Origin of the sequence: Mycobacterium sp. MAC_080597_8934 (assembly GCF_000523975.1) — a bacterium.
GTDB classification, from domain to species: Bacteria; Actinomycetota; Actinomycetes; order Mycobacteriales; family Mycobacteriaceae; genus Mycobacterium; species Mycobacterium avium.
Window position 1 is genome coordinate 168,794 of record NZ_JAOS01000001.1, and the last position, 113,146, is coordinate 281,939.

Here is a 113,146-nt window from a genome sequence, read left to right on the forward strand (position 1 = left end):
GCGCTGCATCGAGGCGGTGCTGGAGTGCCGCGAAGCGCTGGCCGTCAACGTCAAGCCCAAGTTCGCCGTCGACGCCATGGTCGCCACCATCGGCCAGCAACTTGGGTGACGCGACCCCTCTGCCGTAGACTCGTGCCGCCCATCGGGCACGCCACCTTAGCTCAGTCGGTAGAGCGGCTCACTCGTAATGAGCAGGTCAGGAGTTCGATTCTCCTAGGTGGCTCCGTTTGTCTGGCGCCGAGCGTCACGCCAGCGTGACCGTCGGCGCCGAGCGTCACGCCAGCGTGACGGCGGCGGGCGAGGTCCTCACGCCGGGGCCAGAAACCCGACCGGGCCCGACGCGAGGCACAGCGCCAGCGCGGTGGTGTTGGCCCGCACCGTGATCGCGTCCCCGGCGCCGGGCAGCCGGGCGAAGACGCGGTTGAGCCCCGGATGCACCGGCACCTTGACCGGGGGGCCCTGCGTCATCGACAACGTCATCGATCCGTCGCTGTTGGCCAGGTAGTTCAGCTCGACGGTCCAGTCGGCCGGCAGCAGCGGGCCGTCCAGGACCAGGCGGGCCGGTCGGTCCGGCTGCGCGAAATACCCGCACTGCGGCATCGGCCCCGGCGTGATGGTGCGCACCCAGGTCACCCGCGCCCTGATCAGCCGCCCCGAGCTGTCCAGCATTCGCAATTGCGTTGTCGCCGAATCGAATTCGGGCCTGTCGCGGAGCAGCGCGAACAGGTGGCTGGCCAGGTTTTCCGGCGCGGCCACCCGTTGCAGCACCAGCGGGTCGACCTCCTGGTCCAGCAGCGGCGCGTCGCTGGCCGCATGGGCCGCCGCCAGCGCGGCCCGGGCGTTGCGCAGATAGGGCTGGGCGGGGTTGTCGCGCCAGCTGGTCAGGAACGTGGCCGTCGAGTACAGGCTGCTGGCCAAAAACAGCGCCGCCAAACCGCACGCGACTACCGTGCGTTTCGGTGAGGCGTCCAGCCAGCGCGGGCCGGCGGGCCGGTTGGGGGCGCTGAGCGCGACGGCGGCCAGCAGCGCCAGCACGACGACGAGATCCGGCAGATACCGCAGCGTCTGGGCGAGTTCCAGCGCGGTCTGCTTGGACGACCGCATCAGATAGATCGGCACCTGGCAGGCCACCGCGTAGCCGGCCGCGGTCAGCCACACCGGCCCGATCCGCCGCTTGCGAAGCAGCGACACCGCCAGCACGCCGGCCAGCGCCAGCCAGCCGAGCGCCATCACCAGCGGCGGCGGCGTGGCCCACGGCGAGGCCGGCGCCCAGCGGTCCCAGTGCCACGGCCCGCCGGCCAGCCCCGGCACGATGCCGTGCGTGATTGAGCGCACCAGCAGCCGGCCCGTCATCACCACGTCCGAACTCCACCGCCGCTGGTTGACCACGGCCAGGTACAGCCCCACCCAGGCGGCGGTCAACGCCAGCGACGGCACCCACAGTCGCCGGCCCGACCGCCACACCGTGCGCAGCGCGGATCCCGGTCCGGCGTCGCCCGCCACATGACGCAGCAGCGCCGCCACCGCGAACGCCACGAACGGGATCACCGCGGCCTTCTCGAAGAACAGTAGCCCGCCGAGGTAGACCAGCACCCCGGTCAGCGCGTAACGCCGGTTCCCGGTGCGCACCAGCAGGATCGCGTCGCCGCACACCCAGGCCAGCGCCGCCAGCATCGGCAGCGAATTCAGCGCCGCCGCCCACCACGCGAACCCGGGCACCGCCAGCGGGGTGAACAAGGCGAACGTGAACGGGATCAGCAGCACCGGCCGCCAGCCCAGGATCACGTGCAGCGCGCGCAACAACGCCAGCGACGCCAGCAGCTGCAGCACCAGCAGGCTGACCGCCGGCCAGGTCCAGTCCAGCGGCGCGGCCCGGATGATGGTGCCGGCGAGCAGGAATGCCCCCGGCATGAGGTGCCCGTCGTGGTCGTCGAACAGATACGACGGCGCCAGCAGGTTGTGGGTGCCGGCCTTGCCGATCAGGATCAGGTCGTCCCAATAGAAGTAGCCGCCGAACGCCAGCACCGCGCGCACCGCCAGCTGCACCACGACGAGCGCGGCGGCCGCCAGGGCTATGTATGGTGGGCCGGTGCGCGCACTGGTTACCGGGGCAGCCGGATTCATCGGCTCGACGCTAGTCGACCGTCTCCTGGCCGACGGTCACACGGTGGTGGGGCTGGACAACTTCGCGTCCGGCCGCGCGAGCAACCTCGAGCATCTGGTCGGCAACCCGGCGCACGTGTTCGTCGAGGCCGACATCGTGACCGCCGACCTGGAGGCCATCCTCGACGAACACCGCCCGGAGGTGGTGTTCCACCTGGCCGCCCAGATCGACGTGCGGCACTCGGTGGCCGACCCGCAATTCGACGCCTCGGTCAACGTCATCGGCACCGTGCGGCTGGCCGAGGCCGCGCGCCGGGCGGGGGTGCGCAAGATCGTGCACACCTCCTCCGGCGGCTCCATCTACGGCACCCCGCCGACCTATCCCACCCCCGAGACGGTGCCCACCGACCCGGCCTCGCCGTATGCCGCGGGCAAGGTGGCCGGCGAGATCTACCTGAACACCTTCCGCCACCTCTACGGCCTGGACTGCTCGCACATCGCGCCGGCCAATGTCTATGGGCCGCGCCAGGATCCGCACGGCGAGGCCGGTGTGGTGGCGATCTTCGCCCAGGCGCTGCTGTCGGGCAAGCCCACCAAGGTTTTCGGGGACGGCACCAACACCCGCGACTACGTTTTCGTCGACGACGTGGTGGACGCCTTCGTCAAGGCATCCGGGGACGCCGGCGGCGGCCAGCGCTTCAACATCGGCACCGGCGTCGAAACCTCGGACCGGCAACTGCATTCGGCCGTCGCGGCCGCCGTCGGGGGACCCGACGACCCGGAGTTCCACCCGCCGCGGCTCGGCGACCTGAAGCGGTCCTGCCTCGATATCGGCTTAGCCGCAAGGGTTTTGGGCTGGCAACCGAAGGTCGGCCTGCAGCAGGGGGTGGCCCGCACGGTCGAGTACTTCCGCAACCAGCACAACTAGTTCGGGTCGGGCGGCAGCGCGGATTCCAGCGCGACCGCCCGGGCCAGGCGCGCGTAGCGCAGCTCCAGGTCCTTGAACCGCATATAGGTGCTGAGCGTGGTGAAGCAGAACGCCATCACCAGCGCGTAGAGCATCAGGTCTGTGCCGCGGCGCACCCCGAACCAGTTCGCCACCACGGTGGTGTCGTCGGGCCGCAGCACGGCATAGATACCGGCCAGCACGAACACCACGTAGCCGACCTTGACCCAGGCCCGGGATCGGGCGTTGCGCCGCGAGCGCAGCAGGTAAACCAGCAGCGCCACAATGGATCCGATCAGCAGCACCTGGATCCAGTTCATCGTGGAATCCTTCCTCGCAGAAATCCGTCGAAAATGATGTTCACCCCGTTGAGCAGCGGTTGGCCCTTCGACCTCGAGTACTCGGTGTAGAGCACCTCGATGGGTTCTTCGACCACGCGCCAATGGTTTTCGTCGATCAGCATGACGAACTCGTTGGCGTGGCTCATGCCGCTCATGGTGATGTCCAGCCCGTCGGCGACCTTCTTGTTGAACACCCGCAGCCCGTTGTTGGTGTCGGTCAGGCCGAGCCGGCGGCCGCGCCGGCTCAGCCGTGCCGCGGTCTGCAACACCATGCGCTTCACCAACGGCGGCCGGGCCCCCTGCCGGGTGCCGAACCGGGTGCCGATGACGACATCGACGTCACCGACCCGCAGCCGGTTGACCATCGCGGCCAGGTCTTTGACCCGGTGCTGGCCGTCGGCGTCGAAGGTGGCGAAGACCTGGGCGCCTGGCTGCCGGCGGGCGTACTCGACCCCGGTCTGAATGGCCGCGCCCTGCCCGAGGTTGATCGGATGGCGCACCAGATGCGCCCCGGCCCGCCGGGCGATCTCGCCGGTGTCGTCGGTGCTGCCGTCGTCCACGCAGACGACGTTGTCGAATACCGAACGCACATCGGCTATCACCTCGCCGATGACGGCGGCTTCGTTGAAGGCGGGAATCACGACCCAGACGGCCGAATAATGCGTGTCAGTACCCATCTAAGCCCACAAGGTACACGCCGGTGCAGGTCGGATCAGCCGGTTAGGCGCGCGGCGCGCGACAACGCCACCAGATGCACGCCGATACCCACCAGCGGCCCGCACAACAGCCCGACCACGGTCCGGGTCTGCAGCGACAACGGCAGCGCCAGCAGCAATCCCGATGCGACCGTGGCGCCCACCCACCCCAGCGCGTAGGCCCGGTGCAGCGCGGCGGCCACCGCGGCCGCGCCGGTCAGGGTGAGCATCGCGATGGCCACCGCCGCCGCGGTCAGCCAGGCCAGCAGCGCGCTGCCGGCCTGGTACTGCGGGCCGAAGGCGACCCGTAACACCCACGGGCCCAGCACGCCCGCGGCCAGCACTCCGACCGCGCCGATCGCCCCGACGATGGCCGCCGGGCCGATCAGCGCCCGAACCCGGTCGCTGCGCTCGTCGACGAAATGCGCAATCAGGTTGCCCTGCATGGCCGTCAGCGGCACCAGCAGCGGCGCGCGGGTCAGCGTGACGGCGAGGATGATCACCCCGCCCTGCGCGCCGAGCTCGGCGCTGGTCAGCTTCAGCAGCACCGGAAACCCCATCACCAGGATGGCGCTGGCGCCCGCGGCGGTGATCGAATGCGCGGCGCCGCGCAGGAACGTCGCGGTGCCGCCCGGGGTCAGCAGCCGCGCGGTGGCGCGGGTGGCGGGCGAGGCCGCCAGCAGGATCAGCCACGCGACCGCGCCGGCGACCGTCGCCCACAAGAAGCCGACCAGGCGCCAACCCAGCACCACGGTGGCCGCGGCCACCATCACCCGGATGACGGCGTCGGTCACCATCAGCGCGCCGTAGCGGGTCCACTCGTTGGTGCCGGCCAGCATGCCCAGCAGGGTGGCGTGCACGCAGAACCCGGCCAGCCCCACGGACAGCAGCAGCACCGACAGCGGCCGCGCCTCGACGAACACCCGGCCGCTCCACAACGGCGAGCTGCCGGCGATCACGACGGCCGCGGCCGCCCCGAGCAGCATGGCGACCCGCAACGGATGGGTGCGCTTGACCGGTGCGACCTCGAGGTAGGGCATCACCCGGACTTCCCGGGTGGTCTCCTGCAGCAGCCCGTTGGCCGCGCCGGTGACCAGCCCGAAAGCCCCCCAGAACACCCCGAACACCGAAAAGCCGCTCGGCGCCAGGTCGCGGGCGGCCAGGTAGATCACCGCGTATCCGCACAGTGCCGTGACGGCCGTGGCGGTCCCGACCCGGGCCATGCTGCCGCGCGCCACCGGCCCCTGCGAGGCACTGATCTCGGTCATCGGGGCGGCGCTTTCGGCCCGCTGCCCCGAGGTATCGCCACAATTTGAAAATAGTAAGCGGCCCACAGCGTGCGCCGCGGCGGCGATCGGTGTTGGTTAGGGTGGGCGGCGGCCGGAAAGGATCGCAGTGCCCGCTTTGCGCACCTTCGGGGTCTCGCTGTTGGTCACCGCGGCGGCCCTGGTCCTCGGATACGCCTACGGCGGCCCCAAGAGTCTGTACCTGCTGCTGGTGCTGGCGGCCCTCGAGGTGTCGCTGTCCTTCGACAACGCCGTCATCAACGCCGCGGTGCTCAAGCAGATGAGCCGGTTCTGGCAGCGGATGTTCCTGACGATCGGGATCCTGGTCGCCGTGTTCGGGATGCGGCTGCTGTTCCCGTTGCTGATCGTGTGGGCGACCGCGGGCCTCGACCCGGTGCGCGCGCTCGAGTTGGCGCTGCGCCCGCCCCCGCACGGCGCGCTGGAATTTCCCGACGGCTCGCCCAGCTACCAGAAGCTGCTCACCGCCGCCCATCCCCAGATCGCCGCGTTCGGCGGCATCTTCTTGCTGATGCTGTTCTTGGACTTCCTGCTAATCGATCGAGATATCAAGTGGCTCAAGTGGATTGAGGTTCCGTTCGCCCGCATCGGGCGGCTGGGTCAGGTGTCGGTGGTGCTGAGCGGCCTGACGCTGGTGCTGGTCGGCACCGGGTTGACGCACTCCAGCCAGGAGGCGGTGACGGTGCTGACCGCCGGACTGCTGGGCATGGTCGCCTACCTGGTGGTCAACGGTTTGAGCCGGGCGTTTCGGCCGTCCGGGGTGGGGCAACCGCAACCGGCAGGCCCGGCGACCGGCTGGGCCGGGCTGAGTCTGTTCCTCTATCTGGAGGTGCTCGACGCCGCCTTCTCGTTCGACGGGGTCACCGGCGCGTTCGCGATCACCTCGGACCCGGTCGTCATCGTGCTGGGGCTGGGCGTGGTGGGCGCGATGTTCGTCCGGTCGATCACCATCTACCTGGTGCACCAGGAAACGCTGGACCGCTACGTGTACCTGGAACACGGCGCGCACTGGGCGATCGGCGCGCTGGCGGTGATCATGCTGGCGTCCATCGAGCCGCGGCTGACCGTTCCCGAGCCGGTGACCGCGTCGGTCGGGGTGTTCTTCATCGGAACGGCGGTGGGCTTCAGCGTGCTGCGGCGCCGCCGCGAATCCGGGCGGGCTAGTGCCCCTGGGCCTTGAACCGTTCGATCGACCGCTGCACCTCGGCCTCGGCCTCGGCGCGGCCGACCCAGTCCGCGGCCTTGACGAACTTGCCCGGCTCCAGGTCCTTGTAGTGCACGAAGAAGTGCTTGATCACGTCGAGCTCGAACTCCGGGACGTCGCCGATGTCCTGGATGTGCTCCCAGCGGTGGTCGCCGGCCGGCACGCACAGCACCTTGTCGTCGCCGCCCTTCTCGTCGGTCATCCGGAACATGCCGACCGGGCGCGCCTCGACGATCACCCCGGGGAACACCGACTGCGGCAGCAGCACCATCGCGTCCAGCGGGTCGCCGTCCTCACCCAGGGTGTCCTCGATGAAGCCGTAGTCGGTCGGGTAGGCCATCGCGGTGTACAGGTAGCGGTCCAGGCGCAGCCGACCGGTCTCGTGGTCAACCTCGTATTTGTTCCGCTGGCCCTTGAGGATCTCGATGGTCACGTCGAATTCCACCGCGTCGGCTCCTTGTCTGGGTAGGCAGTCTGGGAAGGCAGGCCAATTTTGCTCTGCTACACCCTAGTCGAGCCCGGCGGCGCCGATTCGGCAGAATGGCGTGCAGACAGTCAGGAGAGTGATGGCCCGTACTCGCTGGCAGAAATCCACCCCAGTGTTCATCGGGTTGGGCGTGCTGGCGTTCGTCGCTGCCGTGGTGGTTGCGGCAACGTTTTTCACCACGACCGGGCACGGCGCGGGCAACGCGCACGCCCCGATACCGGCTCCGCATGCACCCACGGTCAAGCCGGGCATGCTGCCGGTCAGCGACACCGCCGAGCTACCCACCGGACCCGGGGTGAGCGCCGCGCTGGCGCCGGTGGCTGCCGACCCCAACCTGGGCCGGCTGGGCGGCCGGATCACCGACGCCATCACCGGCAAAGAGCTGTGGCAGGTTGCCGACGACATGCCGTTGGTGCCGGCGTCCACCAACAAGGTGCTGACCGCCGCGGCCGCGCTGCTGACCCTGGACCGGCAGGCCCGGATCAGCACCCGGGTGGTGGCCGGCAGCCAGAACGCGCAGGGGCCCGTCGTGCTGGTGGGTGCGGGCGACCCGGTGCTGTCGGCGGCCCCGCCCGGGCAGCCGACCTGGTATCGAGGCGCGGCCCGGATCAGCGACCTGGTCGAGCAGATCCGCCGCAGCGGGGTGACGCCGACCGCGGTGCAGGTGGACACCTCGGCGTTCAGCGGGCCGACGATGGCGCAGGGCTGGGATCCCTCCGACGTGGACAACGGCGACATTGCGCCGATCGAGTCGGTGATGATCGACGCCGGACGCATCCAGCCCACCACGGTCAACTCCCGCCGCACCCGCACACCGGCGCTGGACGCGGGCCGGGAGCTGGCCAAGGCGCTGGGGTTGGACCCCAACGCGGTGACGGTCGCGACGGCGCCGTCCGGGGCGCGGCAGCTGGCCGTCGTGCAGTCGGCGCCGCTGGTGCAGCGGCTGTCGGAGATGATGGACCACTCCGACAACGTGCTGGCCGAGTGCATCGCCCGGGAGGTCGCGGCGGCCATCAACCGGCCGCGCAGCTTCGCGGGTGCGGCCGACGCGGTCACCAACCGGCTCAGCACCGCCCACGTCGACACCGCCGGCGCGACGCTGATGGATTCCAGCGGGCTGTCGGTCGACGACCGGCTGACCGCCAAGACGCTCGACGGCGTGCTGCAGGCCGCCGCCGGGCCGGACCAGCCGGCGCTGCGGGCGCTGCTGGATTTGCTGCCGATCGCCGCCGGCAGCGGCACCCTGGGCGACCGGTTCACCGACGCCTCGACCAACCAGGGCCCGGCCGGCTGGCTGCGCGCCAAGACCGGCTCGCTGACCGCCATCAACGCGCTGGCCGGCGTGCTCACCGACCGCAGCGGGCGGGTGCTGACGTTCGCGTTCATCTCCAACGATGCCGGCCCCAACGGCCGCAACGCGATGGACGCGCTGGCCACCCGGCTCTGGTTCTGCGGGTGCTCATGACGCCGGCGCCCGATCTGACGCTGGGTACCGCCGTCGACTGGCGATTCGCGGCCACCGTCGGCCGGCGGCTGGCCCGGCCCGGCCCGCCGTCCACCGACTACACCCGCCGCCAGGTGATCGACGAACTCGCCGGCGCCGCCACCAAGGCCGAGCCGTTGGTGCGCCAGGTCACCGGCCTGCTCACCGACGGCGCCGACGACGGCCGGGTGCCCGCCGCCCGCATCGTCGACCGCCCGGAGTGGATCGCCGCGGCGGCGGAGTCGATGCGGGTGATGATGAACGGCACCGAGCGGCCGCGCGGATTCCTCACCGGCCGGGTCACCGGCGCGCAGACCGGCGCGGTGCTGGCCTACGTGTCGTCGGGGATCCTCGGCCAGTACGACCCGTTCGCCACCGACCGGGGCGCCGGCGCGGGTTGCCTGCTGCTGGTCTACCCCAACGTCATCGCCGTCGAGCGGCAGCTGCGGATCGAGCCGTCGGATTTCCGGCTGTGGGTCTGCCTGCACGAGGTCACCCACCGCGTCCAGTTCACCGCCAACCCCTGGTTGCCCGGCTACATGTCGCAGGCGCTGGCCCTGCTGACCCGCGACACCGGCGACGACCTGGGGCAGGTGCTGAGCCGGCTCGCCGACTACGCGCGCAACCGCGGCAATCCGGCGTCACAGGCCGACGCGAACTCGACCGGGATCCTCGGGCTGGTGCGGGCCGTGCAGTCCGAGCCCCAGCGCCAGGCCCTGGACCAGCTGCTGGTGCTGGGCACCCTGCTGGAGGGCCACGCCGACCACGTGATGGACGCCGTCGGCCCGATGGCGGTGCCGTCGGTGGCCACCATCCGCCGCCGCTTCGACGAGCGCCGGCACCGCAAGCAGCCGCCGCTGCAGCGGTTGCTGCGCGCCCTGCTGGGGCTCGACGCCAAGCTCAGCCAGTACACCCGGGGCAAGGCGTTCGTCGACCAGGTGGTGGGCCGGGTCGGCATGGCGCGGTTCAACGCCATTTGGACGGGGCCCGAAACGCTGCCGCTGCCGGTCGAAATCGAAGAGCCCCAGCGATGGATCGACCGGGTGCTCTAGACCGGCTGCGCACCGCGGTCGAGGCGTTCAGCACGGCCCACCTCGGTGCGGTCGAACGCTGGTGCGTGGCGCTGTCCGGCGGCCCGGATTCGCTGGCGCTCACCGCCGTGGCGGCCCGGCTGCGGCCCACCACCGCGGTGATCGTCGACCACGGCCTACAACCGGACTCGGCCACCGTCGCGCAAACCGCCCGGGCCCAGGCCATTGCGTTGGGTTGCGTTGCGGCGCAAGTCATTTCGGTTCACGTCGACGGCGAGGGCGGCCCGGAGGCGGCGGCGCGGCGGGCCCGCTACGCGGCGCTGGCCGCGCACCGCGACGGGCCGGTGCTGTTGGGTCACACCCTCGACGATCAGGCCGAGACGGTGCTGTTGGGGCTCGGCCGCGGGTCGGGGGTGCGCTCGATCGCGGGCATGCGTCCCCACGATCCGCCGTGGTGCCGGCCGCTGCTCGGGCAGCGGCGCGCGGTGACGCACGCGGCATGCGCGGAGTTGGGCCTGACGGCGTGGCAGGACCCGCACAACAGCGACCGCCGGTTCACCCGCGCCCGACTGCGCGCCGAGGTGCTGCCGCTGCTGGAAGAGGTGCTCGGCGGCGGCGTGGCCGAGGCGCTGGCCCGCACCGCGACGGCGCTGCGCGAGGACAACGAGTTGCTCGACGCGCTGGCCGAGCGGGCGCTGCCCGCCGCCCAGGCCGGGGCGGGGCTGCAGGTGGCGGCGCTGGCCGGGCTGGACGCGCCCGTGCGGCGCCGGGTGATCCGGGCCTGGCTGCTGGCCGGCGGTGCAACGGGATTGACCGACAAGCAGATTCGCGGGGTGGACAACCTGGTCACCGCCTGGCGCGGTCAGGGCGGGGTGGCGGTCGGGTCGTCGCAGCCCGGCGAGCGGCTGTTCGCGGGGCGCCGCGACGGCATGTTGACGCTGTGGCGCGAGCCGGTCCGTTAACCGCAATGCCGGAGCCGCCGTTGGTTATTCGCCGGCCGGCGTGGCACGCTGTGGGCGTGGCCCAGATCTCCTCGGCGATCACCCCCGCCCAGCCCGCGGAGCTGTACCCCGGGGATATCAAGTCTGTCCTGCTGACGGCGGAGCAAATTCAGGCCCGCATCGCCGAACTCGGCCGCGAAATCGGGGACAACTACCGCGATGCCGCGGCCGAGACCGGACAGGACCTGCTGCTGATCACCGTGCTCAAGGGCGCTGTGATCTTTGTCACCGACCTGGCCCGGGCGATTCCGCTGCCCACCCAGTTCGAATTCATGGCCGTCAGCTCCTACGGGTCGTCGACGTCGTCGTCGGGCGTGGTGCGCATCCTCAAGGACCTGGACCGTGACATCCAGGGCCGCGACGTGCTGATCGTCGAGGACGTCGTGGACTCGGGGCTGACGCTGTCCTGGCTGCTGCGCAACCTGAGCACCCGTCATCCTCGGTCGCTGCGGGTGTGCACGCTGTTGCGCAAGCCCGACGCCAGGGGCGCCCACGTCGACATCGCCTACGTGGGGTTCGACATCCCCAACGACTTCGTGGTGGGATACGGCCTCGACTACGACGAGCGCTACCGCGACCTGTCCTACATCGGCACCCTGGACCCCAGGGTCTACCAGCAGTAGCTCCCGCTCAGTCCAGCTCCCAGGACGCGGTGACGGTGAACTTCACCGTCTGCTGGCCCGGTTCCAGCGGCACCGCCATCGGCATCGCGCGCGGCGACGGTGGCGGGCCGCCGGGTGGCGGGGCGTTGCCCGTCGCCTCCGAAATGGACAGCACCTTGCCCAGGTGCAGACCGGACAGCTGGGCGTACTGCTCGGCGCGGCTTTTGGCGTCGTTGAACGCGCGGGTGCGGGCGTCCTTGACCAGCTGCGAATCGTCGGCGATGGAGTAGCTGACCGACCGGATCCGGGTGGCGTCGCCGCCGGTGCCGACGATGAGGGCCAGCAGTCGTGACGCGGCGTCGGGCGGGTGGATCTTGACGGCGACGGCGTTGCTGGCGCGATAGCCGGTGATCGCGGCGCTGCCGCCGGCCTCGGGGTTGCTGTACTGGGGTGTCAGCGCGACCTCGGTGGTGCTGATGTCCTTGTGGTCGATGCCCGCGCCGACCAGCGCGTTGATGACGGCCTGCTGACGCTCGTTGGTCTGGTTCATCGCGGTGGTGACATCGGACGCGGTGAACTCGATGCCGACGTCGGCGGTCAGGGTGTCCGGAACGCCCTGGACCTGGCCGGAACCCACCACCGTCACCTGCCGGGGCGCGGCGCCGGACGGCGGCGGACCGTGCTTGTCGCACGCCGAGATCGCGACGACGGCCAGCCCGGCGGCGGCCGCCGCGATCGCTGAGCGGACACACTTCGGGGCGTTCGTTGCGACCGGCATGTCTGGCACCTTAGCCGCCGCGGCGTCGTCCGGTTTGCTTGGACGTCACCCCCGCGTGGTGCCGCCGCCGCCGGCAAACCGGGTTGGGGTGGCGTGCGCGACTCATATAAGGACATATATGACTCCAAACATATTGGAATACAGGGCTATTCATGACAAATCCAAAAGTCGCAGCAGCGTGGTCCAGCTAAGTGAACAGTTGCCGAATCGGCCATGAATTGGGTCTATAGGGGCTGTTCTCACTGGACGCGACTGACCTAACGTGTCCAGCCGGTAGCCGAAAAGTGTTCGGCTGAATGGGTTTTGAGGAGGGGACATGTCATTTCTGATGGTGCGCCCGGAAATATTGGATGCGGCGGCCCGGGAGCTGCACGGCATCAATGCCGCGGTGCTGCAGAGCAATTCGGCCGTGGCAGCGCCGACGACGGCGGTGGCTCCGGCCGCCGCCGATGTGGTGTCGCTGGTGACGGCGGCGCGGTTCTCCCGGCACGGGCTGGCCTTCCAGGAGGTCAGTGCGCAGGCCGCGCAGCTGCGCGACCAGTTCGCGACAACCCTTGGCATCAGCGCCGGTTCGTATGCCGCCGCCGAGATCGCCAACACCGCCGCGGTCGGCTGAGGAAGCACGATGCTGAACTTCGGGCAGCTGGATTTCGCGCAGCTTCCGCCGGAGATCAACTCCGGGCTGATGTATTCCGGACCCGGCGCGGGGCCGCTGCTGGCCGCTGCGGCGGCCTGGAACGGACTGGCCGCCGAATTACGTTCCGCCGCAGCGTCCTTCGGGTCGGCGATCACCGGCGTGGGCGACGCCGGGTGGCAGGGGCCGGCCGCGTCGTCGATGCTGGCCGCGGCGGCGCCGCAGCTGGCGTGGCTCAGCGGCACCGCCGGACGGGCGGAGCTCGCCGCCGGTCAGGCCCTCGCGGCGGTGAGCGCCTATGAGACGGCCTTCGCCGAGACGGTGCCCCCACCGGTGATCGCGGCCAACCGTGCGCTGCTGCTGCAGTTGCTGGCCACCAACTTCCTCGGCCAGAACACCCCGGCCATCGCGGACGTCGAGGCGCAATACGGCGAAATGTGGGCTCAGGACGCCGCGGCCATGTACGGGTATGCGCTCGCGTCGGCCGCGGCGTCGACGCTGCCACCGTTCGAGCCGGCGAAACCCGCAACCGACCCGGCGGGGCTGGCCCGTCAGGCCGCCGCGACGGCGCAGGCGGCCGGGACCGGCGCCGGTGACAGAGCCCAAGGACTCGGCGCGGCGCCGCAATCCATGTCCACGCTGGCCGCGGGGACCAACAATCCGCCGCCGGCCAATCCAGGGTTCTCGCTGGGCGGGATCAGCCTGAATCCCGAGGGCGACGGGCTCGTCATCGGGGGACCGCTGGGCGATCTGCTGGAGGGGCTGACCGGGTCGCAAACCCTGGACGCCAGCACGCCTTTCGACGCGTTCATTCGGTTGATCTCCCCGACGCGACTGTTCACCACCTCGTTCAAGGACATCCAGGGCATTGCCCAGGGCATGATGCCCGCCGCCAAGTCCGCCGGCGAGGGCGTGGCCAAAGCCGCCGAAGCGGTCCTGCCCGCGGCCGTCCCGGGCGCCGGCCTGGGCTCGTTGGGCTCGCTGGGCTCGATCGGCGGGTCGGTCGGCAAGGCGGCATCGATCGGCGGATTGTCGGTCCCGGCTTCGTGGGCGAGCGCGGCCCCCACGCCGCCCTCGGTCGCCGTGGCGCTCAACGGGGCCACGACAGCCGGCGCCGCCGAGCACGCCGCCAGCGCGGTGGGCGGGGTGCCGATGATGCCCGCCGGTGCCGCGGGCCGCGGCGCGGGTGCCCACTTCGTCGTTCCCCGTTACGGTTTCAAACCCACGGTCATCGCTCAACCGCCGGCCGGAGGATGATCCGGCGGATCAGAAGGGCGGGTCGTCGGGCAGCGGCTGATACGCCGGCTCGTCGGGCACCCAGTCCGGCGGCAGTTCCTCCGGTTCTCGGGGATCGTTGACCCAGGCGCAGAAGGGGCTGGTGCTTGGTCCGCCTTTGAACAGGAAAAGCATGTCGCGCATGTGATTTCGGAACTTTCGGTCCGCGATCTCGCGCTGCCGGGCCTGCTCCAGCCGGATCCGGGCCTCGTTGATCGGACGCTGCTCACGATTGTGCTTGCGCGCCCGCATGATCCGGCCGTTTCGCTGTTTCGATCTGCTTCGCCGGTTGGGTGTCGGGGCCGCGCATGCCGGACCGCGCGGCTGGGCGAACAGGTCGGCCCCCGCGGGCGACGTCCGGTACGTCCGTCCGCTCGGCGAGGTCCAGACCACGGTGCCGTCGGCCAGTTGCCTGTCGCGCCACCCGCCGAAGGTTTTGAGCCGATGATGTTGGCGGCACAGGCATTTGAGGTTCTCCAGCACCGTCCACCCGCCGGCCACCGGATTCTGATGGTTGAACGGCACGGAATGGTCGAGGTCACAGATCACCGCCGGACGGCTGCATCCGGGGAAGCGGCAGGTGAGATCCCGGCACCGAACGGCCCGCTCCAGCGCCGCCGACGGCTGGTAGCGCAGGGCCGCCGCCGGGCTGGTCGCGGGATTGGCGACGAGCAGGTGCGCGGCCGCCGCCAGTCGGCGCACCTGGTCGGCGTCGATGACGCCGTAGCCTTCCAGGTAGCCCGGCTCGGCGCCATCGGCGTAGACGGTTCGGTCGCTGGCCACCACGTTGATGACCACCCGCGCCCCGGTCCGGTCGTCTGCGTTCTGGTCGCCGGTTCGAGCCGGGCAGTCGGGTTGTCCACAGGCGCAGGGCAATCGGCGGCCCTCGGCCAGCGCGGCCAACGCGTCGGCGCGGCGCTGATCCAGCGTCCGGGGATCCGCCGGGCATACCTGCTTGGCGAGTTGGGACAACCGCCGGTCGAACGCCGTCGCCGCGGCGGCGGCGACCGAGCCGTGCACCTCGGCCATCCCGTTCTCCGCGGCGCTGATCCCGATGTGCCGGTCCTCTTCGGCGGCCAGCCGGCGCTCGCGCGCGGCGTCGGGATCGGCGGTGCGCACGGCGGCGTCGACGGCGTTGACGATCCGCTGCCGCGACCAGCCGTGCCAGTTGCCGATGCGGGCGGCGAGCGACCGGTCAAGCTTGGCGATCAGTTCCGTGTCGGTGACCAGACTCGTGCGAGTGATGATCAATCGTACTGTGCGCCAATCGGTTCGGCCCTCGGCGAGCAGCGCCGCCACCTCCGGCAGCCTGGTGTCGAGCGTCTCGGCGTAGTACACCAGGTAGCTGGCTGCCGCCGCGGAGAGGTTCATCGCCGCGGCCACCTCGGCGGCGGTCTGCTCGAAGCCGTCGATCTCCGCATACTCCGGCTCCGGGCGGTCGGCGGTGGCCACCCGGTGGCGAAGCAATGCCGCCACGGCCGCGAACCGGCGCGCCACCAGCATCGACTCCTCGCGATGGGTGGACTCGATCACCGCCACCAACGCAGCCGGATCCGGGCTCGATTCGAACATATGTTCGATCATAGCCCGTCGCTAAGACATCAGGGCGTGACGAGAACCTTGCAGTGCCGCTCGGGATCGGCGAGGTCGTCGAACGCCGCGCCGACCCCGTCCAGCCCGACCTCGCCGGTGATCAGCGGCGCCACGTCGATGTCACCCTCGGCGAGCGCGCGCAGCGAATCGCCGAACTCCTCGGGGGTGTAGGCGAGCACGAACTGCACGTTGATCTCCTTGGCGATCGCGAAGAAGGGGTGGACGGTGTCGGGCTGCATGCACACGCCGGCGACCACCAGCCGGGTGCCGGGCCTGGCGCGCAGCAGCACGTCGTCGATGATGCCGGGTACGCCGACCGCCTCGAACACCACCGCGGGCTTGACGCTGTCGAACGGCGAGCCCTGCGCGGGATCCAGCGTCCGGTGGGCCCCCATCGCGGTGGCCAGCTGGCGGCGCTTGGGCGAAAAGTCGGACGCCACAATCGATTCCACACCGCGCGTGGCGAGGGCGGCGATGATGGCGATCCCGATCGGGCCGCACCCGAGCACCAGGGCGGTCTCGGCCGGGGTGATGTTCGATTTGTTGACCGCGTGCAGTCCGACCGCCATGGGTTCGGTCAGCGCCGCGTGCTTGACGTCCAGGCCGTTGGGGATGGGCAGCAGCAGCGGCGCCGAGAGCAGCATCCGCTCGGCATAGCCGCCGATCGTGGTGTTGCTGTAGACGATCGGCTCGACGCCCTTGGCGGACAACAACACCGGCAGCGAGGTGACCAAAGTGCCCGGGGGATGGGTTTCGGTGTCGGGGCCCGCTTCGAGTATCTCGGCGCTGAATTCGTGTCCCATGAAGATGTCGTGGTCCAGGTCGACGCGCATGCCGGCCGCGCCGCCGGCCACCCGATCGCTCATCTGAAGCACCTGGGCGCCGTGGGCGGCGAAATGCAGGTCCGAGCCGCAAATCCCGCACGCCCGCACCCCGACGAGCACCTGGCCGGTTTCGGGTATCGGTTCGGGCACGTCGTCGCGGTAGACCATGCGACCGTCGCGCAACACCGCCGCGCGCATCAGTGCACCGCGTCCTTGTGCTCGTCGACATGTTCGCTGATCGCCTTGACCACGGCCTCACCCGCCCGGCCGAGCAACTGGTCGCGCATGCCCTTCGCCCAGTCGTGCGATGCGCGCGAGGCGTCGAGCTGCCGCTTGAAGTGCGGAATCACCTTGCGCGCCATCAGGTCATAGCAGTGGTATGTCGCTTCCGGTGAGGCCCAGTCATGGCCCAGCATCAACAGGGTGCCGAAACCGCCGGACCGGTCCAGCAGGTCCTCGATGTGGGCGATGGCGTCCTCGGGCGTGCCGATGCAGCAGTTGCCCTTGGCCGCGTACTCGGCGACGAACTCGTGCGGCGTCTGGGTGCCCTCCACGCTGTTGGCCAGCGGGACGAAGCCGGCCGCGCCGAAGTAGTTCGCGAAATCCTGTAGCCCGTAAGTGCAATCGTCGATCGCCTGCTCGCGACTGTCCGCGATGTGCATGATGCTCAAGACGCGCCAGTCGCCGCGGTCCGGTTCGTCCCGGCCGGCCTTGGCGGCCTGCTCGCGCACCACGTCCCAGGTGGTCTCCAGCGCCGCGTAACCGCCGGGCACCGACATCGACAGCGACAGCAGCGAGGTGCCCAGCGCGCCGGCCAACCGCGGACCCGAGGGGGAAATCATTGCGGCCGTGGATATCTCGGGGTACGGCCAGGTGTAGGGCCGGATGTGCAACTGGGCGTCACGCAGCGTGAACCAGTCGGAGTGACGGTCGATTCGCTCGGTGGGGGCGGCGCGGAACAGCGCCAGGATCGCCTCCAGCGACTCCTGCATCATGTGCCGCTGATCGACGGGGTCGATGCCCATCATGTAGGCGTCCGACGGCAGCGCGCCGGGCCCGGTGCCGAACATCACCCGGCCGCGGGTCAGGTGATCGAGCAGCACCCAGCGATCGGCCACCATGAGCGGATGGTGATAGGGCAGCGACACCACGCCGGTGCCCAACCGAATGTGTTTGGTCCGCTCGGCCGCGGTGGCGATGAACACCTCCGGGCAGGCGATCAGTTCGTAGCCGCCGGAGTGGTGTTCGCCGAACCACGCCTCGTCGAATCCGAGCCGATCCAGTGCTACCACCCGTTCCAGGTCGTATTCCAGTGCGACCGTTGGGGATTGGCCGACGGGGTGAAACGGGGTGATGAAGACACCGAACCGCAGGGGCGCGCTCATCGCAGCTCCAATCCGTTGAGGAAGTCCAGTAAGGCCGCGTTCACTTCGGCGGGGCGCTCCTGCTGCAGCCAGTGCCCGGCGCCGTCGATCATCACGTGCCGGTACGGGCCGGAGATCACCTCCGCCGCGCGGTCGGCCCGGGTGAAGGACAGGACGGGATCGGCCGTCCCGCCGATGAACAGGCACGGCACCGCGATCTTGGCGCCGTCGAGTTCGGGGGTGGTCTCCCAGTTGCGGTCGAAATTGCGATACCAGTTCAGGCCGCCGGTGAAGCCGGTGCGCGAGAATTCGGCGATGTAGTGGTCCAGCTCGTCCTGGCTGATCCACTCCGGCAGCCCGTCGGGCTCGGGAAGGCGTTCGAGGAAACCCTCCGGACCCGGCGCCACCATCCGCAGCCCCGCCGCCTTGTCGCCGTCGGTCCGCAGGCTGCCCATCATCCGTCGCATCACCTGCGCGGGATCGGCGTTCAACTCGGCGTCGGCCACCCCGGGCTCCTGGAAGTACAGGATGTAGAAGAAGTTCTCGCCGAACATCTTTCGCCACGCCTGCGTCGGCGCCAGCCGCGGCCGGGGCGTCACCGGCACACTCATGGCGGCGACGGCCGCGACCCGGTCCGGGTGCAGCAGCGGCGCATTCCACACCACCGCCGCACCCCAGTCGTGCCCCACCCACACAGCGCGCTGGGCGCCGACGTCGTCGAGCAGGCCGACGAGGTCGGCGGTCAACTGGTGAATGTCGTAGGCCTCGACGGCATCCGGGCGATCCGAGCCGCCGTAGCCGCGCTGATCGGGCGCCAGCACGTGGTAGCCGGCGTCGGCGAGGACGTCGATCTGGTGTCGCCAGGAGTACGCCAGTTCGGGGAATCCGTGGGCCAGGATCACCACGGGTGCGCCGCGGTCGCCCGCTTCGGTCACCCGCAGCCGCACACCATTGGTATCTACTAACCGTTGGGTAGGGGGCACCGTCTCACCAAAGCACAACGGTCGCGGACAGAGAAGGGCCCAATTGACGCGAATGGCGGTAGGTTGCGCATCAAATGGCCGCAACACCGCAATACTCGGGTTTATGCGCCTGGACCATGTCGTGCTGTGGACCAGAAATCCGCGGGTGTCGATGGACTTCTACACGCGCGTCGTCGGGCTGGAACCGGTTCGGTTCGCCGAATTCGAGGCCGGCGAGGCGCCGTTCCCCAGCGTGCGCATCTGCGCGGACTCGATCATCGACTTGATGCCGCTCGAGATGGTTTCGGGCGCCGCGTCGTCCGGGGTCGCCGAGGGCAGTGCCGGTAACCCCGTCAACCACGTCTGTATTGCCTTGTCCAAGGCCGAATACGACGCGCTGGAGGCGCGCCTGCAGGCCGAGGGCGTGGACACCGGCGTGCGGCTGAGCCGGAGTTTCGGCGCGCGGGGCTGGTCGCCGCACACGTACTACTTCGCCGACCCGGACGGCAACGTCGTCGAGGCCCGCTACTACGAGTGACGGGCCCGGCCGCAGCGCCGAGCGTCACGCAGGAGTGACACCGGCCGCCGACGGCAGCGCCAGCGTGACGCTCGGGAACCGCCGGTCGTTGCTATTGACGAGGACGCTGCGCCCCGGCTCTGCCGGAGCTGGCGATCGCCGCTGAGCACGACGGCGGCGACCCGCTGCGCCCCGGCTCTGCCGGAGCTGGCGATCGCCGCTAGCGGTAGCCTGGACTTTTCCAGCTGCGTGTATATCGGGGAAGGACCTGCCCAGTAAGGGCCGATGATTGATGAACCGGAAAAACGTTATTCGCACCATCACGGCGATTGCTGTCGTGGTGCTGCTCGGCTGGTCGTTCTTCTACTTCAGCGACGACACCCGCGGCTATAAGCCCGTCGACACCTCGGTGGCGATGGCCCAGATCAATGGCGACAACGTCAAGAGCGCGCAAATCGACGACCGCGAACAGCAACTGCGCCTGACCCTGAAGAAGGGCAACGGCGACACCGACAACTCCGACAAGGTCATCACCAAATATCCCAGCGGCTACGCGGTCGACCTGTTCAACGCGCTGAGCGCCAAGAACGCGAAGGTCAGCACGGTCGTCAACCAGGGCAGCATCCTGGGCGAGCTGCTGGTGTACGTGCTGCCCCTGCTGCTGCTGGTCGGGTTGTTCGTGATGTTCTCGCGCATGCAGGGCGGCGCCCGGATGGGCTTCGGGTTCGGCAAGTCGCGGGCCAAACAGCTGTCCAAGGACATGCCCAAGACCACCTTCGCCGACGTCGCCGGGGTCGACGAGGCGGTCGAGGAGCTCTACGAGATCAAGGACTTCCTGCAGAACCCGGGCCGCTATCAGGCGCTGGGCGCCAAGATCCCCAAGGGCGTGCTGCTCTACGGGCCACCCGGCACCGGTAAGACGCTGCTGGCCCGGGCGGTGGCCGGCGAGGCCGGGGTTCCGTTCTTCACCATCTCCGGATCCGACTTCGTCGAGATGTTCGTCGGGGTGGGCGCGTCCCGGGTTCGTGACCTGTTCGACCAGGCCAAACAGAACAACCCGTGCATCATCTTCGTCGACGAGATCGACGCGGTGGGACGCCAGCGCGGCGCCGGCCTGGGCGGCGGTCACGACGAGCGCGAGCAGACGCTGAACCAGTTGCTGGTCGAGATGGACGGGTTCGACCCGCGGGCCGGCGTGATCCTGATCGCCGCCACCAACCGGCCCGACATCCTGGACCCGGCGCTGTTGCGGCCCGGCCGCTTCGACCGCCAGATCCCGGTGTCCAACCCGGACCTGGCCGGCCGTCGCGCGGTGCTGGCGGTGCATTCCAAGGGCAAGCCGATCGCCCCCGACGCCGACCTCGACGGCCTGGCCAAGCGCACCGTCGGCATGACCGGCGCCGACCTGGCCAACGTGATCAACGAGGCGGCGCTGCTGACCGCCCGGGAGAACGGCACCGTCATCACCAGCGCCGCTTTGGAGGAAGCGGTCGACCGGGTGATCGGCGGGCCGCGCCGCAAGGGCCGCATCATCAGCGAGCAGGAAAAGAAGATCACCGCCTACCACGAGGGCGGCCACACGCTGGCGGCCTGGGCGATGCCCGACATCGAACCCATCTACAAGGTGACGATCCTGGCGCGCGGCCGCACCGGCGGGCACGCGGTCGCGGTGCCCGAGGAGGACAAGGGCCTGCGGACCCGCTCGGAGATGATCGCGCAACTGGTGTTCGCGATGGGTGGCCGCGCCGCCGAGGAGCTGGTCTTCCGCGAGCCGACCACCGGCGCGGTGTCCGACATCGAGCAGGCCACCAAGATCGCCCGCGCGATGGTCACCGAGTTCGGCATGAGCTCCAAACTCGGTGCGGTCAAATACGGTTCGGAACACGGCGACCCGTTCCTCGGCCGCACCATGGGCACCCAGGCCGACTACTCGCACGAGGTCGCCCGTGACATCGACGACGAGATCCGCAAGCTGATCGAGGCCGCCCACACTGAGGCCTGGGAGATCCTCACCGAATACCGCGACATCCTCGACACGCTGGCGGGCCAGCTGCTGGAGAAGGAGACGCTGCACCGCGCCGAGCTGGAGAGCATCTTCGCGGGCGTCGAAAAGCGGCCCCGGCTCACGATGTTCGACGATTTCGGTGGCCGTATCCCGTCGGACAAGCCGCCGATCAAGACACCCGGCGAACTGGCCATCGAGCGCGGCGAGCCGTGGCCCCCGCCCGCCCCCGAGCCGGCCTTCAAGGCGGCCATCGCCCGGGCCAGCGAGGCCGCCGCGGCCGCCCGGCTGGAGGCCGACCGAAACGCCAACGGCGGCAACGGTTCTCACGCCAACCAGGGCGGTAATCGGCAGGGACCCACCCAACCCGACTACGGTGCGCCGGCCGGCTGGCGGGCGCCGGGCTGGCCGCCGCAGCAATCGCAGCAGCCCAACTACTGGCACCCGCCCGCCCAGCCGCCCTACTGGCAGCAACCGGCGCACGGCTACCCGGGCCAGCAGCCCTACCCGGGCCAGCAGCCCTATCCCGGCCAGCCGGGCGGACCGGCTCAGTCCGGCCCACCCCAGGCCCGTCCGCCGTACCCGCCGTACCCGCCGTATCCGCCGCCCGGTCAGCCCGCCCCCGAGGGTGGGTCGCCGGACCGGCAGGATGACGACGTGAGCCGGTCCAACCCGCCGGCCCACGGCTGAGCAAACGGAGGATGTGATGGCCGGGAACGGTTCAGCGCCGGACACCGCGACGCACCAGGTCCGGCAGTTCGACCAGGCGCGCGCCGAGGCCGCCGTCCGCGAGTTGCTGTTCGCCATCGGCGAGGACCCCGACCGGCACGGCCTGGCCGAAACCCCGGCCCGCGTCGCCCGCGCCTACCGGGAGATGTTCGCCGGCCTGTACACCGACCCGGACAGCGTGCTGAACACCATGTTCGACGAGGAACACGACGAACTGGTGCTGGTCAAGGAGATCCCGCTGTACTCCACCTGCGAGCACCACCTGGTGTCGTTTCACGGGGTGGCCCATGTCGGTTACATCCCCGGCAACGACGGCCGGGTCACCGGCCTGTCCAAGATCGCCCGCCTGGTCGACCTGTACGCCAAGCGGCCCCAGGTGCAGGAGCGGCTGACCAGTCAGATCGCCGACGCCCTGGTGAAAAAGCTCAATCCGCGCGGGGTGATCGTGGTGGTCGAGGCCGAGCACCTGTGCATGGCGATGCGCGGTGTCCGCAAACCCGGTGCCGTCACCACGACGTCGGCGGTGCGCGGGCTGTTCAAGACCAACGCGGCTTCTCGGGCGGAGGCGCTCGACCTGATCCTGCGTAAGTGAGTCCGGCGCCTTGCAGGTAATGGGAGTCTTGAACGTCACTGACGATTCGTTCTCCGACGGTGGCCGCTACCTCGACCCCGACAAGGCCGTCGCACACGGACTGGCGCTGGTCGCCGAGGGCGCCGGCATCGTCGACGTGGGCGGCGAATCCACCCGCCCCGGCGCCACCCGGATCGACCCGCGCGTGGAGACCTCCCGCGTCGTCCCGGTCGTCAAAGCGCTTGCGGCAGAAGGTGTCACGGTGAGCATCGACACCATGCACGCCGACGTCGCGCGGGCGGCGCTGGGCAGCGGCGCGCGGATCGTCAACGACGTGTCCGGCGGGCGCGCCGATCCGGCGATGGCGCCGCTGCTGGCCGAGGCGAAAGTGCCCTGGGTGCTGATGCATTGGCGATCGGTGTCGGCCGAGCGCCCGCACGCGGCGCCGCAGTACCGCGACGTGGTCACCGAGGTGCGCGCGGAACTGCTGGCCAGCGTCGACGCCGCGGTGGCAGCCGGCGTCGATTCCGCCCGGCTGATGATCGATCCGGGGTTGGGATTCGCCAAGACCGGACAACACAATTGGGCCCTGCTGCACGCGTTGCCGCAGTTGGTCGCCACCGGGATCCCGGTACTGCTGGGCGCCTCCCGCAAACGGTTCCTCGGCACGCTGCTGGCCGGGCCCGACGGCACGCCACGGCCGCCCGACGGGCGGGAGACGGCGACCGCGGTGATTTCCGCGCTGGCCGCGCTGCACGGGGCGTGGGGGGTGCGGGTGCACGACGTGCGGGCCACGGTCGATGCGCTCAAGGTGCTCGGCGCTTGGATGGGAGACGATGGCTGATCGAATCGAGTTGCGCGGCTTGAGGGTTCGCGGACAACACGGAGTGTTCGACCACGAGCGCGTCGACGGGCAGGACTTCGTCATCGACGTCACGGTCTGGATCGACCTGGTGGGCGCCGCGGCCAGCGACGAGCTGGCCGACACCTACGACTACGCCGCGCTGGCGCAGTTGGCCGCCGACGTGGTGACCGGCCCGGCGCGCAACCTGATCGAAACCGTCGGGGCGCAGATCGCCGACCAGGTGATGGACGACAAACGTGTGCACGCCGTCGAGGTGGTGGTGCACAAGCCGCAGGCCCCGATCCCGCAGCAGTTCGCCGACGTCGCGGTGGTGGTGCGGCGGTCGCGGCGCGGCGGCCGCGGTTCGGTGGTCCCGGCGGGCGGGGCGCTATGACACGCGACGACGACGATGACGCCGGCGCAGCCGGGGTTGAGGAGCGGCGCCGATGACACGCGTTGTCTTATCTATCGGCTCCAATCTGGGGGACCGGCTGGCGCGGCTGCAGTCCGTCGTCGACGGGCTCGGCGGCGCGGTGCGCGCCATCTCGCCGGTGTACGAAACCCAACCCTGGGGCCGGGTGGATCAGGCGCCGTTTCTCAACGCGGTGCTGATCGCCGACGACCCGGCCTGCGACGGCCAGGGCTGGCTGCGCCGGGCGCAGGAATTCGAGCGGGCGGCGGGCCGGGTGCGCGGCGAACGCTGGGGCCCGCGCACCCTCGACGTCGACCTGATCGCCTGCTACGGCGACGGCGAGGTGATCTCCCGGGAGAACAACCTGACCCTGCCTCATCCGCTGGCGCATCTGCGGGCCTTCGTCCTGATCCCCTGGCTGGCCGTCGACCCGGACGCGCGGCTGACGGTGGCCGACGGGCCGCAACCGGTCGCCCGCCTGCTGGCCCAGCTGGACCAGGCCGACCGGGACGGTGTCCGGCCGACCGGCCTGACGCTGACACCGCCCGCGGGCTCGCCGGCCGATCCGGGGGCGGGCAGCTGATGGGCCCCACCCGCAAACGTGACCTGACGGCCGCGGTGGTCGGCGCTGCCGTCGTGGGTTATCTGCTGGTCCAGGGCCTGTATCGGTGGTTTCCGCCGATCACGGTGTGGACCGGGCTGTCGCTGCTGGCCGTCGCCGTCATCGAGGCGCTGTGGGCGCGCTACGTGCGCACCAAGATCAACGACGGCGAGATCGGCTCCGGTCCCGGCTGGCTGCATCCGCTGGCGGTGGCACGCAGCCTGATGGTGGCCAAGGCGTCGGCGTGGGTGGGCGCGCTGGTGCTGGGCTGGTGGATCGGGGTGCTGGTGTACTTTCTGCCGCGCCGCTCCTGGCTGCGGGCGGCCGCCGAGGACACCTCGGGGGCGGTGGTGGCGGCCGTCAGCGCGCTGGCTCTGCTCGTCGCCGCGCTGTGGCTGCAACATTGCTGCAAATCCCCGCCGGACTCCGGCGAGCACGGCGAGGGCGCGGAAACCTAACCGACCCGGCCACGGGGCGGGCAACCCGCAAAGAATCGCCGGAGTCGGCCGACACGCTGATTGACCTCGCGCAGGTACAGTTTGGCCATGACCGTTCTGTCCCGCGGCGCCCGGGTCCGGCGCGGCGGCCGCAGGCCGGGTTGGGTGCTCTTGACCGCGTTGCTGGTCCTCGCGATGGGGGCCAGTTCCGCATTGGTTTTCACCAATCGGGTGGAACTCCTCAAGCTCGCTGTAATCCTGGCGCTGTGGGCCGCAGTCGCCGGCGCTTTCGTCTCCGTGCTGTATCGCCGCCAAAGCGACGCCGACCAGTCCCGCGTCCGCGACCTCAAACTGGTCTACGACCTGCAGCTGGACCGCGAGATCTCGGCCCGGCGCGAATACGAGCTCACGGTAGAGTCCCAGCTGCGCCGCGAGCTCGCCTCCGAGCTGCGCGCCCAGGCCGCCGACGACCTGGCCGAGCTGCGCGCCGAGCTGAGCGCCCTGCGGACCAGCCTGGAAATCCTGTTCGACACCGACCTGGGGCAGCGCCCGGCGCTCGGGGCGTTCGAGGGCGAGCCGCAACCCGAGCGGGCGTACAGCGAGTGGGAGCGCAACGGCGAGAACCCCCGCGACACGCCGGTGGATTGGGTGCCCAGCGATCGGGTGACCTCGGCACCCCAGGAGCATCCGCCCGGACGGCACGACGAGACGGCCATCATCGACGTGCCCGAGGAGCCGCTGATGCCGCCCCGCCCGCAGCAGCCAGCGCCGCCGCGGCGCGAGCGTCCCCGCTACCAGGAGCCCCCGGGGCCGACGGAGCCGCGGTTCGAGCCCCGGTATCAACCCCCGCCGGCCGCCGCCGCGACGCCACCTCCGCCGGAAACGCCGCCGGAACCCCCGCGCGAGCCCCAGCCGGAACCGCAACCCGAACCCCAGCCCCAGCCGCAGGGCCGCGACTGGCAGCCCATGGGCGCCGAGGGGCAGTGGTTGCCGCCCGGATCACCGGGCAGCAACTGGGCCGGCGCCGACGCGGAGTCGACGGGTGGACGCCGGCGTGCCCGGCATTCGGGCGCCGACGAGGCCTGGGACGGCATGCCCGTCGAGCCCGTGCCCCCGCCGCCGTACGCCGAGTCCGGTCGCCGGGCCCGCTCGCGCCATTCCGCGGAGTACCGCGACTACGGGGTGCGCAACTTCGCGCCCGGCAGCGAGCCGCCGGCCGGACCGGCCCCGCGCCGCCTCCGCCGCCGCGGCCACACCGCCTCCGCCGGCCGCTCCGGCGCCGTTCGGACCGGCCGCCGGTGCACCCCACCACCGCGGCTGGCGCCGCCGCCGGCCGCCGAGCACACGCCGCGGCACGGCGGGAGCCGGAACCGGCCGACCCGCGGCGGGTGCGGGACGCCTCCGGCACCGGGGGCCAGTCGGTGGCCGACCTGCTGGCCCGGCTGCAGGTGCAGCCGTCCGAGGGCGGCCGGCGCCGGCGCCGCGAGAGCTGAGCTGGGAGCTTCCTCACATTGGGGGATGCGACCTGATCGACTAGGATTCGAGTGACCGAACGGTACCCACCTGCGTGGGACCGGAACGAACCAGAAATCTGTGAGGTCGTCTGCGATGGTGCAGTTCGACGGTCTGCGCCCGGCCCGGCTCAAGGTGGGCATCATCTCGGCCGGCCGGGTGGGCACCGCGCTCGGTGTCGCGCTGGAGCGCGCGGACCACGTCGTGGTGGCGTGCAGCGCCATCTCCCATGCGTCCCGGCAGCGGGCGCAGCGCCGGCTGCCCGACACCCCGGTGGCCACGCCGCCGGAGGTGGCGGCCGGTGCCGAGCTGTTGCTGCTGGCGGTTCCCGACAGCGAACTCGCCGGCCTGGTCTCGGGTTTGGCGGCGACGGAGGCGGTGCGGGCCGGGACCATCGTGGCCCACACCTCGGGCGCCAACGGGGTGGGCATCCTCGCGCCGCTGACCCGGCAGGGCTGCATCCCGCTGGCGATCCACCCGGCGATGACGTTCACCGGCTCCGACGAGGACATCAGCCGGCTGCCGGACACCTGCTTCGGCATCACGGCGGCCGACGAGGTCGGCTACGCGATCGCCCAGTCGCTGGTGCTGGAGATGGGCGGGGAGCCGTTCAGCGTCGCCGAGGACGCCCGCGTGCTCTACCACGCCGCGCTGGCGCACGCGAGCAACCACCTCGTGACGGTGCTGTCCGACGCGCTCGAGGCGTTGCGGGCCGCGCTGCGCGGCAGCGAACTGCTCGGCCAGCAGACCGTCGACGAGCAGCCCGGCGGCTTGGCCGAACGCATCGTCGGGCCGCTGGCCCGGGCCGCGCTGGAGAACACCCTGCAGCGCGGGCAGGCCGCGCTCACCGGCCCGGTCGCGCGCGGCGACGCGGCCGCGGTGGCCGGGCATCTGGCCGCGCTGCACCGGGTGGCACCCGAGCTGGCACAGGCCTATCGGGTCAACGCCCTGCGCACCGCCCAGCGGGCACACGCTCCCCAGGAGGTCGTCGAGGTGCTGGCACCGTGAAACCCGCCTTCACCGCGGGCGAACTCAACACCTACACCAGCCCGGGCGACGTCACCGCCGTCAGCCGCGCGCTGCGCCACACCGGCCGCCGGGTGATGCTGGTGCCCACCATGGGTGCGCTGCACGACGGCCACCTCGCGCTGGTGCGGGCGGCCAAGCGGGTGCCCGGTTCGGTGGTGGTGGTGTCGATCTTCGTCAACCCGCTGCAATTCGGCGCCGGCGAAGACCTGGACGCCTACCCCCGCACCCTGGACGACGACCTGGCGCTACTGCGCTCCGAGGGCGTCGAAATCGCCTTCACCCCAACGGCCGCGGCGATGTACCCGAATGGTTTGCGCACCACCGTGCAGCCCGGCCCGCTGGCCGCCGAGCTGGAGGGCGGGCCCCGGCCGACGCATTTCGCCGGCGTGCTGACCGTCGTGTGCAAGCTGCTGCAGATCGTGCGCCCCGACCGAATCTTCTTCGGCGAGAAGGACTACCAGCAGCTGGTGATGATCCGTCAGATGGTCGCCGACCTCAACATCGACGTGCAGGTGGTCGGGGTGCCTACCGTGCGGGAGGCCGACGGCCTGGCGATGTCGTCGCGCAACCGCTACCTGGACGCCACGCAACGCGAACTGGCCGTGACGCTTTCGGCGGCCCTGACCGCCGGCGCGCACGCCGCCCACCTGGGCGGTGCGGCCGCGCTGCGGGCCGCGCGGGCGGTGCTGGACGCCGTGCCCGAGCTCACCGTCGATTATCTCGAGCTGCGCGACGCCGGGCTGGGCCCGGCACCCGCCCACGGCTCGGCGCGGCTGCTGGTCGCCGCCCGGCTGGGCAACACCCGACTGCTGGACAACATCGAAATGCAGATCGAAACACCCGCCGGCACCGCTGGGCCGGACGGCGACCGCCAATACGCCCAATCACCTTGGAGGAATTGATGTTACGGACGATGCTCAAGTCGAAGATCCATCGGGCCACCGTCACGCAGGCCGACCTGCACTACGTGGGCTCGGTGACCATCGACGCCGACCTGATGGACGCCGCCGACCTGCTCGAGGGCGAACAGGTGACCATCGTCGACATCGACAACGGCGCCCGGCTGGTCACCTACGCGATCACCGGTGAGCGTGGCAGCGGGGTGATCGGGATCAACGGTGCCGCAGCGCATCTGGTCCACCCGGGCGATCTGGTCATCCTGATCGCCTACGGGACCATGGAGGAGGCCGAGGCGCGGGCGTATCAGCCGCGGATCGTCTTCGTCGACGCCGACAACAAGCCGGTCGACCTCGGCCACGATCCGGCATTCGTGCCGGACTTCGAGATAGCAGGGGCGGCCGAGCTGCTCGATCCCCGGATCGTTGCGCGGTAGCCGTGCTGCTGGCCATCGACGTCCGTAACACCCACACCGTCGTCGGGCTGATATCCGGTTCCAAAGAGCACGCAAAAGTGGTGCAGCAGTGGCGGATTCGCACCGAGTCGGAGATCACCGCCGACGAGCTGGCGCTGACCATCGACGGTTTGATCGGCGACGACTCGGAGCGGCTCACCGGCGCCGCCGCGCTGTCGACCGTGCCGTCGGTGTTGCACGAGGTGCGCCTCATGCTCGACCAGTACTGGCCGTCGGTGCCGCACGTGCTGATCGAGCCCGGGGTGCGCACCGGCATCCCGCTGCTGGTGGACAACCCCAAGGAAGTGGGCGCCGACCGGATCGTCAACTGCCTGGCCGCTTTTCACCGTTTCCAAAGCCCCGCCATCGTCATCGACTTCGGATCCTCGATCTGCGTGGACGTCGTGTCGGCCAAGGGCGAATTCCTGGGCGGCGCGATCGCGCCCGGACTGCAGGTCTCCTCCGATGCCGCCGCGGCCCGCTCCGCCGCGCTGCGCCGGGTCGAGCTGGCCCGCCCCCGCTCGGTGATCGGCAAGAACACCGTCGAATGCATGCAGGCGGGCGCGGTGTTCGGCTTCGCCGGGCTGGTCGACGGCCTGGTCGGGCGCATCCGCGAGGACGTGCCGGGATTCGGCGGCGACGACGTCGCGATTGTGGCCACCGGGCACACCGCGCCGCTGCTGCTGCCCGAACTGGACACCGTCAGCCACTACGACCAGCACCTGACCCTGCACGGCCTGCGGCTGGTTTTCGAACGCAACCGGGATGCGCAGCGCGGGCGGCTGAAAACGGCCCGGTGACGGCGTCGGCGCGGCCTGGCGGCCGCGTCATTTAAGCTGGCACGTCGTGAGTCCCGCCCCAGACGCCGACATTCCCGAGCAGTACCGGATCCGCCGGGACAAGCGCGCGCGGCTGCTCGCCGAGGGGCACGACCCGTACCCGGTCGCCGTCGAACGCACCCACACGCTGGCGCAGGTGCGCGCCGCCCACCCCGACCTGCCCGTCGACACCGCGACCGACGACGTGGTCGGCGTCGCCGGCCGGGTGATCTTCGCGCGCAACTCCGGCAAGCTGTGCTTCGCCACGCTGCAGGAGGGCGACGGCACCACCCTGCAGGTGATGGTCAGCCTGGACAAGGTGGGCCGCGAAGCCCTGGACGCGTGGAAGGCCGACGTCGACCTGGGCGACATCGTCTCCGTGCACGGCACCGTGATCAGCTCCCGGCGCGGCGAACTGTCCGTGCTCGCCGACTCGTGGCGGATGGCGTCCAAGTCGTTGCGTCCGCTGCCCGTCGCGCACAAGGAGATGAGCGAAGAGGCGCGGGTGCGGCAGCGCTACGTCGACCTGATCGTGCGCCCGCAGGCGCGCACGGTCGCCCGGCAGCGGATCGCGGTGATCCGGGCGATCCGCAACGCCTTGGAACGGCGCGGGTTTCTCGAAGTCGAAACCCCAATGTTGCAGACGCTGGCCGGGGGCGCGGCTGCGCGGCCGTTCGTCACCCATTCCAACGCGCTCGACATCGATCTCTACCTGCGGATCGCCCCGGAACTGTTCCTCAAGCGCTGCGTCGTCGGCGGTTTCGATAAGGTTTTCGAACTAAATCGCGTGTTCCGAAACGAAGGTGCGGATTCCACCCATTCTCCGGAATTCTCCATGCTGGAGACCTACCAGGCCTACGGAACGTATGACGATTCGGCGGTGGTGACGCGCGAGCTTATTCAAGAGGTGGCCGACGAGGCCATCGGAACCCGACAACTACCGCTGCCCGACGGCAGCGTCTACGACATAGACGGAGAATGGGCTTCTATAGAAATGTACCCGTCGCTGTCGGCGGCGCTCGGTGAGGAGATCACCCCGCAGACCACGGTGGAAAAGCTGCTCGGCGTCGCCGAGCGGCTGGGCGTCGAGATCCCCCGCGACCGCGGCTACGGGCACGGCAAGATCGTCGAGGAGCTGTGGGAGCACACCGTGGGCGACACGCTCACCGCGCCCACGTTCGTGCGGGATTTCCCGGTCGAGACAACGCCTTTGACGCGTCAGCACCGCAGCATCGACGGCGTCACCGAGAAATGGGACCTGTACGTGCGTGGGGTCGAGCTGGCCACCGGCTACTCGGAGTTGACCGACCCCGTGGTGCAGCGCGAGCGGTTCGCCGCCCAGGCGCGGGCGGCGGCCGCTGGCGACGACGAGGCCATGGTGCTCGACGAAGACTTTCTCGCCGCGCTCGAGTATGGGATGCCGCCCTGCACCGGAACGGGAATGGGTATCGACCGGTTGTTGATGACATTGACCGGGCTGTCAATTCGGGAGACAGTTTTGTTCCCCATCGTTCGGCCGCATTCGTAGTTGAAAGTGCAACGCCGCAGAAAGTCCAACCCTGCGGCGTCCGTACAGATTGAGTATGCTGCGCTGTTATGGCAGATTGGTGGCCGGGGAGGTCGATCCAATCTGCTCAGCAACTGCTCAGGACGAAATGCGAGGGTAAGCCGATGGCAAAAAAAGTGACCGTCACCTTGGTCGATGATTTCGACGGTGCCGGCGCAGCCGACGAAACAGTGGAATTCGGGCTTGACGGGGTGACCTACGAGATTGACCTTTCGTCCAAGAATGCCGCGAAACTTCGTAATGATCTGAAGCAATGGGTGGAAGCCGGCCGTCGCGTCGGCGGCCGCCGGCGCGGGCGCTCGGGCTCGGGACGCGGCCGCGGCGCCATCGACCGCGAGCAGAGCGCGGCGATCCGCGAATGGGCCCGTCGCAACGGGCACAACGTGTCGACCCGCGGCCGCATCCCGGCCGACGTCATCGACGCCTTCCACGCCGCAACCTGACCGTCGGAGCAGCCGGCGCCCGGGCGTGCAGTCCGGGCGCCGGTTTGTCGTTTCGCTGGCCGCGAAATGGTCGGCGGGTGGCGCCGGAAACGAATTGGCGCGCCGCGGCGTTTCCTCAGTTACGCGCACAACGCCGCAGGCAGCCGCGGCCGTGATTGCATCGCAACGACGGCGCACGTCCGACTACGAGCAAGGCGGCGCAAGGTTAGGCCCGCCGGCAAGCCGACCATTACAGTGGATGGCAGGTACGCGATTCCGGCCACAAGGGACCGGCAGGGTTGCCAGAAGGGCCGCTAACAGGTTTGTACCGATGGTGAGGGAGAGCAGGTAACCACCGATGTTTGAACGATTTACCGACCGTGCCCGCAGGGTCGTCGTCTTGGCGCAAGAAGAGGCCCGGATGCTCAACCACAACTACATCGGCACCGAGCACATCCTGCTGGGTTTGATCCACGAGGGCGAGGGCGTGGCGGCCAAGTCGCTGGAGTCGCTGGGCATCTCGCTGGAGGGCGTCCGCAGCCAGGTCGAGGAGATCATCGGCCAGGGCCAGCAGGCGCCGTCCGGACACATCCCGTTCACCCCGCGCGCCAAGAAGGTGCTTGAGCTGAGCCTGCGCGAGGCGCTGCAGCTCGGCCACAACTACATCGGCACCGAGCACATCCTGCTGGGCCTGATCCGTGAGGGTGAGGGCGTGGCCGCCCAGGTGCTGGTCAAGCTGGGCGCCGAGCTGACCCGGGTGCGCCAGCAGGTGATCCAGCTGCTCTCCGGCTACCAGGGCAAGGAGGCCGCCGAGGCCGGCACCGGTGGGCGCGGCGGCGAGTCCGGCAGCCCGTCCACGTCGTTGGTGCTCGACCAGTTCGGCCGCAACCTGACCGCCGCCGCGATGGAGGGCAAGCTGGACCCGGTCATCGGCCGCGAGAAGGAAATCGAGCGGGTGATGCAGGTGCTGAGCCGGCGCACCAAGAACAACCCGGTGCTGATCGGCGAGCCCGGCGTCGGCAAGACGGCCGTCGTCGAGGGCCTGGCGCAGGCCATCGTGCACGGCCAGGTGCCCGAGACGCTGAAGGACAAGCAGCTCTACACCCTGGACCTGGGTTCGCTGGTGGCGGGCTCGCGCTACCGCGGTGACTTCGAGGAGCGCCTGAAGAAGGTGCTCAAGGAGATCAACACCCGCGGCGACATCATCCTGTTCATCGACGAGCTGCACACGCTGGTCGGTGCGGGTGCCGCCGAGGGCGCGATCGACGCGGCCAGCATCCTCAAGCCGAAGCTGGCTCGCGGCGAGCTGCAGACCATCGGCGCCACCACGCTCGACGAGTACCGCAAGTACATCGAGAAGGACGCCGCGCTGGAGCGTCGGTTCCAGCCGGTGCAGGTGGGTGAGCCGACGGTGGAGCACACCATCGAGATCCTCAAGGGGCTGCGCGACCGCTACGAGGCGCACCACCGGGTGTCCATCACCGACTCGGCGATGGTCGCGGCCGCGACGCTGGCGGACCGCTACATCAACGACCGCTACCTGCCGGACAAGGCGATCGACCTGATCGACGAGGCGGGGGCGCGGATGCGGATCCGTCGGATGACCGCGCCGCCGGACCTGCGCGAGTTCGACGAGAAAATCGCCGAGGCGCGCCGGGAGAAGGAATCGGCGATAGACGCCCAGGACTTCGAGAAGGCGGCCAGCCTGCGCGACCGGGAGAAGCAGCTCGTCGCGCAGCGCGCCGAGCGCGAAAAGCAGTGGCGCTCCGGCGACCTCGACGTGGTCGCCGAGGTGGACGACGAGCAGATCGCCGAGGTGCTGGGCAACTGGACCGGCATCCCGGTGTTCAAGCTGACCGAGGCCGAGACCACGCGCCTGCTGCGCATGGAGGACGAGCTGCACAAGCGGATCATCGGCCAGGAGGACGCCGTCAAGGCGGTCTCCAAGGCGATCCGCCGCACCCGCGCCGGGTTGAAGGACCCCAAGCGGCCGTCGGGCTCGTTCATCTTCGCCGGCCCGTCCGGTGTCGGTAAGACCGAGCTGTCCAAGGCGCTGGCCAACTTCCTGTTCGGCGACGACGACGCGCTCATCCAGATCGACATGGGCGAGTTCCACGACCGGTTCACCGCCTCGCGGCTGTTCGGCGCCCCGCCGGGATACGTCGGCTACGAGGAGGGCGGCCAGCTCACCGAGAAGGTGCGGCGCAAGCCATTCTCGGTGGTGCTGTTCGACGAGATCGAGAAGGCTCACCAGGAGATCTACAACAGCCTGTTGCAGGTCCTCGAGGACGGCCGGCTCACCGACGGCCAGGGCCGCACGGTCGACTTCAAGAACACCGTGCTGATCTTCACCTCGAACCTCGGCACGTCCGACATCTCCAAGCCGGTCGGCCTGGGCTTCACCCAGGGTGGCGGTGAGAACAACTACGAGCGGATGAAGCAGAAGGTCAATGACGAGCTGAAGAAGCACTTCCGCCCGGAGTTCCTCAACCGCATCGACGACATCATCGTCTTCCACCAGCTGACTCGCGACGAGATCATCCGGATGGTCGACCTGATGATCACCCGGGTCGCCGGCCAGCTCAAGAGCAAGGACATGGACCTGGTGCTCACCGACAAGGCCAAGGCCCTGCTGGCCAAGCGCGGCTTCGACCCGGTGCTGGGTGCCCGCCCGCTGCGGCGCACCATCCAGCGCGAGATCGAGGACCAGCTCTCCGAGAAGATCCTCTTCGAGGAGGTCGGGCCCGGTCAGATCGTCACGGTCGACGTCGACAACTGGGACGGCGAAAGCGCCGGCGAGGACGCGGTGTTCACCTTCACCGGTACCCGCAAGCCGCCGGCCGAGCCGGACCTGGCCAAGGCCGGGGCGCACAGCGCCGACCCGCAGTAGCGCATCAACGGAAACGGGCGGTGGTCTTCCGGGACTGCCGCCCGTTTTCGCTGTGCTCTACACTGACGGCTGTCATCGACGTGCCACGGAATTTGGTGAAACTCCAAAACGGTCGCGCCACTGTCCACAGTCAGACCCGAGGCCCGTCATCCCCCACGGGGACGCGTTAATCCCCGGAAGGAGTCGATTGTGTCCCACCCGCAGCCGACGCGCAGCCGCACCAGGTCGGTCGATCTGTCGGCCGCCGGAACCGCGCTCTTCCTGGCCGCCACCGTCTTTTTCGCGTTGCTGGCGCTCTACCTCGTCGGCGTCGACCAGGGGGCGGTGTCGCTGTTCGGCAGCGACTCGCACGTGCACGAATTCATGCACGACGCCCGGCACCTGCTCGGCTTCCCCTGCCACTAACGGGGGAGCGGCGGCGTGGAAAAACGCCTGATCGGGGCCGGCCTGCTGGCGGGCGCCGTCGGGGCGGTGCTGGCGTTCGTGTTCGCCCGGCTGTGCGCCGAACCCGTCATCGCCCGCGCCATCGCCTTTGAGGACGGCCGCGCCGACGCGGAGAACGCGCACGGCGTGCACGAGCATGGCGCCGAGTTGTTCAGCCGTGGGGTGCAATCGGGACCCGGCCTGGGGTTCGGGGTGCTGATCTTTGGCCTGGCCATGGGCGCGTTGTTCGCGGTGCTGTTCAGCGTGGTCTATCCGCGCACGGAAAGCATTTCCCCGCAAGCGCTTTCGCTGCTGTTGGCGGCCGGTGCGTTCGGTGCGGTGTACCTGGTGCCGTTCGTGAAGTATCCGCCGAACCCGCCGGCGGTCGGTCAGGCCGACACCATCGGCGCGCGCACCGGCTGGTATCTGGCGCTGGTCGCGGCGTCGGCGGCGCTGACGATCGGCGCGGTGTGGCTGGCGCGCCGGCTGGAGGCCCGGCTCGGCCCGTGGAACGCGCGGCTGCTTTCGGCCGCGGCGTATCTGGTGGCGATCGTCGCGGTGGCGGTGCTGGCGCCGTCGGTGGACGAGACGCCGGCGCCGCTGCGCGATGCCGCCGGCGCCATCGTCTATCCGGGGTTCCCCGCCGACGTGCTCTACGAATTCCGGCTGGTGTCGCTGGCCGCGCAGCTGGTGCTGTGGCGGGCATCGGCCTGGTTTTCGCGGCGGTCAGCGGGCGGCTGCTCGGGCGCGGGCGCCACGCGTGCCGGCGTGACCGGGGTCGTGCGGCTGACGCTCGTTTCGCATGGCATGACGGATGCCATGGCGGACGGCGTTTTCCCGCCGACGAGCCGCTGAACGAGCTGGGCCGCCGTCAGGTGCAAGCTATCGCCGACCAATTCGATAGCGCCGCAAGCTATTTCGTCGCACCCGAGCTGCGCACCCGCCAGACCGCCGGGCTGCTCGGCTGCGACGGGGCGCCTGAACCGCTGCTGGCCGACCTGGATTGCGGGCGGTGGCGCGGGCGGGCGCTGCAGACCGTGGACGAAGCCGACCTGGCGGCGTGGCTGAGCGATCCGGCCGGGGCGCCGCACGGTGGCGAGTCGATCGCCGACCTGATCGAGCGGGCGTCGCGTTGGTTGAATGCGTTGACCGCCAACCCCTTACACACCGCGGCGGTGACGCATCCGGCGGTGATCCGGGCGGCGATCGCGGCGGCGCTGGACGCCGACCCGGCGTCGTTTTGGCGCGTCGATGTCGCACCGGCAGCCTACGTCGTCATGCATCACCGGGGCGGTCGGTGGACGCTGCGGTTGTGAATCGTTACGCCGCCCGCGCTGCGGGACCATGCGGCTTCTCGCAACGGCGATAGCGCCGGCGCTATCCGAGTGAGACACCACGACCCGACCCATCGGGACGGCGTAGGCCAAACTTGACACATGTCAAGTTTGGCGGCAGGATGGTCGTCCACGAGCGCAACCAACAGCGTGTCGCTCAGGTAGGAGGTCTGTTATGGCCAACCGCTACCTGCAGGGTCCATTCGCCCCGATGCACCACGAGTACACGCTGACCGGTTTGGAGGTCGTCGGGACGATCCCGGATTACCTGGATGGGCGGTATCTGCGCAACGGCGCCAACCCAATCGGAGACGTCGATCCTGAGCGTTATCACTGGTTCCTGGGCGACGGCATGGTGCACGGCATCCGAATCCGTGACGGCAAGGCCGAGTGGTACCGCAACCGTTGGGTGCGCAGCCCAGCCACCTCGAAAGCCCTCGGCCAGCCCGCACCGCCGGGTCACTTCGGCTTTTTTCCAATCGGCGCCAATACCAACGTAATCGGGCATGCCGGCAAGACACTCGCATTGATCGAAGGCGGCATCGCCAACTATGAACTCACCGAGGAATTGGACACCGTCGGCGTGTGCGACTTCGCCGGAACGCTCACCGGCGGGTACGCAGCGCACCCCCATCGTGACCCCGAGACGGGTGAGCTGCATGCGGTTTCGTACAACCCCTATCGCGGCAACAGGGTGCAGTATTCGGTGATCGACGTCGAGGGTCGAGCGCGACGGACCGTCAACGTCACCGTTGGCGGCAGCCCGATGATGCATGACTTTTCCCTGACTGAACGCTATGTCGTGTTCTACGACCTGCCGGTCACCTTCGATGCGGCGGTGGGCGCGGCCATGACGGCGCCGCGCGGGCTTCGGCCGATCGCCCGACTGATGCTGTCGGCGCTGATCGGCCGGGTCGCCATTCCCGATCCCATCGCCGCGCGGTTGCCGGCGGCGACCACGGACCGGCGAATGCCCTACTCGTGGAACCCGAACTACCCGGCCCGTGTCGGCGTGATGCCACGCGACGGTGAAGATGCCGATGTGCGCTGGTTCGACGTCGAACCGTGCTACGTATTCCATCCGATGAATGCCTACGAAGAGGATGGCACCATCGTGCTCGACGTAGTGCGAAACCCCAAGATGTTCGACCGGGACCGCACCGGTCCCAATGAGGGGCCACCCACGTTGGACCGTTGGGTGATCGATCTGGCGGCCGGGAAGGTGCGCGAATCCCGCATTGATGATCGGGGCCAGGAGTTTCCGCGCATCGACGAGCGCCTGGTTGGAAAGCGGCATCGTTACGGCTACACGCCGACGGTGCTGGAGGGCATCGAAGGCGGGGACTGCTTGCTCAAGCACGATCTTATTGGCGGGAGCACCCAGTCGCGCTGCCTGGGCCCGCAAAAAGCATTGGGCGAGTTCGTGTTTCACCCTTCATCGCCGGCCGCCGCGGAAGACGAGGGCGTGCTGATGGGCTATGTGTACGACCGGGCCACCAATCGCAGCGAGTTGGCGATCCTCGATGCTCAAACCCTTGAGGACGTTGCCAGCATCAAGCTGCCGCATCGAGTTCCCGCCGGTTTCCATGGCAACTGGGTGCCCAGCAGCAACTAGCGGCCGCCGCGACTAGCGCGGCGCTATCAGCGCGAAGGCCTGTTTGGCCACCTGCAGCATCCAGCCCGTCGCGGTCGGGCCGTGATCGCGCGGCCAGTTCAGCTGGAAGCTGACCACCCACGGCTGGTGTGTCTTGTCGACCGCGTACCAGCTGAACGTCAAATCCCCCGGCAGCCCACCGGCTTTCGCGCCGATGTAGGGCCACACCGCCGGGTCCAGCTGGATGCCCGACACCGCGGACAGGATGTCGCGCACCGGTGCGGCCTTGCCCACCGCGTCGGCCTGCAGCGCCGCGTGCACCCGGCAGATGTCCTGCGCGTTGCCGTACCACTCCGCGCCGTAGGAGGACGCCGGCGAGTGGGCGCGCATCGGATCCGGGTCGTACGGCGTCGAATTCGCCTGCGCCAGCAGCCGGGCGCGAACCTGCGGGGATCCGTGCTCCCACTGGCTGCGCAGATCGGGTCGGCCCCAGCCGACCGAGAACAGCTCGTACATGGTGGGGAACGGAGTCATGCTGGACGGGTCGTGATGGCCGGCCGTGGCCAGCGCCTCCTCGATGGCGTGCGTGCCCAGCTTGTCGATCAGCAGGTCGGTCGCCATGTTGTCACTGGTGGCGATCATCTTCTCGGCGGCGGTGCGCACCGAGACCTGCGCCCCGGCGGGCAGCGCCAGACCCGACGAACCCACGGCCCGGCTCTTGTCGGTGACGGTCAGCTGGTCGTCCCAGGACACCGTTCCGGCGGTGACGGCGCCGGCCAGGGCGTGCAGCACGTAGAGCTTGAAAATCGATGCCAGCGGCAGGGATTCGCCGGTGTTGGTGCCCGCCACCGGTTCGCAGCGGCCCTGCGGGTCGACCTTGGCGGCCTGATACGAGTAGCGCGCGCCGGTCTTGCTCAACACCGCATCGACGTCATGCCACGAGTTGACCGTGGGCGCCCGGGTATCCAGGTCGAAGCGGTCCACCCAGCCGCCGTCGTCGGTGTGGATTCGGATGTCTTGGCGGGCACCGTAGGACGACGTCAGGTGCAGGGTGGCCACGCTGGCCCCGATGTCGACACCGTTGAGGGTGAACGGGCGGTCCCACCACAGCGCCTCCAGCGTGGTCTGCACCGACTCCACCTTGTCGGCGGCGGCCAGGGTGCGAACGCCTACCGGGCCGATGGGCCAGTCCGAATTCAGCATGTCCAACGTCTGCTGGGCCCGGATGCCGGGCGGCGTCCGGGTGTCGATCTGGCGTCCCGGATTGGCCGCGTTCGCCTGCGGGGAGGGGGAGGAGGCGCACCCGGGCGCCAAGGTCGCCACCAGTGCGGCGGCAGCGCTCAGCGCCAGTGCGCGGCGCCAGGCGAACAGCCCGCTAGCCAGCCTGCTTGTTTGCGGCAACGTCCAGCACAACCTCGAATTCCAGCAGAGACGCCCCGGTCGCCACCGGGTTGGCCCGATGGCCGGCGTGCGCTTCGATGGCGGGACCCTTCGCCCACGCCTGGAACGCCTCGTCGGACTCCCAGTGTGTCACCACGAAGTAGCGGTCCTCGCCCTGGACCGGACGCAGCAACTGGAAGCCGAGGAAGCCGGGCTGATTCTCCACCGCATGGGCGCGGTGGGCGAACCGCTTCTCCAGTTCCGGGCCCGCGTCGGCGGGCACTTCGATTGCGTTGATCTTCACCACTGGCGGCATGCCGCTAGGCTACCCCGGCCCCCGCCCGGGACAACCGGCGCGGTGCACGCAAGATGGTGGCATGCCCGGCACGGTGTTGACTCGCCACGGCGGCCACGGCGAGCCCCTGGTGCTGGTGCACGGCCTGATGGGCCGCGGCAGCACCTGGACGCGCCAGCTGCCGTGGCTGACCCGGCTGGGCACCGTCTACAGCTACGACGCGCCCTGGCACCGCGGCCGCGACGTCGAGGACCCGCACCCGATCAGCACCGAACGCTTCGTGGCCGACCTGGCCGACGCGGTGGGCACTCTGGATGCGCCGGCCCGGATGGTCGGGCATTCGATGGGCGCCCTGCACTCGTGGTGCCTGGCCGCGCAGCATCCCGAGCTGGTGTCGGCCCTGGTGGTCGAGGACATGGCCCCGGATTTCCGCGGCCGCACCACCGGCCCGTGGGAGCCGTGGCTGCACGCCCTGCCGGTCGAATTCGATTCCGCCGAACAGGTATTCGCCGAATTCGGGCCGGTCGCCGGGCAGTACTTCCTGGAGGCGTTCGACCGCACCGAAACGGGTTGGCGGCTGCACGGCCACACCTCGCGATGGATCGAGATCGCCGCGGAATGGGGCACCCGGGACTACTGGGCGCAGTGGCGCGCGGTGCGCGTCCCGGCGCTGCTGATCGAGGCCGGCAATTCGGTTACCCCGCCCGGCCAGATGCTCGAGATGGCCGAAAGGGCCGTCGCCGCAACCTATTTGCGTGTCCCGCAGGCCGGGCACCTGGTCCACGACGAGGCGCCGGAGGCGTACCGGCAAGCCGTCGAGTCATTCCTCGCCGGCTAGGGCGAACCGGCCGTCGGCCGTCTGCGTCACCAGGCCGTCGGCCAGCAGCGAATACAGCGCCCGGTCCCGCTGCGCTGTGTCGGTCAGCCAGGCCACATCCAGCTCGGCCCGGGTGACCGGAGAATCGTTGCCGCGCAACACATCCATGAGGCGTCCGCGCACCTGCCGGTCGGTTCCGGCGTAGGTCTGAACCCGCCGCGCCGGCCCGGTCGCCGGGGGATGACCGGCCTCGCGCCAGGCGCACCGGCGCAGCGGGCACAACCCGCAGCGCGGGGCGCGGGCGGTGCACACCGTGGCCCCCAGCTCCATCAGCGCGACCGAGAACTCCGGCGCGCTGCCGTCGCCCGGCAGCAGCGCCGCCACGTCGGCGTGGTCGCGGCCGGCGGACGGCGCTCCGGCGTCGGCCTGGCCGTGCACCGCGCGGGCCACCACCCGGCGCACGTTGGTGTCCACCACCGGCACCGGGCGTCGGTAGGCGAAGCAGGCGACGGCGCGGGCGGTGTAGCCGCCGACCCCCGGCAGCGTCAGCAGGGTGTCGACGTCGTCGGGAACGACGTCGCCGTGATCGCGCGCGATGACCGTGGCGCACTCGTGTAATCGCTTGGCGCGCCGCGGATATCCCAGCTTGCCCCAGGCGCGCAGCACGTCGGCGGCGCTGGCCGCCGCGGTGGCCGACGGGGTGGGCCAGCGCCGCACCCAGTCCGGCCAGATCGGCAGCACCCGCGACACCGGCGTCTGCTGCAGCATGAACTCGCTGACCAGGATCTGCCAGGCGCTGACGCCGGGGGCGCGCCACGGCAGATCGCGGCGCGCAACCCGATACCACTCGAGAAGATCGGTAACCGATATGAGTGCGCTGCCGACGGCCGGCGGCTGCGGCATGATGTCAGCCATGCCTAACACCAGTCCGGTAACCGCGTGGAAGTCACTCAAAGAGGGTAACGAGCGATTCGTCGCCGGGAAGCCGCAGCATCCGAGCCAAAGCGTCGAGCATCGCGCCAGCCTGGCCGCCGGGCAGAGCCCCACTGCGGTGGTGTTCGGCTGCTCGGACAGCCGGGTCGCCGCCGAGCTGATCTTCGACCAGGGCCTGGGCGACATGTTCGTGGTGCGCACCGCGGGCCAGGCCATCGACACCGCGGTCCTGGGTTCCATCGAATTCGCGGTGAGCGTGCTCAACGTGCCGCTGATCGTGGTGTTGGGCCATGACAGCTGCGGCGCGGTCAAGGCCGCCCTGGGCGCCATCGAGGAGGGCGCCATCCCCGGCGGTTTCGTGCGCGACGTGGTGGAGCGGGTGGCGCCGTCGATCCTGATGGGCCGCCGCGAGGGCCTGAGCCGCGTCGACGAGTTCGAGGAGCGGCACGTCCGCGAAACCGTGGCCCAGCTGGTGTCGCGGTCCACGACCATCGCCGAGCGGATCGGCGACGGCACGGTCGCGGTGGCCGGCGTCACCTACCACCTGGCCGACGGGCGGGCGGCCCTGTGCGACCACGTGGGCGACATCGGCGAATAACGGGCGAGCGGCCCGCCGATCCCGCCCGAGCGGCCGGGTCGGCGCGCCACCCTTACACCGGGGTCAGCCAGCAAACCTCGCGACACGCCGGGGCGGGTCAGCCGAATCGGCGTGACCTGGGCCTACGCTGCGAACGTGCTCGATCTTGAACCGCGTGGCCCGCTACCCACCGAGATCTACTGGCGGCGCAGAGGCCTGGCCGTGGGCATCGCGGTCGTCGTGATCGGGGTCGTGGCCGCCGCGGTCATCGCCTTCATGGGACACAGCGCGGGAGCCAAGCCCGCCAACGCCGACAAGCCGAACTCCGCGCAGAGCAAGCCGGGATCACCGGCGCCGCAGGCGCCGCCGCCCCCCGGCCCGGAGGGCCCCGCCCCGGCGGTGCCGCCGGCCCAAGGCCAGAACCCCGAGACGCCCACACCCACCGCCGCCGTGCAGCCGCCGCCGGTGCTCAAGGAGGGCGACGACTGCCCCGACTCGACGCTGGCGGTCAAGGGGCTGACCAACGCGCCGCAATACTTCATCGGTGACCAGCCGAAGTTCACCATGGTCGTCACCAACATCGGGCTGGTGGCCTGCAAGCGCGACGTGGGCGCCGCGGTGCTGGCGGCCTACGTCTACTCGCTGGACAACAAGCGGCTGTGGTCGAACCTGGACTGCGCGCCGTCCAACGAGACGCTGATCAAGACCTTCACCCCGGGCGAGCAGGTGACCACCGCGGTGACCTGGACGGGCATGGGCTCGGCGCCGCACTGCCCGCTGCCGCGCCCGGCGATCGGGCCCGGCACCTACAACCTCGTCGTGCAGCTGGGCAATCTGCGCTCGCAGCCGGTTCCGTTCATCATGAACCAGCCGCCACCGCCGCCCGGCCCGGTGCCCGGACCCGGTCAGCCCGGGGCGGTGCCGCAGCCCGAGGCGCCGCCGGTGCCCCCGCCGCCGGCCGGCTGAAGCCCCGGCGACTCAGCTCAACGCGACTCAGCTCAGCGAGTCGGTGATCGTCGACTCCGCTAGCTGCGAAAGTCCTTCTCGCACATGGCGGGCCCACATCGCGCCGATGCCGTCGATCGACTGCAGGTCGCTGGCGCTGGCCGCCAGCACGTTCTGCAGCGTCCCGAATGACCGGACCAACAGGTCGGCGTGAGCGAACTGCAGCCGGGGAATCCCGGCCAGCGCCCGGTAGCCGCGCGGGCTGACCGCCGAGTCCTGCGCCTCCGTCGTCGTCGGGTAGCCGAAAACCTTTGCCAGCGCGGTGAAATCGAGCAGCTCGGTGTCCGAGAGCGCATCCAGCTCGTCGAGGGTGGCGGTCATCTGGGCCTCGGACAGCGGCTCGGGGCTGGCGTGGTAGTCACGCACGATCAACTCGCGGGCGTTGTCGTTGCCGCCCAGCAGCTCGTCGAGCTGCAGCCGCAGCTGCCGGCCGTCGGTGCCGAGCTCGACCACGTCGTTGTCGATCACCTGGCCGATCCGCCGCACCAGCTCCAGGCGCTGCACCACGGTCAGGACGTCGCGCAGCGTGACGAAGTCCTCGATCTCGGCGCGCGACAGCTGCCTGCTGACCTCGTCCAGCCGGATCTTGTACCGCTCCAGGGTGGCGATGGCCTGATTGGCCCGCGACAGAATGGTCGCCGAATCCGCCACCACGTGCCGCTCCCCGCCCACGTAGACGGTCACGATGTTCATCGAATGGCTCACCGAGATCACCGGATAACCGGTCTGGATCGCGGCCCGCTCCGCCGAGCGGTGCCGGGTCCCCGACTCGTCGGTGGCGATCGAGGGGTCGGGGACCAGCTGCACGTTGGCCCGCACGATGCGGCTGCCGTCGGTGGACAGCACCACGGCGCCGTCCATCTTCGCCAGCTCGCGCAGCCGGGTCGGCGCGTAGCGCACATCCAGCGCGAAGCCGCCGTCGCAGATGGCCTCGACGTTTTCGTCGTTGCCGAGCACGATCAGCGCGCCGGTGCGGCCGCGCAGGATGCGCTCCAGGCCGTCACGCAGCCCGGTGCCCGGGGCCAGCCGGGCGACGGTCTCACGCAGCGTCGGACGAGTCACAGCGTGTCATTCTGCGGCCCCAGTGCACGATGCGTCCAGCCTTTGCGGGGCTCGGCGATGTCGACCATGTGCTTCAGCGCCGCGCCGATGGTCGGGGCCCGCAGCGCCCGCATCCCGCTGGGCACGATCTCGCGCCGCGGGTCGTCGCCGTCCGGAATCAGCGCGATGGAAAACCCCTGCCGGGCGGCCTCGCTCAGCCGCCGCGCCATGCCGCTGACCCGCCGCAGGTCCCCGGCCAGCCCCACCTCGCCGATCATCACCGCCGTCGTCGGCAGCGGCAGCTCGGACAGCGCCGACGCCAGCGCGATCGCGACGGCCAGATCCGACGACGGGTCGGTCAGCCGCATGCCGCCGACCGTGGACAGGTAGATGTCGTTGACCGCGACCGGCAGCTTTCCGTGCTTTTCCAGCACCGCGGTGATCATCGCGGCCCGGGAGTGGTCGATGCCGCTGACCGCGCGGCGCGGGGAGCCGCCCGACGGGCTGGCCAGCAACGCCTGCACCTCGCCGATCAGCGGCCGTTTGCCGTCCAGCGTCACCGTGATCGCGGTGCCCGGCACCGGGGCCGAGCGCTGATCCAGAAACAGGTTCGACGGGTCGGTGACGCCGGCGATCCCGTTGTCGTGCAACAGAAAACACCCGACCTCGTCGGCGGCGCCGAACCGGTTCTTGATGCCGCGGACCATCCGCAGCGAGCCGTTGCGGTCGCCCTCGAAGTGCAGCACCACGTCGACCAGGTGCTCGAGCGACCGCGGCCCGGCGATGGCGCCGTCCTTGGTGACGTGCCCGACCAGGATCAGCGCCACCCCGTTGGCCTTGGCCGCGGCGGTCAGCGCCGCCGTCACCGCCCGCACCTGCGTGACCCCGCCGGCGACGCCGTCGGCCTCGGTGGTGGACATGGTCTGCACCGAATCCACGATCACCAGCGCGGGCTTGACCGTGGCGATGTGCTCGAGCACCGTGTGCAGGTCGGATTCCGCGGCCAGATACACCTGGTCCCCGCCGCAGCCGATGCGGTCGGCCCGCAGCCGGATCTGGCCGGCCGACTCCTCACCGGAGATGTACAGCGCGCGCCGGCCGGACTGCGCCCAGCGGTGCGCGACCTCGAGCAGCAGCGTCGACTTGCCCACGCCCGGATCGCCGGCCAGCAGCGTGACCGAACCGGGCACCACGCCGCCGCCGAGCACCCGGTCGAGCTCGTCCACACCGGTCGAGCGGTGCCGGCTGGCGTCGGGCTTGATGGAGGTGATCGGCACGGCCTGCGACGCGGCCGTCAGGCGCGGGCGACGGCCGGCCACCGCGCTGAGCGCGGGAACCTCGTCGACGGTGCCCCAGGTGCCGCATTCCAGGCAGCGACCGACCCACTTCGCCGTGACGTGCCGGCATTCCGAGCAGCGGTATTGGGAGCGTGCGGTTGCCACGTGATGACGGTAGCGAGCGGCTACGACAAGACCGCGCCGCGACAGGCGGTCAGCCGGCGTGATCGGGCTGCGGCGCCACCCCGGCCGAGATCGGGACCAGCACGCTGGCCTGCCCGGCCTTCTCGAACGAGAAAGTGAAGTTGTAGGTCAGGCCGTTGGTGATCGGCTTGGCCAGCGTGACCGTCGCCTTGGCCGCGGTGTTGGAGCCGATCGGGCCGGGTGCCACCTTCTGGCCCTCCGGCGTGCCGATGAACAGCATCCCGCCGGCCGGCAGCCGGGTGTCGCCGCTCAGCGTCACCGTGCCGATGTCGGTGGTGATGCCCACCAGCTTGTCCGGGGTGTTCGGGGACTGGTTGACGGCCACCGCCACCAGGTCCACCGCCCGGCCCGGCTGCAGGAAGTCGCCGGTCTGCACGGCCTGGATCCGGATGTCGCGCAACGCCACGTTGTTGAAGGTGACCTTGTTGCCGTTGATGGCGGGTTCCTGCACCGCCATCTGCGAGACCTGACCGGCCCCGCAACCGCTGAGCAGGACGGCCGGCACGGCCACCGCCCCGGCGAGGGCGACCCGGACGGCGCGCGCGGGAAGGCCGAGGCGGATCTTGAAGCGGTTCACTCTCGAGCCTCCTGCTGAGCCGTGCGACTGAATGCAACTATGCACAGTAGTAGGAACGTCTTCGGCGCGGTAGCGCGGGGCGCCAGACCAGCGCGGGAGCGCTCGCGCAGGCCGCTTCCGGGGCCGACGGCGGGCATTGGTAATGTGCTGCACTGCACGACTTGCTCCTCATGTCAACCCCTAATCTGCGCGTGTTGTGCCCCTGACCTGCATCGTTGCTTCGCGCGTGGTTAGGCGGACGTGTTAGGATGAAGTAACGAAAGGGGCTCGAATCAGATGATCTTCAAGGTCGGCGACACCGTTGTGTACCCACATCACGGTGCTGCGTTAGTCGAGGCGATCGAAACCCGGACGATCAAAGGGGAACAAAAAGAGTATCTCGTCTTGAAGGTGGCGCAGGGCGACCTGACCGTTCGAGTTCCCGCCGAGAACGCCGAATACGTCGGCGTGCGCGACGTCGTCGGACAAGAAGGCCTCGACAAGGTATTCCAGGTGCTGCGCGCCCCGCACACCGAGGAGCCGACCAACTGGTCGCGCCGCTACAAGGCCAACCTGGAGAAGCTCGCCTCCGGCGACGTCAACAAGGTCGCCGAGGTGGTGCGCGACCTGTGGCGCCGCGACCAGGAGCGCGGCCTGTCGGCCGGCGAGAAGCGCATGCTGGCCAAGGCCCGCCAGATCCTGGTCGGTGAACTGGCGCTGGCCGAGAGCACCGACGACGCCAAGGCCGAGACCATCCTCGACGAGGTTCTGGCCGCCGCTTCCTGAAGGTCCTGACACTTCATTGGTCCCGGAGACGGGGTTGGCTCCGGAGACGGGCAGCTCAGGCACCGTAGTCGCCGTCGTCCCGGCCGCCGGGTCGGGGGAGCGACTGGCAGCGGGAATTCCCAAGGCATTCTGCGAGATCGACGGCGCCAGCATGCTGGCCCGCGCCGTCGCCGGTCTGCTGGACTCCAAGGTGGTCGACCACGTGGTGGTGGCGGTGCCCGCCGACCGCGTCGACGAGGCCAAACGACTGCTGGCCGGGCAGGCCGCCGTCGTCGCCGGCGGAGCCGACCGCACCGCATCCGTGCGCCTGGCCCTGGCCGCCGTCCCCGGCAACCCCCCGTTCGTGCTGGTGCACGACGCCGCCCGCGCCCTGACGCCGCCGGCGCTGATCGCCCGGGTGGTGCAGGCGCTGCGCGACGGTCACCGCGCCGTGGTGCCGGCGCTGCCGCTACACGACACCGTCAAGGCCGTCGACGCCAACGGGGTGGTGCTCGGCACGCCGGAACGCGACGGGCTGCGGGCGGTGCAGACACCGCAGGGTTTCGCCACCGACCTGCTGCTGCGCGCCTACGCCGCCGGGGCCGGCACGGCGGGTTTCACCGACGATGCGTCGCTGGTCGAGCACGTCGGCGGCCAGGTCCAGGTGGTCGACGGCGACCCGCTGGCCTTCAAGATCACCACCCAGCTCGATCTGCTGCTGGCCGAGACCATCGTGCGCCGGTGAACACCACCCCGCGGATCGGCCTGGGCGTCGACGTGCACCCGATCCAGGCCGGGCGGCCGTGCCGGCTGCTGGGCCTGCTTTTCGACGACGCCGACGGCTGCGCCGGCCACTCCGACGGCGACGTGGGCGCGCACGCGCTGTGCGACGCTGTGTTGTCGGCGGCGGGCCTGGGCGACGTGGGTGCGGTGTTCGGCGTCGACGATCCGCGCTGGGCGGGTGTCAGCGGCGCCGACATGCTGCGCCACGTCGCCGATCTGACGGCGCGCCACGGCTTTCGGGTGGGCAACGCCGCCGTCCAGGTGATCGGGAACCGGCCCAAGGTCGCGCCGCGCCGCGCCGAGGCGCAGCGGGTGCTGTCGGAGCTGCTGGGGGCGCCGGTGTCGGTGGCGGCGACGACGACCGACGGGCTCGGGCTGACCGGGCGCGGAGAGGGCCTGGCCGCCATCGCCACCGCGCTGGTGGTCCCCACCGGCTGAGCCCGCGCGGCGCGGACGCCGCGGAACCACCCGGTAAGCTGGCACGTCGTGACCGATCGCCCCCGCTTGCGGCTACACGACACGGCAGCCGGTGCTGTGCGTGATTTCGTACCGCTGCGCGACGGCCACGTCTCCATCTACCTCTGCGGCGCCACCGTGCAGGGCCTGCCGCACATCGGCCACGTCCGCAGCGGGGTGGCCTTCGACATCCTGCGCCGCTGGCTGATCGCCCTCGGCTACGACGTCGCCTTCATCCGCAACGTCACCGACATCGACGACAAGATCCTCAACAAGGCCGCCGCGGCGGGCCGGCCGTGGTGGGAGTGGGCGGCCACCTACGAACGCGCGTTCAGCGCCGCCTACGACGCCCTGGACGTGTTGCCGCCGTCGGCCGAGCCGCGCGCCACCGGGCACATCACCCAGATGGTCGAATTGATCGAGCGGCTGATCGAAAAGGGCCACGCCTACACCGGCGACGGCGACGTCTACTTCGACGTGCTCAGCTACCCCGAGTACGGGCAGCTGTCCGGGCACAGGATCGACGACGTCCACCAGGGCGAGGGCGTGGCCAGCGGCAAGCGCGACCAACGCGACTTCACGCTGTGGAAGGGCGCCAAGCCCGGCGAGCCGTCCTGGCCCACGCCGTGGGGCCGCGGGCGCCCCGGCTGGCACACCGAATGCGTGGCCATGGCCCACGAGTACCTCGGCCCCGAATTCGACATCCATTGCGGCGGAATGGATTTGGTGTTCCCCCACCATGAGAACGAGATCGCCCAGAGCCGCGCGGCCGGGGACGGGTTCGCCCGCTACTGGCTGCACAACGGCTGGGTGACCATGGGCGGGGAGAAGATGAGCAAGTCGCTGGGCAACGTGTTGGCCATCCCGGCGATGCTGCAGCGGGTGCGGCCCGCCGAGCTGCGCTACTACCTTGGCAGCGCGCACTACCGGTCGATGCTGGAGTTCTCCGACACCGCGCTGCAGGACGCCGTGAAAGCCTATGTGGGAGTTGAGGAATTCCTGCACCGGGTGCGGGTGCGGGTCGGCGGGGTGGAGCCGGGCGAGCCCACCCCGCGGTTCGCCGACGCGCTCAACGACGACCTGGCGGTGCCGGCCGCGCTGGCCGAGGTGCACCAGGCCCGCGCCGAAGGCAACCGCGCCCTGGACAGCGGCGATCACGAGGGCGCGCTGCGGCAGGCCCGCTCCATCCGCGCGATGATGGGCATCCTGGGCTGCGACCCGCTGCACGAACGCTGGGAGACCCGCGACGAGACATCGGCGGCCCTGGCCGCCGTCGACGTGCTGGTGCGCGCGGAGCTGCAGAATCGGGAGAAGGCACGCGAGCAGCGCAACTGGGCGCTCGCCGACGAGATCCGAAACCGGCTCAAGCAGGCCGGCATCGAGGTCACCGACACCGCCGACGGGCCGCAGTGGACGTTGGGCGGAGACGGCAAGTAGATGGCGGGCAACTCGCGACGCCGCGGCGCGGTACGCAAAGCCGGCACCAAGAAGGGCCCGACCGTGGGTTCAGGGGGCCAGCGTCGCCGCGGGCTGGAGGGCCGCGGTCCCACGCCGCCCGCGCACCTGCGGCCCAACCACCCCGCCGCCAAGCGCGCCCAATCGCCGCCCCGCCGCCCCGCCAAGCGCACCGAGGAGACCGAGACGGTGCTGGGCCGCAACCCGGTGCTGGAATGCCTGCGCGCCGGCGTCCCGGCGACCGCGCTGTATGTGGCGCTGGGCACCGAGGCCGACGAACGGCTCACCGAATCCGTCTCCCGCGCAGCCGATTCGGGCATCTCGATCCTCGAGGTGCCGCGCGCCGACCTGGACCGGATGACCGGCAACCACCTGCATCAGGGCATCGCGTTGCAGGTGCCGCCGTATATCTACGCCCACCCCGACGACCTGCTCGAGGCCGCGGCCGGTTCGCCGCCGGCACTGCTGGTCGCGCTGGACAACATCTCCGACCCGCGCAACCTGGGCGCCATCGTCCGTTCGGTCGCCGCGTTCGGCGGCCACGGTGTGCTGATCCCGCAGCGGCGGTCGGCGTCGGTGACGGCGGTGGCCTGGCGCACCAGCGCCGGGGCCGCCGCCCGCATCCCGGTCGCGCGGGCCACCAATCTCACCCGCACACTGCAGGATTGGGCCGACCGCGGGCTGCGGGTGATCGGGCTGGACGCCGGCGGGGACACCACGCTCGACGACCTGGACGGCAGCGACCCGATGGTGGTCGTCGTGGGCTCGGAAGGCAAGGGGCTGTCCCGGCTGGTGCGGCAGAACTGTGACGAGGTGGTGTCCATCCCGATGGCCGGCAGCGCCGAATCGCTGAACGCCTCGGTGGCCGCGGGGGTGGTGCTGGCCGAGATCTCCCGGCAGCGCAGGGGTTGAGTTCTCTGGGCTCGCGGTGGGCGGTGGCGGCGGCGGTGGCACTGCTGATGGCGGTGCTGCTGTCGGCGGCGCCGGCGTATGGGCAGCCGGCGACCTTTGATCTGCAGGCCCATCGCGGCGGCCGCGGCGAGACGACGGAGGAGTCGCTGCGCGCCTTCGCCAAGGCGATCCAAACCGGCGTCAGCACACTGGAACTCGACATCGTCGTGACCCGCGACGGCCAACCGCTGGTGTGGCACGACCCGACGATCCAGGCCGACAAATGCAGCGACACCGGCCCGGCGTTCCCCGGCGACCCGGGCTACCCGTATGTCGGCAAGCTGGTGCACCAGCTCACCGTCGCGCAGATCCACACCCTGGACTGCGGGCACCGGCTGAAAGAGTTCCCGGACGCGGAAGTGGTGCGCGGCAACAAGATCGCGACCCTTCCTGAGGTCTTCGCGGTGGCCGACTCGCACCGCGCCGACGCGATCCGCTACAACATCGAAACCAAGGTGGAGCCCGACGACACCGGCGCGTCGGCGCAGCCCCAGGAGTTCGTCGACGTGATCCTGGCCGCGGTCAGGTCGGCGGACAAGCTCGCGCGGGTGGAGATCCAGAGCTTCGACTGGCGCACCCTGCCGCTGGTACGGCGGGCCGAGCCGTCCATCCCGCTGGTGGCCCTGTACGACGAGCGGGCCGCCGGTGACCCGGTGCTCGGGGCGCGGGCGGCCGGTGCCGACATCGTCTCCCCGGACTACCGGCTGGTCACCGGCAAACCGTACGTCGACCGCGCGCATGCGTTGGGGCTCAAGGTCATTCCGTGGACCGTAGACGACGCCGAGGACATGCGGCGCCTGATCGGCTACGGCGTCGACGGGCTCATCACCGACTTCCCGACGTTGGCGCGCGGGGTGCTGGCCGAACTCGGCGTGCCGCTGCCGCCGGCCGTGCCGGGGTGATCGGCGCCGCGGGCGCGCGCGGCGCGCCACATGATGCTCGGCCGCAACAGCCGGGTCGCGGGGTCGACGAGCGAGGTGACCCTGATGAACTGGTTCAGCGCGACCGTGTCGGTTTCGGCCGCGGTGAGCACCCGATCGACGTACTTGTTGAACGCCCGGGCGATCAGCGGCGGGGTGCCCTCGATTTCGGGCAGGGCGAGGTCGGGGTTGGTGGACAGCTGCCAGGCCTGCCGGATCGGCGCCGCCGCGGCGCGGAAGAATCGGCGCGCCAGATCCGTTGTGCCGCTTGACAAGCAGTCGCGCAGCGCCAGTGCCTCCAGCGCGGCCACTGACATGCCCTGGCCGTAGATCGGGTTGAAGCTGCAGATCGCGTCGCCGGTGACCAGCAGGCCGTCCGGGAAACGCCGCAGCTTGTCGTAGCGGCGCCAGCGGCTGCACGGCATCCGGTGCCGCACCGGCTCCCCGACGGGTTCGGCGCCGCGCACCGCGGCGAGCAGGTGCGCCGGTGCGCAGTCGGCGATGAAATCGCACATGGTGGCGAGGTCCAGCGTCGCGGGCTCCTCGCCGCCGACCCCCATCACGGTGAGCAGCCAGGTGTCGTGCTCGCAGTGCAGCAGCCCGCAGCCGCGCGGCCTGCCCGGCACGATCCCGATCAGCAAGCCGAGTTCGCGCGGCGCCTCGCCCGTCATGCGCAACGCCTGGCTGGCGTAGGTGAGCTGCACGGTGACGCGGTCCTCGCGCGGGCGGTCATACCCCAGGCCGTCCAGCCAGGTGGGCGTGTGGGCGGCGCGCCCGGTGGCGTCGACCACCAAATCGGCGGGCATCGCGGTGGTTTCGCCGGTCCGGCCGTCGGCCACCCACGCCCCCACCACGCGCCGGCGGTTGGCGGTCGAGACGAGACGCGTGACGCAGTGCTCGTCGCGCAGGGTGACGTTGGGAATGCCGCGCAGCCGCCCGCGGACGTGGTCCTCGAGGAACGGCCGGGTCGCGCTGTAGGCGGTCAGTCCGGGGGCGGCGCCGCTGCGCGTCATCAGATGCCCGCCGATGTTGTAGTAGAGCTGCGAGAGGTCCTGGCCGTCGAAGTACTGGGCGCCGTCGCGGACCATCTGGTCGAGAACACCCGGGAACAACTCCTCGATCGCCTGGGCGCCGCGGCACAATAGGGCGTGCAGATGCCGGCCCTGCGGCACACCCCGCCGAGCGCTGTGGGCGTCGGGCAGCGGGTCGCGCTCCACCACGGTGACCCGGTCGAAGAAGTCGGCCAGCGAGCGCGCGGCCAGCAAACCGCCCATGCTCGCCCCCAACACCACCGCGTGCTCACCCACCTTGGTCGTCATGTCGCCGCCTTTCCGAGCTGTTAGCTGACAAAAACAATGCTCACGGGCACCGGCGGGCGCCGATAGCGTAGTCGGGTACTCCACCTCGGGTGGCCGCGCCGCCGCCGGTCCCGCGGCCGCGCGACCGAAGGCGGGCAATCCCGCCCGCGCGGCGCCCCCGCGCGGCTATGCTCGCCGCGTGATCGGCGGCGAGCTGCTGATTGGGCGCGACAGCGAATTGGCCGCCATTCGCCGCGCCCTGAACGGGGCTGACCACTGCCGCGGGGTGGTGATCGCCGGGGCCGCCGGCGTGGGCAAGACCTGGCTGGCCCGTGCGGCGCTGCGGCGCGCCGGGGCGTCGGGCGAGCAGATCAAATGGATCGTCGGCACCCAGTCCGCCCAGGCCCTGCCGCTCGGGGCGTTCATCGGCCTGCTCGGCGACGCGATGTCGGAGCCGCTCACCAGCGTGCGGCGGGTGATCGAGACGTTCGTGGCCCGGCAACGCCGGGGCCGGGTGGTGGTGGGCGTCGACGACGCGCACCTGCTGGACGGGTTGTCGGCCCTGGTGGTGCACCAGCTGGCGCAGTCCGGCGGAGTCCGGCTGGTGGTGACGGTGCGCACCGGCAGCCACCAGCCCGACGCCGTGACGGCGCTGTGGAAGGACGACCTGCTGACTCGCCTTGATCTGGAACCACTTTCGGCCGCGGCGACCCGCGAGGTGATCGAGAGCACGCTGGGCGGCCCGGTCGACGCGCGGTGCGCGGCGCGGTTCCGGCGGCTCACCGGGGGCAACACGCTGTTTTTGCGGCAGCTGCTGAGCGACCAGATGGCCGCCGGGCGGATGCGCCGCGTGGCCGGGGTGTGGATGTGGGACGGCGACGTCGCCGTCTCGGCCAGCCTGTCCGACACGGTGGGACGCCAGCTGGGCCGGCTCACCCCACCGCTGGCGCTGGTGGTGGACACATTGTCGCAGTGCGAGCCGCTGCCGGTAGACCTGTTGTGCGACTTGGCATCTCGAGAAGACCTGGTTGCGGCCGAGGCGATGGGACTGGTGACCGTCGAACGCACCCCGCGCGCCTTGATGGCCCGGCTCGCGCACCCGCTGTTCGGTGAGCTCCGCCGGGCCGGCGCCGGCGAGATGTACCTGTCGACGATCCGGGGCCGGCTGGCGACCCGGCTGGCGCAGGACCAAGACGCCGACATGCAGGCCACGGTGCGCCGGGCGTTGCTGACCCTGGAGTCCGACCTGGACCCGCAACCCGAGCTGTACCTGGAGTCGGCGCGGCACGCGATGACGCTGTTGGACCTGGAGCTGGCCGACCGGCTGGCCAACGCCGCCGCGCGGGCCGGGGCGCCTGGCGCCGCCGGGGTGCGGGCGATGAACCTGGTGCTGCTGGGCCGGGGCGAGCAGGCCGAGGAGGCGTTGCGGGCCATCACCGACGGCGCCGACGGCGACGCGTCCGATCGGCACTATTGGGCGACGGTGCGCGCGGCCAACCTGGTGTGGATGCTGGGCCGGCCGGCCGATGCCGCGCTGGTCCTCGACGGCCTCGCCGCGCGGCCCGAGACCCCGGCGCAGGCCGCGGCCCGTTGCGCGGTGCAGGCGTGCCTGGACGCGGTGGCCGCGCGCTGCCAGCTCGCCGCTGAACGGGCAAGGGCCGCACTGGATTCCGAGTCGCTGCCGGATTTCCACGCGATGATGGCGTCGCTGGCGCTGATCATGGCGATGGGGGCGCTGGGACAGGTCGATGACCTGACCGCGGTGGCCGAGCAGGCGCTGCGCCGCGCGACGACGTCGTTCGAGGCGTCACACATGCGGTTCTGGTTCGGCGCCGTGTACGGGCGGGCGTGCCGGCTGACCGGACGCATCGACGAATTCGTCAGCACCGCAAGACGATTGGCCGACTCGGGCCGTGACGTCCCCGGTTTGGCGTACGCGAACCTGGCCCTGTTGCTGGGCAACGCCGAGCTGGCCCGCGGGGCCGCGGCCGAGGCGGCCCGGCTGGTGCAGGAAGCGCTCGCCGGTGCGCAGATACACGAAGTCACCAGCGGTTTGCGGCCGGCCAGCTATTTCGCCTTGGCCGAGGCGCACGGCAGGCTCGGGCACCCGGCGCAAGCCAACGAGGCGATCGCCGGGGCGAGATCCTGCGTGCCGCCGGACTTCCTGTTCATGCACACCGGTCTGGCGCTGGCCACCGGCTGGGCGCTGGCCGCCGGCGGCCAGCTGCGCGAGGCCGTGGCCACCGCGCAGGCGGCGGCGCGGCTCGCCCGCGACCGCGGCCAGCCCACCCACGAACTGGCCTGCATCCAAGCCGCGGCGCAATGGGGGGACGCCGCGGGGGCGGTGCGCGCCCGCGCGCTGGCCGACGCGCTGTCGCTGCCGCTGGCCGACGCCATCGCCTGCCACGCCGAGGCGCTGCGGGCCGGCAACGGCGAGGCCCTGCTGACGGTCGCGGCGGCCTACCGGGCGATCGGCGACGCGGCGGCCGCCGCCGACGCGGCCGCGCAGGCCTCCGCCGCGTTCGTCGAGGGGCAGCAGCACCAGCGCGGGCGGTATGCGGCGGCCCTGGCCGGTGAGCTGGCCGAGGAATGCGGCGGCCTGTGCACGCCGGCGTTGCGGACCCCGGCGGGGCTCAAGCTATCGGGCCGGCAGCGCGACGTCATCGAACTCGCCGTCGCCGGCCTGTCCAACCGCCAGATCGCCGAGCGGTTGGTGATGTCGGTGCGCACCGTGGAGGGCCATATCTACCGGGCCTGCCAACGGGTGGGCGCCCAGTCGCGCGACGAACTGGCCACCATCATCCGCTCCAGGCCGGCCGGCCGCGAAAGCTAGCCGCCCAGCAGCCGCGCCGACGCCCACAGCGCCAGCACGGCCACCAGCAGCGAGACCGGCACCGTGCACACGCCGAGGCGGGTGTATTCGCCCACCCCGGCGTCCACGCCGTGTTGACGTAACACCCTGCGCCACAACAGGTTCGACAGCGAACCGACATAGGTCAGGTTGGGGCCGATGTTCACTCCGATCAACACCGCCAGCACCGCCACCGGCCCGGCCGGCGCGACCAGCGGCAGCAGCACCAGCGTCGCCGGCAGGTTGTTGACGACGTTGGCCAGCACCGCGGCCGTCGCGGCGATCGCGAGCAGGGCGGGCAGGCCCGAGCCCGACGGCAGCAGCGCCGACATCGCCCGGTCCATCCCGTTGCGCATGACGGCCTGCACCACCACACCCAGCGCCAGCACGAAAACCAGGAACGACACGTGGACCGAGCGCGCGATCTCCGTCACCGTGGTGTGCCCGCGGGCCAGACTGCGCACCGCCAGCACCGACGCGCCGCACAGCGCCACCCACGCCGGGGCGATCCCCACCGACTGGGCGACCGCGAACCCGGCGAGCGTCAGTGCGACCACCACCAACACGAACACCGGCGGGCGCGGCGGCGCGCCGAGCGCCGCCGGGTCGGGCTGCACCCGCAGGTCCTTGGCGAAGAACCCGCGGAAGACGGCGTAGAGGGTGGCCACCGCGGCCAGCCACGGCGCCGCCATCAACAGCGTGAACCTGGTGAACGACAGCTGGGCCGTGTGGAAGGCCAGCAGGTTGGTCAGGTTGGACACCGGCAGCAACAGCGAGGCGCCGTTGGCCAGGTGGGCGGTGGCATAGGCGTACGGCCGCACCGCGGTGCGCTGCCGGCGCACCGCGGCCAGCACCACCGGGGTCAGCAACACCACGGCTGCGTCCAGGCTCAGCACCGCGGTGATGGCCGAGGCGATGACGAACACCCGCCGCAGCATGCCGGCCGACCCGACGCGGCCCCTCGCGATCGCCGCACCCGCCGCCTCGAACAGGCCCTCGTCGTCGCACAGCTTGGCCAGCACCAGCACCGCGCCCAGGAAGGCGACCACCCCGGACAGGTCGGCGATCTGCTGTTCGGCCGCGGCGACCGGGATCGCGCCGACACCCACCAGCAGCAGCGCCGCCGGCACCGCCGCCACCGCCTCCGGCCAACCCCGCGGGCGCGCGACGGCGAACCCGAGCACCACCGCAAGCAGCACCAGCGCAACGGTCAATGCCATCGAAAACGCTTTACGCCCAAGGGTCTTCGCGTCGCCACACGCTCGGCAGGTGCAGCGCGACACCGTCGCGCTCGGCGAGCTCGTCCAGGACGCGGATGGACGCGTCCAGGTCATCGCCCGCATAAGGCAACGCCCGCAACGGTTTTGACAGCGGACGGAAGAAGTCGTCCCAATGGATCAGGATCACCCGGCGCGCCCCGACCGTGCGCACGGTCTGGTCCCAATACTCGTCCAGGTACGACCGCGGCCGCAGCCCCAGCTGCCCGACGGACAGATAGGCCGCCTCGGCGCGCTGCCCGGCCAGCGCGCCGGCCACGAATCCGGCGCTGCCGCAGATCAGCAGCCGGCGCCCCGTCGGCCGGTGCCGCACCAGTGTCGACCAGGACTCGCCGCAGCGGTACGCCGACGCCCGCGCCGGCGGGATCAGCGGCTCCTCGATCACGCCGGGGAACCGGTCGGGCGGGCAGTGGTGGGACTTGACCAGCGTTACGTCGAAGGCGCCCAACCGGATTGGCTCGCCGTCGGCTGCGACGACGATGCGGTCCTCGGGCAGCCCGTAGCCGCGTCCGACGTTGGCCGCGGACTCTCCGCCGACCAGCAGCGCGCCGGTGCGGTCGGCCACCAGCGCGGAGTCCAGCGCGTGGTCGAAGTGGGTGTGCACCGGGATGACGGCCGCCAGCCGGGACACCTTGGCCCGGGCCAGGCAGCCGTCGACGCGCGGCGGCGACGGCGACACCTTGCCGGCGACCACCCGGGCCAGGCCGGGCCGGGAGAAGTAGCCGTCGGTCAGCAGCGCCGACGAGCCGTCGTCGATCAGCAGGCTCGCCACCCCCAGCCAGGTCACCGACAGCCCACCGGGGCCGGCCGCGGGCACGTCGAACCTGTCGGCGTAGCGGGTGATGTCGGGGCGACCGAGCCTGAGCCGCATCAGCAGAACGCCCGGATCTCCACGCCGGCCGCCCGCAGGCGATCGCGCACCGCGGTGGCGATCTGCACCGCCCCCGGCGAATCGCCATGCACGCAAACCGATTCCACGCTCAGCTCGAGCCGGGTGCCGTCGACGGCGGTGACCGCCCCGGTGTCGACCATGGCCAGCACCCGCTCCGCGATGGCCGCCGGGTCTGCCAGCACCGCGCCCGGTTCCCGGCGGGAGACCAGCCGGCCGTCCTGCCGGTAGGCCCGATCGGCGAACGCCTCGGCGACCACCCGCAGACCGCGGCGGGCGGCCTCGTCGAAAAACACCGAGCCGGCCATGCCCAGCACCGGCAGGCCGGGGTCCACCAGCCGGACCGCCTCGGCCACGGCGGCGGCCTGCGCGGTGTGCGTCACGATCGTGTTGTACAGCGCGCCATGCGGTTTGACGTAGCACACGGACGAACCCGCCGCGTGCGCGATCGCCTGCAGCGCGCCGATCTGGTACACCACGTCGGCGAGCAGCTCCTCGGCGGCGACGTCGATGAAACGCCGGCCGAACCCGGCCAGGTCGCGGTAGCTGACCTGCGCGCCGACTCGCACCCCGCGCTCGGCGGCCGACCGGCACACCCGCAGCAGCCCGGCGGGGTCGCCGGCGTGGAAACCGCACGCCACGTTGGCGCTGCTGACGATGCCGAGCATGGCGTCGTCGTCACCGAGGCGCCAGACGCCGAAGCCCTCGCCCAGGTCGGCGTTGAGGTCGATACCGGCCACCCGCCCAGCTTAGGTGGCGGCCTCCCGGCGGCGCCCGATCAACCAGCAGGCCAGATAGATCAGGAACGAGATGGTCGCGACGAACACCGACACCGGCACGCCCGGCGCCAGCGACAGCACGATCCCGCCCAGCGCCGACACCTCGGCGAAGGCCACCGAGGCCAGCATCGCAGCCCCGGGCGAGGCGACCACCCGGGCCGCCGCGGCCGCCGGGGTGATCAGCAGCGACATCACCAGCAGCGCGCCGACGATCTGCACCGCCTGGGCCGCCACCACACCGACCAGCGCCGCGAACACGATGCCCAGCGCGTGCACCGGCACCCCGCGCGCGGCGGCGACGTCGGGGTCGACGGTGGCGAACAACAGCGGGCGGTAACACGTCGCCAGCACGGCGATCACCAGCAGGCACACCAGCGCCAGCATGGTCAGCCCGGTGTAGCCGACCCCGACGATCTGGCCGGTCAGCAACGCGAAACTGGTCGCGGTGCGACCCGGGTAGAGGTGGATGAACAGCACCGCCAGCCCCAACCCGAACGCCAGCACCACGCCGATCACCGAGTCGCGTTCCCGGGCGCGCCGGCCCAGCACCCCGAACAGCGCGGCCGCCAGCGCGCTGCCGATCAGCGCGCCCACCCCGACGCCGATCCCGACCAGCAGCGCGAATGCGGCCCCGGTCAGCGACAATTCGCTGGAGCCGTGCACCGCAAACGACATCTGCCGCATCACGATGAACGGCCCGATCAGCCCGGCCACCAAACCCAGCAGGGCCGCCGCGACCAGCGCCTGCTGCACGAAGTCGTGGCCCAGCAGGTGCACCGTGATGTCCAAGGAGAACAGGTGGTCGGCCATGTCGGCGAGGCGATGCTCCATCAGCCGTGCCCGTCGGTGTGCTCGCCGGCCACCACGTAGCCGCCCTTGACCTTCACCACCTGGATGTCGGCCCGGTACAGCGCCGAGAGCGTCTCGGTGTTCATCACCTGCTCGACGGTGCCGATCCGGAACCGGCCGTCGACCAGATACAGCACCCGGTCCACGTACGGCAGGATCGGGTTGATCTCGTGGGTGACGACGATGACCGTGGTCGCGGCGTCCCGGCGGCGCCGCTCCAGCAGCGCCGACACCAGCTTGGCGTTGGCCGGGTCCAGGGTCAGCAGCGGCTCGTCGCACAGCAGCAGCAGCGGGTCGCTGACCAGGGCCTGGGCGACGCGCATCCGCTGCAGCTCGCCGCCCGACATCACCCCGACCCGCACGTCCGCCAGGTGTTCGCCGTTGACCTGGCGCAGCGCCTGGTCCACCGTGGCGCGGCGGCGCGCCCGCTCCCGGGGCCGCAGCGGCGCGGCGCCCCAGCGCCCGCCGTCCAGGCCCAGCCGGACCAGGTCGCGTCCGCGCAGCATCACGTCGCGCTCCATCGGGCGGTGTTGCGGCACGTAGCCGATGCGCCCGCTGCCCGAGGTGATCGGCTTCCCGTCCACCAGCCCCACCCCGGCGCTCAGCGGCAGCTGGCCCAGCAGCACCTTCAGCAGCGACGTCTTGCCGCTGCCGTTCGGGCCGAGCACCGCGACGAACTCGCCCCGCGACACCGACAGGTCCAGGTCCTCCCACAGCACCCGGTCGCCGAACGCCAGCCGGGCGCCGCGCAGCGAGACGGTGTCGGCGTCGTGGTCGACGGCCGCGGCGGCCTGCAGGCTCACGGCTGCAACGACCGTACGGGTTGCAGCGCCGTCTGCAGCTGGCCCACCGTATTGCGTTGCCAGCTCAGGTAATCCGCGCCGTCGGGCAACGTCTCGCGGACCTCGACGACCGGGACGCCGGCGCGCCGGGCGGCCTCGCGCAGGCCGTTGACCGCGGACGCCGACGTCTGCGGGTTGACCACCAGCGCCGACACCTGGTGCCGGTCGAGCAGGTCGAGGGCCCGCGCCAGGTCGGCGGGCGCGGGGTCGGTCTCGTTCTCGACGGCCGCTTCCAGCGCCGGCGGCGTCCGGTTCACCAGGCCCGACGCCTCGAGCAGGTAGAAGGCGACCGGCTCGGTGGCGACGACCGAGCCGCCGGGGTGGGCGGCCGCGATGGTGTGCTCGATGCCGGCGATGGCGTCGGCGTCGCGGCCGAACGCGGCCGCATTGCGCCGGTAGTCCGCGGCGTTGCCCGGGTCGATCGCCGCCAGCCGGTCGGCGACGGCGGCGGCCACCGCCTTGGCGACGCCCAGGTGGTAGAACACGTGCTCGTTTCGGGGGCGGCCGTCGTCGGGCAGCAACGCGTAGGCGTCGACCCGCGCGACGCCGGGATGATGCGCCAGCACGTCGTCGACCCAGCCGTCGTAGCCGCCGCCGTTGAAGACGACCAGGCCGGCGTCGGCGATCGCGGCGGCATCCGACGGGCTGGCCTCATAGGAGTGCGGGTCTTGGTCGGACCCGCTCAGGATGGACGCGACCGCCACGTGGCCGCCGGCCACCGCCCGCGCCACGCTGCCCCACACGTCGGTGGACGCGACGACGGCGGTCGCGTGCGGATGCGCCGGACCGGTGCACCCGGTCAGCGCCGCCCAGCCGGTCACCGCCAGCACGGCCGCCAGCCACCGCGTCGTGCGGCCGACCCGCGTTGCGTCCCGCGTCAGTGCCGTGCCCACGTCCGATGTCCTCCCGCCGGCCAGCCAGCCGATGCACAATACTAATGAAAATCGTTTCCATTACAAAGCCGGCCGGGGAAGCGCATACGCGAGCGCACCGATCCGCTGTAGCGTCACCGAGCGTGAGTCCCACCCCGCGCCGGCGGGCGACTCTGGCGTCGCTGGCCGACGAACTCAAGGTCTCGCGCACGACGGTGTCGAACGCCTTCAACCGGCCCGATCAGCTGTCCGCGGACCTGCGTGAGCGGGTGCTCGCGACGGCCAAGCGGCTGGGCTACCCCGGCCCCGACCCGGTGGCGCGGTCGTTGCGGACCCGCAAGGCCGGCGCGGTCGGACTGGTGATGGCCGAACCGCTGACCTACTTCTTCAGCGACCCCGCCGCCCGCGACTTCGTCACCGGGGTGGCGCAGTCCTGCGAGGCGCTGGGGCAGGGGCTGCTGCTGGTCGCCGTCGGGCCCAGCCGCAGCCTGGATGAGGGAACCGCGGCGGTGCTGTCGGCCGGGGTGGACGGCTTCGTGGTGTATTCGGTGTGCGACGACGACCCCTACCTGCAGGCCGTGTTGCAGCGGCGGCTGCCGGTGGTGGTGGTCGACCAGCCCAAGGGACTGACCGGGGTGTCGCGGGTGGGCATCGACGACCGCGCGGCGATGCGGGAGCTCGCCGACTACGTGCTCGGCTTGGGGCATCGCGAGATCGGGCTGCTGACCATGCGGCTGGGCCGGGACCGCCGCCAGGGCCTGGTGGACGCCGAACGGCTGCGTTCGCCCGCCTTCGACGTGCAGCGCGAGCGCATCACCGGGGTGTGGGAGGCGATGACGGCCGCCGGCGTCGACCCGGATTCGCTGACCGTGGTGGAGAGCTACGAACACCTGCCCGAGTCGGGCGGCGCGGCCGCCAAGGTGGCGCTGGAGGCCAACCCGCGGATCACCGCGCTGATGTGCACCGCCGACATCCTGGCCCTGTCGGCCATGGATTACCTACGCGCCCATGGTGTTTACGTGCCCGGGCAGCTGACGGTGACCGGATTCGACGGCGTGCCCGACGCGATCAGCCGGGGCCTGACCACGGTGTCGCAGTCCAGCCTGCACAAGGGCCGCCGGGCCGGTGAGCTGCTGCTCAAGCCGGCACGGTCGGGCCTGCCGGTGGTGGAGCTGCTCGACACCGAGCTGATTCGCGGCCGTACCGCCGGTCCGCCGGCCTAGCCGTGCTCGCCGAGCAGCAACCGCACCGCCAGATCGAGGCGCTTGCTGACGTCGGTGGCCGAGGCGCGCCGGGTCAGCCAGGCGAGCAGGTTGGACAGCCACACGTCGGAGATCACCCGGGCGATGTGGTACTGGTCCTCGGTGGGTTCGCCGTCGGCCATCGCGCGGGCGAACATCGAGTCGATGAGCTTCTCCACCTGGTCGACCTCGCTGGCCGCCGACGCGTCGGCGAACACGTAGGCCCGCGTCATCGCCTCGGTCAGCAGCGGGTTGCGCTGCATGGCCCGGTTGAGCTTGCCCACCATGAAGTTCAGCCGCTGAAACGGGGTGCCCCCGGTCAGCGCCGCGCGGTCGGTCTTGGCGTCGATGCGGCTGAACTCGCGGCCCAGCGCGGACACCAGCAGGTGCACCTTCGACGGGAAATACCGGTACAGCGTGCCCACCGCGACGTCGGCGCGATCGGCCACCGCGCGCATCTGGACCGCCTCGTAGCCGCCCTTGGAGGCGATCGCCATGGTGGCGTCCAGGATGCGTTTGCGGCGTTCCCGCTGCGCCTCCGAGCCGAGTTCGGACTCCGCCAGTACCGCCACGTTCATGACCTCGCGCGGCTGCGAGTCGGAGACGCGGCTGGAATCGGCCTTCGACTCTGCCTTCGAAGTGGCCCTAGCTGGCATGTGGCGGTGTGCTCCTGTTCCGGGCGGTTCGTCTGCAAACGATACGCATTCTGCGTGTGAATTTCCCACCTCCGTACCGCCGGGGACAAGCGCATGTGCTGCTGCGATGGCGTTCGACTTGACGGTCGATCACTGGCACTATTAGAACACGTTCTAGTCTCCGGTGAGCGAGTTGCGCGCCAACACGTGGCGCGGATGTCCCCGCTCGCGGCGAGATCGGACAATCAGGACACGGGTGCCGGGCGCCTGGTCACGTCGAGTCAAGGACGCGGAGGTCCCCACGGTGGTAGCGACCGTCACCGACGAGCAGTTCGCCGCGCGCGCCCTGGTGCGCGACTGGGCCCGCAACGCCAGCACCGGGCCCGGCGGGACCGCCGCCATCCGCGACGTCGAGCAGGGCAACCCCGACGCCTGGCGGCCGGTGTTCGCCCGGCTGGCCGAGCTGGGCATTTTCGGGGTGGCGGTTCCCGAAGAGGCCGGCGGGGCGGGCGGCAGCGTCGAGGACCTGTGCGCCATGGTCGAGGAGGCGGCCAAGGCGCTGATCCCGGGTCCGGTCGCCACCACCGCGCTGGCCACCCTGGTGCTCTCCGATGCCGAGTTGCTGGCCGCGCTGGCCGCCGGCGAGCGGTTCGCCGGGCTGGCGCTGCAGGGCGACATCACCTTCGACGGGGCGGCGTCGACGGCCTCGGGCACGCTGCCGTTCGTGCTGGGTGCCGCCGACGGCGGGGTGCTGCTGCTGCCGGCCGACGGCAGGTGGCTGGTGGTCGACACCGCAAGCGACGGCGTGCACATCGAGCCGCTGGCCGCGACCGACTTCTCCCGGCCGCTGGCGCGGGTGGTGCTGGACTCGGCCCCGGCCACCGTGCTGGCGCAAACCCCCGAGCGGGTCGAGGAGCTGGCCGCGACCGTGCTGGCGGCCGAGGCCGCCGGGATCACCCGCTGGTCGCTGCAGACCGCCGTCGACTACGCCAAGGTCCGCGAGCAGTTCGGCAAGCCGATCGGCAGCTTCCAGGCCATAAAACACCTCTGCGCCGAAATGCTGTGCCGCGCCGAGCAGGCCGAGGTGGCCGCCGCCGACGCCGCCCGCGCGGCCGCCGAGGACGACCCGGCCCAGTTCTCCCTCGCGGCGGCCCTGGCCGCGGCCACCGCCATCACCGCGGTGAAGGCCAACGTCAAGGACTGCATCCAGGTGCTCGGCGGCATCGGCTGCACCTGGGAACACGACGCCCACCTGTACCTGCGCCGTGCACACGCCATCGGCCGCTTCCTGGGCGGGGCGGAACGCTGGCTGCGCCGTATCACCGCGCTCACCCAGGCGGGCGTGCGCCGCCGGCTGGGTATCGACCTGACCGAGGTCGAGGACCAGCGGCCCCAGATCGCCGAGGCCGTCGCCCGCATCGCCGCGCTGCCCGCCGAGCAGCGGCAGGCCGCGCTGGCCGAGGCCGGGCTGCAGGCCCCGCACTGGCCGGCGCCGTACGGACGCGGCGCCTCGCCGGCCGAGCAACTGCTGATCGATCAGGAGCTGGCCGCCGCCGGGGTGGCCCGTCCCGACCTGGTGATCGGGTGGTGGGCGGCGCCGACCATTCTCGAGCACGGCACACCCGAGCAGATCGAGCGCTTCGTGCCCGGCACCTTGCGCGGCGAATTCCTTTGGTGCCAGCTGTTTTCCGAGCCCGGCGCCGGCTCCGACCTGGCCTCGCTGCGCACCAAGGCGGTACGCACCGACGGTGGCTGGCTGCTGACCGGGCAGAAGGTGTGGACGTCGGCGGCGCACAAGGCGCGCTGGGGGGTGTGTTTGGCCCGCACCGATCCGGATGCGCCGAAACACAAGGGCATCACCTACTTCCTGGTGGACATGAGCGCCCCGGGCATCGAGATCCGCCCGCTGCGCGAGATCACCGGTGACTCGCTGTTCAACGAGGTCTTCCTGGACAACGTGTTCGTCCCCGACGAGATGGTGGTCGGCGAGGTGAACGACGGCTGGCGGCTGGCCCGCACGACGCTGGCCAACGAGCGGGTCGCGATGGCCAGCGGCACGGCGCTGGGCAACCCGATGGAGGAGCTGCTCGAGCTGCTGTCGACGCTGCCCCTCGACAGCGCTCAGCAGGATCGGCTGGGGCGGTTGATCGTCACCGCGCAGACCGGTGCGCTGCTGGACCAGCGGATCGCCCAGCTCGCCGTCGGTGGCCAGGACCCCGGCGCGCAGTCCAGCGTGCGCAAACTCATCGGGGTGCGCTACCGCCAGGCGCTGGCCGAATACACGATGGATGTGTCCGAGGGCGGCGGCCTGGTGCACAACCGGGCGGTGTACGACTTCCTGAACACCCGCTGTCTGACCATCGCCGGCGGCACCGAGCAGATTCTGCTCACCGTCGCCGCGGAGCGGCTGCTGGGTCTGCCGCGTTAACCGAGATCGGCTGCGGCAGCGTGTAATTCGCGCAGCGCCTGGCATGCCATGTCGCCCAGGTCGCCGCTTTCGTCCGGTTCGGCCCAGCGGGCGTAGGCGGTTTTGAACGCCAGCGCGCCCAGCTCGGCGGCCAACGCCGCCGCCGGTTCGGGCACGCCGCGTGCTTGCAGCGCCTCGGACACCGCCAGGGCCAGCCCGATCTGCTTGAGCGCGTTGCGCTCCTGCAGCTCGGCGCTGGCGGCGATCGCGGCCCTGAGCCGCGGCGCGAGCTCCTTGTTGAACGGCGTGAACGCCGCCGCTGCCGACTTCAGGCCGGAGCACACCAAGGCTAGCGGTGTCGCGTCGGCGGGCGCCGCGGCGATGCCCTCGCGGAGTAGTTGGGCGATGGCGTCCTGGCCGGCGGCCAGCACGTCCCGCTTGTCCGGGAAGTGTCTAAAGAACGTGCTTTTCGTCAGGCCGGCGCGCTCGGCGATCTCCGCGACGGTCGTCTGGTCGTAGCCGCGCTCGTTGAACAGGTCCAGCGCCGCGGCGACCAGGCGTGCGCGCGCGTCGGGTTCCCAGCGAGCCATGGCCCCACTTTAGTGATGCGACCTTTGTCCCGTCACTGGTGTAGGGTGATGGGACCATTGTCTCATCACTCGAAGGAGCAGCTCGTGCGCGTACTCGTCACCGGCGCCAGCGGAGGAATCGGCTCGGCCGTCGTCAAAGAATTGCTCGCCGCCGGTCATCACGTCATCGGCCTGGCCCGCTCCGAGGCTTCGGCCGCAACCGTCAGCGGACTCGGCGCCGAACCGCTGCGCGGCGACATCGCCGACCTCGACGTCCTACAGAAGGCGGCCGTCGACACCGACGGCGTCGCCTACCTGGCCTTCTCACACGACTTCAGCGACGTCGGGGACGCGATCGCCGACGAGGCCCGCGCGATCGACGCGCTGGGGGCCGCGCTCGCCGACACCGGCAAACCGCTGGTGCTGGCCAGCGGGACCCCGGCCCGGCCCGGATCGGTGAGCACCGAGGACGACCCCTTCATCGCCGACGGGCCGCTGGCCGGGCGCGGCCGCACCGGCCAGGCCGTCGTCGAGCTGGCCGGGCGCGGTGTCCGCTCGGCCGTGGTGCGGCTGCCGCGCGCGGTGCACGATGCCGGCGGCCGCTACGGCCTGGCCGGCATCCTGATCCAGCTCGCCCGGCAGCGCGGCGTGTCGTCCTTCGCCGGCGACGGCACCCAACGCTGGCCGGCAGTGCATCGCGACGACGCCGCGGCGTTGTTCCGGCTCGCCCTCGAGCAGGCCCCAGCCGGCTCGGTGCTGCACGCGGTGGGGGACGAGGGCGTTCCGCTGCGCGCGATCGCCGAGGTGATCGGCCGCCGGCTCGGCGTGCCCGTCGAGTCCGCCCCGGCCGACGCCTTCGGTCCGCTCGGCCAAGTCTTCGCCGTCGACCAGCCCTCGTCCAGCGCGCTCACCCAGCGGCGCTTCGGGTGGCAGCCCGTCGGCCCCGGCCTGCTGGACGACCTCGAAACCGGCGTCTACCCGGAATAGGTCACGAGAAGGTGGTCACCGCGCAGGTGCTGGGCGAGGTGATGTTGACCCCGGAGTAGACCACCTGGATGTGGGTGCACAGGATGACGTTGTTGTCGGTCTTGGGCTGGCCGGTCTGCCAGTCGGTGGAGTCGATGCGGCCATGGGTTTCGTACTTGTCCGGCGGGCCCTCGCCCATGTAGATGGTGGTGATCTCGTCGGATCCCATCGACTTGTGCACCCGCTCGTACTGGCCGTCGGCGTGCGCGTCGAGGTAGGCCAGCCGGTTGGAGGACCGGATCTCGCTGGTTTGCCGGGCCCACAGGCCGGGCGGGAAGCCGGTCACACCGTCGGGGGTGAGCATGTCCGCCCCGGCGGTGAAATCGCAGTGGCCGTCGGACTTGAAGCAGTTGAGCAGGGCCCGGGTCTCCAGCTGGTTGGGACCGTCCAGCGGGAACAGCGTGGTAGCGGTGTTGCTGGCGGCGGCGCACACCCCGGCGGGCAGAAACATCGGCAGCGCCGCCGCCACCGCGAAGCCCGACACCAGCCGCATCATCGCTGCTTCCCTTCCCTGTGATCCCACCGGTGAACTTAACCCGCGACTAGTCGTCGTAGGTGACTTCCACCGAATCAGATTCCGGGTGAGATTGACAGGCCAGGATCAGGCCCTCGTCCAGGTCCTGCTGCTCGAGCACGTCGTTGACCTCCATGCTGACCTGGCCCTTGCGCAGGGTGCAGGCACACGCGCCGCAGTGGCCCTCGCGGCAGGAGAACGGCGCATCGAGGCCCTTGGCCAGCAGCACGTCGAGCAGCTTGGCGTTGCGCGGCCACGACACGGTGTGGGTTTCCCCGTCGAGCTCCACCACCGCGGTGGCCGGCGGCTCATCGCCCTCGGCGGTGTCCTCGATCTTGACCGCCGCGAACGGGTCGGAGTCCAGCGACTTGAACACCTCGATATGTATTTGCGCCGCAGGCACTTTCAGCGTTTCCAGGGCCTCACGCGCCGAGTCCATGAAGGCGCCCGGGCCGCAGATGTAGACCGGCCGGTCGGTGTAGGGGGCGGCCAGCTGGGCCAGCGCGGTCACGCTGGGCAGGCCCTGCAGCGATTCCAGCCAGTGCAGCACGGTGAGCCGGTCGGGATATTTGGCGGACAGCTCGCGCAGCGCGTCGGCGAAGATCACCGAACGCTCGTCGCGGTTGGCGTAGAGCAGAGTCACCCGCCCGCTGCCCTCCGACAGCGCCGACTTGGCGATCGACATGATCGGGGTGATCCCGCTGCCCGCGGCCATCAACAGGAAGTCGTCGCCCAGCGTCTTGGGCACGAAGTTGCCCGACGGCGCCAGCACGTGGATCCGCATCCCCGGGCGCGCGTTGTCGCACAGCCAGTTGGACGCGTAGCCGTCCGCGGTCCGCTTGACCGTCACGGTCAGCGCGTCGTCGGTGAACGGTGAGCTGCACAGCGAATAGCAGCGCGCCACCGATCCGGTGCGTTCGCTGGGCACCCGCAGCGTCAAGAACTGGCCCGGGGCGTAGCGCAGCCGCTCGGGCGGGATGTCGGGGTCTCCGTCGTCGTCCGGCACCGCGAACACCAGCGACCGCGCGTCGTCGGTCTCGGCGATGACCTCGGCGATCTGCAGTTCGAGGACGTGGTCACCGAGCGGCTCGTCGAGTGCTTGGGCCGAATCAGCCTCGGTCAAGGCCCGTCCCTTCCTTTCGTGGCAAAACGTGTCGACCCGCTGCGACCGGCTCCGCCGCTCTTGCGATCGCCACGGGCAACTAGAACATGTTACAGAAAAGCGGATTCGTATCGCTACCAGCCGCAGGAATACCCTGCTCGACACGAATCGGAACGTGTTCTAGTCTCTGGGGTAAGTCCGCTGAGTAAGTTTGGCCCAGGAAGGCAAACCTAGTGACGTCCATTCAACAGCGTGATGCCCAGTCCGTCTTGGCGGGCATCGACGATCTGCTTCCGCGGATTCGGGAGCGCGCTCAGGCCACGGAGGATCTGCGCCGGCTGCCCGACGAGACCGTAGCCGACCTTCAGGACGTCGGGTTCTTCACCCTGCTGCAGCCCGAGCAGTGGGGTGGGCTGCAGTGCGACCCCACGCTGTTCTACGAGGCGGTCCGCCGGCTGGCCAGCGCGTGCGGTTCCACCGGCTGGGTGAGCTCGATCATCGGCGTGCACAACTGGCACCTGGCCCTGTTCGACCAGCAGGCCCAGGAGGAGGTCTGGGGCGAGGACCCCAACGTGCGGATCTCCTCGTCGTATGCGCCGATGGGCGCGGGCGTGGTGACCGACGGCGGCTACCTGGTCAACGGTTCGTGGAACTGGTCCTCCGGCTGCGACCACGCCACCTGGGCGTTCCTCGGCGGCCCGGTGATCAAGGACGGCCGCCCGGTCGACTTCGGCAGCTTCCTGATCCCGCGCAGCGAGTACCGCATCGACGACGTGTGGCACGTGGTCGGCCTGCGCGGCACCGGCAGCAACACCGTCGTCGTCAAGGATGTGTTCGTGCCGCGGCACCGGTTCCTGTCCTACAAGGCGATGAACGACGGCACCGCCGGCGGCTATGAGACCAACACCGCGCCGGTATACAAGATGCCTTGGGGCACAATGCATCCCACCACCATCTCGGCGCCCATCGTCGGCATGGCATACGGGGCGTACGCCGCCCACGTCGAGCATCAGGGCAAGCGGGTGCGCGCGGCGTTCGCCGGCGAGAAGGCCAAGGACGACCCGTTCGCCAAGGTCCGCATCGCCGAGGCGGCCAGCGACATCGACGCGGCGTGGCGCCAGCTGTCCGGCAACGTGGCCGACGAGTACGCGCTGCTGTCCGCCGGCAAGGAGATCCCGTTCGAACTGCGCGCCAGGGCCCGCCGCGACCAGGTGCGCGCCACCGGGCGCGCGATCGCCTCCATCGACCGGCTGTTCGAGGCTTCGGGGGCCACCGCGTTGGCCAATGACCAACCGGTGCAACGCTTCTGGCGTGACGCGCACGCCGGCCGGGTGCACGCGGCCAACGACCCCGAGCGGGCCTACCAGATCTTCGGAAACCACGAGTTCGGGTTGCCGCCGGGCGACACGATGGTATGACCGCGACCGAGGAGTTGACGTTCGAGTCGACCTCGCGCTTCGCCGAAGTCGACGTCGACGGGCCGCTCAAGCTGCACTACCACGAGGCCGGTTTGTCCTTCAAGGGCACCGGGCGCACGGTGGTGTTGCTGCACGGCGGCGGCCCGGGCGCGGCCAGCTGGACCAACTTCGGCCGCAACATCCCGGTGCTGGCCCGGCACTTCCACGTGCTGGCCGTCGACCAGCCCGGCTACGGCCTGTCCGACAAGCGCGCCGAGCACGGACAGTTCAACCGCTACGCCGCCCGGGCGCTCAACGGGCTGTTCGAGCAGCTGGAGCTGGGACGCGTTCCGCTGGTGGGCAATTCGCTGGGCGGGGGCACCGCGGTGCGGTTCGCCCTGGACTACCCGGACAAGGCCGGGCGGCTGGTACTGATGGGCCCCGGCGGGTTGAGCATCAACCTGTTCGCGCCCGACCCCACCGAGGGCGTCAAACGGCTGGGAAAGTTCTCCGCCGAGCCGACGCGGGAAAACCTCGAGGCGTTCCTGCGGGTGATGGTCTACGACCAGAAGCTGATCACCGACGAATTGATCGACGAGCGGTTCGCGCTGGCCAGCACGCCGGAATCGCTGGCGGCCACCCGGGCGATGGGAATGTCGTTCGCGGGGGCCGACTTCGAGCTGGGCATGATGTGGCGCGAGGTGCACCGGCTGCGCCAACCGGTGCTGCTGATCTGGGGTCGCGAGGACCGGGTCAACCCGCTCGATGGCGCGCTGGTCGCGCTGAAAACGATTGCCCGCGCCCAGCTTCACGTGTTCGGGCAGTGTGGGCACTGGGCGCAGGTGGAGAAATTCGACGAGTTCAACAAGCTCACCATCGATTTCCTGGGAGGTGCGTGATGAGCAACGGAGCCATCAGGTCGCTGGGCTATCTGCGCATCGAGGCCACCGACATGGCGGCCTGGCGCGACTACGGCCTGAAGGTTCTCGGCATGGTCGAGGGCAAGGGCGACACCGAAGGCGCCCTGTATCTGCGGATGGACGATTTCCCGGCCCGGCTGGTGATCGTGCCCGGCGAGCGCGACCACCTGCTGGAGGCCGGCTGGGAATGCGCGAATGCCGAAGGCCTGCAAGAGATCCGGGATCGGCTCGACATGGAGGGCGTCCCGTACAAGGAGGCCACCGCCGCGCAGCTGGCCGACCGCCGGGTGGTCGAGATGATCCGGTTCTCCGACCCGTCGGGCAACTGCCTGGAGGTGTTCCACGGGGTGGCCCTCGAACACCGCCGGGTGGTCAGCCCGTACGGGCACAAGTTCGTCACCGGCGAGCAGGGCCTGGGGCACGTGGTGCTGTCCACCCGGGACGACGAGGAGTCGCTGCACTTCTACCGCGACGTGCTGGGGTTCAAGCTGCGCGACTCGATGCGGATGCCGCCGCAGGTGGTCGGCCGGCCCGCCGACGGCGCGCCCGCCTGGTTGCGCTTCTTCGGCTGCAACCCGCGCCACCACAGCCTGGCGTTCCTGCCGCTGCCCACGCCGAGCGGAATCGTGCACCTGATGCTCGAGGTGGAGAACGCCGACGACGTGGGGCTGTGCCTGGACCGGGCGCTGCGCCGCAAGGTGCCCATGTCGGCCACCCTGGGCCGGCACGTCAACGACCTGATGCTGTCCTTCTACATGAAGACGCCGGGCGGCTTCGACGTCGAATTCGGTTGCGAGGGAAGGCAAGTCGAAGACGACGACTGGGTCGCCCGGGAAAGCACGGCGGTCAGCCTGTGGGGCCACGACTTCACGGTCGGCATGCGCGGCTGACCATGGCTGCGCCGATCGATCCGCGGACCTTCCGGCAGGTGCTGGGCCAGTTCTGTACGGGCATCACCATCATCACCACGGTGCACGACGAGGTGCCCGTCGGCTTCGCCTGCCAGTCCTTCGCGGCGCTGTCGCTGGACCCGCCGCTGGTGCTGTTCTGCCCCACCAAGGTGTCGCGGTCCTGGAAGGCCATCGAGGCCACCGGCCGATTCTGCGTCAACGTGCTGACCGAGAAGCAGAAGCACGTCTCGGCGCGGTTCGGTTCCAAGGAACCCGACAAGTTCGCCGGCATCGACTGGCATCCCTCCGAACTCGGCTCGCCGATCATCGACGGGGCGCTGGCCCACATCGACTGCACCGTGGCCTCGGTGCACGAGGGGGGCGATCACTTCGTGGTGTTCGGTGCGGTCCAATCCCTTTCGGAAGCACCGAAGATCAAGCCGCGGCCGCTGCTGTTCTATCGCGGGGAATACACCGGGATCGAGCCGGACAAGACGACCCCGGCGCAGTGGCGCGACGACCTGGAGGCGTTTTTGACCACCACCACCCAGGACACCTGGCTGTAACGCGCCGGGCGCGGACAATGGTGGCATGACGCTGGATCTGGGCGCGTATTTCGACCGCATCGGTTACGGCGGCAAGGCCGCGCCCAACCTCGAGGTGCTGCGGGCCCTGATGGCCGCGCACACCGGGTCGATCCCGTTCGAGAACCTCGACCCGCTGATGGGGGTGCCGGTCGACGACCTGAGCCCGGCGGCGCTGACCGACAAGCTGGTCCACCGGCGCCGCGGCGGCTACTGCTACGAGCAGAACGGCCTGCTGGGCTACGCGCTGGCCGAAATCGGTTTCCGGGTGCGCCGATTGGCCGGCCGGGTGGTGTGGATGCAGCCGCCCGACACGCCGCCGCGCGCCCAGACGCACACGGTGTTGGCGGTGACGTTCCCGGGCTCGCAGGGCGCCTACCTGGTCGACGTCGGCTTCGGTGGTCAGACGTTGCCCTCGCCCATCCGTTTCGAGACCGGCAACTCCCAGCAGACCACCCACGAGCCCTACCGGCTCGATGACCGCGGCGAGGGCCTGGTGCTGCAGGCCCTGGTGCGCGATGAATGGCAGCCGCTGTACGTGTTCGGCACCCGCACCGTGCCGCAGATCGACCTGCTGGTGGGCAGCTGGTACGTCTCCACCCACCCGTCGTCGATGTTCGTCACCGGGCTGATGGTAGCGCTGACCACCGCCGACGCCCGGTGGAATCTGGCCGGGCGCGAGCTGACCGTGCACCGCGCGCAGGGCAGCGAGAAGATCCGCCTCGACGACGCGGACGCGGTGCTCGACGTGCTCGGGGAGCGGTTCGGCATCGACGTGGACGGGATCGGCCAGCGCGGCGCGCTGCTGGCGCGCATCGAGCAGGTGCTGGACGCCTGAGGGCGGGATTTGGCTAGCGGGCGCGCAGCCACGAGCCCAGCCGTCGCACCGCCTCCTCGATGTCGGTGGTGGGGCCGGCGAAGGACAGCCGGACGAACGAGTTGCCCCGTGTGGTGTCGAAGTCGATCCCGGGTGCGATGGCAACGCCGGTCTGCTCCAACAACTTCGAGCAGAACTCCATGGAGTTGTCGGTGAAGTCCGAGACGTCGGCGTACACGTAGAAGGCGCCGTCGGTGGGGGCCAGGCGGGTGATGCCGATGCCGCGCAGGCCGTCCAGCAGCAGCGCGCGGTTCTTGGCGTAGTGGTGCAGGTGGCCGTCGGCCTCGGCGGTGGCCTCGGGGGTGAAGGCGGCCACCGCGGCCAGCTGCGACAGCACGGGCGGGCAGATGGTGAAGTTGCCGGTCAGGCATTCCACCGCGCGGCGCAGTTCGACCGGCACCAGCAGCCAGCCCAGCCGCCAGCCGGTCATCGCGTAGTACTTCGAAAAGCTGTTGACCACCACGGCATTCCGCGAGGTCTGCCACGCGCAGCTGGTGGGTGGCGCCCCCTCGTAGACCAGGCCGTGGTAGACCTCGTCGCTGACGAGGCGGGCCCCGGACGCCTCGCACCAGGACGCGATGGCGGCCAACTCCTCCGGCGCGATCACGGTTCCTGTGGGGTTGGCCGGGCTCGCCACGATGACGCCCTGCACCGGCGGGTCGAGTTCGGCGAGCATCGCCGCGGTGGGCTGGAACCGGGTCTGCGGCCCGCAGGGGATCTCCACCACCTCACATCCCAACGCCGACAAGATGTTTCGGTAGCACGGGTAGCCGGGGCTGGCCACCGCCACCCGGTCGCCGACGTCGAAGCAGGCCAGGAACGTCAGCAGGAACCCGCCGGAGGAGCCGGTGGTGATCACCACCGCGTCGGGCTCCACCTCCAGCCCGTGCTGGCGCCGGTAGTCCGCGGCGATCGCGGCCCGCAGCTCCGGCGTGCCCAGCGACACCGAGTAGCCCAGCTCGTTGGAATGCACGGCCGCCGCCGCGGCCGCGCGCACCGGCTCGGGTGCGCCCACGCTGGGCTGGCCCGCCGACAGGTTGACCAAATCGCCGTGGCTGCGCTGCCTTTCGGCGGCCGCCAGCCAGACATCCATCACGTAGAACGGCGGGATGCCGGCGCGCAGCGAGACGCGGTCGGTCACGGTGTCGCGAGCACCTCCGGTTCGAGCCGAGTGAGCAGCTGTTGCGGCGTGTCGAGCAGATGCGCGCTGCCGTGTGCGCGTTTGAAGTACAGGTGCATGTCGTGCTCCCAGGTGATCGCGATGCCGCCGTGCAACTGGATGCCCTCGGCGGCCACGACATTCAGCGCCTCGGTGGCGGCCAGCCGGGCGGTGGCGGCGTTGGTGGGCGAGGGATCCAGGCAGGCCTCGTCGACCACGGCCTTGGCCGCGGCGACGGTGACGTAGAGGTCGGCCATCCGGTGCTTGAGCGCCTGGAAGCTGCCGATCGGCCGGCCGAATTGCACTCTGTCCTTGGCGTATTCGACGGTACGCGCCAGACACTGCTCGGCGGCGCCGATCTGCTCGGCGGCCAGCAGGACGGCCGCGGTGTCCGCCAGGCCCGGGTCGGTGCCGATCGGCTCGGTCTGCTGCGCCCGGACCCGCGCCAGCCGCCGGGTCGGGTCCATGGTGGTCACGGGTTGCGCGGTGACGCCGGTCCAGCGGCTCAGCCGGCCGTCCTCGACGCCGATGACCACGTCGGCGATGTCCCCGTTGACCACGTAGTCGGGGTCGAGCACCAGCGCGCCGATCGCGCTGCCCTCGGCCAGGGCCTGCAGCGCGGCGGTGTCGGGCTCGGCGGCGCCGAGCAGCGCCAGCTCGGCCAGCGTGGTACCCAGCAGCGGGGAGGGCACCAGGGCGCGGCCCAGCTCCTGCAAAACCGTTGCCGCGTCGGCCAATTCACCGCCGGCGCCGCCCAACTCCTCGGGGATCACCAGCGCCGCGGCGCCGACCTGCTCGCACAGCAGCCGCCACAGCGATTCGTCGTAACCGCGCTCGGACTCCATCGCCGTGCGCACCGCCGCCGGACCGGCGTGCTTGGCCACCAGCGCGGCGACGGTCTCGCGCAGCATCTGCCGTTCTTCACTGATCGCACTCATAGCGCCTCCAGCACTCGCCGCCGGTGAACCTGCGGCGGACCCCACGCCGACCGCACCGCCTGCACCCGCAACAGCAACAGCGACAGGTCGTGTTCCTGGGTGAAACCGATCGCGCCGTGGGTCTGCAGCGCCGAGCGCGCCGCCAGCAGGGCCGCGTCGGACGCCGCCGCCTTGGCCGCGCTGACGTCCCGCGGTTGCAGCGTCAGGGCCGCGCCGTACACCAGCGGCCGGGCCAGTTCGATCGCGATGTGCACGTCGGCCAGCTTGTGTTTGATCGCCTGGTACGAGCCGATCACGCGGCCGAACTGGGTGCGCTGCTTGGCGTAGTCGACCGCCGCGTCGCGCAGCGCCTCGGCCGCACCGACCAGCTGGGCAGCGGTGGCCAGCGCGCCGAATTCGTAGCCGCGCCCGACGTCCGCCTGCCAGCGGTCGCCGGTCGGCTCTACGTCGTAGAGCCGGCGGCTGGGGTCGACGGACGCGTGCTGCCGGCCCGCGGCGGCCTCGGCCACCCCGTCCTGGTCGGCGAGCAGTACCAGCCCGGCCTCCTCGGCGTCGACGGCCCGCGGCACCTGCGGCGGCAGCGCCACGGTGGCGATGAGCTCACCGGAGGCCAGAGCGGCGCAGCGTTCGGCGTGCTCGTCGCCGGCCAGCAATACCGGTGCCACGGCGATGGATTCGACCACCGGGCCGGGCACACACCAGCGCCCGAGCCGCTCGATGGCCACCACCAGATCGATCGGCTCGGCCTCGATGCCGTCGAATTTCTCCGGCACCGCCAGCGCGGTGACGCCGAGGTTGGCCAGCTGCTCCCACACCTTGCGGCCGGGCGCGGTGTCGCCCACCGCCCAGGCGCGCACCGCCGCGGGCAGGTCGGCCGCGCCGAGCGCGGCGTCGATGCTGGCCGCGAAGTCCCGCTGCTGTTCGTCTAGCGCGAATTTCACTTCTTGCTCCCGGACTTCTCGCGCGGCAGCCCCAGTAACCGCTCGGAGATGATGTTGCGCTGAATCTCGTTGGTGCCGGCGTAGATCGGGCCGCCCAGAGCGAACAGCAGCCCCTCGGTCCACGGGCCGGCGAGTTCGCCGTCGGCGGCCAGGATGTCCAGGGCGGTCTGGTGCAATTCGACGTCGAGGTCCGACCAGAACACTTTGGTCACCGACGATTCGGCGCCCAGCTCACCGCCGGCGGCCAGCCGGGTCACCGTGCCGAAGGTCTGCAGCCGGTAGGCCTGCGCCTTGATCCAGCCGTCGGCGACGCGGTCGGCGAACTCGGCCGGTGACCCGCGGTCCTGCCACAGCCGCACCACCCGCTCGGCGGTGGCCAGGAAACGGGCCGGGCTGCGCAGCGACATGCCGCGTTCGTTGCTCGACGTGCTCATCGCCGCCCGCCAGCCCTGGTGCGGGGTGCCGATCACATCCCGGTCGGGCACGAAGACGTCGTCGAGGAAGATCTCACCGAACCCGGTGTCGCCGCCCAACTGGACGATGGGCCGCACCGTGACGCCCTCGGCCTTCAGGTCGAACATGAAATAGGTCAGGCCATGGTGCCGCTCGGCGCTGGGGTCGGACCGGAACAGCCCGAAGCCCCGCTCGGCGAACGGCGCCCGCGAGCTCCAGATCTTCTGTCCGTTCAGCAGCCAGCCGCCGTCGGTCGGTGTCGCGGTGGACCGCAGTGACGCCAGGTCGCTGCCGGACTCGGGCTCCGACCACGCCTGCGCCCAGATCTCTTCGCCGCTGGCCATTTTCGGCAGGATGCGGTCGCGTTGCTCCTCGGTGCCGTGCGCGAACAGCGTCGGGGCCAGCATCGAGGTGCCGTTGGCGCTGGCCCGGCCGGGCGCCCCGGCGCGGAAGTACTCCTCTTCGAACACCACCCAGTGCAGCAGCGGCGCGTCCCGGCCGCCGTACTTCTTCGGCCAGGTGATCACCGACAGCCCGGCGTCGTAGAGCACCCGGTCCCAACGCCGGTGCTGCTCAAAGCCTTCGGCGTTGTCATACGACTTCGTTGGGATCGCCTCGGCGTTGGCCGACAGGAATTGCCGCACCTCGTCCCGAAACGCCAGGGTGCCCTCGTCCAGATCAAGATCCATCAGTCCAGCTCTCGCAGTTGTGGTTTGACCACCTTGCCGCCGGAATTGCGCGGCAACGCGTCGACGAACCGCACCGACCGGGGTGCCTTGAAATTCGCCAAATGATCACGGGTGTAAGCGATCACGGATTGCTCGTCGAGTTGAGCCCCGGGGCGGGGGACCACGAACGCGCGGCCCACCTCGCCGAGCCGCTCGTCGGGAACGCCGATCACCGCGGCGTCGGCCACGCCCTCCATCCGGGCCAGCACCTGCTCCACCTCGGCGGGGTAGACGTTGAATCCGCCGCAGATGTACATGTCTTTCAACCGGTCGGTGATGCGCAGGTTGCCGGCCTCGTCGAGAACGCCGATGTCGCCGGTGTGCAGCCACCCGTCGGCGTCGATGGCCGCCGCCGTCGCGTCCGGGTCGTCGAGATAGCCCAGCATCACGTTGGGCCCGCGCAGCAGCACCTCACCGGAATCGTCGATGCGCAGCTCGAAGTCGGCGAACGGGCGCCCGCAGGTGGTGGCCACGGTGACCGCGTCGTCGTCGGCGCGGCACATGGTGCCCATCCCGTTGGCCTCGGTCAGCCCGTAGGCGGTCAGCACGATGTCGATGTCGAGCTCGGACTGCATCCGCTCGACCAGCACGACGGGTACGGTGGCCGCGCCGGTCACCGCGAAGCGCAGCGAGCTCAGGTCGTAATCGCGGCGGGCCGGATGGTCCAGCAGGGTCTGGTAAATCGTTGGGGGACCGGGCAATACGGTGATGCGGTGCTGCTCGATCGCTTGCAGCGCGCGCAGCGGGTCGAACGTCAGGTGCGGGATCAGCGTGGCGCCGGTCTGCAGGCAGGCCAGGATGCCGGCCTTGTAGCCGAAGTTGTGGAAGAACGGGTTGATGCACAGGTAGCGGTCGTCGCTGGTGATCTTGCCGTTGGCCGCCCAGGACGCCGACGCCGACAGCGACTGCCGGTGCGCGCACAGCACGCCCTTGCTGCGGCCGGTGGTGCCCGAGGTGAACAGGATGTCGCTGACGTCGTCGGACGTCACGGCGGCCGCGCGCTCGGCCACCGCGCCGAGATCCGTTCCGTGCGCGATGAATTCGTCCCAGCTGCCCGGAACGGGATCGTCGGTTTCGATCGGTATCCGCACGATGTGGCGCAGCGCGGGCAGCGCGGCGCGATCCAGGTCGGCCAGGCGGTCGTGGCCGAGGAACCTGCCCATGCCGAACAGCACCGGCGCGCCGACGCGGGCCAGGATGTCGCCGGCCTCCGCGGCGGTGTAGCGGGTGTTCAGCGGGACCATGGCCGCCCCGGCGTGGTGGATCGCCAGGCAGGCCACCACCCAGTGCCAGGTGTTGGGCGACCAGATCGCCACCCGGTCGCCGGCCCGCACCCCCAGCTCGATCAGGGCCGCGGCAGCCCGGTGCACCTCGTCGCGCAGGGCGGCGGCCGTGAAGGATCGGTCCTCGGTGATCAGGGCGTCGTGATCGGGCAGCCGGCGCGCGAGACGATCCAGCGCCGCGGGCACGGTGCGGGGATCGGTGGTCACGGCGGCGCTCCTCGAATGCCTGTAACAAAGCAAGTGCTTGGTAGGTTAGCCTACAAGGCATGCAGGACGTCGAGGAGTTCCGGGCCGAGGTCCGCTCTTGGCTCGCCGACAATCTGGTCGGCGAATTCGCCGCTCTGAAGGGCCTCGGCGGCCCCGGCCGCGAGCACGAGGCCTTCGAGGAACGCCGGGCCTGGAACCAGCACCTGGCCAAGGCCGGGCTGACCTGCCTGGGCTGGCCGGTCGAGCACGGCGGGCGCGGGCTGTCCACCGCGCACCGGGTGGCCTTCTACGAGGAGTACGCCCGCGCCGACGCGCCGGACAAGGTCAACCACTTCGGCGAGGAGCTGCTCGGCCCCACGTTGATCGCGTTCGGCACCCCCGAGCAGCAGCAGCGCTTCCTGCCCCGCATCCTCGACGTCACCGAGCTGTGGTGCCAGGGGTATTCCGAGCCCGGCGCCGGCAGCGACCTGGCCAACGTGTCGACCACCGCCGAACTGGACGGCGACCAGTGGGTGATCAACGGCCAGAAGGTGTGGACCTCGCTGGCGCACCTGTCGCAGTGGTGCTTCGTGGTCGCGCGCACCGAGAAGGGCTCCAAGCGGCACGCCGGGCTGTCGTATCTGCTGGTGCCGCTGGACCAGCCGGGGGTGCAGATCCGGCCCATCGTGCAGATCACCGGCACCGCGGAGTTCAATGAGGTGTTCTTCGACGACGCCCGCACCGACGCGTCGATGGTGGTCGGCCAGCCCGGCGACGGGTGGCGGGTCGCCATGGGAACGCTGACCTTCGAGCGCGGCGTGTCCACGCTCGGGCAGCAGATCCGTTACGCGCGTGAGCTTTCCAACCTTGCCGAGCTCGCGCGGCGCAACGGCGCCGCCGACGACCCGTTCATCCGGGAGCGGCTGACCCGCGCCTGGACCGGGCTGCGCGCGATGCGGTCGTATGCCCTGGCCACCATGGACGTCGAGCAGCCCGGGCAGGACAACGTGTCGAAGTTGTTGTGGGCCAACTGGCATCGGGCTCTCGGCGAGCTGGCCATGGACGTCATCGGCAAGCCCGGCATGACCATGCCCGACGGCGAATTCGACGAGTGGCAGCGGTTGTTCCTGTTCACCCGCGCCGACACCATCTACGGCGGCTCCAACGAGATCCAGCGCAACATCATCGCCGAGCGGGTGCTCGGCCTGCCCCGGGAGGTAAAGGGATGAGCCTGTCCGAAGCTCCGAAAGAGATTGCGGGACACGGGCTTCTGGAAGGCAAGGTGGTGATCGTCACCGCGGCGGCCGGCACGGGTATCGGCTCGGCGACGGCCAAACGAGCGCTCGCCGAGGGCGCCGACGTGGTGATCTCCGACCACCACGAGCGTCGGCTGGGCGAGACCGCCGACCAGCTCGCGGCGCTCGGCCAGGGCCGGGTGGAAAGCGTGCTGTGCGACGTGACGTCCACCGCCCAGGTCGATGCGCTGTTCGCGTCGGCCCACGCGCGGATGGGGCGCATCGACGTGCTGGTCAACAACGCCGGGCTGGGCGGGCAGACCCCGGTGGTCGACATGACCGACGACGAGTGGGACCGGGTGCTCGATGTCACCCTGACCTCGGTTTTCCGCGCCACCCGTGCCGCGCTGCGCTACTTCCGCGACGCGCCGCACGGCGGGGTGATCGTCAACAACGCCAGCGTGCTGGGCTGGCGGGCGCAGCACTCCCAGTCGCACTACGCCGCCGCCAAGGCCGGGGTGATGGCGTTGACCCGGTGCAGCGCAATCGAAGCCGCCGAGTACGACGTGCGGATCAACGCGGTGTCGCCGAGCATCGCCCGGCACAAGTTCCTGGAGAAGACGTCGTCGGCCGACCTGCTCGACCGGCTCTCGGCCGGTGAGGCGTTCGGTCGCGCCGCCGAGCCCTGGGAGGTCGCGGCCACCATCGCGTTTTTGGCCAGCGACTACTCCAGCTACCTGACCGGCGAGGTCATCTCGGTGTCCAGCCAGCATCCGTGAGCCGGCGTGGTCAGCCGGGACCGGCGTCCCTCCCGCTGGCCAAGCAAGCGCTTGGTTGATACCCTGTCCGGGTGGACCGAGTGACCGGTCCGGCCAACAGCCGGCGAGACGAGTTGCTGGAGCTGGCCGCGGCCATGTTCGCCGAGCGCGGATTGCGTGCCACCACGGTGCGCGACATCGCCGACAGCGCCGGGATCCTGTCCGGCAGCCTGTATCACCACTTCTCCTCCAAGGAGGAGATGGTCGACGAGGTGCTGCGCAGCTTCCTGGACTGGTTGTTCGCCCGCTATCGCGAAATCATCGACAGCGAGAGTAACCCGCTGGAGCGGCTCAAGGGCCTGTTCATGGCGTCGTTCGAGGCGATCGAGCACCGGCACGCGCAGGTCGTCATCTATCAGGACGAGGCCAAACGGCTGCTGTCGCAGCCGCGGTTCTCCTACATCGAGGACATGAACCGCCAGCAACGCAAGATGTGGCTCGAGGTGCTCAACCAGGGCGTCGACGAGGGCTACTTCCGGCCCGACCTCGACGTCGACCTCGTCTACCGATTCATCCGGGACACCACCTGGGTGTCGGTGCGCTGGTATCAGCCCGGCGGACCGCTCACCGCCGAGCAAGTGGGTCAGCAGTACCTCGCCATCGTGTTGGGCGGGATCACGGTGGACGCGAAGAAAGACTAACGAAGGAGTCTGAAAATGCCTGAGGCGTACGTCATCGACGCTGTACGCACCGCGGTCGGCAAGCGCGGTGGATCGCTGGCCGGAATCCATCCGGTCGACCTGGGCGCCCTGGGCTGGCGCGGGCTGCTGGACCGGGTCGACGTCGACCCCGCCGCCGTCGACGACGTGATCGCCGGCTGCGTCGACGCCATCGGCGCCCAGGCCGGCAACATCGCCCGGCTGTCCTGGCTGGCCGCCGGCTATCCCGAAGAGGTGCCCGGCGTCACCGTGGACCGGCAGTGCGGTTCCAGCCAGCAGGCGATTTCCTTTGGCGCGCAAGCGATCATGTCCGGGACCGCCGACCTGATCGTGGCCGGCGGCGTGCAGAACATGAGCCAGATCCCGATCTCGTCGGCGATGACGGTCGGCGAGCAGTTCGGCTTCACCTCGCCCACCAACGAGTCCAAGCAGTGGCTGCACCGCTACGGCGATCAGGAGATCTCGCAATTCCGTGGCTCGGAGCTGATCGCCGAGAAGTGGAACCTGTCCCGCGAGGAGATGGAACGCTACGCGCTGACCAGCCACGAGCGCGCCTTCGCGGCCATCCGCGGCGGCCACTTCGACAACGAAATCATCACCGTGGAAACCGAATCCGGGCCGTTCCGGGTCGACGAGGGTCCGCGCGAGTCGTCGCTGGAGAAGATGGCCGGCCTCAAGCCGCTGGTCGAGGGCGGCCGGCTGACCGCCGCGATGGCCAGTCAGATCTCCGACGGCGCCAGCGCGGTGCTGCTGGCCTCCGAGCGGGCCGTCAAGGACCACGGCCTGCAACCGCGCGCCCGGATCCACCACATCAGCGCCCGCGCCGCCGACCCGGTGTTCATGCTCACCGGCCCCATCCCGGCCACCCGCTACGCGCTGGACAAGACCGGGCTGTCCATCGACGACATCGACACCGTCGAGATCAACGAGGCCTTCGCGCCGGTGGTTTTGGCCTGGCTCAAGGAGATCAAGGCCGACCCGGAGAAGGTCAACCCGAACGGCGGGGCGATCGCGCTCGGTCACCCGCTGGGCGCCACCGGCGCCAAGCTGTTCGCCACCATGCTCAACGAGCTGGAGCGCATCGGTGGCCGGTACGGTCTGCAGACGATGTGCGAGGGCGGGGGCACCGCCAACGTCACCATCATCGAGCGGCTGTAGCGGTTTTCCCGCGAGCTGCCCCTTCGCGACACTGCAACTACGCACCCGACACGCCGATCGGGGTGTGCGTGGTTGCAATCTCGTCGGGGCGTCTACCGGGTGGCCAGCACCAGCCCGATGCCGCCGAGGGCCAGCAGCCAGCTGGTGAAGCTGCCGACCAGGAAGTACTCGGTCACCTCGTCGATCCCCACGTCGCCGTTCTGACCCTTCTGGGCGTTCAGTTCGGGAAACCGGATGATGCCCTTGGCGGCGACGACGGCGCCGGCCGCGGCCAGCTGCCCGCCGACGCCCAGGCTCAGGATCAGCAGCCATTCCATCGGGCCCAGCAGCCGGCCCCCCTTGAGCCGGTCCGACGGCTGCGGTTGGCCGGCCGGGCGGACGGCACCGACGGAGCCGAGCACCAGGCGCACCAGCTGATTCGCGGTGGCGAACTGCACTAGCACGACACCGACGACCATCAGCGCACGGGTGGGCGGGACGTGGCTCAGCGGCAGGTGCGCCCAGGCCGACCACCGCGAGATCGCGCCGGCGACCGGGGAGGACCAGCCGGACAACACCGTCAGCAACATCAGCGCCGCGGCCAACACCGCCACCGGGGCGGCTTGCTGGGCACCGCTGAGTTCGCTTCGCGCGCACAGCCATTCCCACGCGACCACCGCGACGGCCGCCAGCGCGAGCAGCGCGATGTCGGCGCCGCGCCAGAGCCCGCCCAGGGCCGCACACGCCGCCACCACGATCGGCCCGGCCGCCAGCGGCACCCAGGCCGCAGCCACCGCACGCCGGCACAGGTCGGCCACGCCGAGCGCGGTGAGCAGGACGGCGACAGCGCTCACGGCAGCTCCCGAAGGTATTGGCTGGCCAGGACGATCAGATCCAGGCCGTCGCGGCCGGCGCGTTGGGACACCGCCGACGGGCTGATGCCCTCGGCCGCGGCGAGTTCCCTTTTGCTCCGGCCGGTCATCAGGCCCCTCACAATCCGCAGCGATCTCTCGTCGAGTGATCCAAGCAGATGGTCCCGACAGATCAGGGCCGCGTTGACCGCGTCGGCGTCGGCGCGGGTGCCGTCGTCGGCCCGAAAGGTGGTGCGCACCAGCGCCAACCCGGGCTGTCGCTGCGCGTGGGCGGTCTGCTGGATGGCCGCGCGCGCGGTCCACCAGCCCGGCCCGTCCTGGATTCCCGCGGCGGCGTCGAGGACGGTGACGGCGCCCCAGCCGAGCCCGAAGCGGACGTCGATCTCGGGGGCGAGCAGTAGGCGCACCGTCAGCGCCGCGTCGATGGCGGCCCCGACGCTGGGATAGCTGCCCTGGAACTCGTCACCCACGGTGAAGGCCGGCGGGTCGATCGCGCCGTCGGCGACTTCCCGCAGAGCGGCGGCGACGCGGCGATGCAGGGCGGGTCGGTCGGCGGCGCGCCGGGATCCCACCACGTCGCCGATCACGGTCGCCCGTGGTGAAGGTTTAGCCTTCACCCTCGCCATATGAAGATCATAGCTTCATGCAGAAGATATTTAGCAATATCCTTAACGGAAGCGTGACCCGGAGGCGATCGCGCGGTGGCCTACTCCTCGATCAGACCGGACGCGGACCGCAGGTGCGCGATCGCGTCCCGGACGATCGAGTCGATCAGTTCGGCGCACGACGGCAGGTCTTCGAGGATGCCGGCCACCTGACCCGACGCCAGCACCCCGGCCTCGGTGTTGCCTTCCACCAGACCGGCTTTCAGCAGCATCGGGGTGTTGGCCGCCATCACCACCTGCGACCAGGTCATCTCTTTGCCGTGGCGCATGGCCAGGCCGTCGCTGATCATCGACCGCCAGGTCATCTTCGACATGTGCTTGAATTTCGCCGCATTGCGCACGGCCGCGGTCAAACCCCGCACCGGCGAACCGCTTTCCAGCTTCTCGACCAGCCCGGTGCGCAGCACCCGGTGCGGCATTCCGTCGACCCGGGTGGTGACGACGGTGCCGTCCAGCGCCGCTTCCAGGTAGCGCTTCTTGACCGCGTCGGGCACGGTCGAATCCGAGGTCAGCAGGAACCGCGTGCCCATCGCCACGCCGGCGGCGCCGTAGCTCAACGCGGCCGCCAGGCCGCGCCCGTCGAAGAATCCGCCCGCCGCGATCACCGGAATCCCGGTGCCCCGCACCGCATCCAGCACCGACGGCAGCAACAGCGTGGTGGCGACCGGCCCGGTGTGCCCGCCGCCCTCGCCGCCCTGCACGATCATCGCGTCGGCGCCCCAGCCGGCGACCTTGCGGGCGTGCTTGGCCGCGCCGATCGACGGAATCACCACTGCGCCGGCCTCTTTGAGCCGGGCGATGAGCTCCTGCTTGGGCGCCAGGGCGAACGACGCCACCTTGACGCCCTCACGGATCATCAGATCCACCCGGTCGGCGGCGTCGGCGGCGTCGGCGCGGATGTTGACGCCGAAGGGCTTGTCGGTGGCGGCCTTGACCTTGGCGATCGCCGTGGCCAGCTCGTCCAGGGTCATGGTGGCCGAGGCCAGGATGCCCAGCCCGCCCGCGTTGGCCGTGGCCGACACCAGCCGGGCGCCGGCCACCCAGCCCATCCCGGTCTGCACCACCGGGTGCTCGACACCGACCAGCTCGGTCAGCGGCGTGCGTAGTCTCATATCCACCGCCGACGATGCAGAGCGCAGCGATGAGGAGGAGGCGGAATAATCATCAACGGATCTCCCTGTCCCGCAGCGACTTCGGGTCGATCACCTCGCGGATCAGGCGCAGCTCGTCGTCGGTGGGCAGCCGGGTCTCGTCGGCCTCGTCCAGGCCGTGGATCTCGAACGAGGTGGCTTCCCGCACGTCTTGCGGCGACACCCCGGGGTGCAGGCTCACCGCCCGCATGGTCCGGTCCGGGCCGCCGAAGTCGAACACCCCCAGGTTGGACACCACCCGATGGGTGTTGGCGAAGCGGAACGCCGGGTTGTCGGAATCCACGTTGTCCCAGCCGATCCCGCACACCACGTCCACCTTCTCGCAGAACACCCGCTTGGAGTGGTTGCCCACCCAATAGCTGGTGGCGTGGTTGATGGCATTGCCGGGCGCGCCGCGCACCCCGAACATCTGACGGGTGGGCTGCTGCAGCGGTCCGAACGCTGAGATGTTCTGATTGCCGAACCGGTCAACCTGATTGGCGCCCATCACCACGTGGCGCCGGCCCCAGGACAGCGTCTCGAACACCCGGCCGAACGGCATCCACCCTTCGACGGCCCCGGCCGCACCGAGCGCCGGGGTGTCGGCCAGCAACTGCGCCTCGCCGTCGGTCAACAGGATGTCGGGGGAGAACGTCAACCGGGCCAGCCGCGCGCCGACCGAGGCCATGTTGGTCATCGGGCTGACCATGATTTCGCCGGCTTCCCTGAACAATTCGGCGCAGGCGACGGCGCAGATCTCGGCGCGGGTGCTGGTCACTTGGCGGCCTCCTCGGCGAATGCGCGAACCGCGGCCTGGTAGTCGTCTTCGTTGCCGGGCAGGTAGGTTTGCACGAACTGTCGCCAGCCTTCCTCCGTCGAGGCCGCCTCGGCGTAGTGCCGCTGAAACTTTTCGTCGCGGCCGTAATCCGGTGCGGCGGTGGTGAAGTGAGCGCCGTTCGGCGCCTCGACCACGGCGTCGACCATCATGCGGTTGACCAGCAGCGCTTGCGGCGGCACCGCCTTGACCAGCTCCTGGGTGGAGACGACCCGCTCCACCGACAGGAAGCGCTTGTCCGCGGCCATCAAAAACAGGTCGTCGAAGTACGGATCGATCCCGGTGTAGGCCGCATTGCCTTGGGCGTCACCGAGATTGAGGTGCACGAAGGCGGCATCCAGCCGCAGTGCGGGCATGGCGATCAGCGTCTCGTGCGCCCCATCCGTCGGGTAGGGCGAGGTGACCGTCTGCAGCTCGCCCTCCCAGAAGTCGGGCACCGAACTGCCCAGCCCGGCCCGAATCGGCAGGAACGGCAACCGGTTCGCGGCGGCCTGTAACCCGCAGCGCAGCATGCCCTCGTCCATTTCGCGGGCCTGGATCGCCCCGCTGGTCCGCGCCTTGGCGAACCACGGGTCGTAGAACGGCGGCGAGTCCAGCGAGACGAACCCGTAGTAGACGCGCTTGACCTTGCCGGCAGAGCAGAGCAGCCCCAGGTCCGGCCCGCCGTAGGTCACCACGGTCAGGTCGGTGACGTCGGTGCGCAGCAGCGCGCGCACGAAGGCCATCGGCTTGCGCCGCGATCCCCAGCCGCCGATGCCGATGGTCATGCCGCTGCGCAGCTGCGCGACGGCCTCGTCCAAAGAGGTGCGTTTGTCGGCCACTATTTCTTGCCCTTCTGGGTGCCGGCGAATGCGTCGCGGTGCTCGTCGGACACCCCGGCCAGATTGAGCTCGAACGTAAAGCCTTGCTCCATCCGGTAACTCGAGTTGACCCGCTGCACGTCGATGAAGTTCAGCGCCTCCTTGGCCGCCCGGATGACCCGGGTGTCCTTGGCGGCGATCTCGCGCGCGACCCGCAGCGCCGCGTCATCCAGCTCGCCGCGCGGCACCACCTCGTGCACCGACCCGAAGTGGTGCAGGGTGGCGGCGTCGACGGTGGCGGCGGTGAAGAACAGCCTGCGCATCAGGTGCTGTGGCACCAGCCGGGACAGGTGGGTGGCGGCGCCGAGCGCGCCCCGCTCCACCTCGGGCAGCCCGAAGGTGGCGTCGTCGGAGGCGACGATGACATCGGAGTTGCCGACCAGGCCGATGCCGCCGCCGACGCAGAATCCGTTGACCGCCGCGACGACGGGCACCGCGCACTCGTAGACCGCCCGGAACGCGGCGAAGCAGCCGCGGTTGGCGTCGATCAGCGCGGTGAATCCCTCGGTGCGCTGCATCTCCTTGATGTCCACCCCGGCGTTGAAGCCGCGGCCCTCGGCCCGCAGGATCACCACGTGGGTCTCGGGGTCCTGGCCGGCCGCGGTGACGGTGTCGGCGAGGTCGAACCAGCCGCGCGACGGGATGGCGTTGACGGGCGGGAAGTCGACGGTGACCGCGACGATGCCCGGTTCGATGGTTTTGGATGTGATGGGCAAGGTGCCACTTCCTTGTGGGGTAACTACCTAAGCAAGCACTTGCTTGGTACGCTAGCACAGTGACTCGCGCCGAAGCATGCCCCCCGTTTGCAGAAGCCATCAACCTGGGGCTGACCGGTCGGGTGGTCCTGGTCACCGGCGGAGTTCGCGGGGTCGGTGCCGGCATCAGCTCGGTTTTCGCCGCACAGGGCGCCACCGTCGTCACCTGCGCGCGACGGGCGGTCGAGGGGCTGCCGTATGAGTTCCACTCCTGCGATGTCCGCGACGACGACGCCGTCAAGGCGCTGATCGACACCATCGCCGACCGGCACGGCAGGCTCGACGTCGTGGTCAACAACGCCGGGGGATCGCCCTACGTGCTGACCGCGGAATCCAGCGCCAAGTTCAACCGCAAGATCATCGAGCTGAACCTCATTGGCGCGCTGTCGGTTTCGCAGCACGCCAACGCTCACATGCAGAAGCAGGCCCAGGGCGGGTCGATCGTCAACATCTGCAGCCTGTCCGGCCGCCGGCCCTCGCCGGGCACCGGCGCCTACGGGGCGGCCAAGGCCGGCCTGGAAAGCCTCACCCAGACCCTGGCGGTGGAGTGGGGGCCCAAGGTCCGGGTGAACGCCTGCGTGGTGGGCATGGTGGAGACCGAGCAGTCGGAGCTGTTCTACGGCGACGCCGACTCCATCGCCGCGATCTCGAAGAACGTGCCCCTGGGCCGGTTGGCCAAGCCGGCCGACATCGGTTGGGCCGCAGCATTTTTAGCCTCCGATGCGGCCTGCTACATCAGCGGGGCCTCGCTGGAGGTGCACGGCGGCGGTGAGCCGCCGCACTATCTGGCCACCACGAACGCGAGCGCGATCAAGTAGAGGAGACAAGGACTATGGGAGTGGTTGACGGCCGCGTCGTCATCGTCACCGGAGCGGGCGGCGGTATCGGTCGCGCGCACGCACTGGCCTTCGCCGCCGAAGGGGCGCGTGTGGTGGTCAACGACATCGGGGTGGGCCTCGACGGTTCACCGGCCAGCGGCGGCAGCGCCGCCCAGAGCGTGGTGGACGAGATCACCGCCGCCGGCGGGGAAGCCGTCGCCGACGGATCCAACGTCGCCGACTGGGACCAGGCCGCCGGTCTGATCCAGACCGCCGTCGAAACCTTCGGTGGTCTCGACGTTTTGGTGAACAACGCCGGCATTGTGCGCGACAGGATGATCGCCAACACCAGCGAGGAGGAGTTCGACGCCGTCATCGCGGTGCACCTCAAGGGGCACTTCGCCACCATGCGGCACGCCGCGGCGTACTGGCGGGGGCTGTCCAAGGCGGGCAAGGCCGTCGACGGCCGGATCATCAACACCAGCTCGGGCGCCGGCCTGCAGGGGAGCGTCGGGCAGGGCAACTACAGCGCCGCCAAGGCCGGTATCGCGACGCTGACGCTGGTCGGCGCGGCGGAGATGGGCCGCTACGGCGTCACCGTCAACGCGATCGCGCCGTCGGCCCGCACCCGGATGACCGAGACCGTGTTCGCCGAGATGATGGCAACGCAGGACCAGGATTTCGACGCGATGGCCCCGGAAAACGTGTCGCCCCTGGTGGTTTGGCTGGGCAGTGCGGAAGCCCGCGACGTGACCGGCAAGGTGTTCGAGGTCGAGGGCGGCAAGATCCGGGTCGCCGAGGGCTGGGCGCACGGCCCGCAGATCGACAAGGGCGCGAGGTGGGATCCCGCCGAGCTGGGGCCCGTCGTCGCCGACCTGCTCGGCAAGGCCCGCCCGCCGGTGCCGGTCTACGGCGCCTAACGCACCGGACGCGCCGGACGCACCAAGGCACCCGACGCGCCAGACGCACCCTCGCCGCCGAACGTGCACCCACCGCGAGAATTCCGCCGATTCTTCGCTACCAGTGCACGCTCGACGACGGCGAGGTGCCTAGTTGCCGATCCGGTTCACGGGTCGCAGATCACGACCGGGATCACCCGGTCGGTCCACGACTGATAGTCGTCGAACGAGGGATACATGGCCACCAGTTTCGGCCAGTACTGTTCGCGTTCCTCGGGCGTGGCGTCGCGCGCCTGAAGTTGCAGCACCTCGTCTTTGATCTGCACGGACACTTTCGGATTCGCCTTGAGGTTGAGGTACCACAGCGGATGCTTGTCGCGGCCGCCCTGCGAGGCAACCAGGATCACCCGATCGCCCTCGCGCAGGTACAGCAGCGGGCTCACCCGCGGCTGCCCGGTCTTGCGGCCGGTGGTGGTCAGCAGCGCCACCGGGCGTTTCTGGAACGTGCCGCCCCACTTGCCCCTGCTGACGCGGTACATCCAGGTGTTGACCCGGGACATCCACTTGATGAAGAACCCGGTCATCGGCGAATTCAAGGATTTGGGTTTTTCCACTGCGCTACTGCCGTCCTCGCGTCTGGATAAAGGGTTGGAAGCGAACCTTGATGTGCTGGATTTCGGCTCTGCCGCTTGGGCTTTCGGCCGGAATCAGGAAGGTCTCGGTGACGTGCGCGGCCAGTCGGCGCCCGCCCAGCGCCGCCTTGGTCAGCACCTGGTAGGACGCGTGCACCCGGTCGCCGTCGATGCGGTAGTCCGGGGTAGTGGTGTGCGCGAGCAACCGGTACTGCGGACCGCGATTGAGGCTGCGGCGCAGGTGATTTCCCGAGAACCCGTTCTTGATTCCCTGCTCGACGCGGGTGCAGCCGGGCGCGAACGGAACGGCGTCGCCGTCATGGCTGACCAGGGCGTCGATGTAGGCCTGCGCCGCGGCGATGCGGCTTTCGTCCGAGACGCTCACCACCGAAGCCGGACCGGGGACCTAGATGCGTTCGATGATGGTGCCGGTGGACAGCGCACCGCCCGCGCACATCGTGATCAGCGCGGTGGTCTGATCGGAGCGCTCCAGCTCGTGCAGGGCGGTGGTGATCAGCCGGCTGCCGGTGCACCCCACCGGGTGGCCCAGCGCGATGGCGCCGCCGTTGACGTTGACCCGGGCCATGTCCGGCTCGTGCACCCGCGCCCAGGACAGCACCACCGAGGCGAACGCCTCGTTGATCTCGGTGATGTCGATGTCGCCCATCTTCATGCCGGCCTTTTCCAGCACCTTGGCGGTGGACTGCACCGGGCCGTCCAGGTGGTAGTACGGCTCGGCGCCGACCAGCGCCTGGCTGATGATGCGGGCCCGCGGCCGCAGGCCGAGCGCCTTGGCTTTGTCCTCGTCCATCCACAGCACGGCCGCCGCGCCGTCGGAGATCTGTGACGACGTGCCCGCGGTGTGGATCCCGCCCTCGATGACCGGTTTCAGCGCGGACAGACCCGACAGGGTGGTCTCGCGCAGGCCCTGGTCGCGGCTGATGGTGACGCGCTCGGCGGTGGGCTGCTTGTTCTCGTCGAGGGCCGGCGCCACGATCGGGGAGATCTCGCGGTCGAAACGGCCCTCGTCCCAGGCCTGTTTCGCCTTGGCCTGGGAGGCCAGACCGAACTCGTCGATGTCTTCCCGGGTGATGCCGCGGCGCTTGGCGATCCGCTCGGCCGCCTCGAACTGGTTGGGCATGTCGATGTCCCACGACTCGGCCCGCCAGTTGTGGTCGGGGCCCGCGTTGGCGCCCAGCCCGACCCGGCTCATCGCCTCGATGCCGCAGGCGATGCCCACGTCGATGGCGCCGGTGGCGATCAAACCCGCGATCAGGTGGTTGGCCTGCTGCCCGCTGCCGCACTGGCAGTCCACCGTGGTGGCGCCGACGTGGTCGGGCAATCCGGCGGTGAGCCACGCCGTCCGGCTGATGTTGTTGGACTGCTCGGCGTACTGCGTGACGCAACCGCCGATCACCTGTTCGACGTCGCCGGCGTCGATGCCGGCCTTCTCGACCACGGCCTTCTGCACCGCCCCGAGCAGCTCGGTGGCGTGCAGCCCTGACAACCAGCCGTTGCGCTTGCCGATCGGGCTGCGGGTGGCTGCGACGATTACCGGGTTACCCATGCCCGTCAGGCTAGAACACGTTTCATTACTATGACAAGCGAGGATGTGTCGCCGCCTTTTGTCTGCGGTGGAGGCATGTTTTACTGGCACCAGAGCATCACTAGGACAGCTAGTGTCCTGGGATCGCAAGTCAGCGAGGACTGTAGTTAGGAGAAGAGCGTGCCCAGTCCGAATCTTCCACCCGGGTTCGACCTTCTGGACCCGGACGTCTGCGTCAAGGGCCTGCCGGTCGCCGAATTAGCCGAACTGCGCAAGTCCGCGCCAATCTACTGGGTGGACGTCCCCGGCGGGACCGGCGGCTTCGGTGACAAAGGCTATTGGGCGATCACCAAGCACAAGGACGTCAAAGAGATCTCCGTGCGCAGCGACATCTTCTCGTCGCAGCAGGACTGCGCCATCCCGGTCTGGCCGAAGGAGATGACGCGCGAGCAGATCGACCTGCAGCGCAACGTCATGCTCAACATGGACGCGCCGCACCACACCCGGCTGCGCAAGATCATCTCGCGCGGTTTCACCCCGCGGGCCGTCGGCCGACTGCGTGACGAGCTGGACGCCCGCGCGCAGAACATCGCCAAGACCGCCGCCGCGGCCGGCGCCGGCGACTTCGTCGAGCAGGTCTCCTGCGAGCTGCCGCTGCAGGCCATCGCCGGTCTGCTGGGTGTTCCGCAGGAGGACCGGGACAAGATCTTCCGCTGGTCCAACGAGATGACCGGCAACGAGGACCCCGAGTACGCGCACATCGACCCGGCGATGTCGTCGGCCGAGCTGATCATGTACGCGATGAAGATGGCCGAGGAGCGGGCCAAGAACCCCGGCGACGACATCGTCACCCAGCTGATCCAGGCCGACCTCGACGGCGAGAAGCTCTCCGACGACGAATTCGGTTTCTTCGTGGTGATGCTCGCGGTCGCCGGCAACGAGACCACCCGGAACTCGATCACGCACGGCATGATCGCCTTCGCCGACAACCCCGACCAGTGGGAGCTATTCAAGAAGGAGCGCCCGGAGACCGCGCCGGACGAAATCGTGCGCTGGGCAACGCCGGTCACCGCGTTCCAGCGCACCGCGCTCGAGGATTACGAGCTGTCCGGGGTGCAGATCAAGAAGGGCCAGCGGGTGGTGATGTTCTACCGCTCGGCGAACTTCGACGAAGAGGTCTTCGAGGATCCGCACCGCTTCAACATCTTGCGAAACCCCAACCCGCACGTCGGTTTTGGCGGTACGGGTGCGCACTACTGCATCGGCGCCAACCTGGCCCGGATGACCATCAGCCTGATCTTCAACGCCGTGGCCGACCACATGCCGGACCTCAAGCCGCTGTCGGCGCCCGAGCGGTTGCGGTCGGGCTGGCTCAACGGCATCAAGCACTGGCAGGTCGACTACACCGGCAAGTGCCCGGTGGCGCACTGAGATGGCGTCAGAAACGACGATGGACTTCGACCCCAGTCCGACACAACAGGCGGTCGCCGACGTCGTCACGTCGGTGCTGGACCGCGAATTGAGTTGGGAGGCACTGGTCGACGGGGGTGTGACGGCGCTGCCGGTGCCCGAGCGTCTCGGCGGCGACGGGGTGGGTCTGCCCGAGGTCGCCACGGTGCTCACCGAAGTCGGTCGCCGCGGCGCCATCACGCCGGCGCTGGCCACGTTGGGTTTTGCGGTGCTTCCGTTGCTCGAGCTGGCCTCCGAGGAGCAGCAGGACCGGTTCCTGGCCGGGGTCGCCAGGGGCGGGGTGCTGACGGCCGCGCTCAACGAACCCGGTACCCCGCTGCCGGACCGGCCCGCGACCACCTTCGCCGACGGCCGGTTGTCGGGCACCAAGATCGACGTCGGCTATGCGGCACAAGCGGATTGGATGATCGTCACCGCCGACAGTGCGGTTGTCGTGGTCTCGCCCAAGGCCGACGGCGTCCAGGTGGTGCAGACGCCGACCTCGAACGGCTCCGACGAGTACACGGTCAGCTTCACCGGCGTCGCGGTGGCCGATTCCGACGTGCTGGCGGGCGCCACGGCGGCGCGGGTCAACCAGCTGGCGCTGGCGGCCGTGGGCGCCTACGCCGACGGGCTGGTCAGCGGGGCGCTGCGGTTGACCGCCGACTACGTGGCCAACCGCAAGCAGTTCGGCAAGCCGCTGTCCACCTTCCAGACCGTGGCCGCGCAGCTCGCCGAGGTCTACATCGCCTCGCGCACCATCGATTTGGTGGCCAAGTCGGTGGTGTGGGGGCTGTCCGAGGGCCGGGATGTCGATCACGACCTGGGTGTGCTGGGATACTGGGTGGCGTCGCAGGCGCCCCCGGCGATGCAGCTCTGCCACCACCTGCACGGCGGCATGGGCATGGACATCACCTATCCGATGCATCGGTACTACTCCACGATCAAGGACCTGACCCGGCTGCTGGGCGGGCCGTCGCATCGTCTGGACCTCGTGGCGATCGCAAGCACGGCGCAGCCGGGCGCAGCGGGTCGGCACGCAGACGACCTGGTGGGAGCGCAATGTTCATAGACCTGACCCCCGAACAGCGTCAGCTGCAAGCCGAACTGCGGGAATACTTTTCGAACCTGATCTCGTCCGACGAGATGAAGGCGATGGAGCAGGACCGCCACAACGAGGCCTACCGGGCGGTGATCCGGCGGATGGGCCGGGACGGCAAGCTCGGGGTGGGCTGGCCAAAGGAGTTCGGCGGCTTGGGCTTCGGCCCGATCGAGCAGTCGATCTTCGTCAACGAGGCGCATCGCGCCGACGTGCCGCTGCCCGCGGTGACCCTGCAGACGGTCGGGCCGACGCTGCAACAGTTCGGCAGCGAGATGCAGAAGAAGAAGTTCCTGCCGGCGATCCTGGCCGGCGAGGTGCACTTCGCGATCGGCTACACCGAGCCGGAGGCCGGCACCGACCTGGCGTCGCTGCGCACCACGGCCGTGCGGCAGGGCGACGAGTACATCGTCAACGGGCAGAAGATCTTCACCACCGGTGCCCATGACGCCGACTACATCTGGCTGGCCTGCCGCACCGATCCGGACGCCGTGAAGCACAAGGGCATTTCGATCCTGATCGTGGACACCAACGACCCCGGCTACTCGTGGACGCCGATCATCCTGTCCGACGGCGCCCACCACACCAACGCCACCTACTACAACGACGTGCGGGTGCCCGCCGACATGCTGGTCGGCGAGGAGAACGGCGGGTGGAAGCTGATCACCACCCAGCTCAACAACGAGCGGGTGATGCTGGGCCCGGCCGGCCGTACCGCCGGCATCTACGACCGGGTTCGCGAATGGGCGTCCAAGCCGGGCAGCGACGGGGTCACCCCGATCGACCACGCCGACGTCCAGCGGGCGCTCGGTGAGATCTATGCGATGTGGCGGATCAACGAGCTGCTCAACTGGCAGGTGGCGGCGGCCGGTGAGGACATCAACGTCGCCGACGCCGCGTCGACGAAAGTCTTTGGTACCGAGCGGATTCAGTACATCGGCCGGCTCGCCGAGGAAGTCGTCGGCAAGTACGGCAACCCCGCCGACCCGGAGACCGGCGAACTGCTCAGGTGGCTGGACTCGCAAACCAAGCGCAACCTGGTGATCACGTTCGGCGGCGGTGTCAACGAAGTGATGCGCGAGATGATCGCCGCCGCCGGGCTCAAAGTGCCGAGGGTGCCCCGATGACCGACATCGCCGAAGCCATCGCGGAGATCAAAGCCGCCGGCGGGCCGAAACCGCGCGCCGGGCGCGACCCGGTGAATCAGCCGATGATCAACAACTGGGTGGAGGCCATCGGCGACCGCAACCCGATCTATGTCGACGAGGCCGCGGCCCGCGCCGTCGGACATCCCGGGATCGTGGCCCCGCCGGCCATGATTCAGGTGTGGACCATGTTCGGCCTGGGCGGGGAGCGTCCCAAGGACGACCCCATGGGGCCCATCATGGAGTTGTTCGACAACGCCGGGTACGTCGGTGTGGTCGCCACCAACTGCGAGCAGACCTACCACCGCTACCTGCGGCCCGGTGAGCAGGTCAGCATCACCTCGGAGATGGGCGATGTGATCGGGCCCAAGCAGACGGCGCTCGGCGAGGGCTGGTTCATCAACCAGCACATCATCTGGCGGGTCGGCGACGAGGATGTGGCCGAGATGAATTGGCGCATCCTCAAATTCAGGCCCCGCGAATCCGACGCGGCGGCGTCGCCGGTGCCCGACGACCTCGATCCGGCCACCATGATGCGGCCCGCGTCGTCGCGCGACACCGCCTTCTTCTGGGAGGGTGTCAAGGCGCACGAGCTGCGGATCCAGCGGCGGCCGGACGGCAGCCTGCAACACCCGCCGGTGCCGGCGGTGTGGCAGGACAAGACCGCCCCCATCGACTACGTGGTGGCCAGCGGCAAGGGCACGGTGTACAGCTTCGTGGTGCATCACGCGCCCAAGGTGCCCGGCCGCACACTGCCTTTCGTGATTGCACTGGTCGAACTCGCCGAGGGCGTCCGGATGCTGGGCGAGCTGCGCGGCATCGACCCGGCCCGGGTGCGGATCGGGCTGCCGGTGCGGGCCACCTACCTCGATTTCCCGGCCGACGACAACGGTCCGGAGTGGAGCCTCTACGCCTGGGAGCCTGACGCATGAGCGCACCCGTCATCGAAGTCGGCACCACGTTGCCCGAGCTCAAGCTCTACGGCGACCCGACGTTCATCATCTCAACCGCCCTGGCCACCAGGGACTTTCAGGACGTGCACCACGACCGGGACAAGGCGCAGGCCAAGGGGTCGAAGGACATCTTCGTCAACATCCTCACCGACACCGGCCTGGTGCAGCGCTACGTCACCGATTGGGCCGGGCCGTCGGCGCTGATCAAGTCGATCGGCCTGCGTCTCGGTGTGCCGTGGTATGCCTACGACACGGTGACGTTCTCCGGCGAGGTGACCGCCGTCCAGGACGGCCTGGTGACGTTAAAGGTGTTCGGCCGCAACAGCCTTGGCGATCACGTCATCGCGACCGTGACGCTGACGATGGGGGATGCCTGATGCTTTCCCGCAAGGCGGCGATCGTCGGCATCGGCGCGACCGACTTTTCGAAGGATTCCGGCCGCAGTGAGCTGCGGCTGGCGGCCGAGGCGGTGCTGGACGCCCTGGACGACGCCGGGCTTTCGCCGGCGGACGTCGACGGGCTGACCACCTTCACGATGGACACCAACAACGAGACGGCCGTCGCCCGCGCCGTCGGCATCGGTGACCTGAAGTTCTTCTCCCAGATCGGTTACGGCGGCGGGGCCGCCTGCGCGACCGTGCAGCAGGCCGCGATCGCGGTGGCCACCGGGGTGGCCAACGTCGTGGTGGCGTACCGGGCGTTCAACGAGCGCTCGGGCATGCGGTTCGGTCAGGTGCAGACGCGGCTGGCGGGAGATGCTCGCGCGCAGGCGGATTCGACCGCGGCGGACAATTCGTTCTCCTACCCGCACGGGCTGTCCACGCCGGCCGCGCAGGTCGCCATGATCGCGCGGCGCTACATGCACCTGTCCGGCGCGACCAGCCGGGACTTCGGTGCGATCTCGGTGGCCGACCGCAAGCACGCGGCCAAGAACCCGAAGGCGTACTTCTACGAGAAGCCGATAACCATTGAGGACCACCAGAATTCGCGGTGGATCGCCGAACCGTTGCGGCTGCTGGACTGCTGCCAGGAGACCGACGGTGCGGTGGCGGTCGTGGTGACGTCCGTCGAGCGGGCACGCGACCTCAAGCAGCGGCCGGCGGTCATCGAGGCGGCGGCGCAGGGCTCCAGCCCCGACCAGTACACGATGGTCAGCTACTACCGCTCGGAGCTCGGCCTGCCCGAGATGGGCGTGGTGGGCCGGCAGCTGTGGCAGCAGTCCGGCCTGAAGCCGACCGACATTCAGACCGCCGTGCTCTACGACCACTTCACGCCCTTCACGCTGATTCAGTTGGAGGAGTTGGGATTCTGCGGTAAGGGTGAGGCCAAGGATTTCATCGCCGACGGCGCCATCGAGATCGGCGGGCGGCTGCCGATCAACACGCACGGCGGCCAGCTCGGTGAGGCCTACATCCACGGCATGAACGGCATCGCCGAGGGGGTGCGGCAACTGCGGGGCACCTCGGTGAACCCGGTGCCCGACGTCGAGCACGTGCTGGTCACCGCGGGCACCGGTGTGCCCACCTCGGGCCTGATCCTGGGCTAGCTTCCCGCCTTCGCTCGAGCGTCAAGTTAGCGTCACGCTCGCGGCCGAGCGTGAAATTAACATCACGCTCGACGAGTGAAGTGACGGTGCGCGGGTCGCGTGCGACGCTGCCGTCGTGGGTGAGCCGTTCCTCGGCAGTGAGGCCGTAGCGCGAGGCGTGTTGACGAGAAGTCGGCTGAGCACTGGCTACACCCGGCTGTTCCGAGACGTGTATGTCAGCAGAGACCACGAGGTTACCGCCGTGCTGCGCGCGAGGGCCGGGTGGCTGTGGAGCGGGCGTCGGGGTGTGGTCGCCGGGTTCTCCGCGGCGGCGCTGCACGGAAGCAAGTGGGTGGACGCCATGACGGTGGTGGACCTCATCCACCACAACCGCCACCGCCAGCCCGGGATCAGGGTTCATGGAGACCGTATCGAAGAAGACGAAATTACGGTTGTAGACGGGATTCTGGTGACCTCGGCGGCCAGAACGGCCCTCGATCTCGGTTGCTGGTACCCGACCACCGCAGCGGTTGCCGGCATCGATGCATTAGCCCGCGAAACCCGAATCAAGGCGGCCGATGTCGAGCTGCTCGCGCAGAGATACCCGGGACGCCGCGGCATCGTCCGGGCAAGGGAAGCTATCGCACTCTTCGACGGTGGGTCGCAGTCTCCCAAGGAGTCCTGGCTGCGCGTTGTTTTGACCCAGGCCGGATTGACCGCCACCACAGACGCAGATCCGGGTCGTTGACGACCTTGGCGACCCGGTGGCCTACCTCGATATGGGTTGGGAGGACTTGAAAGTCGCGGTCGAGTACGACGGTGATCATCATCGCAGCGACCGGCGTCAGTATGGCTGGGATATTCGTCGCTCGGAAATGCTGCAGCGACTCGGTTGGATCGTGGTGAGGGTGGTCGCCGGGGACCGGCCCGCCGACATCATTGCCCGGGTACGCGAGGCGCGCGCCCGCCGAGCGTGAAACTAGTTTCACGCTCGGCCGCGAGCGTGAAGCTAACTTCACGTTCGACGGCAAAACGGCAAAAGGCAAGCAGCGCGAGCCCTAGGCCGGGACCAGCTCGACGCCGGAGAGCACGACGGCGTTGTCGCGCGAAGGCGCGACAACGCTGGCCAGAAATCGCCCACCCTCTTTCCAGATGCCGACCTTCAGCGTTTCGCCGGGGAACGCCACCCCGGCGAAACGCGCGCCGTAGGCCGCCACCGCGCCGGCGTCGCCGTCGAGCAGGGCGTCGACGATCGCCTTGCAGGTCATGCCGTAGGTGCACAACCCGTGCAGGATCGGCTGGGAAAACCCTGCGGCAGCGGCGAATTCGGGATCCGAGTGCAGCGGGTTGCGGTCGCCGCACAGCCGGTACAGCAGCGCCTGCTGCGGCAGGATCGGCACGTCGACCTCCAGGTCGGGCGCCCGCTCCGGCGCGGCGTCACCCCCCGACGGGCCGCGTTCCCCGCCGAAGCCGCCCTCGCCGCGGGCGAAGATCGAGCGCTTCTGCGTCCACAACAGGGTGCCGTCCGGCGCGGTCACCTTCGTCTCGCTCCAGATCACCGCGGCCTTGCCCTTGTCCCAGATGTCGGTGAACCGGGTGACGGCGCGCGCGGAGCCCGAAGGCGGCAGCGGAGCGGGCACCTCGACCCGCTCGGACGCGTGCAGCACCTTGCCCAGCTCGATGTCGATGCCGGGGAACTGCACGGTCGGCGGCTTGGTGGCGTGGAAGGTGGCGGCCACGTTGCCGAACGTCGGCAGCACCTGCGGGGTGTCGTCGACCAGGTAGCGCAGCTCGCGCGGATCCATCGGGTCGGACCCCGCGCCCAGCGCCAGGTGGTAGAGCTGGACATCACTGCTGGCCCAAGAGAATTCGATGGGATCCAGCGCGGCGTTCAGCGCGACGTCTACGTCGATCGGCATGTCAGTTCTCTCCCGCGATGTGCAGCGCCGCCAGGTAGCCGAATGTCATGGCCGGACCGATGGTGCCACCCGGACCCGGGTACGTGTGGCCCATCACCGGCGCGCTGACATTGCCCGCGGCGTAGAGACCTTCGATGATACTGCCGTCGTCGCGCAGCGCACGGCCGTGGATGTCGGTGCGGATGCCACCCTTGGTGCCCAAATCGCCCGGCACCATCTTGGCGGCGTAGTAGGGCGGGTGGCTGATCTCGCCGAGGTTGGGATTGGGCTTGTTGGTGGGATCGCCGTAGTACCTGTCGTAGGCGCTCTCGCCGCGATGGTAGTCCTCGTCGATGCCGGTGCGCGCGAAGCCGTTGAACCGCTGCACGGTGGCCAGGAATTCGTCGACCGGAAGGCCCGCCTGCGAGGCCAGCTCCTCGAGCGTTTCGGCCTGGATGATGACGCCGGACTCCAGCCATTTACGCGGAATGCGTTGCCCCGGTTGCAATCCGGCGAAGATGTAGCGGTCCCGGTACTGCTGGTCGAACACCAGCCACGCCGGGATGTTCTCGCCCGGCCCGGGACCCTGACCGTATTCGCCGCCGTACATGTGATGGCAGGCCTCGACATAGGGCATCGACTCGTTCATGAACCGCTTGCCCGACATGTTGACGATGATCGACCCCGGCGAATTGCGCTCGGACAGCGCGAACCACGGCGCGCCGACCAGCGGCACCGTCGGACCCCACCAGGCGTCTTCCATCAATTCCAGTGCGGCGCCCAGCTTTTCGGCCGCAAGAATCCCGTCACCGGTGTTCGCCTTGGCGCCCACGGTCCACTCGGTGGTGATGGGCGCGCGCTGGTATTTCACCCGCATCTGCTCGTTGTGCTCGAAGCCGCCGCTGGCCAGGATCACACCGCGGCGCGCCCGGATCAGCCGCGGTTCGGCGGACTCGGCCGCCTGACTGTCACGGACATAGACGCCGCGCACCACGCCGTCTTCGAGGTACAGGTCGGTCAGCGCGGTGTTGAGCACCACCGGAACGCCGGCCCGCTGCAAACCGATGCGCAGCGGCCCGATCAGCGCCCGGCCCATGCCGACCAGGTTCTTGCCGGTCGCCTTGGCCCACATGGTGCGGGCGCCGACCTTCAGGCTGCGCAGCACACCCCGCGGGTGGCGCTTGAGCTGGTTCAACCGCACGTAGTCCTGTTGCATGACAACGACGTTCAGCGGCACCTTGCCGTACGCCGGTTCCAGGCCGGCCTCGTCGGGCCCCAGTTTGCGGGCGTTGAACGGCTTCGGCTCGATCGACCGGCCCTCCGCGCGTCCGCCCGGCGACTCCGGGTAGTAGTCGGAGTACCGCGGCACCCAGCACATCTTCAACGGCGTGTGCTTGAGCACGAAGGACAGCATTTCCGGCCCGCGTTCCAGGTAGGTGTCGATGCGTTCCGGCTCGACGACGTCGCCGATGATCCCGTGCAGATAGGTGCGGGCCGCCTCCGGGGTGTCCTTCACCCCATCACGCTTGAGCACTTCGTTATTTGGGATCCAAACACCGCCGCCCGACCGCGCGGTCGAGCCGCCGAAGTGGGGGGCCTTCTCGATGACTATGGTGGAAAGACCCCGGTGAGCGGCGGTAAGGGCGGCCACCATACCGGCTCCGCCGCTCCCGACCACGACGACGTCGTACTCCTGCGCTGACATGTAGAACACGTTATAGAATTGCCCGGGGCGGCCGCTACTGGCCCGGTCGACCGTACGAGGAGACTGCAAGAAAATGCTCAGTGTTGCCACCCGCGACGAGCTGGCTGCCGAGTTGGCGCAGGCCGAGCGGAGCGGTGAGCCCATCCCACCGCTGACCGCCGCCTACCCCGAGATCGACGTCGTCGACGCGTATGAGATTCAGCTGATCAACATCCGGCAGCGGGTCGCCGAGGGCGCCCGGGTGCTGGGCCACAAGGTCGGGTTGTCGTCGTTGGCGATCCAGCAAATGATGGGCGTCGACGAGCCGGACTACGGGCATCTGCTCGACGACATGCAGTTGTTCGAAGACACCCCGGTCAAGACGAACCGCTACCTCTACCCGCGGGTGGAGGTCGAAGTCGGCTTCATCCTGAACGCCGACCTGCCGGGGGCGGGCTGCACCGAGGACGACGTGATGGCGGCCACCGAGGCGTTCGTTCCGGCCATCGAGCTGATCGACACCCGGATCACCGACTGGAAGATCGAGTTGTGCGACACCATCGCCGACAACGCCTCGTCGGCCGGCTTCGTCCTGGGTGCGGCCCGGGTGTCCCCGCAAGACATTGACATCAAGGGGATCGACGCGGTGCTGCGCCGCAACGGTGAGGTGGTGGCCGAGGGCCGCACCGACGCGGTGCTGGGCAACCCGGTCACCGCGGTGGCCTGGCTGGCCCGCAAGGTGGACGGCTTCGGGGTGCGGCTGCGCAAGGGCGACGTGGTGTTGCCGGGCTCGTGCACGAAGGCGATCGACGCGCACCCCGGCGATGAGTTCGTCGCCGACTTCGCGGGCCTGGGTTCGGTGCGTCTGTCGTTCGAATAGGCTCGAGTTAAATCGACCAACTTAAATCTCAACAGCTTCGTAAGGAGCGTCATGCCGACTAAAGCAAAAGTGGCGATTGTCGGGTCGGGGAACATCAGCACGGACCTGCTCTACAAGCTGCTGCGATCCGACTGGCTGGAACCGCGCTGGATGGTCGGCATCGACCCGCAGAGCGAGGGCCTGGCCCGGGCCCGCAAGCTGGGCTTGGAGACCACCCACGAGGGGGTCGACTGGCTGCTGGCGCAGCCGGAGAAACCCGACCTGGTCTTCGAGGCGACCAGCGCCTACGTGCACCGCGACGCCGCCCCCAAGTACGAGGCCGCCGGCATCCGGGCCATCGACCTGACGCCCGCCGCGGTGGGCCCGGCCGTCATCCCGCCGGCGAACCTGCGCCAGCACCTGGACGCGCCGAACGTCAACATGATCACCTGCGGCGGGCAGGCCACGATTCCGATCGTCTACGCCGTCAGCCGCGTCGTCGAGGTGCCCTACGCCGAGATCGTCGCGTCGGTGGCGAGCGTGTCGGCGGGCCCGGGCACCCGCGCCAACATCGACGAGTTCACCAAGACCACCAGCCGGGGCGTGGAGACCATCGGCGGCGCCAAGCGGGGCAAGGCGATCATCATCCTCAACCCGGCCGACCCGCCGATGATCATGCGCGACACCATCTTCTGCGCCATCCCCGAGGACGCCGACCGGGACGCGATCGCGCAGTCGATTCACGACGTCGTCAAAGAGGTGCAGAGCTACGTGCCCGGCTACCGGCTGCTCAACGAGCCGCAGTTCGACGACCCGTCGCTCAACTCCGGCGGCCAGGCGCTGGTCACCACCTTCGTCGAGGTCGAGGGCGCCGGCGATTACCTGCCCCCGTATGCGGGCAACCTGGACATCATGACCGCCGCGGCCACGAAGGTGGGCGAGGAGATCGCCAAGGAGACGCTGGCCACGACGGCGGGAGGAGCGCAATGACTACCGATATTTTCTTCAACCCGATGTGGGACGTCCGGTTGACCGACACGTCGCTGCGCGACGGCAGCCACCACAAGCGCCACCAGTTCACCAAGGACGAGGTGCAAGCCATCGTCGCGGCCCTGGACGCCGCGGGGGTGCCGGTCATCGAGGTCACCCACGGCGACGGGCTGGGCGGCTCGAGCTTCAACTACGGGTTCTCCAAGACCCCCGAGCAGGAGCTGATCAAGCTGGCCGCCGAGACCGCCAAGGAGGCCAAGATCGCCTTCCTGATGCTGCCCGGGGTGGGCACCAAGGAGGACATCAAGGAGGCCCAAAACAACGGCGGCTCGATCTGCCGGATCGCCACGCACTGCACCGAGGCCGACGTGTCCATCCAGCACTTCGGCCTGGCCCGCGAACTCGGGCTGGAGACCGTCGGCTTCCTGATGATGAGCCACACCATCCCGCCGGAAAAGCTCGCCCAGCAGGCCCGCATCATGGCCGACGCCGGCTGCCAGTGCGTCTACGTGGTCGACTCGGCCGGCGCGCTGGTGCTCGAGGGCGTGCGCGACCGGGTGGCCGCGCTGGTCGCCGAGCTGGGCGACGACGCCCAGGTCGGTTTCCACGGGCACGAGAACCTCGGGCTCGGGGTGGCCAACAGCGTCGAGGCCGTCCGGGCCGGCGCCAAGCAGATCGACGGCTCGTGCCGCCGGTTCGGGGCCGGGGCGGGCAACGCGCCCGTCGAGGCGCTGATCGGCGTGTTCGACAAGATCGGCGTCAAGACCGGCATCGACTTCTTCGACATCGCCGACGCCGCCGAGGAGGTGGTCGCGCCGGCCATGCCCGCCGAGTGCCTGCTCGACCGCAACGCCCTGATCATGGGCTATTCCGGGGTGTACTCGAGCTTCCTCAAGCACGCCATCCGCCAGTCCGAGCGCTACGGGGTGCCCGCGCACCAGCTGCTGCACCGGGCCGGTCAGCGCAAACTCATCGGCGGTCAGGAAGACCAGCTGATCGACATCGCGCTGGAGATCAAGCGCGAGCAGGAAAGCGGTGCCGCGGCGGCGCGCTGAGCCGCCGCGTTCGCACAGCCGACGCAAAGCTTGCGCGGGTAACCTGGCGCGCATGAGCACATCCAACACAGTCGGCGCCCGTCGCCGCGGGCTGTACGGCCTGCTCGCCGGGGGGTTACTCACCGCTGCCGCCGCGACGGTGATCGCGCTACCCGTGGCGGGCGTCGCCCACGCGGAATGCAATCAGGACGTCGGTCAGTCCATCGACTCCTACCTGCAGAAGCACCCGGACCTGCACCAGCAGCTGCAGCAAAGGTCGCAGGCCGAGGGTGGCAACGGCAACGTCATCGACTACCTCAATCGGCATCCCGACGTGCGCCAGCACCTGATCGACCTGTCGCACTCCTGCCCGCCCTAGGTGAGCCGGCCTCGTCGCGCGACGCCGTGGGCGACGCGCGGGAACGTTCGCCATTGACGAAAAAGTAGAACACGTTCTAGCGTCTAGGCGTGTTCTCTGATCCGCTCACCTCCGCGATCGCCGAGGCCGAAAATCTGGTGGCCGCCGCGCCGCACATCGAGACCGAAGCCGACCTGCTGGAGGGACTGCAGTACCTGGCCGGCTGCATCTCGGCCTGTATCCACCTGGCGGTCGACTACGAGCGCGACCACCCCTTCCTGCAATCGGGCACCGGGCCGTTCACCAAGATGGGCCTGGACAACCCCGACACGCTGTACTTCGGCACCCGGGTGCACGCCGGCTACGACTACGTCGTCACCGGCCGCCGCGGCACCACCACCGATTTGAGTTTTCAGCTGCTCGGCGGCGAGTACACCGACGACAACGTGCCGGCCAGCCAGGCCGCGTTCGACGACCGCGAGCTCGACATCGCGCCCGACGGCAGCTTCGAGTGGCGGGTGCGACCGACCAGCAACGGTCAGCTGGTGATCCGCGAGGTGTACGGCGACTGGGCCGCCCAGCGCGGCACCCTGGCCATCGCACGGGAGGACACCGCGGGCACGGCGCCGCCGCCGCTGACCCGCGAGACGATCGAAAAGCGTTATGCCACAGCCGGAAAACAACTCGTGAACCGGGTGAAGACCTGGCTGCAGTTCCCGCAGTGGTTCTACTTCAACATCCCGGTCAACACCATGGTCGCGCCCCGGTTGACGCCGGGCGGGCTGGCGACGCAGTACTCGTCGGCCGGGCACTACGAACTGCAGCCCGACCAGGCGCTGCTGATCACCATCCCGGTCACCGACGCCCCCTACCTCGGGTTCCAACTGGGCAGCCTGTGGTACATCTCGCTGGACTACATCAACCATCAGACGTCGCTGAACAACACTCAGGCGCAAGCGGATCCGGACGGCAAGGTGCGCATCGTCGTCGCCGAGCAGAACCCGGGCGTGACGAACTGGGTGGAGACGGTCGGGCATCGGAAGGGCTTCCTGCAGTTCCGCTGGCAACGGGTGTCGCGCCAGCTCACCGAGGCCGACGGCCCCACCGTCGAGCTGGTCGACTTCGACGCCGTACCGGCCAAGCTGCCCTACTACGAGCACAACAAGATCTCCGACGACGAATGGCGGGCGCGAATCGCGTTGCGCCAACAACAGATTGCGGCAAGGATGCTGGGGTGACGATGGCAGGGATGCTCGACGGCAAGGTGGTGGTCATCAGCGGCGTGGGGCCGGGGCTGGGCACCACGCTGGCGCACCGATGCGCCGACAGCGGGGCCGACCTGGTGCTGGCGGCGCGTACCGCCGAGCGGCTGGAGAAGGTGGCCAAGGAGGTCAACGACGGCGGCCACCGGGCGCTGGCGGTGCGCACCGACATCACCGACGACGACGAAGTCGCCTACCTGGTCGAGACCACCATGGCGACCTACGGCAGGGCCGACGTGCTGATCAACAACGCGTTCCGGGTACCGTCGATGAAACCCTTGGCGGGAACCAGTTTTCAGCACATCCGTGACGCGATCGAGTTGAGCGCGCTGGGCGCGCTGCGGCTGATCCAGGCCTTCACACCCGCACTGGAGACGGCGCACGGATCCATCGTCAACGTCAACTCCATGGTGCTGCGTCATTCGCAGGCCAAGTACGGTGCGTACAAGATGGCCAAGTCGGCGCTGCTGTCCATGTCGCAGTCGCTGGCCACCGAGCTGGGCGAAAAGGGAATCCGGGTCAATTCGGTTGCGCCGGGCTACATCTGGGGCGATACCTTGCAGGCCTACTTCGAGCACCAAGCGGGCAAGTACGCCACCACGGTCGAGCAGATCTACGCGGCCACCGCCGCCAACTCAGACCTCAAACGCCTGCCCACCGAGGACGAAGTCGCTTCGGCCATCATGTTTTTGGCCAGCGACCTGTCCAGCGGCATCACCGGGCAGACCTTGGACGTCAACTGCGGGGAATACCACACGTGAGCGATCGCACCGACATCGGCACCGTCGAGGAGCTGCACGCATCGGCCACCAAGCTGACCGGTCTCGACGACTTCGGCACCGACGACGACAACTACCTGCAGGCGCTGGAAGTGCTGCTGGACTCCTACCGCCGGGAAGCCGGCCTTACGGTGTTGGGCAGCAAGATGAATCGCTTCTTTCTGCGCGGCGCCCTGGTGGCGCGCCTGCTGTCGGAGTCGGCCTGGAAGCAATACCCGCAGTACGCCGACGTCGCGATCCAACGGCCGATCTTCGTCACCGGCCTGGTGCGCACCGGGACCACGGCGCTGCACCGGCTGCTGGGCGCCGATCCCGCGCATCAGGGCCTGCACATGTGGCTGGCCGAATTCCCGCAGCCGCGGCCGCCGCGCGAGACCTGGGAGTCCAACCCGCTGTACCGCCAGCTCGACGCGCAATTCACCCAGCACCACCGGGACAACCCGGGCTACACCGGGCTGCACTTCATGGCCGCCTACGAGCTGGAGGAGTGCTGGCAGCTGCTGCGGCAGTCGCTGCACTCGGTGTCGTATGAAACGCTGGCGCACGTCCCCAGTTACGCGCAGTGGCTGTCTGAACAGGACTGGACGCCGTCGTATCAGCGCCACCGCCGCAACCTTCAGCTGATCGGGCTCAACGACGCCCATAAGCGCTGGGTGCTGAAGAACCCCAGCCACCTGTTCGCGCTGGACGCGTTGATGGCCACCTACCCGGATGCGCTGGTGATCCAGACTCATCGCCCGGTCGAAACGATCATGGCGTCGATGTGCTCGCTGGCCCAGCACACCGCCGAGGGATGGTCGACCACGTTCGTCGGGGCCCAAATCGGCGCTGACGCAATGGATACCTGGTCGCGGGGGCTGGAGCGGTTCAACACCGCGCGGGCCAAGTACAACCCGGCGCAGTTCTACGACGTCGACTACAAGGAGTTGATCGCCGACCCGCTGGGCACCGTGGCCGACATCTACCGGCACTTCGGCCTGACGCTGACCGAGGAGGCGAAGGCGGCCATGGCCAAGACCCACGCCGACAGCCAGTCCGGCGAGCGGGCGCCCAAGCACAGCTACTCGCTGGCCGACTACGGCCTCAGCGTGGAGACGGTCAAGGAGCGGTTCGCCGGGCTGTGATCGTCCGCGCAGTCAGTCGTCCAGATATCCCTCCGCGACGGCATGCTCGATGCTGTCGCCGAGCTTCGGGCAGGACTTGGTGCGCGCGGTGTCGCCCCCGGCCTGGCGGACCTCGGTGAAATACGCGCAGCGCTGCCAGGCTTCGGTGTTCCACTGCACCGCGGTGTGCCCTGGCCCGAGCCGGCGGACGGCGACCCGCGCGTGGCAGAACCGGCAGTCCACCGGCAGCAGACCCGAGTTGAGGTAGCGCTCCCGGTCGGCGCGGCTGGCCTCGGCGACGGCGGCCGCGCGCTGCGGGTCATCGGTGAAATCCCTTGACTTCGACCAGGATCCACCGTTGGCCGGCGACGCGGCGGGCCGCTCGTCGTGGTCGTGATGATCGCCGTGCAGCAACAGCATCGACCGAGCGAGTCGATCGACGTCGGGAACCGCCGGCTTATCGTCGGTCATGGCGGTCAGTGTTGTTCGGCGGGAACGTCTTCGGACTCTTTGGCCTTCAGGTTCTGCGCGACCTCGGCATTCCAGTACTCGTTGGCCCGGGTGGTGTCCACCTCGATCTCGAAGCGCTCCACCATCTCCGGCTCGATGTCGGCGACGTCGACGTAGAACTGCTGGTACCAGCGGCGCAGCTGGTAGACGGCGCCGTCCTCCTCGACCAGCAGCGGATTGTCGATGCGGGTCTTGTGCTTCCAGATCTCGACGTCCTGCAGGAAGCCCTTGCTGACCCCCTCGGTGAACACCCGGGACAGCTTGTCGGTCATCTCCTCGTCCATGCCCTTGGGCTTCTCCACGATCACGCCCCACTGCAGCACGAACGAGTTCTGCGTCACCGGGTAGTGGCAGTTGATCAGGATCGACTCGGCCTTGTAGTCGCCGTAGCTGTTGTGCAGCCAGTTGATCATGAACGACGGACCGAAGTAGGACGCCTCCGAATCCAGGTGTGCCTCACCGTAAGACGTGCCGAGGTCGTTCACGTCCGGGCGGCCCACGTTGTGCAGGTACTGCGACGCGATGTGGCCCTCGAACACGTTCTTGAAGTACGTCGGCAACCCGAAATGGATGTAGAAGAAGTGCGCCATGTCGGTGACGTTGTCGATGATGTCGCGACAGTTGGAGCCCTCGATGAGGATGCGGTTCCACCGCCAGTCGGTCCACTCGTCGCTGTGCGCCTCCGGGATCTCCGGGATGCGGACGGCCGGGTCCGGCGGGTTGTTCTCGTGGTCGTGCCAGACGAACAGCAGCCCACCCCGCACATCGGTGGTCCACGACCGGGTGCGCGCCGTCTTCGGCGTGCGCTTGGCGTACGGCACCAGCTTGCACCGGCCGTCGCCGCCCCAGCGCCAGTCGTGGAACGGGCAGGCGACCTCGTCGCCCTTGATGGTGCCCTCCGACAGGTCACCGCCCATGTGCCGGCAGTAGCCGTCGAGCACGTGGATGTCGCCGTGTGAGTCGGCGAAGACGACCAGTTTGGTGCCGAACGCCTCGATCGAGTGCGGCTTGCCGTCCTGGAAGTCCTTTGCGACGCCCAGGCAGTGCCAGCCACGGGCGTATCTGGTCGGCAGGGCGCCGGGATCGATCTCCCGGATGCCGACCGGCTTGGTGTCGGTAGCCACCTGTCACCTCCAACTCGCTGGCCCTCTAACTAGAACACGTTACAGTTTTGCGTCGGGCCCGCGCAACGAAGGCAAGCCTGCCTGGGCCGTTCCGCGAGTTCGGCGGCGCTCGGGTATATCTAGACGATGCCGCTGTTTGCTTTCGAGGGCCGCTCGCCGCGGGTGGACCCCACCGCGTTCGTGGCGCCGACGGCCACCCTGATCGGCGACGTGGTCGTGGAGGCGGGAGCCTCGGTGTGGTTCAACGCGGTGCTGCGCGGCGACTACGGGCCCATCGTGGTGCGCGAGGGCGCCAACGTCCAGGACGGTTCGGTGCTGCACGCGCCCCCCGGCATCCCGGTCGACATCGGTCCGGGGGCGACGGTGGCGCATCTGTGCGTCATCCACGGCGCGCACGTCGGCCCCGAGGCGCTGATCGCCAACCACGCCACCGTGCTGGACGGCGCGGTGATCGGCGCGGGCAGCCTGGTGGCGGCGCATTCGCTGGTCACCGCGGGCACCCAGATTCCGGCCGGGATGCTGGCCATGGGCGCGCCGGCCCAGATCAAGGGCCCGGTCGCCGGTACCGACGCGCAGCTGTGGGTCAAGCTGAATCCGCAGGCCTACCGCGACCTCGCCCAGCGGCATCTGGCCGGGCTGGAACCGATCTAGCGGCCCCGCGCTAGCCGGAGATCTTCTTGGTGTTGGCGGCCGCGCGGTCCATCTCCCAATAGGCGCGCAGCGCGACCAGCTTGCCCTCGTCGTCGGCCTTGTAGGTGAACACGCCCTCGGCGGTGGTCTGGTAGTCACCCGTCGTGATGAGGATGTGCCCGACGTTGGCTTCCTCGTTGCCGCACTGATAGGTGTCGCGAAAGACGAACTCGATCTTGGTGGTGGGCGTGATCGCCTTGTCCCAGAAGGCCGAGATCGCCGCACGGCCCCGATGCCCCTTGCCCTCGGGGTCGAAAACCGAAGGGCCGATGGGGTCCTCGACGACGGCGTCGTCGGCGAACACCGCCAGCCAGGCCTCCTTGTCCCTGGCCGTCACCGCCTCGCGGGACCGGCGGCCGGCTTCGTGCGCGGGATGCACGCTCAGACCTTCTCGGCGGCGGGCTTGTCGGCGCCGACCACCCACATCGAGTAGTACTGCGAGCCGCCACCGTAGGCGTGTCCCAACGCCTTCCGGGCGCCGGGCACCTGGTGATCGCCGCCCTTGCCCATCACCTGGATGGCCGCTTCGGCGAAGCGGATCAGCCCCGAGGCGCCGATCGGGTTCGACGACAGCACACCACCGGACGGGTTGACCGGCAGCCGGCCGCCGATCTTGGTCTCGCCCGCCTCGGTGAGCTTCCAGCCCTCGCCCTCGGGAGCAAAGCCGAGGTTTTCCAACCACATCGGCTCGAACCAGGAGAACGGCACGTAGATCTCCGCGGCATCGATCTCGTCGATGGGGCTCTTGATGCCGGCGGCCTTCCACAGCGCGGCGGCCGCGTCACGCCCGGCCTGCGGGCTGACCTGGTCGCGCCCGGCGTAGGCCAGCGGCTCGGTGCGCAACGCCGTGGCATGGATCCACGCCACCGGATTGCCTTGCGCCAGACGGGCTTCGGCGGCCTCCTCGTTACCGATCACCACCGCGCAGGCACCGTCCGACGACGGGCAGGTCTCGTCGTAGCGGATCGGGTCCCACAGCATCGGCGACTCCATCACCTTCTCCAGGGTGATGTCGGGCTGATGCAGGTGCGCCAACGGGTTTCGGCATCCGTTGAGCCGGTCCTTGACGGCGACCATGGCGCCGATGTGCGTCGGTGCGCCGGAGCGGCGGATGTAGGCCCGCACGTGCGGGGCGAAATAGCCACCGGCGCCCGCGCCCACCGGCTTGATGAACGGAACCGGAATCGACAACGCCCACATGGCATTCGACTCCGACTGCTTCTCCCAGGCCATCGCCAGCACGCGGCGGTACTTACCGGACTGCACCAGGCTGGCGGCCACCACCCCGGTGGAGCCGCCGACCGACCCGGCGGTGTGCACCCGGATCAGCGGCTTGCCGGTGGCGCCCACGGCGTCGGCCATGAACAGCTCGGGCATCATGACGCCCTCGAAGAAGTCGGGTGCCTTGCCGACCACCACGGCGTCGATGTCGTCGAAGGTGCAACCCGAGTCGGCCAGTGCGCGGTCGATAGCCTCGCGCACCAGGCCGTTCATCGAAACGTCTTGGCGCTTGGCCACATACTTCGTTTGTCCGGTACCCAGTACCGCGGCGATGTTCGGCCCTGCACCGGCCATCAGTTCTTCCCTTCCATGACCGCGACCAGATTCTGCTGCAGCGCGGGCCCGCTGGTGGCGTGCGCCAGCACCCGCTCGGCCGAACCATCCCAGATGTGTTGTGCGGCAAAGCCGATGCGCTCCAGGCCGGCCACGAACATCGGGTTGGCCGCCAGCGCACCGCCGGACGGATTGACCTTGGTCGGCCCCGGTATCCGGATGGCTTCGGCGATGATCAGGTGCTGGTGGGTGAACGGCGCGCAGATCTCGACCACGTCGAGGTTGTCGGTCCGCCCGCCGGTGGCGATTTCGGCGGCGGCCTTGGTGGACGGCGACTCGGTGAGGTCACGCACGCCCAGCGCCGGGGATTCGATGCGGTGCTCGATCCCGGTGATCCAGGCGGGGTTCTCGCGCAGCTCGCGGGCCCGGTCGCCGGCCGCCAGCACGATCGCCGCGGCGCCGTCGGTGATCGGCGCGATGTCGTGACGGCGCAACGGCTCGGCGAAGAACGGCCGTTCGAGCAGTTCGGCTACGGTGATCGAGCCCTCCACGTTGTCCACCCGGCGCGCATTGGCGAACGAGTCGAAGGCCACCCGCGCCATCTGCTCCTCGGTCCACTTGCCGGTGTCGAGCCCCATGCGGGCCTGCAGCCCGGCCATCGAGATCGAATCGGGCCACAGCGGCGCGACGGTGTAGGGGTCGGTCTGCCGCGACAAGATCTGGCGCAGCACCCCGGCCGAGGACTTGCCAAAGCCGTACACCAGCGCGGTGTCGACCTCGCCGGTCAGCAGCTTGATGTAGGCCTCATACAGGGCCCAGGCCGCGTCCATCTCGACGTGCGATTCGTTGATCGGCGGCACCGCGCCGATCGAGTCGATCGCCGAGATGAAGGAAAACGCCCGTCCGGCAAGGTAATCCGATGATCCCGAACACCAGAAGCCGATATCGGCCTTGGTGATGCCCAGGTCCTGGTAGAGCTGGGCGAAACACGGCATCAACATCTCGACGCCGTTGGTGGTGCCGTCGGTGCGGCGGACATGCGGCGCGTGGGCAAAGCCGACCACCGCAACATTGCGAGCGCTCATTTGACAGGTATGCCCTTTACAGGTGGTGCTTGTAGGTGTCGTAGTCGGCGTCGGGTTCCCCGGTCGGCCGGAAGTACTCGATGTTGTCGATGCCAAAGCCCCACTGCTCGCGGGGTTTCCACACCGCTTCCACCCGCATGCCCATCCGCACCTCGTGCGCGTCGACGTCGGCGACCAGATGCAAGAACGGGATGTCGGCCCCGTCGAGCAGCACGTAGGCCGCCACGTACGGCGGCTTGATGCGCTGCCCCTGGAACGGGATGTTGATGATCGCGAACGTCGTCACCGTGCCCTTGTCGGGCAGCTCGACGAACTCCGTGGTCGGCTGGCCGGTGGCCGGGTCGGCGCCGTGCGGCGGGAAATACACCTTGCCGTTCTTGCCGGTCCGCGCGCCCAGCAGCTTGCCCTGGGCGATGGCGCGCAGGTAGGCGCTCTCCTCGTGCGAGGCGGTGTGCTGGATGGTCAGCGAGATCGGCGTGACGATCATGCTCACCGGGTCCTTGTCGGCGTCGGGCTGCTCGGCCACCGGTTCGGGGTCCTCGCCCAGCGCGAAATAGGCGATGTCGGTGATGGCGCCCACCG

111 protein-coding genes, 1 tRNA gene and 5 pseudogenes (2 of these 117 cut by a window edge) are annotated in these 113,146 nt (G+C 69.9%); 68 read left to right on the plus strand and 49 right to left on the minus strand.

All coding sequences use genetic code 11. The features are described from left to right. Together NF20_RS00830 and NF20_RS00835 are read left to right on the plus strand one after the other, a co-directional pair. Positions 1-109, plus strand: the end of a protein-coding gene (locus tag NF20_RS00830; protein WP_003873269.1) for a DNA polymerase III subunit delta'. 1,097 nt of this gene lie to the left of the window's left edge; only the last 109 of its 1,206 coding nucleotides appear in the window; its start codon lies off the left edge, out of view; its stop codon occupies positions 107-109. 41 nt (positions 110-150) lie between these two features. Continuing rightward, positions 151-223 (plus strand) — tRNA-Thr (locus NF20_RS00835). An 83-nt stretch (positions 224-306) separates the two neighbouring features. On the opposite strand, the gene NF20_RS00840 is transcribed toward NF20_RS00835, so the two are convergent. Next, positions 307-2,124 (minus strand): hypothetical protein, encoded by a 1,818-nt coding sequence (locus tag NF20_RS00840; RefSeq protein WP_162936213.1) that lies wholly within the window; start codon positions 2,122-2,124, stop codon positions 307-309. On the opposite strand from NF20_RS00840, the gene NF20_RS00845 reads away from it, so the two are divergent. Continuing rightward, positions 2,090-3,031 (plus strand): NAD-dependent epimerase/dehydratase family protein, encoded by a 942-nt coding sequence (locus NF20_RS00845; protein ID WP_155947426.1) that lies wholly within the window; start codon positions 2,090-2,092, stop codon positions 3,029-3,031. The genes NF20_RS00840 and NF20_RS00845 overlap by 35 nt on opposite strands. Here NF20_RS00845 and NF20_RS00850 read toward each other — a convergent pair. Genes NF20_RS00850 through NF20_RS00860 form a run of 3 tightly spaced genes read right to left on the minus strand, consistent with a single transcriptional unit; the run spans position 3,028 to position 5,353 of the window. Then, positions 3,028-3,369, minus strand: coding sequence for a DUF2304 domain-containing protein (locus NF20_RS00850; RefSeq protein WP_003873266.1), 342 nt, complete (start codon positions 3,367-3,369; stop codon positions 3,028-3,030). The two genes, NF20_RS00845 and NF20_RS00850, sit on opposite strands and share 4 nt — an antisense overlap. Beyond that, a complete protein-coding gene (locus NF20_RS00855; protein WP_003873265.1) occupies positions 3,366-4,067 on the minus strand; it encodes a glycosyltransferase family 2 protein in 702 nt (233 codons plus the stop codon). Before NF20_RS00855 ends, NF20_RS00850 begins: the two co-directional genes overlap by 4 nt. Before the next feature lie 35 nt (positions 4,068-4,102). Continuing rightward, positions 4,103-5,353: a hypothetical protein gene (locus NF20_RS00860; RefSeq protein WP_009974726.1), complete on the minus strand. Its 1,251-nt coding sequence runs from the start codon at positions 5,351-5,353 to the stop codon at positions 4,103-4,105. Between the two features lie 127 nt (positions 5,354-5,480). On the opposite strand from NF20_RS00860, the gene NF20_RS00865 reads away from it, so the two are divergent. Next, positions 5,481-6,569 (plus strand): DUF475 domain-containing protein, encoded by a 1,089-nt coding sequence (locus NF20_RS00865; protein WP_011723621.1) that lies wholly within the window; start codon positions 5,481-5,483, stop codon positions 6,567-6,569. On the opposite strand, the gene NF20_RS00870 is transcribed toward NF20_RS00865, so the two are convergent. After that, entirely contained in the window at positions 6,550-7,038 is a 489-nt protein-coding gene (locus NF20_RS00870; protein ID WP_009974729.1) for an inorganic diphosphatase, read from the minus strand. The genes NF20_RS00865 and NF20_RS00870 overlap by 20 nt on opposite strands. A gap of 121 nt (positions 7,039-7,159) precedes the next feature. On the opposite strand from NF20_RS00870, the gene dacB reads away from it, so the two are divergent. Genes dacB through hpt form a run of 4 tightly spaced genes read left to right on the plus strand, consistent with a single transcriptional unit; the run spans position 7,160 to position 11,218 of the window. Then, entirely contained in the window at positions 7,160-8,545 is a 1,386-nt protein-coding gene (gene dacB / locus NF20_RS00875) for a D-alanyl-D-alanine carboxypeptidase/D-alanyl-D-alanine-endopeptidase (RefSeq protein WP_010948859.1), read from the plus strand. Next, positions 8,542-9,615, plus strand: a complete 1,074-nt coding sequence (locus tag NF20_RS00880) for a zinc-dependent metalloprotease (RefSeq protein ID WP_003873260.1) — start codon at positions 8,542-8,544, stop codon at positions 9,613-9,615. Before dacB ends, NF20_RS00880 begins: the two co-directional genes overlap by 4 nt. Continuing rightward, a complete protein-coding gene (gene tilS, locus NF20_RS00885; RefSeq protein ID WP_033713043.1) occupies positions 9,594-10,556 on the plus strand; it encodes a tRNA lysidine(34) synthetase TilS in 963 nt (320 codons plus the stop codon). Before NF20_RS00880 ends, tilS begins: the two co-directional genes overlap by 22 nt. 5 nt (positions 10,557-10,561) lie before the next feature. After that, positions 10,562-11,218, plus strand: coding sequence for a hypoxanthine phosphoribosyltransferase (gene hpt / locus NF20_RS00890; RefSeq protein WP_095786038.1), 657 nt, complete (start codon positions 10,562-10,564; stop codon positions 11,216-11,218). 7 nt (positions 11,219-11,225) lie between these two features. Here the strand turns inward: hpt and NF20_RS00895 are convergent, their stop codons facing one another. After that, positions 11,226-11,975 carry an SIMPL domain-containing protein gene (locus NF20_RS00895; RefSeq protein WP_023871452.1) on the minus strand — a complete coding sequence of 250 codons (750 nt, stop codon included), beginning with the start codon at positions 11,973-11,975 and terminating at the stop codon, positions 11,226-11,228. Positions 11,976-12,291: 316 nt separating this feature from the next. Between NF20_RS00895 and NF20_RS00900 the strand changes: the two genes are divergently transcribed. Next, positions 12,292-12,591, plus strand: a complete 300-nt coding sequence (locus NF20_RS00900; RefSeq protein ID WP_023864209.1) for a PE family protein — start codon at positions 12,292-12,294, stop codon at positions 12,589-12,591. Between the two features lie 9 nt (positions 12,592-12,600). After that, complete coding sequence (locus NF20_RS00905) at positions 12,601-13,866, plus strand: PPE family protein (protein ID WP_009974356.1); 1,266 nt, start codon at positions 12,601-12,603, stop codon at positions 13,864-13,866. A gap of 9 nt (positions 13,867-13,875) precedes the next feature. On the opposite strand, the gene NF20_RS00910 is transcribed toward NF20_RS00905, so the two are convergent. From NF20_RS00910 to NF20_RS00925, 4 genes are read right to left on the minus strand one after another with little or no spacing between them, the layout of a single operon-like run. Further along, complete coding sequence (locus NF20_RS00910; RefSeq protein ID WP_033713045.1) at positions 13,876-15,456, minus strand: HNH endonuclease signature motif containing protein; 1,581 nt, start codon at positions 15,454-15,456, stop codon at positions 13,876-13,878. A 29-nt stretch (positions 15,457-15,485) separates the two neighbouring features. Beyond that, positions 15,486-16,499 (minus strand): zinc-binding dehydrogenase, encoded by a 1,014-nt coding sequence (locus NF20_RS00915; RefSeq protein ID WP_011723628.1) that lies wholly within the window; start codon positions 16,497-16,499, stop codon positions 15,486-15,488. After that, the gene (locus tag NF20_RS00920) at positions 16,499-17,686 is read right to left on the minus strand and encodes an LLM class flavin-dependent oxidoreductase (RefSeq protein WP_003877096.1); all 1,188 of its coding nucleotides are present in this window, start codon (positions 17,684-17,686) and stop codon (positions 16,499-16,501) included. Before NF20_RS00920 ends, NF20_RS00915 begins: the two co-directional genes overlap by 1 nt. Then, complete coding sequence (locus NF20_RS00925) at positions 17,683-18,648, minus strand: alpha/beta fold hydrolase (protein WP_176213662.1); 966 nt, start codon at positions 18,646-18,648, stop codon at positions 17,683-17,685. The genes NF20_RS00920 and NF20_RS00925 overlap by 4 nt, the downstream gene beginning before the upstream one ends. A gap of 103 nt (positions 18,649-18,751) precedes the next feature. Between NF20_RS00925 and NF20_RS00930 the strand changes: the two genes are divergently transcribed. From NF20_RS00930 to NF20_RS01020, 19 genes and pseudogenes are all read left to right on the plus strand, one after another. Beyond that, positions 18,752-19,165, plus strand: coding sequence for a VOC family protein (locus tag NF20_RS00930; RefSeq protein WP_003875603.1), 414 nt, complete (start codon positions 18,752-18,754; stop codon positions 19,163-19,165). Positions 19,166-19,436: 271 nt separating this feature from the next. Then, the gene (ftsH, locus tag NF20_RS00935) at positions 19,437-21,836 is read left to right on the plus strand and encodes an ATP-dependent zinc metalloprotease FtsH (protein WP_003877098.1); all 2,400 of its coding nucleotides are present in this window, start codon (positions 19,437-19,439) and stop codon (positions 21,834-21,836) included. A 16-nt stretch (positions 21,837-21,852) separates the two neighbouring features. Continuing rightward, positions 21,853-22,467 (plus strand): GTP cyclohydrolase I FolE, encoded by a 615-nt coding sequence (gene folE / locus NF20_RS00940; RefSeq protein WP_003877099.1) that lies wholly within the window; start codon positions 21,853-21,855, stop codon positions 22,465-22,467. After that, a pseudogene (gene folP / locus NF20_RS00945) lies at positions 22,464-23,290 on the plus strand (dihydropteroate synthase). The gene folE and the pseudogene folP overlap by 4 nt, the downstream one beginning before the upstream one ends. Next, the gene (gene folB / locus NF20_RS00950; protein ID WP_033713048.1) at positions 23,283-23,684 is read left to right on the plus strand and encodes a dihydroneopterin aldolase; all 402 of its coding nucleotides are present in this window, start codon (positions 23,283-23,285) and stop codon (positions 23,682-23,684) included. The pseudogene folP and the gene folB overlap by 8 nt, the downstream one beginning before the upstream one ends. A gap of 52 nt (positions 23,685-23,736) precedes the next feature. Continuing rightward, positions 23,737-24,285: a 2-amino-4-hydroxy-6-hydroxymethyldihydropteridine diphosphokinase gene (folK, locus tag NF20_RS00955; RefSeq protein ID WP_019733358.1), complete on the plus strand. Its 549-nt coding sequence runs from the start codon at positions 23,737-23,739 to the stop codon at positions 24,283-24,285. Continuing rightward, complete coding sequence (locus NF20_RS00960) at positions 24,285-24,761, plus strand: DUF3180 domain-containing protein (protein ID WP_003875609.1); 477 nt, start codon at positions 24,285-24,287, stop codon at positions 24,759-24,761. Before folK ends, NF20_RS00960 begins: the two co-directional genes overlap by 1 nt. Positions 24,762-24,848: 87 nt before the next feature. Beyond that, a pseudogene (locus NF20_RS00965) lies at positions 24,849-26,233 on the plus strand (DUF6779 domain-containing protein). Positions 26,234-26,348: 115 nt separating this feature from the next. Then, entirely contained in the window at positions 26,349-27,260 is a 912-nt protein-coding gene (locus NF20_RS00970) for a Rossmann-like and DUF2520 domain-containing protein (protein WP_033713050.1), read from the plus strand. Continuing rightward, positions 27,257-28,183 (plus strand): pantoate--beta-alanine ligase, encoded by a 927-nt coding sequence (gene panC / locus NF20_RS00975; RefSeq protein ID WP_003875612.1) that lies wholly within the window; start codon positions 27,257-27,259, stop codon positions 28,181-28,183. Before NF20_RS00970 ends, panC begins: the two co-directional genes overlap by 4 nt. Beyond that, entirely contained in the window at positions 28,183-28,614 is a 432-nt protein-coding gene (gene panD / locus NF20_RS00980) for an aspartate 1-decarboxylase (protein ID WP_003875613.1), read from the plus strand. Before panC ends, panD begins: the two co-directional genes overlap by 1 nt. A 2-nt stretch (positions 28,615-28,616) precedes the next feature. Then, a complete protein-coding gene (locus NF20_RS00985) occupies positions 28,617-29,432 on the plus strand; it encodes a type III pantothenate kinase (protein ID WP_003875614.1) in 816 nt (271 codons plus the stop codon). 46 nt (positions 29,433-29,478) lie between these two features. Continuing rightward, positions 29,479-30,978 (plus strand): lysine--tRNA ligase, encoded by a 1,500-nt coding sequence (gene lysS / locus NF20_RS00990; RefSeq protein ID WP_023900339.1) that lies wholly within the window; start codon positions 29,479-29,481, stop codon positions 30,976-30,978. 143 nt (positions 30,979-31,121) lie between these two features. After that, positions 31,122-31,460: a histone-like nucleoid-structuring protein Lsr2 gene (lsr2, locus tag NF20_RS00995; RefSeq protein WP_003875617.1), complete on the plus strand. Its 339-nt coding sequence runs from the start codon at positions 31,122-31,124 to the stop codon at positions 31,458-31,460. A gap of 337 nt (positions 31,461-31,797) precedes the next feature. Next, on the plus strand, positions 31,798-34,329 hold the full coding sequence (gene clpC1, locus NF20_RS01000; protein ID WP_019684762.1) for an ATP-dependent protease ATP-binding subunit ClpC: 2,532 nt from the start codon (positions 31,798-31,800) through the stop codon (positions 34,327-34,329). 189 nt (positions 34,330-34,518) lie between these two features. Next, positions 34,519-34,734: a CbtB domain-containing protein gene (locus NF20_RS01005; RefSeq protein ID WP_003875620.1), complete on the plus strand. Its 216-nt coding sequence runs from the start codon at positions 34,519-34,521 to the stop codon at positions 34,732-34,734. Positions 34,735-34,749: 15 nt separating this feature from the next. Further along, a pseudogene (locus tag NF20_RS01010) lies at positions 34,750-35,524 on the plus strand (CbtA family protein). Then, positions 35,521-36,068, plus strand: a pseudogene (locus tag NF20_RS01015) (histidine phosphatase family protein). Before NF20_RS01010 ends, NF20_RS01015 begins: the two co-directional pseudogenes overlap by 4 nt. Before the next feature lie 193 nt (positions 36,069-36,261). Then, a complete protein-coding gene (locus NF20_RS01020) occupies positions 36,262-37,701 on the plus strand; it encodes a carotenoid oxygenase family protein (protein ID WP_023900333.1) in 1,440 nt (479 codons plus the stop codon). A gap of 12 nt (positions 37,702-37,713) precedes the next feature. Here the strand turns inward: NF20_RS01020 and NF20_RS01025 are convergent, their stop codons facing one another. Continuing rightward, on the minus strand, positions 37,714-39,081 hold the full coding sequence (locus NF20_RS01025) for a serine hydrolase (protein WP_033713053.1): 1,368 nt from the start codon (positions 39,079-39,081) through the stop codon (positions 37,714-37,716). Continuing rightward, on the minus strand, positions 39,056-39,376 hold the full coding sequence (gene mhuD, locus NF20_RS01030; protein ID WP_003875625.1) for a mycobilin-forming heme oxygenase MhuD: 321 nt from the start codon (positions 39,374-39,376) through the stop codon (positions 39,056-39,058). Before mhuD ends, NF20_RS01025 begins: the two co-directional genes overlap by 26 nt. Before the next feature lie 61 nt (positions 39,377-39,437). Between mhuD and NF20_RS01035 the strand changes: the two genes are divergently transcribed. Beyond that, positions 39,438-40,193: an alpha/beta fold hydrolase gene (locus NF20_RS01035; protein ID WP_033713054.1), complete on the plus strand. Its 756-nt coding sequence runs from the start codon at positions 39,438-39,440 to the stop codon at positions 40,191-40,193. On the opposite strand, the gene NF20_RS01040 is transcribed toward NF20_RS01035, so the two are convergent. Beyond that, complete coding sequence (locus NF20_RS01040; protein ID WP_033713056.1) at positions 40,176-41,087, minus strand: A/G-specific adenine glycosylase; 912 nt, start codon at positions 41,085-41,087, stop codon at positions 40,176-40,178. The two genes, NF20_RS01035 and NF20_RS01040, sit on opposite strands and share 18 nt — an antisense overlap. Between NF20_RS01040 and NF20_RS01045 the strand changes: the two genes are divergently transcribed. Together NF20_RS01045 and NF20_RS01050 are read left to right on the plus strand one after the other, a co-directional pair. Continuing rightward, positions 41,086-41,703 (plus strand): carbonic anhydrase, encoded by a 618-nt coding sequence (locus NF20_RS01045; protein WP_003877107.1) that lies wholly within the window; start codon positions 41,086-41,088, stop codon positions 41,701-41,703. The two genes, NF20_RS01040 and NF20_RS01045, sit on opposite strands and share 2 nt — an antisense overlap. Before the next feature lie 135 nt (positions 41,704-41,838). Continuing rightward, positions 41,839-42,648, plus strand: coding sequence for a hypothetical protein (locus tag NF20_RS01050; protein WP_085989566.1), 810 nt, complete (start codon positions 41,839-41,841; stop codon positions 42,646-42,648). A gap of 27 nt (positions 42,649-42,675) precedes the next feature. On the opposite strand, the gene disA is transcribed toward NF20_RS01050, so the two are convergent. The 3 genes from disA to NF20_RS01065 are packed head-to-tail and all read right to left on the minus strand — an operon-like array spanning position 42,676 to position 45,786. Then, positions 42,676-43,749 carry a DNA integrity scanning diadenylate cyclase DisA gene (gene disA, locus NF20_RS01055; RefSeq protein ID WP_009974755.1) on the minus strand — a complete coding sequence of 358 codons (1,074 nt, stop codon included), beginning with the start codon at positions 43,747-43,749 and terminating at the stop codon, positions 42,676-42,678. Next, a complete protein-coding gene (gene radA, locus NF20_RS01060) occupies positions 43,746-45,170 on the minus strand; it encodes a DNA repair protein RadA (protein WP_003875631.1) in 1,425 nt (474 codons plus the stop codon). Before radA ends, disA begins: the two co-directional genes overlap by 4 nt. A gap of 49 nt (positions 45,171-45,219) precedes the next feature. Continuing rightward, positions 45,220-45,786 (minus strand): hypothetical protein, encoded by a 567-nt coding sequence (locus NF20_RS01065; protein ID WP_003875632.1) that lies wholly within the window; start codon positions 45,784-45,786, stop codon positions 45,220-45,222. Positions 45,787-46,062: 276 nt separating this feature from the next. Between NF20_RS01065 and carD the strand changes: the two genes are divergently transcribed. Genes carD through NF20_RS01095 form a run of 6 tightly spaced genes read left to right on the plus strand, consistent with a single transcriptional unit; the run spans position 46,063 to position 51,077 of the window. Then, positions 46,063-46,551: an RNA polymerase-binding transcription factor CarD gene (gene carD, locus NF20_RS01070; protein WP_003419482.1), complete on the plus strand. Its 489-nt coding sequence runs from the start codon at positions 46,063-46,065 to the stop codon at positions 46,549-46,551. A gap of 34 nt (positions 46,552-46,585) precedes the next feature. Then, complete coding sequence (gene ispD, locus NF20_RS01075; RefSeq protein ID WP_019733298.1) at positions 46,586-47,275, plus strand: 2-C-methyl-D-erythritol 4-phosphate cytidylyltransferase; 690 nt, start codon at positions 46,586-46,588, stop codon at positions 47,273-47,275. Further along, the gene (gene ispF / locus NF20_RS01080) at positions 47,272-47,751 is read left to right on the plus strand and encodes a 2-C-methyl-D-erythritol 2,4-cyclodiphosphate synthase (RefSeq protein WP_019733297.1); all 480 of its coding nucleotides are present in this window, start codon (positions 47,272-47,274) and stop codon (positions 47,749-47,751) included. The genes ispD and ispF overlap by 4 nt, the downstream gene beginning before the upstream one ends. Positions 47,752-47,799: 48 nt before the next feature. Further along, the gene (cysS, locus tag NF20_RS01085) at positions 47,800-49,206 is read left to right on the plus strand and encodes a cysteine--tRNA ligase (RefSeq protein WP_019733296.1); all 1,407 of its coding nucleotides are present in this window, start codon (positions 47,800-47,802) and stop codon (positions 49,204-49,206) included. Continuing rightward, positions 49,207-50,136, plus strand: a complete 930-nt coding sequence (gene rlmB / locus NF20_RS01090) for a 23S rRNA (guanosine(2251)-2'-O)-methyltransferase RlmB (protein WP_019733295.1) — start codon at positions 49,207-49,209, stop codon at positions 50,134-50,136. A gap of 35 nt (positions 50,137-50,171) precedes the next feature. Further along, positions 50,172-51,077, plus strand: a complete 906-nt coding sequence (locus NF20_RS01095; protein WP_170945429.1) for a glycerophosphodiester phosphodiesterase — start codon at positions 50,172-50,174, stop codon at positions 51,075-51,077. Here the strand turns inward: NF20_RS01095 and NF20_RS01100 are convergent. After that, positions 50,981-52,414, minus strand: a complete 1,434-nt coding sequence (locus NF20_RS01100; RefSeq protein WP_033717190.1) for an FAD-dependent oxidoreductase — start codon at positions 52,412-52,414, stop codon at positions 50,981-50,983. The genes NF20_RS01095 and NF20_RS01100 overlap by 97 nt on opposite strands. Positions 52,415-52,592: 178 nt before the next feature. Here NF20_RS01100 and NF20_RS01105 point away from each other — a divergent pair, with 178 nt between their 5' ends. Next, positions 52,593-55,226, plus strand: coding sequence for a helix-turn-helix transcriptional regulator (locus NF20_RS01105; protein ID WP_033713058.1), 2,634 nt, complete (start codon positions 52,593-52,595; stop codon positions 55,224-55,226). Here NF20_RS01105 and NF20_RS01110 read toward each other — a convergent pair. From NF20_RS01110 to NF20_RS01135, 6 genes are read right to left on the minus strand one after another with little or no spacing between them, the layout of a single operon-like run. Next, positions 55,223-56,464 carry an SLC13 family permease gene (locus tag NF20_RS01110; protein ID WP_011723650.1) on the minus strand — a complete coding sequence of 414 codons (1,242 nt, stop codon included), beginning with the start codon at positions 56,462-56,464 and terminating at the stop codon, positions 55,223-55,225. The two genes, NF20_RS01105 and NF20_RS01110, sit on opposite strands and share 4 nt — an antisense overlap. A 10-nt stretch (positions 56,465-56,474) precedes the next feature. After that, on the minus strand, positions 56,475-57,392 hold the full coding sequence (locus tag NF20_RS01115; protein WP_023864187.1) for an MBL fold metallo-hydrolase: 918 nt from the start codon (positions 57,390-57,392) through the stop codon (positions 56,475-56,477). Next, positions 57,392-58,150 carry a LamB/YcsF family protein gene (locus NF20_RS01120; protein ID WP_033713062.1) on the minus strand — a complete coding sequence of 253 codons (759 nt, stop codon included), beginning with the start codon at positions 58,148-58,150 and terminating at the stop codon, positions 57,392-57,394. The genes NF20_RS01115 and NF20_RS01120 overlap by 1 nt, the downstream gene beginning before the upstream one ends. Positions 58,151-58,159: 9 nt before the next feature. After that, entirely contained in the window at positions 58,160-59,020 is an 861-nt protein-coding gene (locus NF20_RS01125) for a metal ABC transporter permease (protein ID WP_003875644.1), read from the minus strand. Further along, the gene (locus tag NF20_RS01130; protein WP_033713063.1) at positions 59,020-59,841 is read right to left on the minus strand and encodes a metal ABC transporter ATP-binding protein; all 822 of its coding nucleotides are present in this window, start codon (positions 59,839-59,841) and stop codon (positions 59,020-59,022) included. The genes NF20_RS01125 and NF20_RS01130 overlap by 1 nt, the downstream gene beginning before the upstream one ends. Further along, positions 59,838-60,773 carry a metal ABC transporter solute-binding protein, Zn/Mn family gene (locus tag NF20_RS01135; protein WP_003875646.1) on the minus strand — a complete coding sequence of 312 codons (936 nt, stop codon included), beginning with the start codon at positions 60,771-60,773 and terminating at the stop codon, positions 59,838-59,840. Before NF20_RS01135 ends, NF20_RS01130 begins: the two co-directional genes overlap by 4 nt. Positions 60,774-60,895: 122 nt before the next feature. Here NF20_RS01135 and NF20_RS01140 point away from each other — a divergent pair, with 122 nt between their 5' ends. Next, positions 60,896-61,975 (plus strand): LacI family DNA-binding transcriptional regulator, encoded by a 1,080-nt coding sequence (locus NF20_RS01140; protein WP_011723656.1) that lies wholly within the window; start codon positions 60,896-60,898, stop codon positions 61,973-61,975. On the opposite strand, the gene kstR is transcribed toward NF20_RS01140, so the two are convergent. After that, a complete protein-coding gene (kstR, locus tag NF20_RS01145; protein ID WP_009974770.1) occupies positions 61,972-62,565 on the minus strand; it encodes a cholesterol catabolism transcriptional regulator KstR in 594 nt (197 codons plus the stop codon). The genes NF20_RS01140 and kstR overlap by 4 nt on opposite strands. Before the next feature lie 367 nt (positions 62,566-62,932). On the opposite strand from kstR, the gene NF20_RS01150 reads away from it, so the two are divergent. Further along, positions 62,933-65,056, plus strand: coding sequence for an acyl-CoA dehydrogenase (locus tag NF20_RS01150; protein ID WP_011723657.1), 2,124 nt, complete (start codon positions 62,933-62,935; stop codon positions 65,054-65,056). Here the strand turns inward: NF20_RS01150 and NF20_RS01155 are convergent. Beyond that, a complete protein-coding gene (locus tag NF20_RS01155; RefSeq protein ID WP_011723658.1) occupies positions 65,053-65,625 on the minus strand; it encodes a TetR/AcrR family transcriptional regulator in 573 nt (190 codons plus the stop codon). The genes NF20_RS01150 and NF20_RS01155 overlap by 4 nt on opposite strands. 84 nt (positions 65,626-65,709) lie before the next feature. Here NF20_RS01155 and NF20_RS01160 point away from each other — a divergent pair, with 84 nt between their 5' ends. Beyond that, positions 65,710-66,591 carry an SDR family oxidoreductase gene (locus tag NF20_RS01160; RefSeq protein ID WP_011723659.1) on the plus strand — a complete coding sequence of 294 codons (882 nt, stop codon included), beginning with the start codon at positions 65,710-65,712 and terminating at the stop codon, positions 66,589-66,591. Position 66,592: 1 nt separating this feature from the next. On the opposite strand, the gene NF20_RS01165 is transcribed toward NF20_RS01160, so the two are convergent. Beyond that, entirely contained in the window at positions 66,593-67,126 is a 534-nt protein-coding gene (locus NF20_RS01165; protein WP_011723660.1) for a hypothetical protein, read from the minus strand. Positions 67,127-67,172: 46 nt separating this feature from the next. Continuing rightward, entirely contained in the window at positions 67,173-68,267 is a 1,095-nt protein-coding gene (locus tag NF20_RS01170) for a ferredoxin--NADP reductase (protein ID WP_011723661.1), read from the minus strand. A gap of 212 nt (positions 68,268-68,479) precedes the next feature. Between NF20_RS01170 and hsaA the strand changes: the two genes are divergently transcribed. From hsaA to NF20_RS01195, 5 genes are read left to right on the plus strand one after another with little or no spacing between them, the layout of a single operon-like run. Next, on the plus strand, positions 68,480-69,664 hold the full coding sequence (gene hsaA / locus NF20_RS01175; RefSeq protein ID WP_011723662.1) for a 3-hydroxy-9,10-secoandrosta-1,3,5(10)-triene-9,17-dione monooxygenase oxygenase subunit: 1,185 nt from the start codon (positions 68,480-68,482) through the stop codon (positions 69,662-69,664). Continuing rightward, the gene (gene hsaD, locus NF20_RS01180) at positions 69,661-70,542 is read left to right on the plus strand and encodes a 4,5:9,10-diseco-3-hydroxy-5,9,17-trioxoandrosta-1(10),2-diene-4-oate hydrolase (protein WP_003875655.1); all 882 of its coding nucleotides are present in this window, start codon (positions 69,661-69,663) and stop codon (positions 70,540-70,542) included. The genes hsaA and hsaD overlap by 4 nt, the downstream gene beginning before the upstream one ends. After that, entirely contained in the window at positions 70,542-71,453 is a 912-nt protein-coding gene (gene hsaC, locus NF20_RS01185) for an iron-dependent extradiol dioxygenase HsaC (RefSeq protein WP_003877120.1), read from the plus strand. The genes hsaD and hsaC overlap by 1 nt, the downstream gene beginning before the upstream one ends. 2 nt (positions 71,454-71,455) lie before the next feature. After that, on the plus strand, positions 71,456-72,019 hold the full coding sequence (gene hsaB / locus NF20_RS01190; protein ID WP_003875657.1) for a 3-hydroxy-9,10-secoandrosta-1,3,5(10)-triene-9,17-dione monooxygenase reductase subunit: 564 nt from the start codon (positions 71,456-71,458) through the stop codon (positions 72,017-72,019). 25 nt (positions 72,020-72,044) lie between these two features. Further along, complete coding sequence (locus tag NF20_RS01195) at positions 72,045-72,875, plus strand: arylamine N-acetyltransferase family protein (RefSeq protein WP_011723663.1); 831 nt, start codon at positions 72,045-72,047, stop codon at positions 72,873-72,875. Between the two features lie 13 nt (positions 72,876-72,888). On the opposite strand, the gene NF20_RS01200 is transcribed toward NF20_RS01195, so the two are convergent. Genes NF20_RS01200 through fadD3 form a run of 5 tightly spaced genes read right to left on the minus strand, consistent with a single transcriptional unit; the run spans position 72,889 to position 78,623 of the window. Further along, complete coding sequence (locus NF20_RS01200; protein ID WP_009974777.1) at positions 72,889-74,055, minus strand: pyridoxal phosphate-dependent aminotransferase; 1,167 nt, start codon at positions 74,053-74,055, stop codon at positions 72,889-72,891. Continuing rightward, a complete protein-coding gene (locus NF20_RS01205; RefSeq protein WP_009974778.1) occupies positions 74,052-75,011 on the minus strand; it encodes an acyl-CoA dehydrogenase family protein in 960 nt (319 codons plus the stop codon). Before NF20_RS01205 ends, NF20_RS01200 begins: the two co-directional genes overlap by 4 nt. Beyond that, on the minus strand, positions 75,008-75,952 hold the full coding sequence (locus NF20_RS01210) for an acyl-CoA dehydrogenase family protein (RefSeq protein ID WP_009974779.1): 945 nt from the start codon (positions 75,950-75,952) through the stop codon (positions 75,008-75,010). The genes NF20_RS01205 and NF20_RS01210 overlap by 4 nt, the downstream gene beginning before the upstream one ends. Then, positions 75,949-77,094, minus strand: coding sequence for an acyl-CoA dehydrogenase family protein (locus NF20_RS01215; RefSeq protein ID WP_003875662.1), 1,146 nt, complete (start codon positions 77,092-77,094; stop codon positions 75,949-75,951). Before NF20_RS01215 ends, NF20_RS01210 begins: the two co-directional genes overlap by 4 nt. Next, positions 77,094-78,623: a 3-((3aS,4S,7aS)-7a-methyl-1,5-dioxo-octahydro-1H-inden-4-yl)propanoate--CoA ligase FadD3 gene (fadD3, locus tag NF20_RS01220; RefSeq protein ID WP_011723664.1), complete on the minus strand. Its 1,530-nt coding sequence runs from the start codon at positions 78,621-78,623 to the stop codon at positions 77,094-77,096. The genes NF20_RS01215 and fadD3 overlap by 1 nt, the downstream gene beginning before the upstream one ends. 59 nt (positions 78,624-78,682) lie before the next feature. Between fadD3 and ipdE1 the strand changes: the two genes are divergently transcribed. The 4 genes from ipdE1 (at position 78,683) to fadA6 (ending at position 82,472) form a co-directional block, all read left to right on the plus strand. Next, the gene (ipdE1, locus tag NF20_RS01225; RefSeq protein WP_003875664.1) at positions 78,683-79,831 is read left to right on the plus strand and encodes an acyl-CoA dehydrogenase IpdE1; all 1,149 of its coding nucleotides are present in this window, start codon (positions 78,683-78,685) and stop codon (positions 79,829-79,831) included. Beyond that, positions 79,828-80,616, plus strand: coding sequence for a (5R,7aS)-5-hydroxy-7a-methyl-1-oxo-2,3,5,6,7,7a-hexahydro-1H-indene-carboxyl-CoA reductase (ipdF, locus tag NF20_RS01230; RefSeq protein WP_003875665.1), 789 nt, complete (start codon positions 79,828-79,830; stop codon positions 80,614-80,616). Before ipdE1 ends, ipdF begins: the two co-directional genes overlap by 4 nt. A 71-nt stretch (positions 80,617-80,687) precedes the next feature. Further along, entirely contained in the window at positions 80,688-81,296 is a 609-nt protein-coding gene (gene kstR2, locus NF20_RS01235) for a TetR family transcriptional regulator KstR2 (RefSeq protein ID WP_010948879.1), read from the plus strand. A 15-nt stretch (positions 81,297-81,311) separates the two neighbouring features. Further along, entirely contained in the window at positions 81,312-82,472 is a 1,161-nt protein-coding gene (fadA6, locus tag NF20_RS01240; RefSeq protein WP_009974781.1) for a steroid 3-ketoacyl-CoA thiolase FadA6, read from the plus strand. Positions 82,473-82,564: 92 nt separating this feature from the next. Here fadA6 and NF20_RS01245 read toward each other — a convergent pair whose 3' ends face one another. From NF20_RS01245 to echA20, 6 genes are all read right to left on the minus strand, one after another. Then, the gene (locus NF20_RS01245; protein ID WP_033713066.1) at positions 82,565-83,305 is read right to left on the minus strand and encodes a hypothetical protein; all 741 of its coding nucleotides are present in this window, start codon (positions 83,303-83,305) and stop codon (positions 82,565-82,567) included. Next, complete coding sequence (locus NF20_RS01250; RefSeq protein WP_023861935.1) at positions 83,302-83,949, minus strand: SatD family protein; 648 nt, start codon at positions 83,947-83,949, stop codon at positions 83,302-83,304. The genes NF20_RS01245 and NF20_RS01250 overlap by 4 nt, the downstream gene beginning before the upstream one ends. An 80-nt stretch (positions 83,950-84,029) precedes the next feature. Next, positions 84,030-85,106 carry a (3aS,4S,5R,7aS)-5-hydroxy-7a-methyl-1-oxo-octahydro-1H-indene-4-carboxyl-CoA dehydrogenase gene (gene ipdC, locus NF20_RS01255; protein WP_011723665.1) on the minus strand — a complete coding sequence of 359 codons (1,077 nt, stop codon included), beginning with the start codon at positions 85,104-85,106 and terminating at the stop codon, positions 84,030-84,032. A gap of 46 nt (positions 85,107-85,152) precedes the next feature. Next, the gene (gene ipdB, locus NF20_RS01260) at positions 85,153-85,896 is read right to left on the minus strand and encodes a cholesterol ring-cleaving hydrolase subunit IpdB (protein WP_009974784.1); all 744 of its coding nucleotides are present in this window, start codon (positions 85,894-85,896) and stop codon (positions 85,153-85,155) included. Beyond that, positions 85,893-86,774, minus strand: coding sequence for a cholesterol ring-cleaving hydrolase subunit IpdA (ipdA, locus tag NF20_RS01265; RefSeq protein ID WP_009974785.1), 882 nt, complete (start codon positions 86,772-86,774; stop codon positions 85,893-85,895). The genes ipdB and ipdA overlap by 4 nt, the downstream gene beginning before the upstream one ends. Then, complete coding sequence (gene echA20 / locus NF20_RS01270; protein WP_009974786.1) at positions 86,774-87,529, minus strand: (7aS)-7a-methyl-1,5-dioxo-2,3,5,6,7,7a-hexahydro-1H-indene-carboxyl-CoA hydrolase; 756 nt, start codon at positions 87,527-87,529, stop codon at positions 86,774-86,776. Before echA20 ends, ipdA begins: the two co-directional genes overlap by 1 nt. A 59-nt stretch (positions 87,530-87,588) precedes the next feature. Between echA20 and NF20_RS01275 the strand changes: the two genes are divergently transcribed. Both NF20_RS01275 and NF20_RS01280 read left to right on the plus strand, forming a co-directional pair. Next, entirely contained in the window at positions 87,589-88,386 is a 798-nt protein-coding gene (locus tag NF20_RS01275) for an SDR family oxidoreductase (protein WP_003875675.1), read from the plus strand. Positions 88,387-88,400: 14 nt separating this feature from the next. Then, positions 88,401-89,306 (plus strand): SDR family oxidoreductase, encoded by a 906-nt coding sequence (locus tag NF20_RS01280; RefSeq protein ID WP_011723666.1) that lies wholly within the window; start codon positions 88,401-88,403, stop codon positions 89,304-89,306. A 146-nt stretch (positions 89,307-89,452) separates the two neighbouring features. Here NF20_RS01280 and NF20_RS01285 read toward each other — a convergent pair whose 3' ends face one another. The 3 genes from NF20_RS01285 to NF20_RS01295 are packed head-to-tail and all read right to left on the minus strand — an operon-like array spanning position 89,453 to position 91,484. Further along, a complete protein-coding gene (locus NF20_RS01285) occupies positions 89,453-89,869 on the minus strand; it encodes a nitroreductase family deazaflavin-dependent oxidoreductase (protein WP_003875677.1) in 417 nt (138 codons plus the stop codon). 34 nt (positions 89,870-89,903) lie between these two features. Next, positions 89,904-90,305, minus strand: a complete 402-nt coding sequence (locus NF20_RS01290; protein ID WP_003875678.1) for a hypothetical protein — start codon at positions 90,303-90,305, stop codon at positions 89,904-89,906. Between the two features lie 18 nt (positions 90,306-90,323). Then, complete coding sequence (locus tag NF20_RS01295; protein WP_003875679.1) at positions 90,324-91,484, minus strand: steroid 3-ketoacyl-CoA thiolase; 1,161 nt, start codon at positions 91,482-91,484, stop codon at positions 90,324-90,326. Positions 91,485-91,643: 159 nt separating this feature from the next. On the opposite strand from NF20_RS01295, the gene NF20_RS01300 reads away from it, so the two are divergent. From NF20_RS01300 to NF20_RS01330, 7 genes and pseudogenes are all read left to right on the plus strand, one after another. Then, the gene (locus NF20_RS01300; RefSeq protein ID WP_003875680.1) at positions 91,644-92,894 is read left to right on the plus strand and encodes a cytochrome P450; all 1,251 of its coding nucleotides are present in this window, start codon (positions 91,644-91,646) and stop codon (positions 92,892-92,894) included. 19 nt (positions 92,895-92,913) lie between these two features. Beyond that, positions 92,914-93,984, plus strand: coding sequence for an acyl-CoA dehydrogenase family protein (locus NF20_RS01305; protein WP_033713103.1), 1,071 nt, complete (start codon positions 92,914-92,916; stop codon positions 93,982-93,984). Further along, positions 93,975-95,138, plus strand: a complete 1,164-nt coding sequence (fadE29, locus tag NF20_RS01310) for an acyl-CoA dehydrogenase FadE29 (protein ID WP_023900310.1) — start codon at positions 93,975-93,977, stop codon at positions 95,136-95,138. Before NF20_RS01305 ends, fadE29 begins: the two co-directional genes overlap by 10 nt. After that, complete coding sequence (locus tag NF20_RS01315) at positions 95,135-96,088, plus strand: bifunctional MaoC family dehydratase N-terminal/OB-fold nucleic acid binding domain-containing protein (protein ID WP_003875683.1); 954 nt, start codon at positions 95,135-95,137, stop codon at positions 96,086-96,088. The genes fadE29 and NF20_RS01315 overlap by 4 nt, the downstream gene beginning before the upstream one ends. Then, on the plus strand, positions 96,085-96,486 hold the full coding sequence (locus tag NF20_RS01320) for a MaoC family dehydratase (RefSeq protein WP_003875684.1): 402 nt from the start codon (positions 96,085-96,087) through the stop codon (positions 96,484-96,486). Before NF20_RS01315 ends, NF20_RS01320 begins: the two co-directional genes overlap by 4 nt. Next, entirely contained in the window at positions 96,486-97,655 is a 1,170-nt protein-coding gene (locus tag NF20_RS01325; RefSeq protein ID WP_023900308.1) for a lipid-transfer protein, read from the plus strand. Before NF20_RS01320 ends, NF20_RS01325 begins: the two co-directional genes overlap by 1 nt. A 115-nt stretch (positions 97,656-97,770) precedes the next feature. Further along, a pseudogene (locus NF20_RS01330) lies at positions 97,771-98,611 on the plus strand (hypothetical protein). 81 nt (positions 98,612-98,692) lie between these two features. Here NF20_RS01330 and NF20_RS01335 read toward each other — a convergent pair. Both NF20_RS01335 and kstD read right to left on the minus strand, forming a co-directional pair. Then, positions 98,693-99,553 (minus strand): MaoC family dehydratase, encoded by an 861-nt coding sequence (locus tag NF20_RS01335; RefSeq protein WP_009974797.1) that lies wholly within the window; start codon positions 99,551-99,553, stop codon positions 98,693-98,695. A gap of 1 nt (position 99,554) precedes the next feature. Beyond that, positions 99,555-101,237: a 3-oxosteroid 1-dehydrogenase gene (gene kstD / locus NF20_RS01340; RefSeq protein WP_009974800.1), complete on the minus strand. Its 1,683-nt coding sequence runs from the start codon at positions 101,235-101,237 to the stop codon at positions 99,555-99,557. A 73-nt stretch (positions 101,238-101,310) separates the two neighbouring features. Between kstD and NF20_RS01345 the strand changes: the two genes are divergently transcribed. The 7 genes from NF20_RS01345 (at position 101,311) to NF20_RS01375 (ending at position 107,622) form a co-directional block, all read left to right on the plus strand. Next, positions 101,311-102,096, plus strand: coding sequence for a 2-keto-4-pentenoate hydratase (locus NF20_RS01345; protein WP_003875689.1), 786 nt, complete (start codon positions 101,311-101,313; stop codon positions 102,094-102,096). Positions 102,097-102,147: 51 nt separating this feature from the next. After that, a complete protein-coding gene (locus tag NF20_RS01350) occupies positions 102,148-103,065 on the plus strand; it encodes an acetaldehyde dehydrogenase (acetylating) (protein ID WP_019733099.1) in 918 nt (305 codons plus the stop codon). Then, positions 103,062-104,120 carry a 4-hydroxy-2-oxovalerate aldolase gene (gene dmpG / locus NF20_RS01355; RefSeq protein ID WP_023900304.1) on the plus strand — a complete coding sequence of 353 codons (1,059 nt, stop codon included), beginning with the start codon at positions 103,062-103,064 and terminating at the stop codon, positions 104,118-104,120. Before NF20_RS01350 ends, dmpG begins: the two co-directional genes overlap by 4 nt. A 52-nt stretch (positions 104,121-104,172) precedes the next feature. Next, positions 104,173-104,478 carry a hypothetical protein gene (locus NF20_RS01360; RefSeq protein WP_003877138.1) on the plus strand — a complete coding sequence of 102 codons (306 nt, stop codon included), beginning with the start codon at positions 104,173-104,175 and terminating at the stop codon, positions 104,476-104,478. Positions 104,479-104,567: 89 nt separating this feature from the next. Beyond that, the gene (locus tag NF20_RS01365; RefSeq protein WP_033713068.1) at positions 104,568-105,695 is read left to right on the plus strand and encodes a hypothetical protein; all 1,128 of its coding nucleotides are present in this window, start codon (positions 104,568-104,570) and stop codon (positions 105,693-105,695) included. A 2-nt stretch (positions 105,696-105,697) separates the two neighbouring features. Then, positions 105,698-106,480, plus strand: a complete 783-nt coding sequence (locus tag NF20_RS01370) for an SDR family oxidoreductase (RefSeq protein WP_031344559.1) — start codon at positions 105,698-105,700, stop codon at positions 106,478-106,480. After that, on the plus strand, positions 106,477-107,622 hold the full coding sequence (locus tag NF20_RS01375) for a sulfotransferase family protein (RefSeq protein WP_023871431.1): 1,146 nt from the start codon (positions 106,477-106,479) through the stop codon (positions 107,620-107,622). The genes NF20_RS01370 and NF20_RS01375 overlap by 4 nt, the downstream gene beginning before the upstream one ends. A gap of 12 nt (positions 107,623-107,634) precedes the next feature. Here NF20_RS01375 and NF20_RS01380 read toward each other — a convergent pair whose 3' ends face one another. Both NF20_RS01380 and NF20_RS01385 read right to left on the minus strand, forming a co-directional pair. Then, positions 107,635-108,072 carry a hypothetical protein gene (locus NF20_RS01380; protein ID WP_023864172.1) on the minus strand — a complete coding sequence of 146 codons (438 nt, stop codon included), beginning with the start codon at positions 108,070-108,072 and terminating at the stop codon, positions 107,635-107,637. A 5-nt stretch (positions 108,073-108,077) separates the two neighbouring features. Continuing rightward, on the minus strand, positions 108,078-109,235 hold the full coding sequence (locus tag NF20_RS01385) for a Rieske 2Fe-2S domain-containing protein (RefSeq protein ID WP_009974810.1): 1,158 nt from the start codon (positions 109,233-109,235) through the stop codon (positions 108,078-108,080). Between the two features lie 126 nt (positions 109,236-109,361). On the opposite strand from NF20_RS01385, the gene NF20_RS01390 reads away from it, so the two are divergent. After that, positions 109,362-109,886, plus strand: coding sequence for a gamma carbonic anhydrase family protein (locus NF20_RS01390; protein ID WP_009974811.1), 525 nt, complete (start codon positions 109,362-109,364; stop codon positions 109,884-109,886). Positions 109,887-109,896: 10 nt separating this feature from the next. On the opposite strand, the gene NF20_RS01395 is transcribed toward NF20_RS01390, so the two are convergent. The 4 genes in view from NF20_RS01395 to NF20_RS01410 are tightly spaced (at most 16 nt apart) and all read right to left on the minus strand, a layout consistent with a single transcriptional unit that may run on beyond the window. Next, positions 109,897-110,304, minus strand: a complete 408-nt coding sequence (locus NF20_RS01395; protein ID WP_023864171.1) for a nuclear transport factor 2 family protein — start codon at positions 110,302-110,304, stop codon at positions 109,897-109,899. 2 nt (positions 110,305-110,306) lie between these two features. Next, positions 110,307-111,500, minus strand: coding sequence for a thiolase domain-containing protein (locus NF20_RS01400; RefSeq protein WP_011723676.1), 1,194 nt, complete (start codon positions 111,498-111,500; stop codon positions 110,307-110,309). Beyond that, positions 111,500-112,564 carry a thiolase domain-containing protein gene (locus NF20_RS01405; RefSeq protein WP_003875700.1) on the minus strand — a complete coding sequence of 355 codons (1,065 nt, stop codon included), beginning with the start codon at positions 112,562-112,564 and terminating at the stop codon, positions 111,500-111,502. Before NF20_RS01405 ends, NF20_RS01400 begins: the two co-directional genes overlap by 1 nt. A 16-nt stretch (positions 112,565-112,580) precedes the next feature. Beyond that, positions 112,581-113,146: the 3' portion of a Zn-ribbon domain-containing OB-fold protein gene (locus NF20_RS01410; protein WP_003877146.1), read on the minus strand. It continues 430 nt past the right edge of the window; the window shows 566 of its 996 coding nt (coding positions 431-996); its start codon lies off the right edge, out of view — the gene reads right to left on this strand; it ends in the stop codon at positions 112,581-112,583.

Coding starts and splice junctions, on each gene's coding strand:
- NF20_RS00840 (WP_162936213.1), bottom strand. CDS start 2,124: ATGAATCCGGCTGCCCCGGTAACCAGTGCGCGCACCGGCCCACCATAC.
- NF20_RS00850 (WP_003873266.1), bottom strand. CDS start 3,369: ATGAACTGGATCCAGGTGCTGCTGATCGGATCCATTGTGGCGCTGCTG.
- NF20_RS00855 (WP_003873265.1), bottom strand. CDS start 4,067: ATGGGTACTGACACGCATTATTCGGCCGTCTGGGTCGTGATTCCCGCC.
- NF20_RS00860 (WP_009974726.1), bottom strand. CDS start 5,353: ATGACCGAGATCAGTGCCTCGCAGGGGCCGGTGGCGCGCGGCAGCATG.
- dacB (WP_010948859.1), top strand. CDS start 7,160: ATGGCCCGTACTCGCTGGCAGAAATCCACCCCAGTGTTCATCGGGTTG.
- NF20_RS00880 (WP_003873260.1), top strand. CDS start 8,542: ATGACGCCGGCGCCCGATCTGACGCTGGGTACCGCCGTCGACTGGCGA.
- tilS (WP_033713043.1), top strand. CDS start 9,594: ATGGATCGACCGGGTGCTCTAGACCGGCTGCGCACCGCGGTCGAGGCG.
- hpt (WP_095786038.1), top strand. CDS start 10,562: ATGCCGGAGCCGCCGTTGGTTATTCGCCGGCCGGCGTGGCACGCTGTG.
- NF20_RS00895 (WP_023871452.1), bottom strand. CDS start 11,975: ATGCCGGTCGCAACGAACGCCCCGAAGTGTGTCCGCTCAGCGATCGCG.
- NF20_RS00900 (WP_023864209.1), top strand. CDS start 12,292: ATGTCATTTCTGATGGTGCGCCCGGAAATATTGGATGCGGCGGCCCGG.
- NF20_RS00905 (WP_009974356.1), top strand. CDS start 12,601: ATGCTGAACTTCGGGCAGCTGGATTTCGCGCAGCTTCCGCCGGAGATC.
- NF20_RS00910 (WP_033713045.1), bottom strand. CDS start 15,456: ATGTTCGAATCGAGCCCGGATCCGGCTGCGTTGGTGGCGGTGATCGAG.
- NF20_RS00915 (WP_011723628.1), bottom strand. CDS start 16,499: ATGCGCGCGGCGGTGTTGCGCGACGGTCGCATGGTCTACCGCGACGAC.
- NF20_RS00920 (WP_003877096.1), bottom strand. CDS start 17,686: ATGAGCGCGCCCCTGCGGTTCGGTGTCTTCATCACCCCGTTTCACCCC.
- NF20_RS00930 (WP_003875603.1), top strand. CDS start 18,752: ATGCGCCTGGACCATGTCGTGCTGTGGACCAGAAATCCGCGGGTGTCG.
- ftsH (WP_003877098.1), top strand. CDS start 19,437: ATGAACCGGAAAAACGTTATTCGCACCATCACGGCGATTGCTGTCGTG.
- folE (WP_003877099.1), top strand. CDS start 21,853: ATGGCCGGGAACGGTTCAGCGCCGGACACCGCGACGCACCAGGTCCGG.
- folB (WP_033713048.1), top strand. CDS start 23,283: ATGGCTGATCGAATCGAGTTGCGCGGCTTGAGGGTTCGCGGACAACAC.
- folK (WP_019733358.1), top strand. CDS start 23,737: ATGACACGCGTTGTCTTATCTATCGGCTCCAATCTGGGGGACCGGCTG.
- NF20_RS00960 (WP_003875609.1), top strand. CDS start 24,285: ATGGGCCCCACCCGCAAACGTGACCTGACGGCCGCGGTGGTCGGCGCT.
- NF20_RS00970 (WP_033713050.1), top strand. CDS start 26,349: ATGGTGCAGTTCGACGGTCTGCGCCCGGCCCGGCTCAAGGTGGGCATC.
- panD (WP_003875613.1), top strand. CDS start 28,183: ATGTTACGGACGATGCTCAAGTCGAAGATCCATCGGGCCACCGTCACG.
- lsr2 (WP_003875617.1), top strand. CDS start 31,122: ATGGCAAAAAAAGTGACCGTCACCTTGGTCGATGATTTCGACGGTGCC.
- clpC1 (WP_019684762.1), top strand. CDS start 31,798: ATGTTTGAACGATTTACCGACCGTGCCCGCAGGGTCGTCGTCTTGGCG.
- NF20_RS01020 (WP_023900333.1), top strand. CDS start 36,262: ATGGCCAACCGCTACCTGCAGGGTCCATTCGCCCCGATGCACCACGAG.
- mhuD (WP_003875625.1), bottom strand. CDS start 39,376: ATGCCGCCAGTGGTGAAGATCAACGCAATCGAAGTGCCCGCCGACGCG.
- NF20_RS01035 (WP_033713054.1), top strand. CDS start 39,438: ATGCCCGGCACGGTGTTGACTCGCCACGGCGGCCACGGCGAGCCCCTG.
- NF20_RS01045 (WP_003877107.1), top strand. CDS start 41,086: ATGCCTAACACCAGTCCGGTAACCGCGTGGAAGTCACTCAAAGAGGGT.
- NF20_RS01040 (WP_033713056.1), bottom strand. CDS start 41,087: ATGGCTGACATCATGCCGCAGCCGCCGGCCGTCGGCAGCGCACTCATA.
- carD (WP_003419482.1), top strand. CDS start 46,063: ATGATCTTCAAGGTCGGCGACACCGTTGTGTACCCACATCACGGTGCT.
- rlmB (WP_019733295.1), top strand. CDS start 49,207: ATGGCGGGCAACTCGCGACGCCGCGGCGCGGTACGCAAAGCCGGCACC.
- NF20_RS01100 (WP_033717190.1), bottom strand. CDS start 52,414: ATGACGACCAAGGTGGGTGAGCACGCGGTGGTGTTGGGGGCGAGCATG.
- NF20_RS01110 (WP_011723650.1), bottom strand. CDS start 56,464: ATGGCATTGACCGTTGCGCTGGTGCTGCTTGCGGTGGTGCTCGGGTTC.
- NF20_RS01115 (WP_023864187.1), bottom strand. CDS start 57,392: ATGCGGCTCAGGCTCGGTCGCCCCGACATCACCCGCTACGCCGACAGG.
- NF20_RS01125 (WP_003875644.1), bottom strand. CDS start 59,020: ATGGAGCATCGCCTCGCCGACATGGCCGACCACCTGTTCTCCTTGGAC.
- NF20_RS01155 (WP_011723658.1), bottom strand. CDS start 65,625: ATGGCTCGCTGGGAACCCGACGCGCGCGCACGCCTGGTCGCCGCGGCG.
- NF20_RS01165 (WP_011723660.1), bottom strand. CDS start 67,126: ATGATGCGGCTGGTGTCGGGCTTCGCGGTGGCGGCGGCGCTGCCGATG.
- hsaD (WP_003875655.1), top strand. CDS start 69,661: ATGACCGCGACCGAGGAGTTGACGTTCGAGTCGACCTCGCGCTTCGCC.
- hsaC (WP_003877120.1), top strand. CDS start 70,542: ATGAGCAACGGAGCCATCAGGTCGCTGGGCTATCTGCGCATCGAGGCC.
- hsaB (WP_003875657.1), top strand. CDS start 71,456: ATGGCTGCGCCGATCGATCCGCGGACCTTCCGGCAGGTGCTGGGCCAG.
- NF20_RS01195 (WP_011723663.1), top strand. CDS start 72,045: ATGACGCTGGATCTGGGCGCGTATTTCGACCGCATCGGTTACGGCGGC.
- NF20_RS01205 (WP_009974778.1), bottom strand. CDS start 75,011: ATGAGTGCGATCAGTGAAGAACGGCAGATGCTGCGCGAGACCGTCGCC.
- NF20_RS01215 (WP_003875662.1), bottom strand. CDS start 77,094: ATGGATCTTGATCTGGACGAGGGCACCCTGGCGTTTCGGGACGAGGTG.
- ipdE1 (WP_003875664.1), top strand. CDS start 78,683: ATGCAGGACGTCGAGGAGTTCCGGGCCGAGGTCCGCTCTTGGCTCGCC.
- ipdF (WP_003875665.1), top strand. CDS start 79,828: ATGAGCCTGTCCGAAGCTCCGAAAGAGATTGCGGGACACGGGCTTCTG.
- fadA6 (WP_009974781.1), top strand. CDS start 81,312: ATGCCTGAGGCGTACGTCATCGACGCTGTACGCACCGCGGTCGGCAAG.
- NF20_RS01250 (WP_023861935.1), bottom strand. CDS start 83,949: ATGGCGAGGGTGAAGGCTAAACCTTCACCACGGGCGACCGTGATCGGC.
- NF20_RS01280 (WP_011723666.1), top strand. CDS start 88,401: ATGGGAGTGGTTGACGGCCGCGTCGTCATCGTCACCGGAGCGGGCGGC.
- NF20_RS01285 (WP_003875677.1), bottom strand. CDS start 89,869: ATGACCGGGTTCTTCATCAAGTGGATGTCCCGGGTCAACACCTGGATG.
- NF20_RS01295 (WP_003875679.1), bottom strand. CDS start 91,484: ATGGGTAACCCGGTAATCGTCGCAGCCACCCGCAGCCCGATCGGCAAG.
- NF20_RS01305 (WP_033713103.1), top strand. CDS start 92,914: ATGGACTTCGACCCCAGTCCGACACAACAGGCGGTCGCCGACGTCGTC.
- fadE29 (WP_023900310.1), top strand. CDS start 93,975: ATGTTCATAGACCTGACCCCCGAACAGCGTCAGCTGCAAGCCGAACTG.
- NF20_RS01315 (WP_003875683.1), top strand. CDS start 95,135: ATGACCGACATCGCCGAAGCCATCGCGGAGATCAAAGCCGCCGGCGGG.
- NF20_RS01320 (WP_003875684.1), top strand. CDS start 96,085: ATGAGCGCACCCGTCATCGAAGTCGGCACCACGTTGCCCGAGCTCAAG.
- NF20_RS01325 (WP_023900308.1), top strand. CDS start 96,486: ATGCTTTCCCGCAAGGCGGCGATCGTCGGCATCGGCGCGACCGACTTT.
- NF20_RS01335 (WP_009974797.1), bottom strand. CDS start 99,553: ATGCCGATCGACGTAGACGTCGCGCTGAACGCCGCGCTGGATCCCATC.
- kstD (WP_009974800.1), bottom strand. CDS start 101,237: ATGTCAGCGCAGGAGTACGACGTCGTCGTGGTCGGGAGCGGCGGAGCC.
- NF20_RS01345 (WP_003875689.1), top strand. CDS start 101,311: ATGCTCAGTGTTGCCACCCGCGACGAGCTGGCTGCCGAGTTGGCGCAG.
- NF20_RS01350 (WP_019733099.1), top strand. CDS start 102,148: ATGCCGACTAAAGCAAAAGTGGCGATTGTCGGGTCGGGGAACATCAGC.
- dmpG (WP_023900304.1), top strand. CDS start 103,062: ATGACTACCGATATTTTCTTCAACCCGATGTGGGACGTCCGGTTGACC.
- NF20_RS01360 (WP_003877138.1), top strand. CDS start 104,173: ATGAGCACATCCAACACAGTCGGCGCCCGTCGCCGCGGGCTGTACGGC.
- NF20_RS01370 (WP_031344559.1), top strand. CDS start 105,698: ATGGCAGGGATGCTCGACGGCAAGGTGGTGGTCATCAGCGGCGTGGGG.
- NF20_RS01380 (WP_023864172.1), bottom strand. CDS start 108,072: ATGACCGACGATAAGCCGGCGGTTCCCGACGTCGATCGACTCGCTCGG.
- NF20_RS01390 (WP_009974811.1), top strand. CDS start 109,362: ATGCCGCTGTTTGCTTTCGAGGGCCGCTCGCCGCGGGTGGACCCCACC.
- NF20_RS01400 (WP_011723676.1), bottom strand. CDS start 111,500: ATGGCCGGTGCAGGGCCGAACATCGCCGCGGTACTGGGTACCGGACAA.
- NF20_RS01405 (WP_003875700.1), bottom strand. CDS start 112,564: ATGAGCGCTCGCAATGTTGCGGTGGTCGGCTTTGCCCACGCGCCGCAT.